82 protein-coding genes and 1 pseudogene (1 of these 83 running past the window's edge) are annotated in these 91,068 nt (G+C 72.7%); 60 read left to right on the forward strand and 23 right to left on the reverse strand.

Features of this window, described 5'->3' with window-relative positions; all coding sequences use genetic code 11:
- Positions 1-1,231: the 3' portion of a sensor histidine kinase gene (locus BIV28_RS00505; protein WP_076258356.1), read on the forward strand. It extends 863 nt beyond the left edge of the window; 1,231 of the gene's 2,094 nt are visible here — the last part of the coding sequence; its start codon lies beyond the left edge, outside the window; its stop codon occupies positions 1,229-1,231.
- Positions 1,232-1,243: 12 nt separating this feature from the next.
- Here the strand turns inward: BIV28_RS00505 and BIV28_RS00510 are convergent, their stop codons facing one another.
- On the reverse strand, positions 1,244-2,176 hold the full coding sequence (locus tag BIV28_RS00510; protein WP_076258357.1) for a hypothetical protein: 933 nt from the start codon (positions 2,174-2,176) through the stop codon (positions 1,244-1,246).
- A gap of 330 nt (positions 2,177-2,506) precedes the next feature.
- Between BIV28_RS00510 and rpmE the strand changes: the two genes are divergently transcribed.
- The 3 genes from rpmE to prmC all read left to right on the forward strand — a co-directional run bounded on the left by rpmE (position 2,507) and on the right by prmC (position 4,810).
- Complete coding sequence (gene rpmE / locus BIV28_RS00515) at positions 2,507-2,722, forward strand: 50S ribosomal protein L31 (RefSeq protein WP_076258359.1); 216 nt, start codon at positions 2,507-2,509, stop codon at positions 2,720-2,722.
- Between the two features lie 88 nt (positions 2,723-2,810).
- Positions 2,811-3,896 (forward strand): peptide chain release factor 1, encoded by a 1,086-nt coding sequence (gene prfA, locus BIV28_RS00520; protein ID WP_076258361.1) that lies wholly within the window; start codon positions 2,811-2,813, stop codon positions 3,894-3,896.
- Complete coding sequence (gene prmC, locus BIV28_RS00525) at positions 3,893-4,810, forward strand: peptide chain release factor N(5)-glutamine methyltransferase (protein WP_076258362.1); 918 nt, start codon at positions 3,893-3,895, stop codon at positions 4,808-4,810. Before prfA ends, prmC begins: the two co-directional genes overlap by 4 nt.
- Here prmC and BIV28_RS00530 read toward each other — a convergent pair.
- Positions 4,795-5,898 (reverse strand): class I SAM-dependent methyltransferase, encoded by a 1,104-nt coding sequence (locus BIV28_RS00530; protein WP_076258364.1) that lies wholly within the window; start codon positions 5,896-5,898, stop codon positions 4,795-4,797. The genes prmC and BIV28_RS00530 overlap by 16 nt on opposite strands.
- Positions 5,899-6,031: 133 nt before the next feature.
- Between BIV28_RS00530 and BIV28_RS00535 the strand changes: the two genes are divergently transcribed.
- The 14 genes from BIV28_RS00535 (at position 6,032) to BIV28_RS00600 (ending at position 20,557) form a co-directional block, all read left to right on the forward strand.
- Positions 6,032-6,874, forward strand: coding sequence for an L-threonylcarbamoyladenylate synthase (locus tag BIV28_RS00535; protein ID WP_076258365.1), 843 nt, complete (start codon positions 6,032-6,034; stop codon positions 6,872-6,874).
- Between the two features lie 84 nt (positions 6,875-6,958).
- Positions 6,959-8,239 (forward strand): serine hydroxymethyltransferase, encoded by a 1,281-nt coding sequence (locus BIV28_RS00540; protein WP_076258367.1) that lies wholly within the window; start codon positions 6,959-6,961, stop codon positions 8,237-8,239.
- Between the two features lie 35 nt (positions 8,240-8,274).
- Positions 8,275-9,372 carry an MraY family glycosyltransferase gene (locus BIV28_RS00545; protein ID WP_076258369.1) on the forward strand — a complete coding sequence of 366 codons (1,098 nt, stop codon included), beginning with the start codon at positions 8,275-8,277 and terminating at the stop codon, positions 9,370-9,372.
- 145 nt (positions 9,373-9,517) lie between these two features.
- Positions 9,518-10,033, forward strand: a complete 516-nt coding sequence (locus BIV28_RS00550) for a Cg1360 family ATP-synthase-associated protein (RefSeq protein ID WP_076258371.1) — start codon at positions 9,518-9,520, stop codon at positions 10,031-10,033.
- A gap of 14 nt (positions 10,034-10,047) precedes the next feature.
- On the forward strand, positions 10,048-10,338 hold the full coding sequence (locus BIV28_RS00555) for an AtpZ/AtpI family protein (protein ID WP_076258372.1): 291 nt from the start codon (positions 10,048-10,050) through the stop codon (positions 10,336-10,338).
- A 175-nt stretch (positions 10,339-10,513) separates the two neighbouring features.
- Positions 10,514-11,296: a F0F1 ATP synthase subunit A gene (atpB, locus tag BIV28_RS00560; protein WP_076258374.1), complete on the forward strand. Its 783-nt coding sequence runs from the start codon at positions 10,514-10,516 to the stop codon at positions 11,294-11,296.
- Between the two features lie 126 nt (positions 11,297-11,422).
- Positions 11,423-11,632 (forward strand): ATP synthase F0 subunit C, encoded by a 210-nt coding sequence (gene atpE, locus BIV28_RS00565; protein ID WP_026863922.1) that lies wholly within the window; start codon positions 11,423-11,425, stop codon positions 11,630-11,632.
- A gap of 57 nt (positions 11,633-11,689) precedes the next feature.
- A complete protein-coding gene (locus tag BIV28_RS00570; RefSeq protein ID WP_076258377.1) occupies positions 11,690-12,268 on the forward strand; it encodes a F0F1 ATP synthase subunit B in 579 nt (192 codons plus the stop codon).
- On the forward strand, positions 12,268-13,080 hold the full coding sequence (locus tag BIV28_RS00575; protein ID WP_076258379.1) for a F0F1 ATP synthase subunit delta: 813 nt from the start codon (positions 12,268-12,270) through the stop codon (positions 13,078-13,080). The genes BIV28_RS00570 and BIV28_RS00575 overlap by 1 nt, the downstream gene beginning before the upstream one ends.
- A 69-nt stretch (positions 13,081-13,149) precedes the next feature.
- Positions 13,150-14,781, forward strand: a complete 1,632-nt coding sequence (gene atpA / locus BIV28_RS00580) for a F0F1 ATP synthase subunit alpha (RefSeq protein WP_076258381.1) — start codon at positions 13,150-13,152, stop codon at positions 14,779-14,781.
- 99 nt (positions 14,782-14,880) lie between these two features.
- The gene (locus BIV28_RS00585; protein ID WP_076258383.1) at positions 14,881-15,816 is read left to right on the forward strand and encodes a F0F1 ATP synthase subunit gamma; all 936 of its coding nucleotides are present in this window, start codon (positions 14,881-14,883) and stop codon (positions 15,814-15,816) included.
- Between the two features lie 30 nt (positions 15,817-15,846).
- A complete protein-coding gene (atpD, locus tag BIV28_RS00590) occupies positions 15,847-17,307 on the forward strand; it encodes a F0F1 ATP synthase subunit beta (protein ID WP_076258384.1) in 1,461 nt (486 codons plus the stop codon).
- Positions 17,308-17,328: 21 nt separating this feature from the next.
- A complete protein-coding gene (locus tag BIV28_RS00595; protein ID WP_207555677.1) occupies positions 17,329-19,047 on the forward strand; it encodes a hypothetical protein in 1,719 nt (572 codons plus the stop codon).
- A gap of 118 nt (positions 19,048-19,165) precedes the next feature.
- Entirely contained in the window at positions 19,166-20,557 is a 1,392-nt protein-coding gene (locus BIV28_RS00600) for an NAD(P)/FAD-dependent oxidoreductase (protein WP_076258388.1), read from the forward strand.
- Between the two features lie 129 nt (positions 20,558-20,686).
- Here BIV28_RS00600 and BIV28_RS00605 read toward each other — a convergent pair whose 3' ends face one another.
- Entirely contained in the window at positions 20,687-21,124 is a 438-nt protein-coding gene (locus BIV28_RS00605) for a DUF6918 family protein (protein ID WP_076258389.1), read from the reverse strand.
- A gap of 119 nt (positions 21,125-21,243) precedes the next feature.
- Here BIV28_RS00605 and BIV28_RS00610 point away from each other — a divergent pair, with 119 nt between their 5' ends.
- Together BIV28_RS00610 and BIV28_RS00615 are read left to right on the forward strand one after the other, a co-directional pair.
- A complete protein-coding gene (locus BIV28_RS00610; RefSeq protein ID WP_076258391.1) occupies positions 21,244-21,522 on the forward strand; it encodes a F0F1 ATP synthase subunit epsilon in 279 nt (92 codons plus the stop codon).
- A gap of 11 nt (positions 21,523-21,533) precedes the next feature.
- Positions 21,534-21,971, forward strand: coding sequence for a DUF2550 domain-containing protein (locus BIV28_RS00615; protein WP_076258392.1), 438 nt, complete (start codon positions 21,534-21,536; stop codon positions 21,969-21,971).
- A 138-nt stretch (positions 21,972-22,109) separates the two neighbouring features.
- Here BIV28_RS00615 and BIV28_RS00620 read toward each other — a convergent pair whose 3' ends face one another.
- Positions 22,110-22,751, reverse strand: coding sequence for a cob(I)yrinic acid a,c-diamide adenosyltransferase (locus BIV28_RS00620; protein WP_076258394.1), 642 nt, complete (start codon positions 22,749-22,751; stop codon positions 22,110-22,112).
- Positions 22,752-22,816: 65 nt separating this feature from the next.
- Between BIV28_RS00620 and murA the strand changes: the two genes are divergently transcribed.
- From murA to BIV28_RS00645, 5 genes are all read left to right on the forward strand, one after another.
- On the forward strand, positions 22,817-24,103 hold the full coding sequence (gene murA, locus BIV28_RS00625) for a UDP-N-acetylglucosamine 1-carboxyvinyltransferase (RefSeq protein ID WP_076258396.1): 1,287 nt from the start codon (positions 22,817-22,819) through the stop codon (positions 24,101-24,103).
- A gap of 175 nt (positions 24,104-24,278) precedes the next feature.
- Positions 24,279-24,635, forward strand: a complete 357-nt coding sequence (locus BIV28_RS00630; protein WP_076258398.1) for an STAS domain-containing protein — start codon at positions 24,279-24,281, stop codon at positions 24,633-24,635.
- 103 nt (positions 24,636-24,738) lie between these two features.
- Entirely contained in the window at positions 24,739-26,757 is a 2,019-nt protein-coding gene (locus tag BIV28_RS00635; RefSeq protein WP_242652710.1) for a protein meaA, read from the forward strand.
- A gap of 18 nt (positions 26,758-26,775) precedes the next feature.
- On the forward strand, positions 26,776-27,123 hold the full coding sequence (locus tag BIV28_RS00640; protein ID WP_076258402.1) for a hypothetical protein: 348 nt from the start codon (positions 26,776-26,778) through the stop codon (positions 27,121-27,123).
- Positions 27,123-27,821: a DNA alkylation repair protein gene (locus tag BIV28_RS00645; RefSeq protein ID WP_076258404.1), complete on the forward strand. Its 699-nt coding sequence runs from the start codon at positions 27,123-27,125 to the stop codon at positions 27,819-27,821. Before BIV28_RS00640 ends, BIV28_RS00645 begins: the two co-directional genes overlap by 1 nt.
- 19 nt (positions 27,822-27,840) lie before the next feature.
- Here the strand turns inward: BIV28_RS00645 and nucS are convergent, their stop codons facing one another.
- Complete coding sequence (nucS, locus tag BIV28_RS00650) at positions 27,841-28,536, reverse strand: endonuclease NucS (RefSeq protein ID WP_076258406.1); 696 nt, start codon at positions 28,534-28,536, stop codon at positions 27,841-27,843.
- A gap of 101 nt (positions 28,537-28,637) precedes the next feature.
- Here nucS and BIV28_RS00655 point away from each other — a divergent pair, with 101 nt between their 5' ends.
- Together BIV28_RS00655 and BIV28_RS00660 are read left to right on the forward strand one after the other, a co-directional pair.
- Positions 28,638-30,416: a 3-hydroxyacyl-CoA dehydrogenase family protein gene (locus BIV28_RS00655; RefSeq protein ID WP_076258408.1), complete on the forward strand. Its 1,779-nt coding sequence runs from the start codon at positions 28,638-28,640 to the stop codon at positions 30,414-30,416.
- Between the two features lie 16 nt (positions 30,417-30,432).
- Positions 30,433-30,741, forward strand: a complete 309-nt coding sequence (locus BIV28_RS00660; RefSeq protein ID WP_076258410.1) for a hypothetical protein — start codon at positions 30,433-30,435, stop codon at positions 30,739-30,741.
- A 24-nt stretch (positions 30,742-30,765) separates the two neighbouring features.
- On the opposite strand, the gene BIV28_RS00665 is transcribed toward BIV28_RS00660, so the two are convergent.
- A complete protein-coding gene (locus BIV28_RS00665) occupies positions 30,766-31,338 on the reverse strand; it encodes a TetR/AcrR family transcriptional regulator (RefSeq protein ID WP_076258411.1) in 573 nt (190 codons plus the stop codon).
- 104 nt (positions 31,339-31,442) lie between these two features.
- Here BIV28_RS00665 and BIV28_RS20475 point away from each other — a divergent pair.
- Positions 31,443-32,366: pseudogene (locus BIV28_RS20475) on the forward strand (NAD(P)-dependent oxidoreductase); the annotation flags it as partial.
- A 12-nt stretch (positions 32,367-32,378) separates the two neighbouring features.
- On the opposite strand, the gene BIV28_RS00675 reads toward BIV28_RS20475, so the two are convergent.
- The gene (locus BIV28_RS00675; protein WP_083706917.1) at positions 32,379-32,945 is read right to left on the reverse strand and encodes a DinB family protein; all 567 of its coding nucleotides are present in this window, start codon (positions 32,943-32,945) and stop codon (positions 32,379-32,381) included.
- A 113-nt stretch (positions 32,946-33,058) separates the two neighbouring features.
- Complete coding sequence (ccrA, locus tag BIV28_RS00680) at positions 33,059-34,399, reverse strand: crotonyl-CoA carboxylase/reductase (RefSeq protein ID WP_076258415.1); 1,341 nt, start codon at positions 34,397-34,399, stop codon at positions 33,059-33,061.
- A 233-nt stretch (positions 34,400-34,632) separates the two neighbouring features.
- Between ccrA and BIV28_RS00685 the strand changes: the two genes are divergently transcribed.
- Entirely contained in the window at positions 34,633-35,436 is an 804-nt protein-coding gene (locus tag BIV28_RS00685; protein WP_242652704.1) for a polysaccharide deacetylase family protein, read from the forward strand.
- 8 nt (positions 35,437-35,444) lie between these two features.
- Here the strand turns inward: BIV28_RS00685 and mce are convergent, their stop codons facing one another.
- A complete protein-coding gene (mce, locus tag BIV28_RS00690; protein WP_076258419.1) occupies positions 35,445-35,888 on the reverse strand; it encodes a methylmalonyl-CoA epimerase in 444 nt (147 codons plus the stop codon).
- A 148-nt stretch (positions 35,889-36,036) separates the two neighbouring features.
- Between mce and BIV28_RS00695 the strand changes: the two genes are divergently transcribed.
- The 10 genes from BIV28_RS00695 to BIV28_RS00740 all read left to right on the forward strand — a co-directional run bounded on the left by BIV28_RS00695 (position 36,037) and on the right by BIV28_RS00740 (position 47,458).
- Positions 36,037-37,242, forward strand: coding sequence for an acetyl-CoA C-acetyltransferase (locus tag BIV28_RS00695; RefSeq protein WP_076258421.1), 1,206 nt, complete (start codon positions 36,037-36,039; stop codon positions 37,240-37,242).
- 37 nt (positions 37,243-37,279) lie between these two features.
- Complete coding sequence (gene meaB / locus BIV28_RS00700; protein ID WP_076258423.1) at positions 37,280-38,248, forward strand: methylmalonyl Co-A mutase-associated GTPase MeaB; 969 nt, start codon at positions 37,280-37,282, stop codon at positions 38,246-38,248.
- Between the two features lie 94 nt (positions 38,249-38,342).
- Positions 38,343-39,350, forward strand: coding sequence for a GNAT family N-acetyltransferase (locus BIV28_RS00705; protein WP_076258425.1), 1,008 nt, complete (start codon positions 38,343-38,345; stop codon positions 39,348-39,350).
- Between the two features lie 48 nt (positions 39,351-39,398).
- On the forward strand, positions 39,399-39,710 hold the full coding sequence (locus BIV28_RS00710; RefSeq protein WP_076258427.1) for a thiamine-binding protein: 312 nt from the start codon (positions 39,399-39,401) through the stop codon (positions 39,708-39,710).
- Positions 39,703-40,251, forward strand: coding sequence for a GNAT family N-acetyltransferase (locus BIV28_RS00715; protein WP_083706919.1), 549 nt, complete (start codon positions 39,703-39,705; stop codon positions 40,249-40,251). Before BIV28_RS00710 ends, BIV28_RS00715 begins: the two co-directional genes overlap by 8 nt.
- A gap of 233 nt (positions 40,252-40,484) precedes the next feature.
- On the forward strand, positions 40,485-41,117 hold the full coding sequence (locus BIV28_RS00720; protein ID WP_076258428.1) for an ATP-binding cassette domain-containing protein: 633 nt from the start codon (positions 40,485-40,487) through the stop codon (positions 41,115-41,117).
- The gene (locus BIV28_RS00725) at positions 41,114-44,248 is read left to right on the forward strand and encodes a hypothetical protein (protein ID WP_076258430.1); all 3,135 of its coding nucleotides are present in this window, start codon (positions 41,114-41,116) and stop codon (positions 44,246-44,248) included. The genes BIV28_RS00720 and BIV28_RS00725 overlap by 4 nt, the downstream gene beginning before the upstream one ends.
- On the forward strand, positions 44,245-45,249 hold the full coding sequence (locus BIV28_RS00730; protein WP_242652705.1) for an ABC transporter ATP-binding protein: 1,005 nt from the start codon (positions 44,245-44,247) through the stop codon (positions 45,247-45,249). Before BIV28_RS00725 ends, BIV28_RS00730 begins: the two co-directional genes overlap by 4 nt.
- Positions 45,250-45,482: 233 nt before the next feature.
- A complete protein-coding gene (locus BIV28_RS00735; RefSeq protein ID WP_242652706.1) occupies positions 45,483-46,475 on the forward strand; it encodes a DUF8094 domain-containing protein in 993 nt (330 codons plus the stop codon).
- Between the two features lie 14 nt (positions 46,476-46,489).
- The gene (locus BIV28_RS00740) at positions 46,490-47,458 is read left to right on the forward strand and encodes a tetratricopeptide repeat protein (RefSeq protein WP_076258433.1); all 969 of its coding nucleotides are present in this window, start codon (positions 46,490-46,492) and stop codon (positions 47,456-47,458) included.
- Positions 47,459-47,462: 4 nt separating this feature from the next.
- Here BIV28_RS00740 and BIV28_RS00745 read toward each other — a convergent pair whose 3' ends face one another.
- From BIV28_RS00745 to BIV28_RS00770, 6 genes are read right to left on the reverse strand one after another with little or no spacing between them, the layout of a single operon-like run.
- A complete protein-coding gene (locus BIV28_RS00745; RefSeq protein WP_076258434.1) occupies positions 47,463-48,035 on the reverse strand; it encodes a hypothetical protein in 573 nt (190 codons plus the stop codon).
- Positions 48,032-49,678 (reverse strand): phosphoglucomutase (alpha-D-glucose-1,6-bisphosphate-dependent), encoded by a 1,647-nt coding sequence (pgm, locus tag BIV28_RS00750; RefSeq protein ID WP_076258436.1) that lies wholly within the window; start codon positions 49,676-49,678, stop codon positions 48,032-48,034. The genes BIV28_RS00745 and pgm overlap by 4 nt, the downstream gene beginning before the upstream one ends.
- Positions 49,675-51,978, reverse strand: coding sequence for a 1,4-alpha-glucan branching protein GlgB (glgB, locus tag BIV28_RS00755; protein ID WP_207555678.1), 2,304 nt, complete (start codon positions 51,976-51,978; stop codon positions 49,675-49,677). The genes pgm and glgB overlap by 4 nt, the downstream gene beginning before the upstream one ends.
- The gene (locus BIV28_RS00760) at positions 51,975-53,396 is read right to left on the reverse strand and encodes a maltokinase N-terminal cap-like domain-containing protein (RefSeq protein WP_076258438.1); all 1,422 of its coding nucleotides are present in this window, start codon (positions 53,394-53,396) and stop codon (positions 51,975-51,977) included. The genes glgB and BIV28_RS00760 overlap by 4 nt, the downstream gene beginning before the upstream one ends.
- Positions 53,396-55,102 carry a maltose alpha-D-glucosyltransferase gene (gene treS, locus BIV28_RS00765; protein ID WP_076258439.1) on the reverse strand — a complete coding sequence of 569 codons (1,707 nt, stop codon included), beginning with the start codon at positions 55,100-55,102 and terminating at the stop codon, positions 53,396-53,398. The genes BIV28_RS00760 and treS overlap by 1 nt, the downstream gene beginning before the upstream one ends.
- Before the next feature lie 4 nt (positions 55,103-55,106).
- Positions 55,107-57,404 carry an alpha-1,4-glucan--maltose-1-phosphate maltosyltransferase gene (locus BIV28_RS00770; protein ID WP_423221527.1) on the reverse strand — a complete coding sequence of 766 codons (2,298 nt, stop codon included), beginning with the start codon at positions 57,402-57,404 and terminating at the stop codon, positions 55,107-55,109.
- Positions 57,405-57,569: 165 nt separating this feature from the next.
- Here BIV28_RS00770 and glgP point away from each other — a divergent pair, with 165 nt between their 5' ends.
- Positions 57,570-60,158 (forward strand): alpha-glucan family phosphorylase, encoded by a 2,589-nt coding sequence (glgP, locus tag BIV28_RS00775; RefSeq protein ID WP_076258441.1) that lies wholly within the window; start codon positions 57,570-57,572, stop codon positions 60,156-60,158.
- A gap of 70 nt (positions 60,159-60,228) precedes the next feature.
- Here the strand turns inward: glgP and glgX are convergent, their stop codons facing one another.
- Positions 60,229-62,373 carry a glycogen debranching protein GlgX gene (gene glgX / locus BIV28_RS00780; RefSeq protein ID WP_076258443.1) on the reverse strand — a complete coding sequence of 715 codons (2,145 nt, stop codon included), beginning with the start codon at positions 62,371-62,373 and terminating at the stop codon, positions 60,229-60,231.
- Positions 62,374-62,440: 67 nt separating this feature from the next.
- Positions 62,441-63,253, reverse strand: coding sequence for an endonuclease/exonuclease/phosphatase family protein (locus tag BIV28_RS00785; RefSeq protein WP_076258445.1), 813 nt, complete (start codon positions 63,251-63,253; stop codon positions 62,441-62,443).
- 45 nt (positions 63,254-63,298) lie between these two features.
- On the opposite strand from BIV28_RS00785, the gene BIV28_RS00790 reads away from it, so the two are divergent.
- The 5 genes from BIV28_RS00790 (at position 63,299) to BIV28_RS00810 (ending at position 66,892) form a co-directional block, all read left to right on the forward strand.
- Complete coding sequence (locus BIV28_RS00790) at positions 63,299-63,802, forward strand: type III secretion system chaperone family protein (RefSeq protein ID WP_076258446.1); 504 nt, start codon at positions 63,299-63,301, stop codon at positions 63,800-63,802.
- A 4-nt stretch (positions 63,803-63,806) separates the two neighbouring features.
- Positions 63,807-64,586: an enoyl-CoA hydratase/isomerase family protein gene (locus BIV28_RS00795; protein ID WP_076258448.1), complete on the forward strand. Its 780-nt coding sequence runs from the start codon at positions 63,807-63,809 to the stop codon at positions 64,584-64,586.
- A 28-nt stretch (positions 64,587-64,614) separates the two neighbouring features.
- The gene (locus BIV28_RS00800) at positions 64,615-64,938 is read left to right on the forward strand and encodes a YqfO family protein (RefSeq protein ID WP_076258450.1); all 324 of its coding nucleotides are present in this window, start codon (positions 64,615-64,617) and stop codon (positions 64,936-64,938) included.
- Positions 64,939-65,107: 169 nt separating this feature from the next.
- The gene (locus tag BIV28_RS00805; protein ID WP_076258452.1) at positions 65,108-65,899 is read left to right on the forward strand and encodes an electron transfer flavoprotein subunit beta/FixA family protein; all 792 of its coding nucleotides are present in this window, start codon (positions 65,108-65,110) and stop codon (positions 65,897-65,899) included.
- Positions 65,900-65,935: 36 nt separating this feature from the next.
- The gene (locus BIV28_RS00810) at positions 65,936-66,892 is read left to right on the forward strand and encodes an electron transfer flavoprotein subunit alpha/FixB family protein (protein ID WP_076258453.1); all 957 of its coding nucleotides are present in this window, start codon (positions 65,936-65,938) and stop codon (positions 66,890-66,892) included.
- A 97-nt stretch (positions 66,893-66,989) separates the two neighbouring features.
- Here BIV28_RS00810 and BIV28_RS00815 read toward each other — a convergent pair whose 3' ends face one another.
- Together BIV28_RS00815 and BIV28_RS00820 are read right to left on the reverse strand one after the other, a co-directional pair.
- Positions 66,990-67,487, reverse strand: a complete 498-nt coding sequence (locus tag BIV28_RS00815) for a hypothetical protein (protein WP_076258455.1) — start codon at positions 67,485-67,487, stop codon at positions 66,990-66,992.
- Positions 67,488-67,594: 107 nt separating this feature from the next.
- Positions 67,595-69,124, reverse strand: coding sequence for a S8 family peptidase (locus tag BIV28_RS00820; RefSeq protein WP_076258456.1), 1,530 nt, complete (start codon positions 69,122-69,124; stop codon positions 67,595-67,597).
- A gap of 160 nt (positions 69,125-69,284) precedes the next feature.
- On the opposite strand from BIV28_RS00820, the gene BIV28_RS00825 reads away from it, so the two are divergent.
- From BIV28_RS00825 to BIV28_RS00835, 3 genes are read left to right on the forward strand one after another with little or no spacing between them, the layout of a single operon-like run.
- On the forward strand, positions 69,285-70,472 hold the full coding sequence (locus BIV28_RS00825) for a cysteine desulfurase family protein (protein ID WP_076258457.1): 1,188 nt from the start codon (positions 69,285-69,287) through the stop codon (positions 70,470-70,472).
- Positions 70,469-71,575, forward strand: a complete 1,107-nt coding sequence (mnmA, locus tag BIV28_RS00830; protein WP_076258458.1) for a tRNA 2-thiouridine(34) synthase MnmA — start codon at positions 70,469-70,471, stop codon at positions 71,573-71,575. Before BIV28_RS00825 ends, mnmA begins: the two co-directional genes overlap by 4 nt.
- 28 nt (positions 71,576-71,603) lie before the next feature.
- The gene (locus tag BIV28_RS00835; RefSeq protein ID WP_207555679.1) at positions 71,604-72,518 is read left to right on the forward strand and encodes a GNAT family N-acetyltransferase; all 915 of its coding nucleotides are present in this window, start codon (positions 71,604-71,606) and stop codon (positions 72,516-72,518) included.
- On the opposite strand, the gene BIV28_RS00840 is transcribed toward BIV28_RS00835, so the two are convergent.
- On the reverse strand, positions 72,515-73,405 hold the full coding sequence (locus BIV28_RS00840) for a GNAT family N-acetyltransferase (protein WP_242652707.1): 891 nt from the start codon (positions 73,403-73,405) through the stop codon (positions 72,515-72,517). The genes BIV28_RS00835 and BIV28_RS00840 overlap by 4 nt on opposite strands.
- A 96-nt stretch (positions 73,406-73,501) precedes the next feature.
- On the opposite strand from BIV28_RS00840, the gene BIV28_RS00845 reads away from it, so the two are divergent.
- Positions 73,502-74,494, forward strand: a complete 993-nt coding sequence (locus BIV28_RS00845) for a uroporphyrinogen decarboxylase/cobalamine-independent methonine synthase family protein (protein WP_076258461.1) — start codon at positions 73,502-73,504, stop codon at positions 74,492-74,494.
- A 73-nt stretch (positions 74,495-74,567) separates the two neighbouring features.
- On the opposite strand, the gene BIV28_RS00850 is transcribed toward BIV28_RS00845, so the two are convergent.
- Positions 74,568-75,800, reverse strand: coding sequence for a L,D-transpeptidase (locus BIV28_RS00850; protein WP_242652708.1), 1,233 nt, complete (start codon positions 75,798-75,800; stop codon positions 74,568-74,570).
- Positions 75,801-76,073: 273 nt separating this feature from the next.
- Complete coding sequence (locus BIV28_RS00855) at positions 76,074-77,585, reverse strand: long-chain-fatty-acid--CoA ligase (RefSeq protein ID WP_076258463.1); 1,512 nt, start codon at positions 77,583-77,585, stop codon at positions 76,074-76,076.
- A gap of 237 nt (positions 77,586-77,822) precedes the next feature.
- Here BIV28_RS00855 and ligA point away from each other — a divergent pair, with 237 nt between their 5' ends.
- The 8 genes from ligA to BIV28_RS00895 all read left to right on the forward strand — a co-directional run bounded on the left by ligA (position 77,823) and on the right by BIV28_RS00895 (position 87,472).
- Entirely contained in the window at positions 77,823-80,030 is a 2,208-nt protein-coding gene (ligA, locus tag BIV28_RS00860) for an NAD-dependent DNA ligase LigA (RefSeq protein ID WP_076258464.1), read from the forward strand.
- A gap of 157 nt (positions 80,031-80,187) precedes the next feature.
- Positions 80,188-81,702 (forward strand): HNH endonuclease, encoded by a 1,515-nt coding sequence (locus BIV28_RS00865; RefSeq protein ID WP_076258466.1) that lies wholly within the window; start codon positions 80,188-80,190, stop codon positions 81,700-81,702.
- Between the two features lie 33 nt (positions 81,703-81,735).
- Positions 81,736-82,281 (forward strand): YciI family protein, encoded by a 546-nt coding sequence (locus BIV28_RS00870; protein WP_076258468.1) that lies wholly within the window; start codon positions 81,736-81,738, stop codon positions 82,279-82,281.
- Positions 82,282-82,542: 261 nt separating this feature from the next.
- Positions 82,543-83,283, forward strand: coding sequence for an ABC transporter ATP-binding protein (locus BIV28_RS00875; RefSeq protein ID WP_083706922.1), 741 nt, complete (start codon positions 82,543-82,545; stop codon positions 83,281-83,283).
- Complete coding sequence (locus BIV28_RS00880) at positions 83,276-84,049, forward strand: ABC transporter ATP-binding protein (protein WP_207555680.1); 774 nt, start codon at positions 83,276-83,278, stop codon at positions 84,047-84,049. The genes BIV28_RS00875 and BIV28_RS00880 overlap by 8 nt, the downstream gene beginning before the upstream one ends.
- A 163-nt stretch (positions 84,050-84,212) precedes the next feature.
- On the forward strand, positions 84,213-85,454 hold the full coding sequence (locus BIV28_RS00885) for an ABC transporter substrate-binding protein (RefSeq protein WP_076258469.1): 1,242 nt from the start codon (positions 84,213-84,215) through the stop codon (positions 85,452-85,454).
- A 132-nt stretch (positions 85,455-85,586) separates the two neighbouring features.
- Positions 85,587-86,456 carry a branched-chain amino acid ABC transporter permease gene (locus BIV28_RS00890; RefSeq protein WP_076258471.1) on the forward strand — a complete coding sequence of 290 codons (870 nt, stop codon included), beginning with the start codon at positions 85,587-85,589 and terminating at the stop codon, positions 86,454-86,456.
- On the forward strand, positions 86,453-87,472 hold the full coding sequence (locus tag BIV28_RS00895) for a branched-chain amino acid ABC transporter permease (RefSeq protein WP_076258473.1): 1,020 nt from the start codon (positions 86,453-86,455) through the stop codon (positions 87,470-87,472). Before BIV28_RS00890 ends, BIV28_RS00895 begins: the two co-directional genes overlap by 4 nt.
- Positions 87,473-87,566: 94 nt before the next feature.
- Here the strand turns inward: BIV28_RS00895 and BIV28_RS19825 are convergent, their stop codons facing one another.
- A complete protein-coding gene (locus BIV28_RS19825; RefSeq protein ID WP_207555681.1) occupies positions 87,567-88,196 on the reverse strand; it encodes a hypothetical protein in 630 nt (209 codons plus the stop codon).
- 158 nt (positions 88,197-88,354) lie between these two features.
- Here BIV28_RS19825 and gatC point away from each other — a divergent pair, with 158 nt between their 5' ends.
- The 3 genes from gatC to gatB all read left to right on the forward strand — a co-directional run.
- Positions 88,355-88,651 carry an Asp-tRNA(Asn)/Glu-tRNA(Gln) amidotransferase subunit GatC gene (gene gatC / locus BIV28_RS00905; protein WP_076258475.1) on the forward strand — a complete coding sequence of 99 codons (297 nt, stop codon included), beginning with the start codon at positions 88,355-88,357 and terminating at the stop codon, positions 88,649-88,651.
- 104 nt (positions 88,652-88,755) lie between these two features.
- Positions 88,756-90,282: an Asp-tRNA(Asn)/Glu-tRNA(Gln) amidotransferase subunit GatA gene (gene gatA / locus BIV28_RS00910; protein WP_076258512.1), complete on the forward strand. Its 1,527-nt coding sequence runs from the start codon at positions 88,756-88,758 to the stop codon at positions 90,280-90,282.
- 2 nt (positions 90,283-90,284) lie between these two features.
- Positions 90,285-91,068 (forward strand): Asp-tRNA(Asn)/Glu-tRNA(Gln) amidotransferase subunit GatB (gene gatB / locus BIV28_RS00915; RefSeq protein ID WP_076258477.1); only part of this gene is annotated, 784 nt, incomplete at its 3' end.

Here is a 91,068-nt window from a genome sequence, read left to right on the forward strand (position 1 = left end):
GGTGCGGGCCGCGAGCGACGTCGACGAGGCGCTGCAGCGGGTGTGCGCCCGCCTCGGCGTCGGCCTCGGGGCCGACCGCGTCCTGCTCTACACGCTGGCCGACGACGGCCAGAGCATCGAGGACCGGCTCCAGTGGTGCGCCGGCGACCTGCCCGACCTGCCGCCGCTGCCGCGCTCGCTGGCCCAGCAGATCGGTGCCGTCAACGACGAGCTGCGCCGCGACGCGGGCTTCTTCGACCTCGGCGACCTGCTGGCGCACCGGGCGTTCGAGGACGAGCGGGCCCGGGCCTTCCACCGTGCCACCGGCGCCCGCTCGCTGCTCATGCTGCCGGTCGGCACCGGCGGCCGCGGCCTCGGCATCATCGCGATCATGATGGTCGACGGACCGCGTCGCTGGCACCGGCACGAGATCCAGGCCGTGCAGCAGTGCGCCGCCATCGCCGCCCAGTCGATCATCGCCCTGCGCCTGACGCTCATGCAGGAGGAGCAGGTACGCCGGCTCACCGAGCTCGACCGGCAGAAGACCGACTTCATGGCGACGATCAGCCACGAGCTGCGCACCCCGCTCACCTCGATCAGCGGCTACCTCGAGCTGCTCACCGACGGCGACTTCGGCGACGTCAGCCAGAGCCAGTCCGTGGCGCTCGACATCATCGGGCGCAACGCGACCCGGCTGCGCGGCCTCATCGAGGACCTCCTCGTGCTCAACAAGATCGAGGCGAGCGGCCTGCAGTCGGTCGCCGAGGACGTCGCAGTCGCCGACCTGCTGCGCACCGTCACCGAGACGATGGAGCCGGTGGCCGTCGCGGGCGGGGTCGAGCTCGTCTGCCACGACGTGCCCGAGGACCTCGTCGTCCACGTCGACCGCGGCCAGCTCGAGCGGGCCCTGATCAACCTCGGGTCCAACGCCGTGAAGTTCACCCCCGAGGGCGGCCAGGTGATCCTGTCGGCCGAGCGCGCCGGCGACTCCACCATCGTGTCCGTGCGCGACACCGGCATCGGCATCCCGGCGGCCGACCTCGCCCGCCTGTCCGAGCGGTTCTTCCGGGCCGGCAACGCCACCGCGGCGGCCATCCCGGGCACCGGCCTGGGGCTGGCCATCGTCCGGGCCATCGTCGAGGGGCATGGCGGCGAGCTCGTCATCGCCTCGGTCGAGGGGGAGGGCACGACGATGCAGGTCGTCCTGCCGGTCGCCCAGCCGGCGCACGTCGAGGTGTTCGTCGACGCCTGAAGCCGGGGCGGCTCAGAAGCAGCCGCCCCGCGGCTGTCGCTCGAGCCGCTGGGTCACGCTCCACCCGGAGGACGGGTCGCGCACCGTGGCCGCGATCTCGTCCCCCGAGCCCTTGGCGGGCTTGGCCTGCGTCGGCCGCCCGAGCGTGCGGCCGGTCCGGGCGTCGACGCGCCACCCGAGGTAGTCGATGCCCTCGCCGCCCGTCACCGCGGGTGCGTCGGTGGTGCGGTAGCCGGTGACGACGGCGACGACTGCCCCGTCCAGCTCGACGTGCTGGTAGGTCGGGTCGTCGGGGCGGGGCGGCAGGGTGCGCCACGCGACGCGCCGGGCCGCGAGGTCGACGCCGAGCACGGACCCGTCGTCACCGGACACGACGACGTGCTCGGGGTCGACGACGAGGAGCCGCTCGCCGCGCTGGGAGCCGACGGGCAGGGCGACGTCGGTGCGCTCCCACCGGTCCGGGCCGGGCGTCCACACCACCAGCGTCCGGCCGAGCACCCCGACCACGGACGCCTCGGTGACCACGGCGGAGGAGCGGTAGCCGTTGCGCGCCACGGGGTCGTCGGGCGACTCGGTCCACGAGAAGCCGCCGGGGCCTCCGGCCACCGGTTCGGCGACGATCAGCGCGGTGTCCTCGGGCACCCCCACGACCTGGTCGGCGACGACCCCGATGACCTCCTTCATGCCCTCGGGACTCGACACGGCCCCCGACCGCACGTCGACGACGTGCGGGGCGTGGCACCCGGGCAGGACGACGTAGCCGTTGCTCAGGCTGGGAGGTGCCGACACGAGGTCGGCGACCGTCGTGCTCCAGCGCACGGTGCCCGACGCGTCGACGCCGGTGACGCGTCCGGCGCGCTCGGCGGGCACGTCGGGACACGCGTCGAACGAGCACTCCTGCCCGGTGCACCCGACGGCGGCGAGCAGCGTCACGAGCGCGGCCACGGCCGCACGATGCCCGCGGGCACCGCGTGAACGGCTCCTCTGGTGCATGCCTTCCCCCTGTCCCTGCGGGCGCCCGGCGGCCGTCCCCCCGGCGCCCCACCCCGTGCCGGGAGAGACACCGGGCCCCCGCGGATCGTTGCACCCGCGGGGGCCGCGCGTCGGGGAATGCCGTCGGGGGATGTCGTCGGGAATGTCGAGGGGGCCCGACGCGTTTGGGAGGACGTGCGCCTTTCTGGCACACTCTTCCTTCGGACCGGTTCACGGCAGAGCGACCCACCAGGGTGGGCAGCGAGGACTCCGACCCGGCCACTTCACCTCGAGGAGACAATCTTGAAGAAGGACCTTCACCCCGACTACGTGGAGACCACGGTCACCTGCACCTGTGGCAACACCTTCACGACCCGCAGCACCGCGACCTCCGGCCAGATCTCGGCCGATGTCTGCTCGCAGTGCCACCCGTTCTACACCGGCAAGCAGAAGATCCTCGACACCGGTGGCCGTGTGGCCCGGTTCGAGGCCCGCTACGGCAAGAAGGCCGCCAAGTAGGTCTCCCGCACGCCGGCCCCACGACTTCGGTCGTCGGGGCCGGCGTTCGTTTTCCCGCCCGTCCCGTCGCCCACCGAAGGACCCCACCGTGCTCGACTCCGTGCAGTCGGTCCTCGACGAGTACACCGACCTCGAGACGCGCCTGGCCGACCCGGCCGTGCACGGCGACCAGGACCTCGTCCGCACGCTGAACAAGCGCTACGCCGCGCTCGGTCCGACCGTCGCCGCGGCCCGGGCCTGGCAGTCCGCCCGCGACGACCTCGAGGCGGCCCGCGAGCTCGCCGCCGAGGACGCCTCCTTCGCCGAGGAGGTCCCGGCCCTCGAGTCGACCCTCGCCACCGCCGAGGAGCACCTGCGCCGGATGCTCGTGCCCCGCGACCCCGACGACGACCGCGACGTCATCCTCGAGGTCAAGGCGGGGGAGGGCGGCGACGAGTCGGCCCTCTTCGCCGGCGACCTGCTCCGGATGTACCTGCGCTACGCCGAGACCCGGGGCTGGAAGACCGCGGTCGAGGACGCCACCGAGAGCGACCTCGGCGGCTACAAGGACGTCCGGGTCTCGATCCGGGCCAAGGGCACGCCCGGTCTCGGCGAGGCACCGTGGGCGCGCCTCAAGTACGAGGGTGGTGTGCACCGGGTCCAGCGCGTCCCCGTCACCGAGAGCCAGGGCCGCATCCACACCTCCGCCGCCGGCGTCCTCGTCATGCCGGAGGCGGAGGAGGTCGAGGTGACGATCGACCCGAACGACCTGCGCATCGACGTCTACCGCTCGTCGGGGCCGGGGGGCCAGAGCGTCAACACGACCGACTCCGCCGTGCGCATCACCCACCTGCCCACCGGGCTCGTCGTGTCGTGCCAGAACGAGAAGTCGCAGCTGCAGAACAAGGAGGCCGCGATGCGCGTCCTCCGGGCCCGCCTGCACCAGATCGCCCAGGACGCCGCCGACGCCGAGGCCTCCGCGGCCCGGCGCTCGCAGGTGCGCACCGTCGACCGCAGCGAGCGCATCCGCACCTACAACTTCCCGGAGAACCGGATCTCCGACCACCGCACCGGCTACAAGGCCTACAACCTCGACGCCGTCCTCGACGGCGACCTCGACCCCGTCGTGCAGTCGGCCCTCGCCGCCGACGAGGCCGCCAAGCTCGCGGCGCTCGCCGAGGGGTCCGGCGCGTGACCGACGCGGGCACCGACCTGCGCACCGGTGTGCGGGCCGCGGCGCGTGACCTCGCCGAGGCCGGGGTGCCCTCGCCCGACGCCGACGCGCTCGAGCTCGCCGCCCACGTCCTCGGGCTCGACACGGGGGAGGTGCGCCGGCGGATGGTCCTCGGCGGCACGACCCTTCCGGACGCCTACGGCCGGCTCGTCGACGAGCGCGCTGCGCGGGTGCCGCTGCAGCACCTGACGGGCCGGGCCCACTTCCGCCGCCTGACCCTGTCGGTCGGGCCCGGCGTCTTCGTCCCGCGCCCCGAGACCGAGGTGCTCGTCGACCTCGCGCTCGCCGAGGTCGACCGCCTCACGGCTGCCGGCCCCGCGGGGGCAGTGGTGCGGTTCGTCGACCTGTGCTCAGGGTCCGGGGCGATCCCGCTCGCCGTCAAGGACGAACGCCCCGACGTCGAGGTGCGTGGCGTCGAGCTGTCGGCCGAGGCGCACGCCTGGTCGGTGGCCAACCGCGACCGGCTCGGTCTCGACGTCGACCTCGTTGAGGGCGACGCGTCGGGCCCGTGCCTGCCCGACTGGGAGGGCAGCGTCGACGTCCTCACCGTCAACCCGCCGTACATCCCGGTCGGACAGGTGCCGCTCGACCCCGAGGTGCGCGACCACGACCCCGAGCTCGCGCTCTACGGGGGCAGCGAGGACGGCCTTGCGATCCCGCTCGCCGTCGCGCGCCGGGCCGCCGACCTGCTGCGCCCGGGCGGCCTGCTCCTCGTCGAGCACGCCGACTCCCAGGGTCGGTCGCTGCCGGCCCGCCTCGCCCGCACGGGGCTCTGGGTCGAGGTGGCCGACCACGCGGACCTCACCGGACGTCCCCGCGTCACCACCGCCCGCCGGCGGGCGAGCGACGAGGCGATCGGTCAGCCGAGCCGGTAGAAGCGCCAGAAGCCGAAGTCCTCGATGGGCAGCACGTCGACGGTCGCGAAGCCGGCCTCCCGCGCGTAGCGCCCCAGCGTGCTCGGGCGCATCACCGTGCCGGTGGCGACGCTGTCGGGGTGGGACATGCTGTCGGGCAGGCAGAGCAGGACGCTGAAGCCGTACATGACCCGGTCGAAGGCGTGGTCGCCGTCGCCGTCGGTCGAGAACGCCGGGCCGACGGCCTCGTCCATGACGACGAGCGGCGCGCCCTCGGCGAGCACGGCACGCACCGAGGCGAGCACCTCGACCGGCCGCGGCATGTCGTGGATGCACTCGAACGCCAGCGCCAGGTCGAAGCCTCCGGTCGAGAGCAGCTGCGCGTCACCCGCGATGAACTCGACGTTCGCCGTTCCGGCCAGGCGCGCGTTCTCGCGGGCGAGCTCGATCGACGGCGAGTCGATGTCGACCCCGACGACGCGTGCCTGCGGCCACGCCCTGCCGACGGCGATCGTCGACCACCCTGCGCCGCAGCCGATGTCGACGACGTTCGCGCCGGGTCGCCCGAGGATCGCGGCGAGCTCGGGCACGCCCGCGAACGCCGGGGCCAGCTCGGACTCGAACCACGGCCGGTTCATGTCGGCCTGCGCCTGCCGGGCGTGCTCGCCGAACTCGCGCCACGACACCCCGCCGCCCGTGCGGTGGGCCGTCGTCAGGGCGTCGATCCGTGAGCCCACGGCCGCAGTGAAGCGCGCGAGCGGCGCGGAGTACTCGGTGCCCCTCGTGTCGACGAGGGCGCGCGCGGTGGCGTCCGGCAGCCGGTAGCGGCGGCGGTCACTCGCGTCGTCATCGACGCCCGCAGCGTCGTCCGACTCCACCGAGAGCAGGCCCGAGACGGCCTGCTGCTCGAGCCACTCCCGGGCGTACCGGGGGTGGGAGCCGCAGCGTCCGGCGAGCTCGTCGGCGGTCAGGGGCCCGTCGACGAGAGCGCTGTAGTACCCGAGGCGGTCGCCGAGGTGCACCGCGAAGAGGTCCAGCGCGCCGAGGAAGGCCTCGTAGAGGCGGTCGGCCACGGAGGCGTCCGCCGGGAGGGGTGCCGCATCGCTCATGAGGCAGTCTGGCGCGCGCGGCGCCCGGGTGGGCGCGATTCACCGGGACGTGTGGCGGCTGGGACGGGCGGGACGGTCGCGCGGGCGCGGGCACGTTCGGACGCTCCGAGCCGTCACCAGTAGGCTCGGCCCCGTGAGCGAGCGCTACGACTGCACCGACCCCGAGGGCCGCGCCGAGGGCATTCCCGCCGCCGCGGCCGCCGTCCGACGGGGCGAGGTCGTCGTCCTGCCCACCGACACCGTGTACGGCATCGGCTGCGACGCCTTCGACGCCAACGCGGTCGCCTCGGTCCTCGCGGCCAAGGGCCGCGGGCGCGACATGCCGCCGCCGGTGCTCATCCCCACGGCGCGCACCGCGCAGGGCCTGGCCACCCAGGTGCCGGACTATGCCAACCGGCTCATGGAGAGGTTCTGGCCCGGGCCGCTGACGGTCGTGCTCAAGGCCCAGACCTCCCTGCACTGGGACCTCGGCGAGACCAACGGCACCGTCGCGCTGCGGGTGCCCGACCACGAGATCACCCTCGACCTGCTCGGCGACATCGGCCCGATGGCCGTCACGAGCGCCAACACCACCGGCGACCCCGCGGCCCGGTCGGTCGACGAGGCGCAGGCGATGCTCGGCGAGTCCGTCGCGGTGTACCTCGACGGCGGCCCCACCGCCGGCGGCGACCCCTCGACGATCATCGACTGCACGGGGGAGGCGCCGGTCACCCTGCGCCTCGGGGCCATCCCGCAGGAGGACATCGACGCGGCCCTGCGGCCCGCCGAGTCCGGCGAGCCCGATGAGCTCGGCGAGCCCGTCGACACCACCCCGGATGCCGAGACCGACGCCGCCCCGGACGCGGAGGCGGACGCCCACGCGTCCGGCCCGCTCGACCCGTCGCGCGACGTGCTCTTCTCCGACCCCCTGTCCGATGCCGCCCCCGGCGGCACCACCGACGGACAGGCCTCCGACACGCAAAGCCCGACGGCATAGAGTTGGTCCGCGCCGGATCCGTCCGCGCGCCGCTCGTGCTGCACCCCGCCCTGCACCGAACCCCGCACCTCCCGGAGATGTCCCATGGCTGACGACACGACGTTCTACGGCTCCGACTTCGGCGCCCTCCAGTCCTTCGACCCGGACATCGCCGGTGTGCTCCTGTCCGAGCTCGACCGCATCCGTGGCGGCCTGCAGCTCATCGCGAGCGAGAACATCAGCTCCCCGGCGGTGCTCACCGCCCTCGGGTCGACGCTGTCGAACAAGTACGCCGAGGGCTACCCGGGTCGCCGCTACTACGGCGGCTGCTCCGAGGTCGACAAGGCCGAGACGATCGCCATCGAGCGGGCCAAGGAGCTCTTCGGGGCCGACCACGCCAACGTCCAGCCGCACTCGGGCGCGAGCGCCAACCAGGCCGTCTACGGCGCGTTCATGAAGCCGGGCGAGACCCTCCTCGCGATGGCCCTGCCGATGGGCGGCCACCTGACGCACGGCGCCAAGGTGTCCTTCTCCGGCAAGTGGTTCGACGCCGTGCCCTACGGCGTCGACAAGGACACCGAGGACATCGACTACGACGAGGTCGAGCGCCTCGCCAAGGAGCACCGGCCCAAGGTCATCTGCGCCGGCGGTTCGGCCATCCCGCGCCTCATCGACTTCGCGCGCTTCCGCGCCATCGCCGACGAGGTCGGCGCGATCCTCTGGGTCGACGCCGCGCACTTCATCGGCCTCGTCGCCGGCAAGGCGATCCCGTCGCCGGTGCCCTACGCCGACGTCGTCACCTTCACCACGCACAAGGTGCTGCGCGGTCCGCGCTCGGGTGCCCTGGTCTGCAAGGAGGAGCACGCCGCCGCGCTCGACAAGGCCGTCTTCCCGATGATGCAGGGCGGCCCGCAGATGCACACCATCGCGGCCAAGGCGGTCAACTTCAAGGAGTGCGCGACGCCGGAGTACCAGCAGTACGCCACCGACGTCATCGCCAACAGCAAGCAGCTGGCCCAGAGCCTCAAGGACGTCGGCATCCGCCCGACCACCGGCGGCACCGACACCCACCTGTCGCTGCTCGACCTGCAGGGCATCGGCGTCACGGGCAAGGACGCCGAGGCGCGCGCCGACGCGGCCGGCATCGTCCTGAACAAGAACGCCATCCCCTTCGACCCGCAGAAGCCGAACATCGCGAGCGGCATCCGCGTCGGCACCCCGTCGGTGACGACCCAGGGCATGGGCCTGCCGGAGATGGAGACCATCGCGCGCCTCATCCACACGTCGGTGACCCAGGGCGACGCCGACCCCGACCACCCGGTGAGCAAGGAGGTCCGCGCCGAGGTCACCGACCTCGTCACGCGCTTCCCGGCCTACCCCCGCTGACCGTCCGCGGTCGGCGCCCGAGCGAGGGTCGGTAGGTGCACGAGTACGTCCTCGTCCTCATCGTGGCCGCAGCGGTCACGTACCTCGCCACACCCTTCGTGCGCAGCCTCGCGGTCGCGACGGGCGCCTTCACGGCCGTCCGCTCGCGCGACGTCCACACGACGCCGATCCCGCGGCTCGGGGGAGTGGCGATCTACATCGGGTTCGTCGCGGCGGCGCTCGTCGCGCGGGCACTGCCCTACCTCGGCTCCCTCTTCTCCTCGAAGCAGATCATCGGGGTCGTCCTCGCCGGTGGCGTCGTCTGCCTGCTCGGTGCCTTCGACGACATCCGCGAGCTCGACTGGATCACCAAGCTGGCTGGGCAGATCCTCGCGGCAGGGCTGATGGCCTACACCGGCGTGCAGCTGCTGTCGCTGCCGATCTTCGGCACGACGATCCTGCCCACGCCGGTGCTCGTGCTCTTCACCATCATCGTCGTCATGGTGTGGACCAACGCCGTCAACTTCATCGACGGACTCGACGGGCTCGCCGCGGGCGTCGTCGGGATCGCCGCGCTCGCCTTCTTCATGTACAGCTACATCGTGTCGCGCTCGTTCGTGCCGGCCAACGTCTTCTCGACGGCGACGTTCATCTCGGCGGCGCTCGTGGGGGTGTGTGCCGGCTTCCTGCCGCACAACTTCCACCCGGCGCGCCTCTTCATGGGCGACTCCGGGGCGCTGACGCTCGGCCTGCTCATGTCGGCGGCGACGATCACCCTCACGGGCAACGTCGACCCGTCCCAGGTGAGCGGCAACGAGGTCACCGCGGCCTTCCTGCCCATCGTCGTGCCGCTCGCGGTACTCATGCTGCCGCTGCTCGACATGGTCCTGGCCGTCGTCCGGCGCACGCTGGCCGGCCAGAAGCCCTGGGACGCCGACGCCAAGCACCTGCACCACCGGATGCTGCGGATCGGGCACGGCCACCGCCGCGCGGTCCTGATCCTCTACCTGTGGGCGGCCATCGTCGCCCTCGGCTCGGTGTCCTTCGTCATCTGGGACGGGTGGCGCCCCCTCGTCGTCGTCGGGGCGGCGGCCGTGCTCGGCGTCGTGCTCACCGTCTGGCTCCCGCGGTGGAGGCCCGTCGAACGCTTGTGATAGCATTCACAAGCACCTGAGGAGAGTCTGAGAACGGAACTCCGAGGGGCGCGGATCACCTTTCCGCACAAGACAATCGAGCATCAGCGACCGTCAGCAGCCCACCCGGTCCCCGCCGACCAGACGCACCCAGGCAGGTCTTCCCGTGAGCACCACCCCGGCCCGCACCGCATCACAGAACGATGCGTTCGCGCAGCTCCTGCGCGGGTCGCTGCCGCCGACCCTCGTCGCCGGCGCCGTCTGCATCGTCGTCGGGCTCTTCTCCAGCCCGAAGGCCGCCTGGTCGGCCGCGATCGGCGCGGCCCTCGTCGTCTTCTTCTTCACGCTGACGCTGCTCGCCATGCGCTACACGGCCCACCTGGCACCCACCACGGTCATGGCCATCGTCATGGCGACCTACACCGTCAAGGTGCTGGTCCTCGGCGTCACCCTCTTCGCCCTGCGCGACGTCACGTGGGCCTCCGGGTACGCCATCGGCGTCTCCGTCACGGTCTGCGCCGTCGTCTGGCTCTTCTTCGAGATGCGCGCCTACAAGCGCCTGCGCATCTTCGCCTTCGACCCCGAGACCGACACGGACGCAGGCGCCGCGTCGGACACCTCGTCACCCGCTTCCGCCGACAGCCCGTCCGAGCCGCCGCGGGAGCCGCGTGATGAGTCGTGAGCAGGGAGGTCACCATGAGCACCCCGTCAGCGCAGCCGTCCGGCCCCGGGCCGGAGGAGCCGACGCGTCCGCCCACCGCGGCCGAGCAGGAGGAGGCGCAGGAACGGCTCAAGGCCGTCAACCGGCGCGAGTCCGACTCGGCCTGGAAGTCAGTGGCCTACCTGCTGACCGGACCCCTCGTCTACGGCGGCCTCGGTGCCCTCGCCGACCACTGGCTGGGCACGTCGTGGCTGGTCGGGGTGGGGATCGTCGGGGGGATGGCCCTGTCGCTCTACCTGATCTGGTTCCGATACGGTACGCATTGAGCCAGGCGGACCCCGTGTCGCCAGCCGGCGCGACGCCGCCCGGCCCGCCCAGCAGCACCTGCCGCACGCGCAGCACCAGGCCCTGGCACCCCACCACCACAGCTTCGGGCCCCGACCCCGTGCCGATGACCGTCGTCATCGCACGAGCAGCCCAGAACGTACGAAGGAGTAATCCGTGAGCATCGTCGCCGCCGCACCGACGGACTTCGAGGCCCCTGGAGTCAGCGATTTCTGGCAGCCGCTGTGGGGCACCGACGGTCCGTGGGCCATCACCCGGCCGATGCTGCTCATGGCCGTGTCCGCCATCCTCATCGTCTGGTGGCTCGTCGCCTCGACGCGCAAGAAGGCGCTCGTGCCGAGCCGCGGCCAGATGGCCACCGAGGCGCTCTACGGGCTCGTGCGCAACGGGATCGCCAAGGACCTCATCGGGTCCAAGGAGTTCCTCAAGTTCGTCCCGCTGCTCTTCTCGCTGTTCGTCATCATCCTCGTCAACAACTTCTTCGGCGTCGTCCCGCCGTTCAGCTACCCGACGATGAGCCGCATCGGCTTCCCGATCGCGCTGTCGCTCATCGTGTGGGTCGTCTTCCACGTCGTCGGCATGCGCAAGCACGGCTTCTTCGGGTACTGGAAGTCGCTCGTCCCGGCCGGCCTGCCCAAGGGCATGATCCTGCCGATCTTCATCCTCGAGCTCATCACCGACCTCTTCACCCGCCCGGTCACGCTCGCGCTGCGACTCTTCGGCAACATGTTCGCCGGCCACATCCTCATCGTCCTGTTCATCACGGGCGGCTGGTACATGCTCACCAACGGCGGCATCCTCGTCGTCGCCGGTGGCGTCACGTGGATCTTCGCCGTCGTCATGACCCTGTTCGAGCTCCTCGTCGAGTTCCTGCAGGCCTACGTCTTCACGCTCCTCGCCGCGCTCTACATCGGCGGCGCCCTGGCCGACGAGCACTGACGGTCGCCAAGGACCAGCACGGACCAGCACGACCCGCACCACCTGCTCCACCCGTTCCACCACACGCTTCACCCAGCCCCGCTGGTAACCGCCAGCGGGACCGACCAGAAGGAAATGGATTCCAACATGACCGGCAACATCGCCATCCTCGGTTACGGCCTCTCCGCCATCGGCCCCGGTATCGGTGTCGGCCTCATCTTCGCCGCGTACATCAACGGCGTCGCCCGCCAGCCCGAGGCCCGCGGCATGCTCCAGCCGATCGCGTTCCTCGGCATGGCCATCACCGAGGCCCTCGCCATCTTCGGTATCGCGCTCGCGTTCGTCTTCAAGGCCTGACGCCCGCACGGGCGACCAGCCTTCGACGCACCGTTCGTTTCTCTCTAGGAGACCCGCATGCATGCAGTGACCATGACCGCCGAGAGCGGTGAGAGCGGCTTCTGGGCCACCGCGGCACCGATCATCCCGCACCCGCTGGAGTTCTTCTTCGGCCTCGTGGTCTTCGCGGCCCTGTACGTCGTCGTGAAGCGCACGGTCGTGCCGCGCCTCGAGCAGATCTATGCCGAGCGCACCGCGGCCATCGAGGGCGGCATGAACAAGGCCGAGGAGGCCCAGGCCCAGGCCCAGGCCGCGCTCGAGCAGTACCAGGCGCAGCTCGTCGAGGCCCGCGCCGAGGCGGCTCGCATCCGCGAGGACGCCAAGGCCCAGGGCGCGCAGATCATCGCCGAGATGCGCGAGCACGCCGTCGGTGAGGCGTCGCGCATCACCGACACGGCGCACAAGCAGATCGAGGCCGAGCGCCAGCAGGCCCTCGTCTCGCTGCGTGGCGACGTGGGCCGCATCTCGACCGAGCTCGCGAGCCGCATCGTCGGCGAGTCGCTCGAGGACGAGACGCGCCAGAAGGGCATCGTCGAGCGCTTCCTCGCCGAGCTCGAGTCGGGCGACGTCGTCCGCGAGAAGGTCGGGGACCGCTGATGCAGGGATCCTCACGCGCAGCAGCGGCCACGAGCCGCGACGCGTTCACCGGCGTGCTCGCTGCCGGTGCCGACCGCTCGCGGTTGGCCGAGGAGCTCTTCGCGGTCGTCGGCCTCCTCGACGGCAACGCGACCCTGCGTCGCGCCGTCGGTGACCCGTCGCGCGAGGGGGCCGACAAGGCCGCCCTCGTCGAGCGGCTCCTCGCCGGCAAGGTGAGCGCCGAGGCGCTCGTCGTGCTCAAGGGCGTCGCCGCGCAGCGGTGGAGCACCGAGCGCGACCTGTCCGACACGGTCGAGGGGTACGCCGTCGAGACGGTCATCGCCGAGGCCGAGACGGCCGACCGCGCCGACCGTGTCGAGGACGAGCTGTTCCGCTTCGAGCGGATCGTCGCCGCCGACCCGGCCCTGCGCACCGCGCTCACCGACGCCTCGGCGCCGGCGCAGCCGCGAGGTGCCCTCGTCGCGAAGCTGCTCGAGGGCAAGGTCGCCCCCGAGACGCTGACCCTGGCCCACCAGGCCGTCGTGTCGCCCCGCGGGCGCCGCTTCGACCGCACCATCGAGGCCTACCTCGACATCGCGTCCGCCCGGCGTGAGCAGCAGACCGCGACGGTGACGTCCGCGGTCCCGCTCACCGACGGCGACCGCGAGCGGCTCGCCGCCGGCCTCGCCGCGATCTACGGCGGCAAGGTCCACGTCAACACCGTCGTCGACCCGCGGGTCCTCGGCGGCGTCAAGGTCGAGATCGGTGACGAGGTCATCGACGGCACCGTCATCCGCAAGCTCGACGGCGCACGCCGCGCCATGGGTGCCTGAGGCTCCCACCACCTGCTGTGAACACCCAACGGCCCGTCACCCGGGTCGAAACCGAGGAGAAGATCTGACATGACGGAGCTTTCGATCCGTCCGGAGGAGATCCGGGACGCACTGGACTCCTTCGTCCAGTCCTACGAGCCGGGCGCTGCCTCCCGCGAAGAGGTCGGCCGCGTCAGCGACGCCGGCGACGGCATCGCCCACGTCGAGGGCCTGCCCTCGTGCATGACGAACGAGCTGCTCCAGTTCGAGGACGGCACCCTGGGCCTCGCGCTCAACCTCGACGTCCACGAGATCGGTGTCGTCGTCCTCGGTGACTTCGCCGGCATCGAGGAGGGCCAGTCGGTCAAGCGCACGGGCGAGGTCCTCTCGGTCCCCGTCGGTGACGACTTCCTCGGCCGCGTCGTCGACCCGCTCGGCAACCCGATCGACGGTCTCGGCGAGATCAAGTCGGAGGAGCGCCGCGCGCTCGAGCTGCAGGCCCCGACGGTCGTCCAGCGCAAGTCGGTCCACGAGCCGCTTCAGACCGGCATCAAGTCGATCGACGCCATGACGCCGATCGGCCGCGGCCAGCGCCAGCTCATCATCGGCGACCGCCAGACGGGCAAGACGACCGTCGCGATCGACACGATCATCAACCAGAAGCGCAACTGGGAGTCCGGCGACCCCGACCAGCAGGTCCGCTGCATCTACGTCGGCATCGGCCAGAAGGGCTCGACCATCGCGTCGGTCCGCGGCACCCTCGAGGAGGCCGGCGCGCTCGAGTACACGACGATCATCGCGGCGCCCGCGTCCGACTCGGCCGGCTTCAAGTACCTCGCGCCGTACACCGGCTCGGCCATCGGCCAGCACTGGATGTACCAGGGCAAGCACGTCCTCATCGTGTTCGACGACCTGTCCAAGCAGGCCGAGGCCTACCGCGCCGTGTCGCTGCTGCTCCGCCGCCCGCCGGGCCGCGAGGCCTACCCGGGTGACGTCTTCTACCTGCACTCGCGGCTCCTCGAGCGCTGCGCGAAGCTGTCCGACGACCTCGGCCACGGCTCGATGACCGGCCTGCCGATCATCGAGACGAAGGCCGGCGACGTCTCGGCGTACATCCCGACCAACGTCATCTCGATCACCGACGGCCAGATCTACCTGCAGGCCGACCTCTTCAACGCCAACGTGCGTCCCGCGATCGACGTGGGTGTCTCGGTGTCCCGAGTCGGTGGCGCCGCGCAGATCAAGGCGATGAAGTCGGTCGCCGGTCGACTCAAGCTCGACCTCGCGCAGTTCCGCGCCATGGAGGCGTTCGCCATGTTCGCCTCCGACCTCGACCCCGCCTCGCGAGCCCAGCTCGCCCGTGGTGCGCGCCTCGTCGAGCTGCTCAAGCAGCCGCAGAGCAACCCGTACCCCGTCGAGGAGCAGGTCGTCTCGGTGTGGGCCGGCACGACGGGCCGGCTCGACGACGTCGCGGTCGAGGACGTCCGCGCCTTCGAGACCGAGCTGCTCGAGACGCTGCGTCGCGACGGCAAGATCCTGCAGACCATCCGCGAGACCCAGAAGCTCGACGACGACACCGAGGCGGCCCTGACCAAGGTCGTCGACGAGGTCAAGTTCACCTTCCGCGGCACCGGTCGTGACGGCCTCGAGGCCGGCCACGAGGAGGCCGAGGAGCTCGACGACGACGCGATCGCCCAGGCGAAGATCGTCAAGAACAAGTGAGTCGCCGCCTCGGTGCCGCTCGGCCTGGCTGAGCGGCACCGGGGCAGCACCACCCCACACTCCTCGACCGACCCTTAGAGACCAAGAGAGGCGGAGCTCATGGGAGCGCAGATGCGGATCTACCGCCAGCGCATCAAGTCCGTCCAGTCCATCAAGAAGATCACCAACGCGATGGAACTGATCGCGGCCGCGCGCGTCGTCAAGGCCCGCCAGAAGGCGGCCGAGGCGATGCCGTACACGACCGCCCTGACGCGCGCCGTGTCCGCCGTGGCCACCAACACCAACGAGGACCACCCGCTGACGACGGACAACCCCGACGCCAAGCGCGCCGGCGTCGTCGTCATCACGGCGGACCGCGGTCTCGCCGGTGCCTACTCCGTCGCGGCGATCAAGCGCAGCGCGGAGCTCGTCGCCCACCTGCAGGCCGAGGGCAAGGAGGTCTCCTCCTACCTCGTCGGTCGCAAGGCGGTCAGCTACTACAAGTTCCGCCGGCGCGAGTACGCCGCCGAGTGGACCGGCTTCTCCGACGCCCCGACGTTCGAGAACGCCAAGGAGATCGCCGACCGGATCACCGCGGACTTCCTCAAGGACTTCGCCGAGGGCGGCCACGACGAGATCCACGTCGTCTTCACGCGCTTCCGCTCGATGGTCCGGCAGGAGCCGCACGTGCTGCGCCTGCTCCCGCTCGAGGTCGTCGAGGCCGACGACGAGGGCGAGGAGGGCATCGACCTCAGCGTCAACCGCTACGAGGACGGGCAGATCCCGCCCGAGTACTTCTTCGAGCCGAGCGCGTCCGAGGTGCTGGACCAGCTGCTGCCGAAGTACGTGCGCAACCGCATCTTCACGGCGCTGCTGTCCTCGGCGGCGTCCGAGCTGGCGGCACGCCAGCGGGCCATGAAGTCGGCGACGGACAACGCGACCGAGCTCATCAAGAAGTACGAGCGCCTCGCCAACCAGGCCCGTCAGGCCGGCATCACCCAAGAGATCAGCGAAATCGTGGGCGGCGCGAACGCCCTCGCGGACGCCAAGAAGTAACCCCGCCCATAGGTAAGGAAGTCAACAACCATGACTGCAACCGTCAGTGACAACGCTGTGGCTGCCGAGGCCGCGGGCGGCGTCGGCCGCATCTCGCGCATCATCGGCCCCGTCGTCGACGTGGAGTTCCCCTCCGACGCGATGCCCGACCAGTACAACCTGCTCACCACCGAGGTGACCCTCGCCGGTGAGACGAAGAACCTCAACCTCGAGGTCGCCCAGCACATCGGCGACAACATGGTCCGCGCGATCTCGCTGCAGCCGACCGACGGCCTCGTCCGCGGCTCGGCCGTCAAGGACACCGGCGGCCCGATCTCGGTGCCCGTCGGCGACGTCACCCTCGGCAAGGTCTTCAACGCGACCGGCGAGTGCCTCAACCTCGAGGAGGGCCAGACCCTCGAGGTCAAGGAGCGCTGGGGCATCCACCGCAAGGCTCCGGCCTTCGACCAGCTCGAGTCCAAGACCACGATGTTCGAGACCGGCATCAAGGTCATCGACCTGCTCACCCCCTACGTGCAGGGTGGCAAGATCGGCCTCTTCGGTGGTGCCGGCGTCGGCAAGACGGTGCTCATCCAGGAGATGATCGCCCGTGTCGCGCGCGACCACGGTGGTGTGTCGGTGTTCGCCGGTGTCGGCGAGCGCACCCGTGAGGGCAACGACCTCATGGTCGAGATGGAGGAGGCCGGCGTCCTCGGCCAGACCTCGCTCGTCTTCGGCCAGATGGACGAGCCGCCGGGCACGCGTCTGCGCGTCGCCCTGTCGGCGCTGACGATGGCGGAGTACTTCCGCGACGTCCAGAAGCAGGACGTGCTCCTCTTCATCGACAACATCTTCCGCTTCACGCAGGCCGGCTCGGAGGTCTCGACCCTCCTCGGTCGCATGCCGTCCGCCGTGGGCTACCAGCCCAACCTCGCCGACGAGATGGGTGTGCTCCAGGAGCGCATCACCTCGACGCGTGGTCACTCGATCACCTCGATGCAGGCGATCTACGTGCCGGCCGACGACTACACCGACCCGGCCCCGGCCACGACGTTCGCGCACCTCGACGCCACGACCGAGCTCTCGCGTGACATCGCGTCGATGGGTATCTACCCGGCCGTCGACCCGCTGTCCTCGACCTCGCGCATCCTGGACCCGCGCTACATCGCGCAGGACCACTACGACACCGCGGTGCGCATCAAGTCGATCCTCCAGCGCAACAAGGAGCTGCAGGACATCATCGCGATCCTCGGTATCGACGAGCTCTCCGAAGAGGACAAGATCCTCGTCAACCGCGCCCGTCGCATCCAGCGCTTCCTGTCGCAGAACACCTACGTCGCCAAGCAGTTCACCGGCATCGAGGGTTCGACGGTGCCGCTGGTCGACACCATCGAGGCGTTCACGAAGATCGCCGACGGCGAGTACGACCACGTCGGTGAGCAGGCCTTCTTCATGTGCGGTGGCCTCGACGATGTCGAGCGGCAGTGGGCGGAGATCCAGAAGAATCTCTGACTCGTATGTCAGTCTGACCGCATGTTTCGTGCGGACCGAGGACGGGGAGGTGCCCACTGGGCCCTCCCCGTCCGACGTTGGGGGCCAGTCGTCTTCGCCGTGGTGCTGGCCGGTGCCGCCATCTGGCGTGCCCGCTACGGCATCGACTTCTCGGACAGCTCGCACGCCGTGGAGCTGGCGCTGCGGATGGCCCAGGGTGATGCGCCCTTTCGGGACGAGCTGAACATCCAGGTCCTCGGGTCGTGGCCGGCCGTGCCCTTCGTGTGGGTGTGGACGCACGTGGCCGGCATCGACGGCCTCGTGCTGGCCTCGCGGGTCTTCTACGTCCTGCTCGGGCTCGCCTGCGGCGTCGCGTCGTGGCGCGCCGTCGCCCCGCACGTCGGGCGTGGCACCGCGGCCGCGGCCATCGGTGTCGCGCTCATCCCCGCGGCGTACAACCAGCAGGTCGTCTCGTACAACACGACGCCGTCGATGGCCTACCTGCTCGCGGTGTGCGCGGGCGCGGCGGCGATCGGGCGGCGGTCGCTGCCGTGGGGCGTCGTGTCCGGCGCGGCCGTCGTGCTCGGGGCCATGAGCCACCCGGTCACGGCACCCGCGGCAGTCGCGCTGGTCGTCGTGCTGCTCCTGCTCGCCCGGGGGCGCGGGCTGCTCGGCGTCGGGGCGGGCCTGGCCGGCACCGGCATCGTCGTCGCGGTCCTCGCGCTCGGGGTCTGGGGCCTGGCGAACCTGCGCGAGACGCTCGCGTTCACCGACGACTACCAGTCGACGCGGGCGCCGCGCGAGGTGCGCATCGACCGCTGGCTCACCTTCCTCGGCGGCGAGATGAGCCAGCCGTGGGCGGTCGCGGCGTTCGTGCTGAGCGGCCTCGCGGTCCTCGTGTGGGCCGTGCCCGCGCTAAGGCGCGCCCGCGGCGTCCTCGTCGTGGCCGCCGTGGCGGCGGCCGGCGTCCAGGCCGTCCTGCGCGGCTCGTCGGGGTCGACCTTCTCAGTGGCCTCGTGGCTCAGCCCCGTGCTCGCGACCGTGCTGCTCGTGGTGCTCCTGCCGACGGCCCTCGCCTCCGCCGTCGCCCGGCGGGGGATGACGGCGCGGGTCGTGGCCCTCGGCCTGCTGCCGACGCTCGTCGGCATGCCCTTCGTGGCCGGCTTCACCTCGTCGGCGCCGATCTGGGGCGCCACCGGCGCCGTCATCGCGCCGGGCCTCTTCGCCGTGACGGTGGCCACGCTCGCCTGGGTGAGCGAGCACGGACGCGTCGTCAAGGCCGCGGTGGCGCTGCTGCTCGTCGCGGGCCTCGCCTTCGTCCACACCGCCAACAGCTTCCGCGACGGCAGCCCCGGCCACCTCACGGCCACCGTCGCCGACGGCGCGTACGCGGGCCTGCGCACGACGCCCGAGCGGCGCGAGACCATCGCCGACAACCAGCTCGCCCTGAGCCTGTGCGCCCGACCCGGCGACGGCGTCCTCGCCTACATCTACCCGGCGGCCTTCCTCCTCGGCGACGTGCGGTTCGCCACGCCCATCACCTGGCTCGACTTCTTCGGCGAGAGCAACACCCACGTGCTGGCCTGGTACGGCCGCACCGGCCGGGTGCCGCAGTGCGTCGTCGCCGCACGCGCCTTCTGGCCCGGCTACGGCCGCACCAGCTACGTCCGCGAGCCCGACCCGCTGCGGTCGTGGGTCCAGTCGAACTACCGGGTCGTGACCCAGACCCCCGAGATCGTCGTGCTCGAGCGCCGCACCTGACGAGACCCTGGGCACACCGGGGAGAGCCGGGCATGTCGCGGGTAGGGGAGGTGTTGACTGGAGTGGACACACCGTCATCGCCGACGAGTTCACCACCTCGAGACGGAAGGACCCCTTCGTGAGCACGTCCACCCCGCAGGCCCCGCGACACCGCGTCGTCGTCATCGGATCGGGGTTCGGCGGCCTCTTCGCCACCCAGCGCCTCAAGCGGGCCGACGTCGACGTGACGCTCGTGGCCCGCACGACCCACCACCTCTTCCAGCCGCTGCTCTACCAGGTCGCCACCGGCATCCTGTCCGAGGGCGAGATCGCGCCGTCGACGCGCGAGGTGCTGCGCCGCCAGGACAACGCCGAGGTCCTCCTCGGCGACGTCACGGCGATCGACCTGGCCGCCCGCACCGTCACCCACTCGACGGTCGGCCGCGAGAGCGTGACGCCGTACGACTCGCTCGTCGTCGCCGCCGGCGCCGGACAGTCGTGGTTCGGCAACGACGAGTTCGCCCGGCACGCGCCGGGCATGAAGTCGATCGACGACGCCCTCGAGCTGCGTGGCCGGATCTTCGGCTCGTTCGAGCTGGCCGAGCTCGCCTCGACGCCGGCCGAGATCGAGCGGCTCATGACGTTCGTCGTCGTCGGCGCCGGGCCCACCGGCGTCGAGATGGCGGGCCAGATCGCCGAGCTGGCCCGGCGCACGCTGCGCCGCGACTTCCGCCGCATCGACCCGACGAAGGCGCGCGTCATCCTCCTCGACGCCGCGCCGGCCGTCCTCGGCTCGTTCGGCGAGAAGCTCGGCGACCGCGCCGTGCGGCGCCTCACCTCCATGGGCGTGGAGGTGCGCCTCGGGGCCAAGGTCGTCGGGGTCGACTCGACGGGCATCGAGGTCGAGCGCGAGGACGGCACGCGCGAGCGCATCGAGTCGGTGTGCAAGGTCTGGGCCGCGGGCGTCAGCGCCTCGCCGCTCGGGCAGCAGCTCGCCGAGCAGAGCGGGGCCACGCTCGACCGCGCCGGACGGATCGCCGTCCAGCCCGACCTGACGCTGCCCGGCCACCCCGAGGTGTTCGTCGTGGGCGACATGATGGCCCTCGACAACCTGCCCGGCGTCGCCCAGGTCGCGATCCAGGGCGGCCGGTACGCGGCCGACCAGATCCGCCGTCGACTCGACGGCAAGGAGCCCAAGGGCCCGTTCCACTACTTCGACAAGGGCTCGATGGCCACGATCTCGCGGTTCTCGGCCGTGGCGTCGGTCGGCAAGGCGCAGTTCAGCGGGTTCATCGCCTGGCTGCTCTGGCTCGCCGTCCACCTCGTCTACATCATCGGGTTCAAGCACCGGATCACGACGCTGATGCACTGGGTCGTCAGCTTCCTGGGCCGGGGCCGCTCCGAGCGCACCGTGACCGAGCAGCAGGTGTTCGCCCGGCAGGCCATCCACGACCTCGGCGACCGGTTCCACCCCGAGCTCCCGCGACTGACAAAGGACCGGCCGCACGAGCCGGCGGACCGGTCGGCCTGAACCCGACCGCCCCGGCACCGACCGCGCCGCCCCAGACGCGACGAGGCCCCGACCGCACAGCGGTCGGGGCCTCGTCCAGCGGCCGGTGGGCGTCGTCGCGCCGTCGGCAGGTGCCTCAGGCCGGCGTCGTCACGGGACGAGACGCTCCACGGCAGCGCCGAGGCGGGGAAGGGCCGCCACGACGTGCTCCTTGGCCTTGCCGCGCAGCGAGCCGTAGACCTTCGCCGCCGCGCCGTGCGAGGTGTTCGCGGCCTTGGTGTCGGTTACGGACAGCAGCGCGTCGGCGACGGCGTCGGACTGGCCGGCGAGGTGCGCGCCGAACGGCGCGGCGCCCTTGGTCGCCCAGAACGGGTCGAGGGCCGAGGCGAACTGCGGCAGGAGGCGGTCGGTGGCGCTCGAGACGAAGTTGCCGCCGAGCTTCTTGGCCGCGGCGTAACCCGTCTTGACCGCGGCGCCGCCGAAGCCGGACTTGTCGGCGACCTCGGCGTCGATGACGTCGGTCAGGGTGTCGACCGCGACGGGTCGGCGGGTCGGGTCGAGGAGGGCGTCGGACACGGCAGTGCTCATGGATCGGACTCCTGTGGAGGGTGGGGGAATCGGCGCGGGCGGCGGGAGCCACCTCGCGTACGGAGCATCCTTGCAGAGGCACTAAACTGCGAGGCACACCCCCACGATCCGGAGGAATTGTGAGTTCGCTCAAGGTTGAGATGGTCGCCGCCGACCGAAAGGTCTGGGAGGGCGAGGCCAAGTTCGTACGCGCCCGGTCCATCTCGGGCGAGCTGGGCATCCTGCCCGGCCACACGCCGCTGCTCGGCATCCTCGTCGAGGGTGAGGTCTCCATCGACTCCCTCGAGGGCGAGCGCAGCACCGTCATGGTCGACGGCGGCTTCCTGTCGGTCGATTCCGACGTCGTCACCATCGTCGCCGAGCACGTAGACGCGTCGGCGCTCCAGACCAACCACTGAGGCCAGCGCGCGTGCCGTCCGTTCTCGTCTCCACGGAGATCGTGATCGGCACGCTGCTCGCCCTGGCCGTCGTCATCCTCACGACGACCTACCTGCGCCGCCGCTACATCGCCCGCGGCCTGCAGCTGACGCTGTGCGGCCTGCGCCAGCCGGGTACGGCCCGCTGGCGCCTCGGCCTCATCAGGTTCGGTGACAACGCCCTCGAGTGGTTCACGCTCGGGGGCGTCTCCGTGCGCCCGAAGCGTCGCTGGGCCCGCCAGCGGCTGCAGATCGAGGCGCCCGTGCTGCTGACCGGCACCGAGTCGATCCCGCTGCTGCCCGACGCCAGCCTGGTCCCGTGCACCGACGGCGACGCCGGCTTCGAGCTGGCGCTCCAGGGCCCCGCCTACACGGCGCTGCGGTCCTGGCAGGAGGCCGCGCCTCCCGGCTACAACGTCAACGTCGCCTGACGCGTCCGGCCCCATCGGGCCGTCCGCCGCGGAAAGTGCGCCATGGCGGAGTTGGCGCGCCGGATCGGGGCAATCGGCCGCGGAAAGTGCGCCATGGCGCACTTTCCGCGTCCGATCGCGCCGGTCGGCCGCGGTGGGTCAGGCCTTGTGGCGTCGCTCGGGCTTCTCGACGCGGCCGCCGCCGGGCTGCCACAGGATGTCGCCGCCGATCGGCTTGTTGGCGACCCGGGCCAGGATGAAGAGCAGGTCGGACAGCCGGTTGAGGTACTTCGCGGTCAGCACGTTGACGCCGCCGAGGCCGCGGGCCTCGCCCTCGCCGCCCGGCTCGACGCCGTGCGCCTCGACGGCCGCCCACGCGGCGCGCTCGGCCCGACGCGTCACGGTCGTCGCGAGGTGCAGGTGGGCCGAGCCGGCGGTGCCGCCCGGCAGGATGAACGAGCGCAGCTTCTCGACCTGGCCCAGGTAGTGGTCGCAGTCGGCCTCGAGGTCGTCGATCCACGGCTGCTCGACGCGCAGCGGCGGGTACTCGTAGGACCGGCGCAGGGGCGTCGAGAGGTCGGCCCCGACGTCGAACAGCTCGTTCTGGACGCGGCGCAGGGTGGCGACGACCTCCTCGGGCAGCTCGCCGCAGGCGACCGCGATGCCGATGGCGGCGTTGGCCTCGTTGGCGTCGGCGTACGCGTGCAGGCGCGGGTCGTTCTTGCTCGTCCGTGAGAAGTCGCCGAGGCTCGTCGTGCCGTCGTCGCCCGTCCGGGTGTAGATCCGCGTCAGGTTGACCATGGGGTCACTCTCTCACCACGGCGGGCGCGCTCGGCGCAGCGGGGGACCCGGATAGGGTTCGGTGGGTGAGAGAGCGATTCCGTGTCGTCGGTGGGGCCCGCCTCGTCGGCGAGGTCACCGTCGTGGGCGCCAAGAACAGCGCCCTCAAGCTCATGGCCGTTGCGCTGCTCGCCGAGGGCCGCACGACGCTGACGAACGTGCCGGCCATCGCCGACGTGACGATCATGGCCGAGCTGCTGCGCCGGCTCGGGGTCGGCGTCGAGTACGTGCCCGAGGAGAACCGCGTCGTCCTCGACGTGCCCGCCACGATCGGCCACCGCGCCGACTACGAGCTCGTCCGCGCGCTCCGGGCCTCGATCTCGGTGCTCGGCCCGCTCGTGGCCCGCACCGGCCAGGCCGACGTCGCGGTCCCCGGCGGAGACGCCATCGGCTCACGCGGACTCGACCTGCATGCCGCCGCCCTGGAGTCGCTGGGCGCCAAGGTGCACGTGACCCACGGCTACCTCGTCGCCGAGGCCCCGGACGGGCTGCGCGGCGCCGAGATCCGCCTCGACTTCCCGAGCGTCGGCGCCACCGAGAACGCCCTGACGGCCTCGGTGCTGGCCCGCGGCACCACGACGATCGACAACGTGGCCAAGGAGCCCGAGATCGTCGACATCGCGAACATGCTCACCTCGATGGGGGCGCAGATCGAGGGTGCCGGCACCTCGCGGATCGTCGTGCACGGCGTCGAGGCCCTGTCGCCGACCGAGCACGCGGTCGTCCCCGACCGGATCGCCGCCGGCACGTGGGCCTTCGCCGGGGCGACGACCCGTGGCGACGTCGAGGTCGTCGGGGGAGTGGCCGACCACCTCCGGGTGCCGCTCGGGATGCTCGCCGACGCCGGGTGCACCGTCGAGTCGACCGACCGCGGCTTCCGCGTCGCCGTGCGTGACGGCCGGCCCCGCTCGTTCGACGTCGCGACGCTGCCCTACCCGGGCTTCCCCACCGACCTGCAGCCGTTCGCGCTGGCCTACAACGTCGTCGCGGACGGCTCGGCGATGGTCACCGAGAACCTCTTCGAGGCCCGGTTCCGCACCGTCCAGGAGCTGGCCCGGCTCGGGGCCGAGGCCCAGATCGACGGGCACCACGTCATGACGCACGGCGTGCCGCTGCTGTCGGGGGCCCCGGTCGAGAGCAGCGACATCCGCTCCGGCGCCGCCCTCGTCATCGCGGGACTCGTCGCCGAGGGCGACACCCTCGTCAGCGGCGTGCACCACATCGACCGCGGCTACCCGCGCTTCGAGGTCGCGCTGCGGGCGCTCGGCGCCGACGTCACCCGCGAGCCCGACGACGCCCTCGACTTCGACTGAGGCTGCGGCCGCTTCGCCCGGACTGCCCCGGTTCGTCCGCGGGAGGCATCCGGCTGCCCTACCATCTGCACGCGCCGGACGTATTTTCTTGACTGGTTCTTGACTCCTCAAGGCAACGTTTCCGGTACGCGGCGCGTCATCATGGTGACGGCAGCCGCGTTGAGAGGGGTCCACGATGGCGCTGAACACCCACCGCAGGGAACCGGTCCGAGTGGTCGACGGACCGGATGGGCACGACGTCATCATCGAGGGTCGCCTCGACATCCACACGGTGCCCGACATCCGCGACGCGATCCACGAGATCATCCCGCAGGGGCGCGGTGACATCCGCCTGCACCTGGCCGACGCCGAGATCGGCGACGCCACGGGCCTCGGGGTCCTCGTGCACCTGCACCGCCGCGCCACGCGCGCCGAACGCCGGCTCCTGCTCGTCGACCCCAGCGACCGCACGACGCGGCTCGTCCGGGGCTGCCGCCTCGACCGCATCCTCGCCACGCGGCACGCCGCGACTGTGGCGCCTCTCACCGCCTGAGCGACTCCCCGCCGCGAGGGGCCGCCGCTACCGTCGAGCCATGTCCTCGACGGAGAGTGCCCCGCCCGCACCGGCCCGGCCGCAGCGCGACCGACCGTGGGTCATGCGGACCTACGCCGGCCACTCGAGCGCCGCCGCGAGCAACGCGCTGTACCGGCGCAACCTCGACAAGGGCCAGACCGGCCTCTCGGTCGCCTTCGACCTGCCGACCCAGACCGGCTACGACCCGGACCACCCGCTCGCCCGCGGCGAGGTCGGCAAGGTCGGCGTGCCGGTCAGCCACATCGGCGACATGGCCGCGCTCTTCGACGGCATCCCCCTGCGCGAGATGAACACGTCGATGACGATCAACGCCACGGCGATGTGGCTGCTCGCGCTCTACCAGGTGGCGGCCGAGCGCCAGGCCGACGCCGCAGGGCAGGACGCCGCGGAGTGGGTGCACGCCCTCGCCGGCACGACGCAGAACGACATCATCAAGGAGTACCTGTCGCGGGGCACCTACGTGTTCCCGCCCGGGCCCTCGCTGCGCCTCATCACCGACCTCGTCGCGTACACGGTGCGCGAGATCCCGAAGTGGAACCCCATCAACATCTGCAGCTACCACCTGCAGGAGGCCGGGGCGACGCCGGTGCAGGAGATCGCCTTCGCGATGTCCACCGCCATCGCAGTGCTCGACGCCGTGCGCGACTCGGGCCAGGTTCCGGCAGAGGAGTTCTCGGCGGTCGTCGCGCGAATCTCCTTCTTCGTCAACGCCGGTGTGCGGTTCGTCGAGGAGATGTGCAAGATGCGAGCCTTCGTCGAGCTCTGGGACGAGCTGACGCGGGAGCGCTACGGCGTCACCGACGACAAGGCCCGACGCTTCCGCTACGGCGTGCAGGTCAACAGCCTCGGCCTCACCGAGGTGCAGCCCGAGAACAACGTGCAGCGGATCGTCCTCGAGATGCTCGCCGTGACGCTGTCCAAGGACGCCCGCGCCCGCGCCATCCAGCTGCCGGCGTGGAACGAGGCGCTCGGCCTGCCGCGGCCGTGGGACCAGCAGTGGAGCCTGCGGATGCAGCAGGTGCTCGCCTTCGAGTCCGACCTGCTCGAGTACGACGACCTGTTCGCAGGGTCGGTCGTCGTCGAGGCCAAGGTGGCCGAGCTCGTCGCTGGGGCCAAGGCCGAGATGGCGCGCATCGAGGAGATGGGCGGCGCCGTCGCAGCCGTCGAGACAGGCTACATGAAGTCGGCCCTCGTCGCCTCGCACGCCGAGCGTCGCCGCCGGATCGAGGCCGGCGACGAGGTCATCGTCGGGCTCAACCGCTTCGAGACCACCGAGCCCAACCCGCTGACCGCCGACCTCGGTACCGCGATCCAGACCGTCGACGCGTCGGTCGAGCAGGCCGCCGCCGAGGCGGTGCGCGCGTGGCGCGACACGAGGGACGCCGACGCGTCCGACAAGGCCCGCGCCACGTCGGCGCTGGAGCGCCTGCGGGCCGACGCGGCGTCGGGCACCAACCTCATGCCGGCCACCCTCGAGTGCGCGCGCGCGGGCGTCACGACGGGGGAGTGGGCCGGCGCGCTGCGCGAGGAGTTCGGCGAGTACCGCGCTCCCACGGGCGTGTCCGGGTCGGTCGGCGTCGGCGGCTCCGAGCCGGGTGACCACCTGGCCCGGGTCCGGCAGCTCGTGGCCCGCACCGGCGAGGAGCTCGGCGAGAAGCTGCGCGTCCTCGTCGGCAAGCCCGGCCTCGACGGCCACAGCAACGGCGCCGAGCAGGTGGCCGTGCGGGCTCGCGACGCCGGGTTCGAGGTGGTCTACCAGGGCATCCGACTGACGCCCGAGCAGATCGTCGCGGCGGCCGTCGCCGAGGACGTCCACCTCGTCGGGCTCTCGATCCTGTCCGGCTCGCACATGGAGCTGGTCCCCGAGGTGTTGACGGGCCTGCGCGCGGCCGGCGCGGCCGACGTGCCGGTGGTCGTCGGCGGCATCATCCCCGAGTCCGACGCCGCGGCTCTGCGCGAGGCCGGGGTGGCGATGGTCTTCACACCCAAGGACTTCGGGCTCAACGAGATCATGGGCGAGATGGTCGGGGTCATCCGGCAGGCGCGTGGTCTCGCGCCGCTCGAGACCGCACCGGCCTGACTGGCGTAGCGTCGGGGCATGAGCGACCTGCAGTGCGCCGCGCGGATCGTCGTCGTCAACCCGCCCGGGCTCGCCGACGTCGGCTGGCTCGCCTCGGCGATCCACCTCGAGAAGGTCCAGGCCGTCTACGCGGCCGACGACGTGCCCGACACCGGCCCGGTCGAGTCCCTCGCCGACGACCTCGGCGTGCCCAGCCACCTCGGCCACGGTGACCTCTCCGACGGCTCGCAGGGGTTCGGGCAGATCGTCGACCAGCACCGCGGCGAGACGGTCGTCGTCGTGCGCGGCGGCTCCGACGCCGACCCGGTGCTGCTGCTCGTCGACGCCGACGGCGTGTCGCGCGGGACCCTCGAGGGCCTGGCCTGATGCCGCTCGCGGGCACGGCCGACGCCGTCGTCGCCGAGCTCGAGCAGGAGCGCACCGAGGAGGACCTCGCCGCGGTCCGCAAGCGGCTGGCCGAGGGCGAGGAGGCCATCGGCGTGCGCATGGGGACGCTCTTCGCCATCGCCCGGCGCCACACGAGCCTGCCGCTGCCGGAGGTGGAGCGCCTGCTCGCCCTGCCGGCCTACGAGCCGCGGCTCGCCGCGGTGTGCGTGCTCGACTTCAAGGCGCGTCGACGCCGCACCGGCGCCTACGAGCGCGGCACGCTCGCGCGCACCTACCTCGGGCACCACCACCGGATCACGACGTGGGACATGGTCGACCGGGCCGCACCGCGGGTCATCGGGCTCTGGCTCGTCGGGCGCGACAAGCAGATCCTGCGCGACCTCGCCGCCTCGCCCGACCCGCTCCGCCGGCGCACCGCGATGACGGCCCCGCTCGGCTTCCTCGACACCCCCGACGTCGAGGCCGGCTACGAGGTCGCCGACCTGCTCGCCGCCGACCGGAACCCGCTGGTGCACAAGCCGGTCGGCATCTTCCTCAAGCACGCCGGCGTGCGCGACGAGGACCGGCTCGTGGCCTTCCTCGACGAGAACGTGGCGCTCATGCCGCGGCCCGCCGTGCGGCTCGCGGTCGAGAAGCTCCCACCCGACCTGCGCTCGCGCTACGTACGGCCCGCGTGACGCATCGGGCCCGCAGGCCTCAGAAGAGGCGGGACTCGGCGTCGTCGATGCCCTTGAGCGCGTCGTAGTCGAGCACGACGCAGCGGATGCCGCGGTCCTCGGCGAGGGTGCGCGCCTGGGGCTTGATCTGCTGGGCGGCGAAGACGCCGGTGACCGGCGCCAGGTGCGGGTCGCGGTTCATCAGCTCGAGGTAGCGGGTCAGCTGCTCGACGCCGTCGATCTCGCCGCGTCGCTTGATCTCCACGGCGACGCTCGCGCCGGAGTCGTCCTTGGCGAGGATGTCGACGGGTCCGATGGCGGTCATGTACTCGCGGCGCACGAGCGAGTAGCCGTGCCCGAGGGTGTGGATGTGCTCGGCGAGCAGCTTCTGCAGGTGCGCCTCGACGCCGTCCTTGACGAGGCCGGGGTCGACGCCGAGCTCGTGGGCGCTGTCGTGGAGCACCTCGTGGATGAGCACGGTGAGGCGGTCCTCGGACTTCGCGTGCTGGACCCGCCACACGGCGACGACGCCGTCACCGGTCTGGGCCTCGTCGGGCTCGACCTCGGCCATGGTGCACGGGGGCGACATCCAGTTGAGCGGCTTGTACGAGCCGCCGTCGCTGTGCACGAGCACCGAGCCGTCGGCCTTGACGACGAGCAGTCGGGTCGCGAGCGGCAGGTGGGCGGTCAGACGGCCGTCGTAGTCGACGCTGCAGCGGGCAATGACGAGGCGCACCCGGTCACCCTAGAGCAGCCCGGCCGCGACTCGTGTCACGTGGGCAGCGTCACCCCCGGCGCGGCTGTGGCTGGGCGGACGCCTCTGGGAGACTTCCACCCATGGCTCGTGAGTTCACCAAGGTTGGTGTCATCGGACTCGGCACGATGGGTGCCGGCATCGTCGAGGTCTTCGCCCGCAACGGCATCGACGTCGTCGCCGTCGAGGTCACCGACGAGGCGGTCGAGAAGGGCCGCGGCGTCCTGCAGCACTCGACCGACCGCGCCGTCTCCCGCGGCAAGCTGAGCGAGGACGAGCAGGCCGCCCTGACGGCGCGCGTGCAGTTCACCTCCGACATGGCCGACCTCAAGGAGTGCCAGCTCGTCGTCGAGGCCGTGCCCGAGAAGCTCGAGCTGAAGAAGGAGATCTTCTCCCGACTCGACACCATCGTGGCCGACGACGCGATCCTCGCCACGAACACCAGCTCGCTGCCCGTCACCGAGATCGCCGTCGCGACGATCAACCCCAAGCGCGTCGTGGGCATGCACTTCTTCAACCCGGCCCCGGTGCTCCAGTTCGTCGAGGTCATCAAGACCGTCATCACGAGCGACGAGATCTTCGCCGACGTCAAGGCCCTGGCCGAGCGCCTCGGCAAGAAGCCCGTCATCGTCGGCGACAAGGCCGGCTTCATCGCCAACGCCCTGCTCTTCGGCTACCTCAACCACGCCGTGTCGATGTACGAGAGCCGGTACGCCACGCGCGAGGACATCGACGCCGCGATGAAGCTCGGCTGCGGGTACCCGATGGGCCCGCTCGCCCTCATGGACCTCATCGGCCTCGACACCGCCTACGAGATCCTCGACACGATGTACAAGCAGGGCCGCGACCGCCTCCACGCGCCGAGCCCGGTCATCAAGCAGATGGTCACGGCCGGCCTCAAGGGCCGCAAGAGCGGCCGCGGCTTCTACACCTACGCCGAGCCGGGCAGCTCGCAGGTCGTCGAGGACGCCCTGACGCCGGCGCCCGCCGAGGCGTCCGTGGCCCCGACGCGTCCGGTGCGCTCCGTCGGCGTCGTCGGTTCGGGCACCATGGCCACGGGCATGGTCGAGGTGTTCGCCAAGGCGGGCCTCGACGTCACCTTCGTCGCGCGCTCCGAGGGCAAGGTCGACGCCGTGCGCGCGGCCGTCGAGCGCAGCCTCGAGAAGGGCGTCCAGCGGGGCAAGCTGACCGAGGACGAGCGCGACGCCGCCCTGGCCCGGATCAGCGGCTCGGTGCGCCTCGAGGACCTCGCGCTGGCCGACCTCGTCGTCGAGGCCGTCGTCGAGGACCTCACGGTCAAGCGCGCCCTGTTCGAGAACCTCGACGAGATCTGCCGTCCCGGCGCGATCCTCGCCACGACGACGAGCTCGCTGCCCGTCGTCGAGTGCGCGGCGGCCACGACGCGTCCGCAGGACGTCATCGGGATGCACTTCTTCAACCCGGCGCAGGTGATGAAGCTCGTCGAGGTCGTGCACACCGTGTCGACGGCCGACGACGTCGTCGCCACGGTCCAGCAGCTGTGCCGCACCATCGGCAAGCACCCCGTCACGTGCGGTGACCGCGCCGGCTTCATCGTCAACGCGCTGCTCTTCCCGTACCTCAACGACGCCGTGAAGATGCTCGAGGCCAACTACTCGACGGCCGACGACATCGACACGGCGATGAAGACCGGCTGCGGCCTGCCGATGGGCCCGTTCGAGCTGCTCGACGTCGTCGGGCTCGACGTGTCGCTCGCCATCGAGCGCGAGCTCTACCTCGAGTTCCGCGAGCGTGGGTACGCCCCGGCGCCACTGCTCGAGCACCTCGTCACGGCCGGCTACCTCGGCCGCAAGACGGGTCGCGGGTTCCGCACGTACGCCTGACACCTACGCTGGGTCCATGCCCTCGCGCCGTCGTCCCAGCAAGCACGCGCGCGAGCACGTGCCGCTCGACGTCACCCGGATCCAGGGCGGCTCGACGCGGGAGGAGACCTACGCCGGCGGTCGCTGGACGGTCCGCTCGGTGAGCGGGGCGTCGGCGACGCGTCCGTACCTGTGCCCCGGCTGCCAGCAGGACATCCCGCCGGGCGTCCCGCACGTCGTGGCGTGGCCCGCCGACGGCGTCGGCGGGGTCGGGGACCGACGCCACTGGCACACGGGCTGCTGGCAGCGTCGGGACGCGCGCCCGCCGGGCAACGCCTACCGCTGACCGAACGGGGACTGAGACCAGGGGTCACGTGTCGAGCACGGGCGCGAGCTCGCGGGCGACGACCCGCAGCGGCGTCGTGTCGCGTCGGGCCCGGGCGAGCAGGATCGCCCCTTCGAGCGCGCAGAGCATGAGGGTCGACAGCGTCTCGGCGCGCCGCCGGGTGCGCCCGGTCGCGACCACGGCATCGGTGAGCGGGCGGCGCCAGGTCTCGAGGGCCTCGAGAGCCGCCTGCCGCACCGCCGGCTCGGACGCGGCGCAGTCGACGACGGCGCCGGCCACGGGGCACCCGCGCTCGAACCCACGGGCTTCGAGGTCGTCGACCCAGTCCTGCACGACGGCCGCGAACAGCCGGCTCGGCGTCGGCCGGCGCAGGCGCGAGGCATGGTGCTCGACGCGGTCGGCGGCCCAGGTGGCCGACCACTCGAGGGCCTCGGCGACGAGCTGGTCCTTGCCGCCGGGAAAATAGTGCTGCAACGAGCCTCGCGGCGCGTCCGCGGCCTCGACGACATGACGCAGCCCGGTGCCGGTGACGCCGTCCCGTCGCAGGTGCTGGGCCGCCTCGTACACGATGCGTTGCCGCGGTCCGTACGTGGTCATGGTGCGGCTCCTCCCGCGTGGCTGGTGGTCGGGATGCGGTCGCCGACCGTCCGACTATGACACTCGTCATGACACGGCGCTAGTATGACAAGCGTCATAGCGGACGGAGGGGGAACATGGACCGCGTCGGGTTCCTGGGTCTCGGGATCATGGGTCGGCCGATGGCCACCCGGCTGGTAAAGGCCGGCGTGCCGCTCACGGTCTGGAACCGGTCGCCCCAGGCGGCGGACGCGCTCGGCGCGCTGGGCGCCACCGTGGCGTCGAGCCCCGGGGCCGTCTTCGCCGCCAGCGACGTCGTGCTGCTCATGCTGGCCGACGAGGCGGCGGTCGACGCCGTGCTCGGGCGTGGCACCGCCGGTTTCGGCATGGTCGCCGGCCGGACCGTCGTGGTGCTGGGCACGACGTCCACGGGCTTCTCGGCGAGTCTGGCGCGCGACGTCGAAGCGGCGGGCGGGCGCTTCGTCGAGGCGCCAGTGTCGGGCTCCCGGGTGCCCGCCGAGCGGGGCGAGCTCGTCGGGCTCGTGGCCGGGACCGACGATGCCGTCGGGCAGGTCGAGCCGCTCCTGGGCCACCTGTGCCGCGCCGTGCTGCGCTGCGGCCCGGTGCCGAACGGCCTGGGCACCAAGCTGGCCGTCAACCTCTACCTCTGCACGATGGTGGCCGGGCTCGCAGAGGCCCACCACCTGGCGGCCGCGATGGGTCTCGACCTCGCGGCCTTCCGCCGGGCGCTCGACCTCGGGCCGATGGCCAGTGCCGTGTCGACCATCAAGCTCGCCAAGCTCGCCGACCGCGACTTCGAGGCCCAGGCGGCCGTCCGCGACGTCCACACCAACACCCGGCTCGTCGCCGAGGCTGCCCGCGCGGTGGGTGCGGCCAGCCCCCTGCTCGACGTCACCCGCGAGCTCTTCCGGGAGACCGAGGCGTCCGGCGCGGGGGCGCTGGACATGGCGGCCGTCGTCACCGCGCTCGAGGCGCGGGACGGGATCTGCCCGACCCCGTCGGGTCACGCCCGGAGCAGGCCTGACTGAACCGGGGATCCCTCAGCCCGACGGCCGGCTCGCGAGCACCTGTTCGCGCAGGATGTCGGCGTGGCCGCAGTGCTGCGCGAGCTCGCGCAGGACGTGCAGGTGCACCCAGCGCAGCGGCAGCGGTCCGAGCCGGTGGCCGCGCACGAGGTCGTCGAGACCCAGTGACGCCGTCGCCCGACGAGAGGCCTCGCAGGCCTCCGCGTGCGCCTGCGACACCGACGCGATGGTGTCGGCATCGGCGAGGACGAACGACTCGCGGGAGTCCTCGGGGATGCCGATCTCGGCGCGCGTGCGGCCGCTCACCGCGTGGTCGAACCACACCTTCTCCACGTAGGTCGCGTGCTTGACGAGGCCGAGCAGCGTCGTGGCCGACGGCACGAGCGAGCGCCGGGCCTCCTCCTCGCTCAGCCCCTCGAGCGACTCCCGCAGCGCCGCGCGGTGCTCGTCGAGGAAGGCCTCCACCTGCGTCCGGGCCGGCTGGTCGATGGTGTCGCGGCTGTACGTCGCGGGAAGCGTCTGGGGCCACCCCGGCGGCGGTGACGGCGGTAGCGGTGAGGGCGGCGTCGGCGAACCGGTCATGGACCGACACTGCCACGGCACGGGAGTCTGCGCCGGGGCCATGACGATGCAACGACGAAGCCGGCGCCCACCGGTTGCGTGAGCGCCGGCCTCGGCCGGTGTGGTCGTCGGTCCTACTGGTTGCGGAAGCGGTTGATCGCGGCCTCGAAGCCAGCCCGCTTGTCCGGGTTCGTGATGCCGAGGCCGGCCTCTGGCGCGAGCGTCAGGACGCCGACCTTGCCCTGGTGGGCGTTCTGGTGCACGTCCAGGGCCGCCTGCCCGACCTCCTCGAGCGCGTACGTCTTGGACAGCGTCGGGTGGATGAGGCCGCGGTTGACGAGCTCGTTGGCCTCCCACGCCTCGCGGTAGTTGGCGAAGTGCGAGGAGACGATCCGCTTGAGGTTCATCCAGAGGTAGCGGTTGTCGTACTCGTGCATGTATCCCGAGGTCGAGGCGCACGTGACGATGGTGCCGCCCTTGCGCGCGACGTAGACGCTGGCGCCGAAGGTCTCGCGGCCGGGGTGCTCGAAGACGATGTCGACGTCGTAGCCGCCGGTCAGCTCGCGGATCTTCTTGCCCAGGCGCTGCCACTCCTTGGGGTTCTGCTCGGTGCCGTCCTCGTTCCAGAACCGGTAGTCCTCGGCGTTGCGGTCGATGATGAGCTCCGCGCCCATGTCGCGGCAGATCTGGGCCTTCTCGGGGGAGGAGACGACGCAGATCGGGGTCGCGCCGCCGGCGAGGGCCATCTGCGTCGCGTAGGAGCCGAGGCCGCCCGACGCGCCCCACACGAGGACGCGGTCGCCGAGCTTCATCGCCGCGCCGTGCTTGGAGATGAGCTGGCGGTAGGCCGTGCTGTTGACCAGGCCGGGGGAGGCGGCCTCCTCCCACGTCAGGTGGCTCGGCTTCGGCATGAGCTGGTTGGCCTTGACGACGGCGAGCTCGGCGAGGCCGCCGAAGTTCGTCTCGAAGCCCCAGATGCGCTGCTGCGGGTCCATCATCGTGTCGTCGTGGCCCTCGGCGTCCTCGAGCTCGACCGACAGGCAGTGCGCGACGACCTCGGTGCCCGGCTTCCACTTCGTCACGCCGGGCCCGACGCGGAGGATGACGCCGGCGAGGTCGGAGCCGACCACGTGGTAGGGCAGGTCGTGGCGCTTGGCGTACTCGGAGGTGCGGCCGTAGCGCTCGAGGAACCCGAAGGTCGAGACCGGCTCGAAGATCGAGGTCCACACGGTGTTGTAGTTGATGGCGCTGGCCATGACGGCGACGAGGGCCTCGCCGGGCGCGAGCTCGGGGACCGGTACCTCGTCGATGTGCAGGGACTTGCGGGGGTCCTTGTCGCGGGTCGCGATCCCCTCGAACATGTCGACCTCGTCCTTGTGGACGGTGGCCCCGCGGTAGGTCTGCGGGATCTCGAGGGCCGCGTAGGTCTCCTGGGTGCGGTCGCCGGAGAGGATGGCGTCGCGGATGGCCTGCATGTCAAAGGTCCTTACGTCGCAGCGTCATTGGTCAGCGTGGGTGGCACGACCTGCTCGCCGGGGCGGCAGGTGACTCGACGGTAGTGAGCGGCCGGGAGGGCGGCGTCCGATCTGAGACGCCCACCACAGGTGACGTGGGTCACCGAACCCGGCGCGCCGGCCCGCCGCGGTCCCGGGTGGCCTTCCTGGCGCGATCCCGCCCGCGGACGCCCGCGCTCGGCCACACTGTCGCCGTGCACGACGTGGAGGGGCTGGCGACCGTGTCACGACGCTCGGTCGTGCTCGGTGCTGTCGGGCTGTGCGCCCTCACTGCCTGGCCGCGGGTCGACGAGGCGCTCCATCCCGGCGGGCCGGGCCGCGAGACCGACAGCCCGGCGCTGCGGCACGACGTCGACCCGCACGGGGTCACGTGGGTGCGCACCGACCGGCCCTGGGTCGCGCTGACCTTCGACGACGGCCCCGACCCACGCTTCACGCCGGACGTGCTCGACGTGCTGCGCGAGTACGGCTGCCGGGCCACCTTCTTCGCGGTCGGCCGCAACGTCGAGGCCCACCCCGACCTCGCCGCGCGCATCGTCGCCGAGGGCCACCGGCTCTCGAACCACACCCACGACCACCTGTGGCTGGACCGGGTGGACCCGGACACCATCACCGACCAGCTCGTCCGCGGCCGTCGGGCGGTCGCCGCTCACGACGTCACGGGCGCCTCGCTCGTTCGACCACCGCGCGGCTGGACCTCGCGGGTCGTGGCGCGGCGCACGTCGGACCTCGCGCTCCGCTCGGTCTTCTGGAGCGCGTGCCTCGAGTCGTCGCTGCACGACGCGCCGCCGACGGCGGGCGAGGCCTTCGGCGCGAGCCTGTCGGTGGGGGACGTCGTGCTGGCCCACGACGGCGGGCGCATCGAGGGGCCGAACCCGCAGGACCTGGACCGCAGCCGCTCGGTGGCGGCGCTGCCGCACGTGCTCGAGCGACTGCGTCGACGCGGCCTCGTGGGGGTGCCGGTCCAGGACCTCGTCGCGTCCGGCGACCCCCGCTGACGGCCCGGTCAGTGGGCGGGTGAGACCGCCGGCTCGACGAGCTCGACGAGGACGCCACCGGCGTCCCTGGGGTGGATGAAGTTGACCCGGCTGTCGCTCGTGCCGCGCTTGGGGGTGTCGTAGAGCAGGCGCAGCCCGCGCTCGCGCAGCGTCGCGCAGACGGCGTCGATGTCGGCCACGCGGTAGGCGAGCTGCTGGATGCCCGGGCCGCTGCGGTCGAGGAACTTGGCGATCGTCGACGCGGGCGACAGGGGCGCGAGCAGCTGGATGCAGGAGCCGGAGTCGCCGACGCCCATCATCGCCTCGCGCACGCCCTGCTCCTCGTTCGTCTCCTCGTGCAGCATCTGCATGCCGTACGTGTCGCGGTAGAAGGCGATGGCGGCGTCGAGGTCGGGCACCGCGATGCCGACGTGGTCGATGTGCGTGAACAGGGGACCGGTCAGCGTGCTCATGCGACCAACGTAGGACCGCCGCGCCCGGGGCAGAAGCCGGGACGCGTGTGCGCTTGGTCATGGTCGGGACGGGGGGTCCAGCGGCCGAGACTAGAGTGAACCGGACATCCGCCAGACATCCCCCGATGACGTTGGAGAGGCACTTCCCATGACTTCTGACCGCCCCACCTCGGTGATCGTCGCCGGAGCCCGCACCCCGATGGGCCGGCTGCTCGGGTCGCTCAAGGACTTCTCCGGGGCCGACCTCGGCGGCATCGCGATCAAGGGCGCCCTCGAGAAGTCGGGCGTCGCGCCCGAGCAGGTCGAGTACGTCATCATGGGCCAGGTGCTGCAGGCCGGCGCCGGCCAGATCCCGGCCCGCCAGGCCGCCCACGCCGCCGGCATCCCGATGACCGTTCCGGCCCTGACGATCAACAAGGTCTGCCTCTCGGGCATCAACGCCATCGCCATGGCCGACCAGCTGATCCGCGCCGGCGAGTTCGACGTCGTCGTCGCCGGCGGCCAGGAGTCGATGACCAACGCGCCGCACCTCATGACGAAGTCGCGCGAGGGCTACAAGTACGGCGACGTGACGATGCGCGACCACATGGCCTTCGACGGCCTCTGGGACGCCTTCACCGATCAGGCCATGGGCCTGCTCACCGAGCAGGCCAACACCGGATCGCAGGCCTTCACCCGCGAGGAGCAGGACGAGTTCTCGGCGCGCAGCCACCAGCTCGCCGCCAAGGCGTGGAAGGACGGCCTCTTCGAGGACGAGGTCGTGCCGGTCAGCATCCCGCAGCGCAAGGGCGACCCGATCGAGTTCAAGAACGACGAGGGCATCCGCGCCGACACCACCGCCGCGTCGCTGTCGGGCCTGCGCCCCGCGTTCAGCAAGGACGGCACCATCACCGCCGGGTCGGCCTCGCAGATCTCCGACGGCGCTGCCGCGGTCGTCGTCATGAGCCGGGCCAAGGCCGAGGAGCTCGGCCTGTCGTGGATCGCCGAGATCGGCGCGCACGGCGTCGTCGCCGGCCCCGACTCGACGCTCCAGCAGCAGCCGGCCCGGGCCATCGCCCGAGCCTGCGAGAAGGAGGGCATCACGCCCGCCGACCTCGACCTCGTCGAGATCAACGAGGCCTTCGCGGCCGTCGGCCTGGCCTCCGCCAAGGAGCTCGGCATCGACGTCGAGAAGGTCAACGTCAACGGCGGCGCCATCGCCCTCGGCCACCCGATCGGCATGTCGGGGGCCCGCATCGCGCTGCACCTCGCGCTCGAGCTGAAGCGCCGCGGTGGCGGCGTCGGCGCGGCCGCGCTGTGCGGCGGTGGCGGTCAGGGCGACGCCCTCATCGTCCGCGTGCCGAAGACGGCCTGAGCCCGACGCGTCGCCGACGAGTTCGCCTGCGCCCCACGTGAGCCCACGCCGCACCGTCGACGTCCCCGCCCTGGTCGAGTCGGCCCGGGCGGGGTCGCCGCGCGCCGTCGCGCGCCTCATCTCGCTCGTCGAGGACCGGCACGCGGCGCTGCGTGAGGTCATGGCCGCGCTGGCCCCGCACACGGGCAACGCGTGGGTCATCGGCCTCACCGGCTCGCCCGGCGTCGGCAAGTCCACCTCGACCACCGCCCTCGTCGGTGCCTTCCGCGAGCGGGGCCTGCGCGTCGGCGTGCTCGCCGTCGACCCCAGCTCGCCGTTCTCCGGCGGGGCGCTGCTCGGCGACCGCGTCCGGATGCAGGACCACGCCCTCGACCCCGAGGTCTACATCCGCTCGATGGCCTCCCGGGGCCACCTCGGCGGCCTCTCCTGGGCCACGCCGCAGGCCATCCGCGTGCTCGACGCCGCGGGCTGCGACGTCGTGCTCGTCGAGACCGTCGGCGTCGGGCAGTCGGAGGTCGAGATCGCGGGCCTGGCCGACACCTCGCTCGTGCTGCTGGCCCCCGGCATGGGCGACGGCATCCAGGCGGCCAAGGCCGGCATCCTCGAGATCGGCGACGTCTTCGTCGTCAACAAGGCCGACCGCGACGGTGCCGACGCCACGGTCCGCGACCTGCGGCACATGATCTCCCTCGGCGACCGCACCGAGCCAGGCCTGTGGCGTCCGCCGGTCGTGAAGACCGTTGCGGCACAAGGGATCGGCGTCGACGAGGTCATGGAGGCCCTCGACAAGCACCGGGCCTTCATCGAGGAGTCCGGCGAGCTCGGCCGGCGCCGCGAGCGCCGGGCCGCTGACGAGGTGCAGGCCATCGCCCTGGCGCAGCTGCGCTCCCGCTTCGCCCAGCTCGGGGGGCGCGCCGACCTCGCCTCGCTGGCGCAGGACGTCGTGGCCGGGCGGATCGACCCGTACGCCGCCGCCGACCGCCTCGTGGCCCACCTCGACGACTGAGCCCCACGACCACTGGGCGTCGACGGGGGCGTGGGCCCCGGCGTCGACCGTAATTCCGTTGTGGGGCCGGCCCCGGCGGTGTCACCGTCGAGTCATGGACATCATCCCGCTCGACCGCGACGACGACGTCATGGTCAAGTCGCTCTACGGCATCGCCTCCCGCGTCGACGCCGTGTCGCGCGTGCACCCGATGCAGCGCACCGCCGAGGAGTTCGCCGCCTGGCTGCGCTTCGACTTCCCGGGTGAGCGCCTGGAGTCGGCCGTGGTCGTCGTCGACGGGACGCCCGTCGGCTGGTCGCAGCTGTACTTCCCGGAGCGCGAGAACCTCGACAAGTGCTGGACCGAGCTTCGCGTCGACCCCGAGCACCGCCGCAACGGCCACGGCAGCGCCCTGCTCGACTGGAGCGAGACGCAGGCCCGGGCCGGTGGGCGCTCCATGCTGCTCGCCGAGGTCTACGTGCCACAGGGCGACCGCGAGTCCCACCCCGACCGCGCCTTCGCCGAGAGCCGGGGCTACCGCGTCGCGAGCACCGAGATCGTGCGGTCGCTGCCGCTGCCGGTCAACGCCGACCTCATGGCGCGCGAGCGCGAGCGGGCCGCCGAGGCGATGGGCGACGCCTACGAGGTGCGCGTCTTCACCGGTGGCGTGCCCGACGAGCTGCGCCAGGGCGTCTGCGACGCCTCGAACCGGCTCATCCTCGACGCCCCCACCGGCGACGTCGACTTCGAGCCGGAGTCGCAGACCGTCGAGGACTACCAGACGATGCTCGACCACCACGCGCGTGTCGGCAACACGCTGCTGACGGCCGTGGCCGTGCACCGCGACACCGGCGTCGTGGCCGCCTACACCGACCTCAACGTGCCGCCCTCGGACCCCGACGTCGTGCACCAGTGGGGCACGCTCGTGCTGCCGGAGCACCGGGGACACCGGCTCGGCATGGCGGTCAAGGTGGCCAACCTCGACCTGCTCGCCGAGTCGTTCCCGCGCCGCACCCGCGTGCAGACGATGAACGACGAGCAGAACCCGTGGATGGTGCAGATCAACGTCGATCTCGGCTTCCGCATCACCGAGGAGGCCCTCTCGATGCGCAAGGACCTCTGAGCCGGCCCTGGCCTGCGGCGCCAGGACCCGGCGGCCTACGGTGAGCGCATGCTGATCGCCTTCTCCGTCGCGCCCACCGTCGCCGCCGACGACACCGGATCCGTCAGCGACGCCGTCGCCTCGGCCATCCGGCTCGTGCGCGAGTCGGGCCTGCCGCACCGCACCGACGCGATGTTCACGACCGTCGAGGGGGAGTGGGACGAGTGCATGGCCCTCGTCAAGCGCTGCTGCGACGTCATCGCGGAGGTCTCGCCGCGCGTCGGGCTCGTGCTCAAGGCCGACATCCGGCCGGGGTTCACCGGTGAGCTCGACGGCAAGCTCGAACGGCTCGAGGCCGCCCTCGAGCGCCAGGATGGCTGACGGCGGCGCCCACGCCCACCCGGCGCCGGCGGGGCGCGCCCTGCCGGACGGCTGGCGCCTCGCGCCGCTGGTGGCCGCCGACTGCGACGAGCTCGGCCGCGTCCACATGGCCGTGTGGCGCGAGGCCTACGCCGGCATCATGCCGGCCGACTACCTCGCGGCCCTGAGCGAGGAGAACTGCGCCGCCCGCTGGCGCTCGATCGCGTCCGCGCCACGGGCCGAGGGCGGCACCCTCGTCGTGCGCGACCCCGACGGATGCGTCGCCGGCTTCGCGAGCGCCGGTCCGAGCCGCGACGACGACGCCCCGACGCGGTGGGAGCTCTACGCCGTCAACCTCGCCGCGCACGCCCGTGGCACCGGCGTCGCCGACGCGCTGTTCGACCGGCTCGTCGGCGACCGCGACGCCTCGCTCTGGGTCGTCGAGGCCAACGCCCGGGCGCGTGCCTTCTACGAGCGGCGCGGCTTCGCCGACGAGGGCAGCCGCACCGAGCACGAGCCGACCGGCACGACGGAGATCCGGATGGTGCGGCGCTCGGCCTGATGACCCGGCCTGAGCCCGTTGGTGACGATGCGGTCACGATCCGGGGCCCGGCGGGCCACCCTGCGCCACGGGCCCGCCCGCAGGGGCACACTCACCCGCGGACACCGAGCCGGAAGGGGGCGGCAGTGGCGACAGGGACCGATGTCGGTCAGGGCGTGGGGCAGGTCAGGGACGATGCGCCGGGCACGGGGGCGGCTCGACCGTCTCCCCGTGTCGAGGTCGAGGGCCTCGGCGTGCGCTTCGGGCAGCGTAGGGCGCTCGAGGGCGTGCACCTCGTGGCCCGACCGGGCGTCGTCACCGCGGTGACGGGGCCCTCCGGGGCCGGCAAGTCGACGCTGCTCTGGGCCGTGGCCGGCGCGCTGACCGGAGCCGCGGTCGAGGGCAGCGTCCGCGTCGGTGGCACGACGGTACGCCCGATCGGTGGCCGGTCCGCGACCCTCGCGCTGGGGATCGGCCTCATCCCGCAGGGCAACGGGCTCGCGTCGGTCCTCACGGCCCGCGAGAACTGCCTCGTGCCCCTGCTCGATACCGGCGTCGCGCCCCGCGAGGCCGCCGAGCGCGTGTCCGCGGCCCTGGCCGCCGTGGGTCTCGAGGAGTCGGGCGGCCACCTCATCGAGGAGCTGAGCGGCGGCCAGCAGCAGCGGGTCGCCGTGGCGCGGGCGCTCGCGGCGCGCAACGCCGTGCTGCTCGCCGACGAGCCGACCTCCGAGCTCGACCACGTCAACCGCGAGCGGGTCCTCGAGCTGCTCCACGACCTCGCCGGTGCCGGCTGCACCGTGCTCATGGCGACCCACGACCCCGAGGCCGCCGCACAGGCCGCCGCCGAGGTGCACCTCGACGAGGGCCACGTGGTGAGCACCCGATGAGCGCGGGTCGCCTCGCCGTCGCGTGGTCGGCCGCCCGGCACCGGCGCGGACAGGCCGTCGCGCTGGTGCTGCTCTCGACGCTCGTGACCGCCAGTGCCGTCCTCGGGCCGCTCTACGCCCGCTCGCTCGAGCACGCCCTCCTGCATGACGCCCTCGACCGGGCCAGCGTCATGTCCACCGGCGTCGTCGTCGAGCAGGGCTCCGACGGCACCTTCGTGCCGTCGACGCCGGCCGTGCTCTCACGGGTCCCGGCGCAGGTGCGCCCCTTCCTGCGGCCGCCGACCTCGATCGTGTCCGGTCAGGTCACGATGTCGATGTCGCCGCGACGTGGCGGCGGCGGCGTCCTCGTCACCGCCTACGCGCCGGCCGCCGGCTGCGCACGCCTGACGCTCGTGAGCGGGCGCTGCCCGACGGCAGAGGCCGAGGTCCTGGTGTCCGCCGCGGAGGCCCGGTTCGAGGGCTGGAAGGTCGGCGACCGCGTCGGCTTCGCGTCCTCGCCGGGAGGACAGGTGCCCGACAGCCGGCTTCGCGACACCGCCCGGATCGTCGGCACCTACGCGCAGGTGCTCGACGACACGTACTGGTTCGGCACGCGGCTCACCGGGCGCGCGGGCACCCGAGTCGTCGCCGGACTCGGCTCGTCCCCGCAGGTCGACGCCCCCGTCGTCGCGCCGGCGTTCTTCGAGAAGTACGCCGGGGGCTCGACGCTGACGGTGACGAGCGCTCTCGACCGCCCGCGCCTCGGGGTGGACGACCTGCCGGGCATCGCCGCCGCCCTGGCGGCCGAGAAGGCCCGGCCCCAGGGCGACACCGCCGCACCGACCATCACCACGGCCCTCGACGACCTCGCCCGCACCGTCGTGCGGGGCCAGGCCCAGGCGTCGGTCCTCGTGCCGCTGCTCCTCGGCCAGCTCGCCCTCCTCGCGGCCGTCGTGCTCGGCCTCGCGGCCTCGGCGGCGGTCGAGCAGCGTCGCCCCGAGATCGCGCTCGTGCGCCTGCGCGGGCACGGTGTCCGGGGTGCGAGGCGGATGCTGCTCGCCGAACTCGGTGGCCTCGTCGCGGTCGGCGTGCCCCTCGGCGTCGTGGCGGCCGGCGTCCTCGACGTGCTCGTGTCGCGGGTCTGGCTGCCGGGTGGCGGGGCGCTCGACGTGCCGCTCGGCGCGGTCGTGGCTGCCGTCGCGGCCCTGGTCGTCGGCATCCTCACCGTCCTCGTGGCGGCCCGCGGGCCGCTCCGCGAGCCGATCCCGTCGCTGCTGCGCCGGGTGCCGCCCCGCCAGGGTGCCCTCGCGGTCGGGCTCGTCGACGCGGTGGTCGTCACCGTCGCCGCGGCCGGGGTGGTCACCATCGTGACCGGGTCGGTGTCCGGGCCGGTCGTCCTCGCGACACCGGCGCTGCTCGCGCTCGCCGTCGGGCTGCTCCTCGCGATGCTCCTCATCCCGGTCGCCGCCCGCCTCGGGCACCTTGCGCTGCGCCGTGGACACGTGGCCGCCGGCGTCACCGCTCTGCAGGTGGCCCGCCGTCCGGGCGTGCGCCGCGTCGTCGCCATCGTCACGGTCGCGTCGGCGCTGCTGGTCTTCGCCACGGACGCCTACCTCGCCGGGCAGCGCAACCGCGCCGAGCGGGCCTCGCTCGAGACCGGCGCGCAGGTCGTGCTCCAGACCGACTCCAAGGACCCCCGTCAGCTGCGATCGCTGTTGACGCGGCTCGACCCCGGTGCGACCTGGGTGGCCCCGGTGGCCCACCTGCAGCCCGGCAGCTCCGACGCCGTCGCGACGATGGCCGTGGTGCCCCGGGCGATGGCGCGGGTGGCGCTGCCCATCGGGGCGGGCTCCGGGCCGGCCGTGAGCTGGTCGTCGGTCCTGGCGTCCGATCTCGCCTCGGCCGAGCTCACCGGGCGGCGGGTCGCGGTCCAGGTGTCGGACGTGCGCATCGAGCGGGTGCTCACCGGCCTCGACCCGACGCCGACCGCGCCCGACCTGCTGCCCCTGCGGCTCGAGCTGCAGGACGCCGACGGCGGGTCCGTGTCCGTGCCGCTCGGTGCCGTGCCCTTCCGGCCGACGGGCACCACGACGCTCACGGCCGCCGTGCCGTGCGCCCCGCGCTCGTGCACGGTCGTCGGGATCAGCATCGACCGGGCGCCCGACGAGACGCGCCTGCTCGCCGGCGAGGTGATCGTCGCCCGGGTCGCCGCCCCGGGCGCGCCCCCGGTCGAGCTCGGCCGGCTGACCTGGTCCTCCTACGGCACCCCCTACTCCCCGGACCGGCTGTCGGTCGGGAGCCCCGGGTTCTCCTACGTCACGACGAACCGGGCCGAACCGGCCGCGGCGCGCATCCGGTTCGCGTCGTCCGGTGGCATCGTCACCGCGTCGACCACGCCGGCCGCCCTGCCCGCCGTCGTCGCCCCCGCCACCCACGGAGCGACGCCCGAGGTGACCTCGGTCAGCGGGTTCGTGGGGACTGCCGTGACCGTCGCGGAGAAGGGGCGGGTGCGGGTCGTGCCGGGCGGCTTCACCAACGTCGCGCTCGTCGACTACGACGCCCTCGCGGCCCGGGCCAGCCGGCTCTACGCGAGCGGCTCCCTCGACGTGCTCGTGGCCGACCCGGCGCGCGTCGGCGAGGTGACCGCCGCCCTGGCCCGCTCCGGGGTCTCGGTGCGCGAACGGACCGACCGAGCCGAGGTGCTCGACGCGTTCGACCGGTCGGCGTCGGCGTGGTCGCTGCGCCTCGCGCTCGTCGTCGGCGTCCTCGCGCTGCTCATGGGTGCCCTCGTGCTCGTCCTCGTCGGCGTGACCTCGTGGCGCTCGCGCTCGCGCGACCTCGCCGCGCTGCGCCTGGCCGGCGTCGGCACCGGCACGCTGCGGCGCGTGGGCGTCGCCGAGCAGGTGGCCGTGATCGTCGTGGCCGTCGTGGTCGGCTCGGCCTGCGGCGTCGTCGGGGCGCGCCTCGCGCTGCGGCTCGTGCCGTTCTTCACGACCCCGTCCGACGTCTTCGTGCCCGACGTCCGGCCGGCCGTGGGGGCGATGGCCCTCTCGGCGGGCGTCACGATGGTGTGGCTCGTCGCCGTCGGCGTCCTCCTCGGGCTGTGGCTCGCCGGCCGCGCCGTCGTCTCGCGTGTGAGGGAGCAGCCGTGACCGCAGTGGAGCAACAGCTCGACCGCAACCCGTCGACCCCCGACGCGGGAGGTGACGGTCCCAGCGCCCAGGCAGGTCGCGGGCTGCCCGTCACCACGCGCGGGCTCGTCGTCATCTACCGCTCCGAGGGCCACGACGTCGCGGCGCTCTCCGGCGTCGACCTGCACGTCGGCGCCGGCGAGATGGTCGGCCTGCTCGGGCCCTCCGGCGCCGGCAAGTCGACGCTGCTCACCGTCTTCGGCGGGCTCACGGCCCCGAGCGCCGGCTCGGCCCTCGTCGGCGGCCACGACCTGCGCTCGCTGACCCCCTCGGCGCTCGACGACCTGCGCGCCGGGCAGATCGGCCTGGTCCTGCAGGGCGCCGCCCGCAACCTCGTGCCCTACCTGACGCCCCGGCAGAACGTCGAGGTGGCCCAGGCCCCCGCGCGGCGCCTCGCCCGCGACCTGCCGTCCGTCGACGACGTGCTCGGCCCCCTCGGCATCGGCGACCTCGCCGACCGCGAGGTGTCGACGCTGACGCCCGGCCAGGCCCAGCTCGTCGCCATCGCCGTCGGCGTCGCCTGCGAGCCCGGCCTGCTCCTCGTGGACGAGCCGACGAGCCAGCTCGACCACGCGTCGCGCGACCGGGTGCTGCGGGCCCTCCACGACGTCAACCGGCGGGTCGGCGCGACGGTCGTCGTCGTGACCCACGACCCCGACGTCGCCGCCGCGCTGCCGCGCACCGTGACGATCCGCGACGGACGCGTCGGGGCCGAGGGCCGCCAGGGGGAGGAGTTCGCGGTCGTCTCGGCCGACGGATCGCTGCCGCTGGCCGGTGCGGCGCTCGCGGACTTCCCGCCCGGGGCGCTCGTGCGGCTGCACCACGACGGCCGGGCCTGGCTGCTGCTGCCCGCCGACGCCCCGCTGCCCGGTGAGGAGCCCGACGGGCCGACCGGCGCGGAACCGGTGGACGAGCCCGGTGCGGAGCCGGGCGGGCGGGGGCGCGACGCGTCCGCGACGTGAGCCGTCTGACACCGCCCGGCGGCCCCGTGCTGGAGGGGCCGACCACGTCGTCCCGAGTGTCCGAGAATGTCCTCGGGGAGCGTCGGGCTCGATTTGTGGTAACGCGACGAGTCGTGCGTAACTTGACGGTGGCCGCGCCCAGCAGCGGCCGCCCGACGTGCCCCGCGCTGCCCCTCGGCGCCGGTGGTGCACGCCGGGTCAACCGGTCTTCCCGAGTCCCGAAAGGTCTCTCCATGCCCCGCCCCGCGACCCGTCGCCGCGTCCTGGCCGCCGCTCTCGCCTCCGTCGCGATGCTGTCCGCGTGCACCGGAAACGCCGACGACGGCAGCGACGGCACCGGTGCCTCCGAGACCCCCGCGGTCGCCGTCGACGCCGCCGGCACGACGACGAACGGCGCGGTCTCGGCCGTCGCCTCCTCGCTGCTCGACGCGTCCGCCGGCGGTGCCGCCGCCCGCGACAAGGCCTTCACCGGCGCGGCCCTCGAGTCGGCCAACGCCTACGCCAAGACCCTCGGTGGCCGCACGGCCGCGGAGAAGGCCGAGGCCGAGCTGTCCTCGAGCGGCGCCAAGGTGCTCGGCATCTCCCGCGAGGGCGACAAGCCCGTGCAGATCCTGGCCCAGACCACCCTGAAGAAGACCGGCGCCGCGGTGCTCGTGCTCCTCGTCGCCGACAGCCCGGGCGGTCCCTTCAAGGCCGCGGCCGTCACGCCGATGCTGCCCGACGCCAAGCTCGACGCGCTCGACGACGCCGACAGCGGCTCGGCCGCGATCGCCGACGGCAAGGGCCTGTCGGCCAAGCCCGAGGACGTCGTCTCGGCGTTCGCCGGTGCGGTGCAGTTCCCCTCGCCGGTGGCCACCAAGGTGCTCGCCGACGACCCCCTGACCGAGCAGCTGCGCCAGTCCGCCACGGCGCAGTCGCAGGCCCTGAACAACCAGGGCTCCTTCAGCCAGAAGCACGAGCCGAAGGGGATCATCGGCGGCCTGCGCCTCAAGGACGGCCAGGGCGCCATCGTCTTCGCCGAGCTGGTGCGCCACGACGCCATCGCGATGCGCACGCCGATGAAGCTCAAGCCGGCCAAGGACCTCACGCTGCTGACCGGCATCAAGCAGATCACGACCGAGGCCGACCTCACCTCCAACGAGATCGTCGCGTTCGTCATCCCGGCCTCCGGCCAGGCCCGTGTGGTGGCCGCGGCGGACCAGCTCGTCGACGGCACGGGTCGGTGAGGCAGGATTGATCCATGAGCCAGCAGCCATTCACCGCAGCAGCACTGCGCGGTGCCGTCGACCTCTCGTCGCTCAAGCGTCCGGCCCCGCAGGCTGGCCCCGCCTCCGCCGGGGGCTCCACCTCGACGGACGGTGCCGGCGTCGTCATCGAGGGCACTGACGCCGCGATCCGCGACATCGTCGGGGCGAGCACCAGCCACCCCGTCGTCATGGTCCTGTGGTCGCCGCGCCTGCAGGAGTCGGCCGACTTCGTCGCGACGCTCGAGAGGGTGGCCCGCCGCTACGCCGGCCGCTTCCAGCTCGCCACGGTCGACGTCGACGCCAACCCCGGCATCCTGCAGGCCTTCCAGGTGCAGGCCGTGCCGGTGACCTTCGCGTTCGTCCAGGGCCAGCCCGTGCCGCTCTTCGAGGGCGTCCAGCCCGAGGCGCAGGTCGTCGCGGTCGTCGACCAGGTGCTCGCCCTCGCGGCCCAGCACGGCGTCACCGGCACCGTGCCGGGTGTCGACGCCGCCGGCCAGGACGGTCCGGACGGCCAGGGCGGTCCGGACGGCGCCCCGGAGGAGCCGCCGCTGCCGCCGCTGCACCAGAAGGCCTTCGACGCCATCGAGGCCGACGACCTCGACACCGCCGCCGACGCCTACCGCGAGGCGCTCGCCCAGAGCCCCGCCGACACCGACGCCAAGATCGGTCTGGCCCAAGTGGGCCTGCTCCAGCGCACCCGCGGGGCCGACCTGCAGCAGGCGCGGGCCGCGGCCGCTGCCGCGCCCACCGACGTCGACGCGCAGATCCTCGTCGCCGACCTCGACGTGCTCGGCGGCCACGTGGAGGACGCCTTCGTGCGCCTCATCGACACGGTGCGCGTCACGGCCGACGCCGACCGCAACCAGGCCCGCGAGCACCTCGTCGAGCTGTTCGAGGTCGTGGGCACGTCCGACGAGCGCGTCGCCCGGGCCCGCAAGGCCCTCATGAGCGCCCTGTTCTGAGACGTCAGCCGGTCCCGAGGTCGTCGGGACCGGCGTTGTCGGGACCGGCGTCGTCGGTCTGCACGACCGACTCGGCGAGCCGCTCGACGACCTCGGCCGCGGTGCCGTCCAGGGCGTCCTCGTCACCGGCGCCGGGCGGTGTCGTCACCCAGAGCCCCCAGCCCGGGGTGGAGGGGTCGATGCCGGCTCCGACCACGACCAGGTGCACGGGTCGCGGCGCGGCGAGGTCGAGGTAGTCCTCGAGCCGGTCGCCCTCGACCCGGTCGGCGACGACGACGTCGTGGCCCTCGATGAGGTAGGTCTCGGCCAGGGCCAGGCCCGCCGACCAGCGCAGCAGCTGGCGCCGCACGAGCGCGACCCCGGTGGGCAGCGACCCCGGCTCCGACGCGTCGCCGACGAGCATGGAGTCGAGGACCTGCCCGTCGACCACGAGGGCGCCCCCGAGCCGCTCGCCGACCGCGCGGGCCAGCCGGCCGAGCCCCGACGCGTCGGCACCGGTCACGAGGACCAGGCGGCCCGGGGACCCGGCGGAACCGGCAGAGCCGAGAGCGTCGGTCGGGTCGAGCGCGTCGGTCATCCGCCGAGCGCCGCCGACACGACGTCCTTGGCCTCGGCCTGCACCTGGGCGAGGTGCTCGGGCCCCTTGAACGACTCGGCGTAGATCTTGTAGACGTCCTCGGTGCCGGACGGGCGCGCGGCGAACCACGCGCTCTCGGTGGTGACCTTGAGCCCGCCGATCTTCGCGCCGTTGCCCGGGGCGGAGGTCAGCTTGCCCGTGATCGCCTCTCCTGCAAGGGACTCCGCGCTGACGTCGTCGGGGGAGAGCGCGGCGAGCTTGGCCTTCTGGTCGCGGTCGGCAGCAGCGTCGATGCGGGCGTACGCGGGCGAGCCGAAGCGCTCGGTGAGCCCGGCGTAGTGCTGGCTCGGCGTCCGGCCGGTCACGGCGAGGATCTCCGAGGCCAGCAGGGCGAGCAGGATGCCGTCCTTGTCGGTCGACCAGACGCTGCCGTCCTTGCGCAGGAAGCTCGCCCCGGCCGACTCCTCGCCGCCGAAGCCGACGGAGCCGTCGAGCAGACCGGGCACGAACCACTTGAAGCCGACCGGCACCTCGAGCAGCGTGCGGCCGAGCTCGCCGGCGACCCGGTCGATCATCGAGGAGGAGACGAGGGTCTTGCCGATGGCGGTGCCCTCGCCCCAGCCCGGCCGGGCGCCGCCGTAGAGGTAGCGGATCGCGACGGCGAGGTAGTGGTTGGGGTTCATCAGGCCGGCGTCGGGCGTGACGATGCCGTGGCGGTCGGCGTCGGCGTCGTTGCCGGTGGAGATGTCGTAGTCGTCCTTGGCGCCGATGAGCGAGGCCATCGCCGAGGGGGAGGAGCAGTCCATCCGGATCTTGCCGTCCCAGTCGAGCGTCATGAACGCCCACTGCGGGTCGACGCGCGGGTTGACGACGGTGAGGTCGAGGCCGTGCCGCTCGGCGATCTCGCCCCAGTAGCCGACCGACGCGCCGCCGAGGGGGTCGGCGCCGATGCGCACCCCGGCCTCGCGGATGCGGCCGAGGTCGAGCACCGAGGGGAGGTCGTCGACGTACGTGCCGAGGAAGTCGTAGGCGCCGGCCTCGCCGCGTGCCTTGTCGAAGGCCACCCGGCGGACGTCGGCGAGGCCGCCCCGGATGAGGTCGTTGGCGCGCTGCGCGATGACCGACGTGGCGTCGGTGTCGGCCGGGCCGCCGTGCGGCGGGTTGTACTTGAAGCCGCCGTCGGCCGGCGGGTTGTGCGAGGGCGTGACGACGATGCCGTCAGCCAGACCGCTTGCGCCGGAAGCCTTTCCGCGGTTCGCCAGCAGGATCGCGTGGGAGACGGCCGGCGTCGGGGTGTAGCCGTCGCGGTCGTCGACGAGCACGGTGACGCCGTTGGCGACGAGCACCTCGAGGGCCGAGCGCCAGGCCGGCTCGGACAGGCCGTGGGTGTCGCGGCCGATGAAGAGCGGGCCGTCGAAGCCCTGCGAGGTGCGGTAGTCGACGATGGCCTGCGTCGTGGCGAGGATGTGGTCCTCGTTGAAGGCCGTGCGCAGGCTCGACCCCCGGTGGCCCGACGTGCCGAACGCGACCTGCTGGTCGGGGTCGTCGACGTCGGGGTGGCGGTCGTAGTACGCGGCGACGAGCGCGTCGACGTCGACGAGGTCCTCGGGACGGGCGGGCTGGCCCGCGCGGGGGTGGTTCATGAGGGGTCTCCGTTCGTCGGACGGTCGGCGCCGGGCCCGCCGCCCGGGAGGGACGGGGCCGACGCGTCGGCCGCGTGACCGGGGGCGCCGGCGGGCTCCCCGACGGGGACGAGCCAGACGGTCGAGAACCGGGGCACCGTGATCGCCGCCGAGAAGGGCTGGCTGTTCCACGGCTCGGCCGCGGCGTCGATGACCAGGCCGGCGCTGCTCGGGGCGTCGGGGTGGTAACCGGCGGTGTCGAGGACGACCTCCCACCGACCGCCGCGGGGCAGGCCGAGGCGGTAGTACGGCTGGGTCTCGCCGCTGAAGTTCATGACGCAGGCGATGGCGGGGGCCTCGGTGGCGCGGTCGCCCCGGCCGAAGCGCAGCCACGAGAACGTGTTGTGGTCGGCGTCGTCGGCCTCGAGCCACTCGAACCCGGACGGGTCGTTGTCGAGCTCCCAGAGGGCGCGGTGGTGCCGGTAGATGCCGTTGAGGTCCTTGACGAGGTTGTGGACGCGGTAGTGCAGCGGCTGCTCGAGCAGCCACCAGTCGAGGCTGCGGCCCTCCGACCACTCCGACTCCTGGCCGAACTCGCAGCCCATGAAGAGCAGCTGCTTGCCCGGGTGGCACCAGAGGTAGGCGAGGAAGGCGCGCAGCGTCGCCACCTGCTCCTCGCGGGAGCCCCGCGACTTGCGCAGCAGCGAGCCCTTGCCGTGGACGACCTCGTCGTGGCTGATCGGCAGGACGAAATTCTCGTCGAAGGCGTACATGAGCGAGAACGTCAGCTTGCCGTGCTCGAACTTGCGGTAGATCGGGTCCTGCCCCAGGTACTTGAGCGAGTCGTTCATCCAGCCCATGTTCCACTTGAAGCCGAACCCGAGGCCGCCGTGGTTCGTCGGACGCGTCACGCCCGGCCACGTCGTCGACTCCTCTGCGATGGTGACGATGCCGCCCTCGCGCTTGTACGCGGTGGCGTTCGTCTCCTTGAGCAGCTCGACGGCCTCGAGGTTCTCGCGCCCGCCGTCCTTGTTCGGCTCCCACTGGCCGGCGCCGCGCGCGTAGTCGAGGTAGAGCATCGAGGCGACGCCGTCGACGCGCACGCCGTCGGCGTGGAACTCCTCGAGCCAGTATAGGGCGTTGGCCACGAGGAAGTTGCGCACCTCGGGGCGGCCGTAGTCGAAGATGTTCGAGCCCCACTCCGGGTGCCAGCCGCGGCGCGGGTCGGGGTGCTCGTAGAGCGGCAGGCCGTCGAAGCGGGCCAGGGCCCACTCGTCGGTGGCGAAGTGCCCCGGCACCCAGTCGAGGATGACCCCGATGCCGGCCTTGTGCAGCTCGTCGACGAGGTGGCGGAAGTCGTCGGGGGTGCCCCAGCGCGAGCTCGGCGCGTAGTAGCCGGTGACGTGGTAGCCCCACGACGGCACGTACGGGTGCTCCATGACCGGAAGGAACTCGACGTGGGTGAAGCCGAGGTCGCGCACGTAGTTGACGAGGTGCTCGGCCAGGCCGCGGTAGCCCTCGCCCTGGCGCCACGAGCCGAGGTGCACCTCGTAGATGCTCATCGGCCCCTCGTGGGAGTTGCGGGTGCGCCGCTGCTCCATCCACTCGCCGTCGCCCCAGCTGTAGTGCGACTCGGTGACGATCGCCGCCTGCTTCGGGGCCACCTCGGTCATCCGGGCCATCGGGTCGCTCTTGAGCCGGACGAGCTCGTCGGGGCCGCGCACGGCGAACTGGTAGTTCATCCCCTCCTGCGCGCCCGGGATGAACAGCTCCCAGATGCCGCTCTCGCCGAGCGCGCGCATCGGGTGCGTGCGGCGGTCCCAGCCGTTGAAGTCGCCGATGACGTGGACCGCCTTGGCCCGCGGCGCCCACAGCGCGAACGAGACGCCCCAGACGTCGCCGAGCGGGCCGGCGTAGTGGCGCACGTGCGAGCCGAGAACCTTCCAGAGCTGCTCGTGGCGGCCCTCGTTGACCAGGTGACGGTCCATCTCGCCGAGCGTCGGGGCGAACCGGTAGGGGTCGTCCTGCTCGTGCGCGACGCCGTCGCCGTACTCGACGAGCAGGCGGTAGTCGTGCGTCGTGCCGAAGTCGGGGGAGGTCATCGACCAGATGCCGTCGCGCACGTGCTGCAGCTCGACGCGGTCGCCGGAGTCGAGCCGCGCGGCCACCCGGGTGGCGTAGGGCCGGAACGCCGTGATGGTCAGGCCGCCGGGGCCCACGTGGTGGCCGAGCAGGTCGTGCGGCTGGCCGTTGCGCCCCTGCAGGAACGCGTCGATGGCCTGGTGGTCGAGCGCGGGGGAGCTGGTCGGGCCGGTCGTCACGGGGTGACCTCCTCGCTGGTGAGCCGCTCGACGGCGCCGAGCGGGATCGGCAGCCACGTCGGCCGGTTGCGGGCCTCGTAGACCACCTCGTAGAGCGCCTTGTCGAGCTCGAGGGCGCGCACGAGGGCGGCGGCGTCGGGGCCCGGCTCGCCGGCGACCGAGGCGTACCCCTCGAGGAAGGCGGCGCGGCACCCGCGAGCCCAGGCCGTGGCGTCGACGGGGGCGTCGGCGAGCGCGACGGAGCCCGCCGCGTAGTCGAAGGAGCGGAGCATCCCGGCGACGTCACGCTGGGTGAGGTCGGGGGCCACGCGCTCGGACAGCGGGCGCAGCGGCTCGCCCTCGAAGTCGAGGGCCACCCAGCCACGCTCGGGCACGTCGAGCACCTGCCCGAGGTGGTAGTCGCCGTGGATCCGTTGCAGCGCAGGCCATTCCACGTCGCGCACCGACGCGGCCACCCGCTCGACCGCGTCGACGTGGGAGGCGAGGTCGGGCACGAGCGCCACCGCCGCAGCGCAACGCTGGCGCATCGAGGTGACGAGCGCCTCGCGAGCCTCGGGCGTCACCTCGGTGGTGCCGAGGGCGTGCGCGAGGGCCGCGTGGATCTGCGCCGTGACGACGCCGAGGTCGCGGGCGCGGGCCGTGAAGTCGGTGCCTGCCGCCGCGGCCACGAGAGCCACCCGCCAGGCGTCCTCGACGCCGGGGATGAACTCCTGGGCGAAGGCGAGGTGACCGTGCTCGACGCCGCCCGACGGGCCGTCCCAGGCGCCGTGGAGGTTGCCGTAGGCGAGCGGCACGCGGTCCGAGCCCTCTGCCGTCAGGGCCGACTGCACGACGACGTCGGGGTTGTCGCCGTCCTGCACGGTGCGGAAGACCTTGACGATGAGCGGTTCGGCCGGGCCGCCGTCGGCGCTCATCCGGCAGATGACCGAGGTGTTCGACTGCTCGCCGGTGAGGACCGAGGAGGACGTGACGCTGCCGGCGGCCTGCCCCGTGGCCGAGCCCGTGGCGCGGGCGTTGCTGCCGACCGAGGCCTGGGCGTCGTCGGAGACGTCGGACTCGAGGACGGTGCGGACCAGCTCGGAGACGTAGACCGGGTCGTGCGGGCCGTCGTAGACCCACCGGGTGCCGAGGACGCTGTGCTCCATCGTGCCGAGCAGCGCGTGCTCGGCACCCTCGAGCGGGGCACTCCGGTAGGTGAGCGGCACCTGGTAGACGACGGCGGGCGCCACGGCCTCGTCGGCGAGCAGGAGGGTCTCGACGCCCACCTCGCCCTCGGGGTCCTCGAAGCGGAACCCGCCGACGCGTCGCAGCTGCGGCACGTGGCCCTTGCCGTGGTACCAGCGCTGGCGCGGCATCCACCCGGTGACCATCTCGACCTTCGTCGGGGCGATCGTGGCGCCCTTGTGGACGACGGCCATCAGCGGTTGTCCTCCTGACCGCGCAGCTGGAGCCAGAAGAAGTCGCGTGAGCCGAGGGTCAGGGTGACGCGTCCGTCGGAGGCCACCCACGGGAACCCGCTGCCGCCGAAGAGGTCGACGAGCGCGCGGCCCGAGAAGTGCTCGGGCAGCTGGATCGTCGCCGCCTGCGGCCTGCTGCTCAGGTTGTTGACGCAGAGCACCGCCTCGGCCGGGTGGTCGCCGTCGGCGTCCATCGACCGGGTGAAGGCCAGGATGTGGTCGTTGTCGGCCGGCACGACGGTGAAGTCGCCGAGACCGAAGACGGGGTGCCGGCTGCGCACCTGGAGCATCCCGCGCACCCAGTGCAGCAGCGAGGACGACGACGCCATCTGCGCCTCGACGTTGACGTTGTTGTAGTGGTAGACGAGCGAGCTGATGACGGGCAGGTAGAGCTTGCCCGGGTCGACGGTCGAGAAGCCGGCGTTGCGGTCAGGCGTCCACTGCATCGGCGTGCGCACGGCGTCGCGGTCGGTGAGCCAGATGTTGTCGCCCATCCCGATCTCGTCGCCGTAGTAGAGGCACGGCGAGCCGGGCAGCGAGAGCACGAGCGCGTGGATCAGCTCGATCTCGGGGCGGCTGTTGTCGAGCAGGGGAGCGAGGCGTCGCCGGATGCCGACGTTGGCGCGCATGCGCGGGTCGGGGGCGTACCAGCCGTACATCGCGGCGCGCTCCTCCGGCGTCACCATCTCGAGCGTCAGCTCGTCGTGGTTGCGCAGGAAGGTGCCCCACTGCGTGCCCGACGGGATGGCCGGGGTGTCGGCGAGCACGTCGATGATCGGCTGGGCCTTCTCCTCGCGCAGCGAGTAGTAGAGCCTCGGCATGACCGGGAAGTGGAAGCACATCTGGCACTCGGGTGCCTCGTCGGTGCCGAAGTAGTCGACGACCTCGGCCGGCGGCTGGTTGGCCTCGGCGAGCAGGATGCGCCCCGGGTACTCGGTGTCGACCATGGTGCGCAGCTTGGCGAGGAACTCGTGGGTCTTCGGCAGGTTCTCGCAGTTGGTGCCCTCCTCCTCGTAGAGGTAGGGCACGGCGTCGAGCCGGAAGCCGTCGATGCCGAGGTCCATCCAGAACCGGACGACGTCGAACATCGCCTCCTGCACGGCCTCGTTCTCGAAGTTGAGGTCGGGCTGGTGGCTGAAGAACCGGTGCCAGAAGAACTGCCGGCGGACCGGGTCGAAGGTCCAGTTCGACACCTCCGTGTCGACGAAGATGATGCGGGCGTCGTCGTAGCCCTCGTCGGTGTCGGACCACACGTAGTAGTCGCCGTACGGGCCGTCGGGCTCGGCGCGGCTGGCCTGGAACCACGGGTGCTGGTCGCTCGTGTGGTTCATGACGAGGTCGGTGACGATGCGGATGCCGCGGGCGTGCGCCTGCGACACGAGCTCGGTGAACTCCGGCAGGGTCCCGAACTCCGGCAGGACCGCCTTGTAGTCGGCGATGTCGTAGCCGCCGTCGCGCAGCGGGGAGGCGTAGAAGGGCGGCAGCCACAGGCAGTCGACGCCGAGCCACTGGAGGTAGTCGAGGCGCTGGATCAGGCCGGTGAAGTCGCCGGCGCCCACCCCCTTGCTGTCGGCGAAGGCGCGCACGAGCACCTCGTAGAACACCGCCTTCCGGAACCACTGAGGGTCGTGCTTCAGCCCCGGCTGGGAGAGGTTGAGTCCCTGCATGTGGTCAGTGGCTCCTCACGCTGATGATGTGTACGGGTTCCGAGTCGGGGCCGAGGCGGACCCAGTTGTCCTGCCGCCACTGCCACGTCTGGTTGGTGATGTGGTCGTGCGCGTCGAAGGTCGACCACGAGGCCATACCCATCGCGCCGAGGTCGAGGTGCACCCACGTCTCACGCGTCGCGTGCGGGTCGAGGTTGGCGACGACGAGGACGGTGTCGCGCTCGCCCGTGGCGCGGTCGACACGGGTCTTGCTGAAGACGAGGACGTTGTCGTCCTCGGCCGTGTGGAAGTGCAGGTTGCGCAGCCAGCGCAGCGCGGGGTGCCAGCCGCGGATCTCGTTGAGCCGCTTGAGGTACCACGCCAGCGAGCGGTGCTCGAGCGGGCCGCCGGGCTCGTAGAGGTACCACTGGCGGTCCTTGTACTCGTACTTCTCGTTGTCGATCTGCTCCTCGGCGCCGGGGCGGGCCACGTGCTCCATCAGCTCGTAGCCGGCGTAGATGCCGTACGTCGGCACGAGCGTCGCCGCCAGGGCCGCGCGCAGCTTCCACGCGGTGGGGCCGCCGTACTGCATGTACGGCGTGAGGATGTCGTGGGTCGTCGGCCAGAAGGCGGGGCGCATGTACGTGGCGCCGGTGTCGTCGGAGGCCAGCTCGCGGCCGTACTCCTCGAGCTCCCACTTCTCGTTGCGCCACGCGTAGTAGGTGTAGCTCTGCTGGAACCCGGCCTTGGCCAGCTCGTGCATCATCGCCGGCTTGGTGAAGGCCTCGGAGAGCCAGATGGTCTCGGGGTGCTGCTCGGCGACGTCGGCGATCAGCCACTGCCAGAAGCGAACCGGCTTGGTGTGGGGGTTGTCGACGCGGAAGATCCGCACGCCGTGGTCGAGCCACACCTGGATGACGCGGCGCACCTCGGCGTAGGCCGAGGCGGGGTCGTTGTCGAAGTTCAGGGGGTAGATGTCCTGGTACTTCTTCGGCGGGTTCTCGGCGTAGGCGATGGTGCCGTCGGCGCGCGTCGTGAACAGCTCCGGGTGCGTCTGCACCCACGGGTGGTCCGGGGAGGCCTGCAGCGCGATGTCGAGCGCCACCTCGAGGCCGACGCGCTTCGCCTCGGCGACGAACGCGTCGAAGTCCTCGAAGGTGCCGAGGTCGGGGTGGATGGCGTCGTGCCCACCGTCGGGCGAGCCGATGGCGTAGGGCGACCCGGGGTCGCCGGGCTCGGCGGTCAGGGTGTTGTTGCGGCCCTTGCGCGCCGTCGTGCCGATCGGGTGGATCGGGGTCAGGTACACGACGTCGAAGCCCATGTCGGCGATGGCGGGCAGCCGCTGCGCGGCGGTGCGGAACGTGCCCGAGACCCACTCGCCGGTCTTCTCGTCGCGGCGGGCGCCCTCGGAGCGGGGGAAGATCTCGTACCAGGCGCCGAAGAGCGCCAGCTCGCGCTCGACGTGCAGGGCGTGGGACGGCGAGGGGGAGACGAGCTCGCGCAGCGGCATGATCGCGGCGAGGCCGGTGATCTCGGGGGAGGTGGCGGCCCCGAAGCGGTGCGCCGCCGGACGACGCGTGTCGGCGAGGGCGAGGGCGCCCTTGTCGATCTCCGACGCGTCGGCCCCCTGGCCGCGGACGGCCTCGGCGAAGCGCTCGAGCACCTTGACGCCCTCGGCGCACATGAGGTCCTCGTCGACCCCGGCCGCGATCTTGATGCCGGCGTCGTGGACCCACGTCGCGTAGGGGTCGGACCAGCCCTCGACGCGGTAGGTCCACCAGCCCTCCCGGCCGGCCACCACGGGCGCCGACCACTCCGAGGTGCCCGGGTTGTCGCAGTGCATCGGGAAGTAGTGGTCGCGGCCGTCGGGGTCGGTGAGCACCGCGGTGGCGTTGACGGCGTCGTGGCCCTCGCGGAAGACCTTGGCGCGCACGACGAACTCCTCGCCGACGACCGACTTGGCCGGGCGGGTGCCGCCGTCGACGAGCGGGCGCACGTCGCTGACCGGGATGCGTCCGATGGGCAGCGCGTCGCCGGGGTAGCCCGCGACGGTCGGGGCCTCGCTCACCGGGTGCTCGGGCGCGAGCGTCGAGGCGCCGGCCGACGTCTCGTCGACGAACGCGGCGTCGGCGCCGGGATGCGAGTCGTCCGGCGTGGCGGTCGCGGCAGGGGCGGAGGCCGCGGCGGGGGTGCTCACGGGCGCCTGCGCGGCGTCGCGGGACACGGTGGTCACCGGTGTCGGGTCGGGGCGGCTCGCGGGTGACACCTGCGAGCGCGGTCGTGCGGGCTTGCTGGAACGGGACTTCTTCGCTGAGCCAGTCACGGGATCGACCGTATCGAAGTTGGGCCCGTCCCGACACGGGCGCGCGGGCCGACGAGGGGCCGTCTCGGGGGCTGGGCACGAATCGGGACGATTCGGGTCCGAGGGATGAAACCCGGCTGCAAGAGTTGCAAGAACACGTCAGCGGGCCCCTTATGCTGGCTCCTCGTGAAGGCCATCCGTCGCTTCAGCGTCCGCACCGTCCTGCCCACCCGGATCGAGGGTCTCGGCGTCCTCGCCAGCAACCTCCGGTGGTCCTGGCACCCGCCGACGCGTGACCTCTTCGAGAGCATCAGCCCCCGCAAGTGGGCCCAGGCGAACGAGGACCCCGTCAAGCTCCTGTCCCGTCTGTCGGCCGACGAGCTCGCCTCGCTCGCCGCCGACGACGACTTCGTCGGCAGCGTCGTCGCCGCCAACGCCGACCTGCAGTCCTACCTCACCGACGAGCGCTGGTACCAGCGCTGGAGCCGCGAGCAGGGGTCCGCCGGTGGCGCCGCCCCGGCCGCGATCGCCTACTTCAGCCCCGAGTTCGGCATCACCGCGGTGCTGCCGCAGTACTCCGGCGGCCTCGGCATCCTCGCCGGCGACCACCTCAAGACGGCCTCAGACCTCGGCGTGCCGATCGTCGGCGTCGGCCTCTTCTACAAGACCGGCTACTTCAAGCAGGCCCTCGACCGCGACGGCTGGCAGGTCGAGTCCTACCCCGTCCTCGACCCCGACGGCCTGCCGCTGTCGCTGCTGCGCGAGGACGACGGCACGCCCGCGGTCGTCACCATCGACCTGCCCGCCGGACGCGTCCTCAACGCCCACGTCTGGAAGGCGCAGGTGGGCCGCGTCCCGCTGCTGCTGCTCGACTCCGACGTGCCCGGCAACGACGAGCAGACGCGTCGGGTCACCGAGTCGCTCTACGGCGGCGGCGGCGACACCCGCCTCGAGCAGGAGCTGCTCCTCGGCGTCGGCGGCGTCCGCGCCCTGCGCCTGTGGTCGCGCCTGTCCGGCGCGCCGGCCCCGGAGGTGTTCCACACCAACGAGGGCCACGCCGGCTTCCTCGGCGTCGAGCGCATCACCGAGCTGGTCCGCGACCACGGCCTCAGCTTCGACGAGGCCCTCGAGGCCGTCCGCTCGGCCACCGTCTTCACGACGCACACGCCCGTGCCGGCCGGCATCGACCGCTTCGACGCCGCGAAGATCAACCTCTTCTTCGGCGGCCCCAACGCCATCCCCGGCGTGCCCGTCGAGCGCCTCCTCGCCCTCGGTGCCGAGGACTACGAGGGCGGCCAGCCCGGCATCTTCAACATGGCCGTCATGGGCCTGCGCCTGGCCCAGCGCGCCAACGGCGTGTCCCAGCTGCACGGCGTCGTCAGCCGCGAGATGTTCGACGGCCTGTGGCCGGGCTTCGACGACGACGAGGTGCCGATCACGAGCATCACCAACGGCGTCCACGCCCCGACGTGGGTCGACCGCTCGGTCTACGACGTCGCCCTCAAGCACCTCGGCACCGCCGACATCGCCGGCGAGAACGCCTGGGACCGCATCGACGAGGTGCCCGCCGACGCCGTGTGGTCGACCAAGCGCGAGATGCGCGAGAAGCTCGTCACCGACGCCCGCCGCCGCGTCCGGTCGTCGTGGCTCAAGCGTGGCGCCACCGAGCTCGAGCTCGGCTGGACCGACCACATCCTCGACCCGGACGTCCTGACCATCGGCTTCGCCCGGCGCGTCCCGACCTACAAGCGCCTGACGCTCATGCTGCGCGACCCGGAGCGCCTCAAGCGCCTGCTCCTGCACCCGGAGCGCCCGGTCCAGCTCGTCATCGCCGGCAAGTCGCACCCGGCCGACGAGACCGGCAAGCGCCTCATCCAGGAGATGGTCCGCTTCGCCGACGACCCCGAGGTGCGCCACCGCATCGTCTTCCTGCCGAACTACGACATCGCCATGGCCCAGCACCTCTACCCGGGCTGCGACGTCTGGCTCAACAACCCGCTGCGCCCGTTCGAGGCCTGCGGCACGTCGGGCATGAAGGCGGCCCTCAACGGCGGCCTCAACCTCTCGATCCTCGACGGCTGGTGGGACGAGTGGTTCGACGGCCGCAACGGCTGGGCCATCCCCACCGCCGACGGCGTCGAGGACGCCGACCGCCGCGACGACATCGAGGCGGCCGCGCTCTACGACCTCATCGAGCACGACGTCGCGCCGAAGTTCTACGACCGCGGCACCGACGGCCTGCCCAACGGGTGGATCTCGATGATGACCCACACGCTCAAGACCCTCGGTCCCAAGGTCCTGGCCAGCCGCATGGTCGAGGACTACGTCACCCGGCTCTACAGCCCGGCCGCGGGCGCGGGTCGCTCGCTCAACGGTCCTGAGTTCGCCGGTGCCAAGGAGCTGGCCGCGTACAAGGCGTCGGTCCGCGCCGCGTGGCCGAACGTCAAGGTCGAGCACCTCGAGCCCTCGGGCCTGTCCGACTCCCCGCAGGTCGGCGACACCCTCGACCTGCGCGCCTACGTCGACCTCGCCGGGCTGCGCCCCGAGGACGTCGAGGTGCAGCTCGTCCACGGTCACGTCAACGAGGCCGACGAGCTGTGGGGCGTCGAGACGACGCCGCTCGCCTTCGTCGAGAGCTACGAGAACGGTCGCGCCCAGTTCGCCGGGAGCCAGCCGCTCGGCCGCACCGGGTCGTTCGGCTACAGCGTCCGCATCGTGCCGCGCCACCCGGCGCTCGCGTCGTCGGCCGAGCTGGGCCTGGCCCGCACCGCCTGACGCGCGTCGCCGCGACGACGCAGAGCCCGGCCCCCACGCGGGGGCCGGGCTCTCGGCGTGCGTGGCGGGCTCAGCCGGCGTCGACGGCGCACCAGACCTGCATCGAGGCCGGGCCCATCGGCAGCGTCGTGCCTGCGGGCACGGGCGCGCCGGGCTCGGACGGGCGCGCGTCGGAGCTGTCCCAGACCAGCTCGTAGGCGGAGGTGCCCGGGGTGGCGGGAAGGGTGACGTCGACGGCCTCCGCCGCGCCGTTGAGCACGACGAGCACCGACTGCTGGTCGTGCCAGAGGCCGTTGTAGAGCGCCTGGAGCACGTGCTCGGCGGGGCCGTCCCAGCGGTGCCCCATCGGGCCGCCGTCGCCGGCGAACCAGGCCAGGTCGGTGGAGCCGTCGGTGTGCACCGGGCGGCCGGTGAAGAACGAGCGCTGGCGCAGCACCGGGTGCTCGCGGCGCAGGCGCACGAGGTGACGCGTCGTGGCGAGGAGGTCCTCCTGCCACGGCTCGTGGTCCCACGCCATCCAGCTGATCTCGTTGTCCTGGGAGTACGGGTTGTTGTTGCCGCGCTGGCTGCGCCCGACCTCGTCGCCGGCCGTGAGCATCGGGACGCCCGTCGACAGCAGCAGCGTGCCGAGCAGGTTGCGCATCGTGCGGCGACGCGCGTCGAGGATCCGCTCGTCGTCGGTGCGCCCCTCGACGCCGTGGTTCCACGAGCGGTTGTCGTTCGAGCCGTCGGTGCCGCTGTGGCCGTTGACCCCGTTGTGCTTGGTGTCGTAGGCCGTGAGGTCGTGCAGCGTGAAGCCGTCGTGCGCGGTGACGAAGTTGACCGATGCGATGGTGCCGCGGTCGTGGCTGTCGAAGAGGTCCTGCGAGCCGGCCAGGCGGGTGGCGAGGTCGCGGACGCCGTGCCCGACGCCGCCGTTCGCCGACGCGGCGAGGTCCTGCAGCCAGAAGGTGCGCGCGGTGTCGCGGTAGCGGTCGTTCCACTCCGAGAACGGCGGCGGGAACTGGCCCGTGCGCCAGCCGTGGATGCCGAGGTCCCACGGCTCGGCGACGAGCTTGGCGCGCGACAGGACCGGGTCGGTGCGCAGCGCGACGAGGAAGGGGTGGTCGCGGTCGAAGTGGTCGTCCTTGCCGCGGCCGAGGGCGACGGCGAGGTCGAAGCGGAACCCGTCGACGTGGCACTCCTGCACCCAGTAGCGCAGCGAGTCCAGCACCATGCGGGCCACGACCGGGTGGGTGAGGTCGAGGGTGTTGCCGCAGCCGGTGACGTCGATGTCGCGGCCGCGGCCGTCGACGCGGTAGTAGGCGCGCTGGTCGAGGCCGCGCCACGACAGCGTCATGCCGTCGCGCGACTTCTCGGCGGTGTGGTTGTAGACGACGTCGAGGAGCACCTCGATGCCGGCGGCGTGCAGCGCGCGCACCATCGCCTTGAACTCGTCGAGGACGCCCTGCGGGTCGCCCACCGACGCATACGCCGGGTGCGGCGCGAAGAAGCCGAGGGTGTTGTAGCCCCAGTGGTTGGTCAGCCCGCGCAGGACGAGCTCGGGCTCGTGGGTGAAGGCGTGGACCGGCAGCAGCTCGACGGCGGTGACCCCGAGCGCGGTGAGGTGCTCGACGAAGGCCGGGTGCGCCAGACCCGCGTACGTGCCGCGCAGCGGCTCCGGCACGCCGGGGTGCAGCGCCGTCGCGTTCTTGACGTGCACCTCGTACACGAGCGACTCGGTCAGCGAGGTGCGCGGGAACTCGTCGTCGCCCCAGTCGAACTCGCGGTCCACGACCACGCAGCGCGGCATGAACGGGGCCGAGTCGCGGGTGTCGCGCACGGCGAGGTCGCCGGTGAGGTCGGCCCGGACCCGGTGGCCGAAGAGGGCCGGGTCGAGGGACACCTCGCCCTCGAGGGCCCGGGCGTACGGGTCGAGGACGAGCTTGGCGGGGTTGTGGAGCAGCGACTGCTCGGGGTCCCAGTCACCGTCGACCCGGAAGGCGTACCGCTGCCCGGCGCCGACGCCCGGGACCGTGTCGAACCACGTGCCGTGGGCCCGGTGGCGCAGCGGCACGCGCCGCTCGGTCTCGACGCCGTCGGCGTCGCGGTCGAAGAGGCAGACCTCGACGGCGCGCGCGTGCCCGGCGTAGACCGAGAACACCGCGCCCTCGGGGCACAGGTGCACCCCCGGTTCGGGCGGCAGGTCCGGGGTCGGGGGTGGAGGGGGACACATGGGCTCAGCGTATGGGGAGGAGGGGGAGCGCGAGAGGGCTGCCTCCGGCGCCCCGGGCCCGGCCGCGTCAGTCCGGCAGTGCGAAGGTGCACACGACCGCGCCGTGGTCGGACGCGACCTCGACGACGGCCGCTCGCACGGGCGCGAGGTCGCGGTAGAGGACGGCGTCGAGCTCGGCGTCGAAGCGCTCGACGTCCCAGCCGGTCACGCGCGCCCCCGCCCGGGCGAGCCACTCGTGCTTGGACCCACGGATGCGCCAGGTCGGCGCGTCGAGCCCGACGTGGCGCAGCCCGAGCCCCCGCGCGAGGGCCCGGTCCGGCCGGGCCGGGCCGGGGTAGTGGTTCATGTCGCCGGCGAGCACGAGGGGCCCCGACGCGACGCGCGGGTCGGTGAGCGCGCGGTGGAGGCGCCGCACCTGGTTGCCGCGGGCGATCGCGCGCGCGAAGACGATGAGGTGGGCCGTCGCCACGGTGACGACCCGGGTGCGGGCACTCCGTCCGCCGGGTGCGTCGGGGACGTCGGGTGCGTCGGGGACGTCGTCGTGCAGCGCGTAGGACCCCGCGAGCGCACCGCGCTCGTGCCAGTGGTCCGACCACCGCAGCAGCGGCCCGGCCGGCGCGAGCGTGGCCCGCAGCGGCGCCCCGACGAGGCGCACGCGTCGGGGGTCGTGCGCGAGGACGAGCCCCGCCGGCAGGTGTGCGGCGCTCGGCGCGAGGCCGGCGGCGGTGAGCACCCGGGAGACCGCGGCGGCCTCGAGGTGGTGCACCTCCTGCAGGGCGAGCACGTCCGGGCGGGCCGCGAGGACGGGTTCGAGACCGCCGGGGAGGGTCAGCAACCGACCCGAGAAGGTGTTGACGGTGGCGACGGTCAGCTCGGGCACAGGCCACCTCGCGTCGGTCGGGGCGATCAGTCTACGGTGGTGCGCATGACCGACCCGACCTCCCTGCCCAACTTCATGCCGAGCACCCCGGGGAACACCCCCAACGGCGCCCCGGCGTCCGACAACCCGGTGCGCGACCGTGTCGTCGGGGTCCTCAAGGGCCTCGGCATCGAGGCGAGCATCGACGGCGACGGCGACATCGAGTTCGCGATCGTCGACAACGAGGGCACGAGCACGACGCTGTTCGCGCGCGTCGCGGAGGGTGACCTCGCCGTCGTCCGTTTCTTCGGCCAGTGGCAGCTCGCCGAGCCCGTCTCGCCGGACCGCAACGAGCGCCTCGCCCGCTGCAACGACCTCACGATGCAGCTCAACATCGTCAAGCTCTCGCTCGTCCAGGAGAGCCTCGTCGTCTCGGCCGAGCACGTCATCACGCCGAACGCCGACCTCGACATCCTCGTGCCGCTCTCGGTCAACCACATCCTGCAGAGCGTCGGCTTCTTCTTCCAGTCCTGGCTGCCCCAGGACGCCGTCGCCCCGGGCGAGGCCTGACCTGATGGGCGAGTTCGTCCGGCTCGAGGTCGAGGGCGGCATCGGCACGATCCGCCTCGACCGGCCGAAGATGAACGCGCTCAACGTCCAGGTCCAGGAGGAGATCCGCGCCGCGGCCGCCGAGGCCACCGACCGCGCCGACGTCAAGGCGGTCATCGTCTACGGCGGCGAGCGCGTCTTCGCCGCGGGCGCGGACATCAAGGAGATGCAGACCATGTCGTACACCGACATGGTCGACCGCTCGGCGCCGCTGTCGAGCTCGATCACGGCGGTCGCGCGCATCCCCAAGCCGGTCATCGCCGCGATCACCGGCTACGCGCTCGGCGGCGGCTGCGAGCTCGCGCTCGCGTGCGACTTCCGGGTCGTGGCCGAGGACGCCAGGCTCGGCCAGCCGGAGATCCTCCTCGGGATCATCCCGGGCGCCGGCGGCACCCAGCGGCTCTCGCGGCTCGTCGGTGCCTCGCGCGCCAAGGAGATCATCTTCTCGGGCCGGTTCGTCGACGCCCAGGAGGCGCTCGCCATCGGCCTGGCCGACCGCGTCGTGCCCGCCGCCGACGTCTACACCGCGGCCCGCGAGTGGGCGGCCACCTTCGTCGGCGGCCCGACCTACGCCGTCCGCGCCGCCAAGGAGGCCATCGACCGCGGCCTCGAGGTCGACCTCGAGACCGGTCTCGAGATCGAGCGGATGCTCTTCGCCGGCCTCTTCGGCACGCGCGACCGCGAGATCGGCATGACCTCCTTCGTCGAGCAGGGCCCGGGCAAGGCGCAGTTCGAGGGTCGCTGACCCCGGTGCCCGCCCGTGCTGACCTGACATGACCCAGCCGCTGGACGTCCTCGTGTTCTACTCGCCCGTCGGGTCGACCGAGGACGTCCTCGCGGCGGTCTTCGCCGCGGGCGCCGGCGCGATCGGTGACTACACCGAGTGCGCCTGGTGGGTCGAGGGCACCGGGCAGTTCCGGCCCGGGCCCGGCGCGAACCCCGCGGTCGGCGTCGTCGGCGAGCTCGAGACGCTGCCCGAGCACCGGGTCGAGGTGACCTTCCCGCGCGAGCGCCGAGGCGCCGTCGTCGCGGCCCTGCGGGCCGCGCACCCCTACGAGGAGCCGGCCTTCCACGTGCTCGAGACCGGCGCCGTCTGAAGGGTGCCCGCGCCGTCGCCGGGTGCGACGGGCGTCACTGGTGGTGAGCGTCACGCCCCCGGCGTGCTGAGTAAGCGGGCGCTCAGTGAGAGGATGGCGGGCAGTGCCGGAGCGACCTCCGGCAGCCCCATCAGACCGCTCACCCAGCTACGGAAGAGGACGTTCACCCATGAACATCGTCGTCTGTGTCAAGTACGTGCCGGACGCCCAGGCGGAGCGCACGTTCAACGCGTCCGACAACACGACCGATCGCGAGAACGTCGACGGCCTGCTCTCCGAGCTGGACGAGTACGCCGTCGAGGAGGCGCTGAAGATCGTCGAGGCCGGCGAGGGTGAGGTCACCGTCGTGACGATCGGCCCCGACGCGGCCGCGGACGCCGTCAAGAAGGCGCTGCAGATGGGCGCCGACAAGGGCGTGCACGTCAACGACGCTGCGATCCACGGCTCCGACGCTGCCGCCACCTCGCTCGTGCTCGCCGAGGCCGTCAAGAAGCTCGGCGCCGACAGCCGCGTCGACCTCGTCGTCACCGGCATGGCCTCGACCGACGGCACGATGGGCGTCGTCCCGACGATGCTCGCCGAGCGGCTCGGCCTGCCGGCCGTCACGTACGCCTCCGAGCTGACGGTCGAGGGCGACACGGTCTCGATCCGCCGCGACGGCGACGCGTCGACGCAGACGATCACGGCCACGCTGCCCGCGCTCGTCTCGGTCACCGACCAGATCAACGAGCCGCGCTACCCCTCCTTCAAGGGGATCATGGCCGCCAAGAAGAAGCCGGTCGAGACGTGGTCGCTGGCCGACCTCGGCATCGACGCCGCGCAGGTCGGTCTCGACGCCGCCTGGACCGCGGTCGAGTCCTTCGCCGCTCGCCCGCCGCGCACGCAGGGCGAGATCGTCACCGACGAGGGTGACGGCGGCAGCAAGCTCGCCGCGTTCCTGTCCGAGCGCAAGTTCGTCTGACCGACCCCCCCAGCCACAGAAGGGAACCCACGAACCATGGCTGAAGTTCTCGTTCTCGTCGACCACGTCGACGGCACGGTCCGCAAGACGACCTCCGAGCTGCTCACCATCGCCCGTCGCCTCGGCGAGCCCTCGGCCGTCTTCGTCGGCGCCGGCTTCGAGGCCGCGAAGGAGACGCTCGCCAAGTTCGGCGCGGCGAAGGTGTACCGCGTCGAGTCCGACGACGTCACGAGCCACCTCGTCGTGCCGCAGGCCGAGCTGCTCGCGCAGCTGGTCGGCTCCACCTCGCCCGCGGCGGTCCTCGTGCCGGCCTCCACCGAGGGCAAGGAGATCGCGGCCCGTGTCGCGATCAAGACCGAGTCGGGCCTGGTCACCGACGCCGTCGACGTGCAGGCGGCCGACGGTGGGGTGGCCACGACGCAGTCGGTCTTCGCCGGCTCGTACACGGTCCAGGCGAAGGTCACCAAGGGCACGCCGATCATCGCGGTGAAGCCGAACTCGGCCACGCCGGAGGAGGCCCCGGCGGCCGCCGCCGACGAGGTCGTCGACTTCACGCCGTCCGAGGCCGCCAAGGGTGCGCGCATCACCGAGTCCAAGCCGAAGCAGGCCACCGGGCGTCCCGAGCTGACCGAGGCGGCCATCGTCGTGTCCGGCGGCCGCGGCACCGGCGGCGACTTCTCCAAGGTCGAGGACTTCGCCGACAGCCTCGGCGCGGCCGTCGGTGCGAGCCGCGCCGCCGTCGACGCCGGCTGGTACCCGCACACCTCGCAGGTCGGCCAGACCGGCAAGCAGGTCAGCCCGCAGCTGTACGTCGCCTGCGGCATCTCGGGCGCCATCCAGCACCGCGCCGGCATGCAGACGTCCAAGACGATCGTCGCCGTCAACAAGGACAACGAGGCGCCGATCTTCGAGCTCGTCGACTTCGGCGTCGTCGGTGACCTCTTCGCGGTCCTGCCGCAGGCCACCGACGCCATCAAGACCGCCAAGGGCTGAGGCTCGCGCCACCACGCCCACGACGAGGCCCCCGACCGGTCGGTCGGGGGCCCTCGTCGTCCGAGTGACCGGGGGAGCCTGGTCGCAGGAGGCGAGGTCAGGCGACGGCCTCGCCGTCGGGGCCGTCCCCGTCGTCGTCGCGGGCGACCCGGGAGGTGGTCCGCGTCCAGCTCGACAGCCGCTCGCGGTTGGCGACGTAGCGCCGGCCGCCGGAGCCGAAGGACCACCACGGGCCCTGCAGCGCCTCGCAGGGCAGGCGGGTCAGCCGCTCCGAGCCGCGTCGGAACTCGACGCGTCCCGCGCTCGAGACCCGGCGCACGACGCGTCGCTCGACGGTCGTCGACGAGAGCATGTTGTGCACGCGCAGCGCGTGGGGGCCCAGCTCGACGCGGGCCCGCCAGGCCCGCACCGCGAGCAGGACCCCGAGCGCGAGGCAGACGGCGTACGCGGCCACCTCGGGCACGGCCGGCACGTAGCGGACGAGGAGCCGGGCGACGAAGTAGGCGATGACCGGGCAGGCGAGCGCGGTGACGGCGCGGTGGGCCGTCGGGGCGCGCAGGGTGCTGCCCCCGGTGTCCTCGTGCCTCGGACCCATGCCGCCGATGATAGGCCGCCGACCCGCAGCGTCCTCGGGTCGGACGCGCGCGGGCCCCGTGGATCCCTCCGGACCGGAGGGATCCACGGGGCCGGGAGCGCCGGGCGTCACCGCGTGAGGGCCGCCACCGCCGCGACGACGTCGACGAGGCCGTGGCCCTTGTCGAAGGACGTCGTGCCGTTCGTGCCGGGCTCGTACGCGGCGCCGTCGGTGTACTTGTAGGCCGACGACTCGAGGGCTGCCTCGATCTGCGCCGGCGTGGCCGCCGGGTCGGCCTGGAACAGCTGCGCGACGATGCCGGAGATGTGCGGCGTGGCCATCGACGTGCCGCTGATCGTGTTGTAGTCGCCGCCGTCGCGGGGGTCGCCGCCGGTGGTGCAGATCGGCAGGTAGATGCGGCACGAGGACGTGATGCCCTCGCCGGGCGCCGAGATGTCGGGGTAGCTCGACAGCTGGCCGCGCTTGCCGCGCGAGCTGAAGTCGCTCACGGTGCCGTTGCGGGTGCCGGTGTCCTGGTCGTTGTAGGAGGCGACGGACAGGATGCCGGGGGTGGGGTCCTGGCCGGGCGGGTTGGACAGGTTGGCCGACCCGTCGCCGCCGTCGTTGCCGTTGGCCCAGACGCTGACGACGCCCTCCTGGACGAGGGCGCGCTGGAGCTTGACCGTGGCCGAGTTCGGGTCGAACTCGCCGCCGCCGGACGGGCCGTAGGAGTTGCTCGTCACCTTGATCGGCGGGCACGTGCTCGCGGGGACGCCGGCACCGCACGGGGCGCCGTGGTTCTCGAGGACCCAGTTGAGGGCCGAGTCGGCGCCGACGATGAACAGGACGGCGCCGGTGCTGAGGCTCACGAGGCTCGCGCCCGGGGCCGCGCCGTGCATCTTCGTGCCGTCGGACAGGGTGACGTCGCGACCGGCGACGATGCCGTTGACGTGCATGCCGTGGCCGCCGACCGAGAGCAGGTCGGTGTTCAGGCTGCCGGCGTCGACGGGCTGGCAGGGGAGCACCTCGAGGGGGTCGCAGACCATCTTGAGGTTCTTGACGACGGCCGAGCTGCCGTCGGCGTTGCGCAGGAACGGGTGGCTCGGGTCGACGCCGGAGTCGATGACGGCGACGCTGACGCCGGAGCCGTCGAGGGGCTTGCCGTTGGCGCCGGTCAGGGTGGCGCGCGCCTCCGAGCCGCGCGTCGCGGTGTTCGACGTGGACAGGAAGAGCGTGATCGGCTCGTTGCCCTCGACGTAGGTGACGCCGGGGACGGCGCGCACGGCGGCGATCTGCGTGGGCAGGCCGGCTGCGACGACGACACCGATCTTGTCGAAGCTCTCGCGCACGACGAGGCCCGACGCGGTGGCCGCACGGCGTGCGGCGGTGACGTCGGTGCCGTGGACGAGGACGGTGGTCGGCTTCAGCGCGGACAGCGCCGACCACTGGCGCGCGAGCCACGGTGACAGCGGTGCGAGGCCGTTCGAGCTGCCCGGGCTGCTCGCACGTGTGACGCCGCCGAGCGCCGAGGACAGGCCGTCGGACGGTGCGGCCGCGCCCGCGGAGACGGCTCCGGTCAGGCCCGACGCGGCGAGCGCGACGGTGCCGACGCCCACGGCGACGGCGGTGCGGAGGCGGGTTCTGGTCGTGCCGGACATGGTTCCCTCTCTGCCGGTGGCTGCCGCCGACGCTGGCGACAGGGTGACCCGACAACGAGGTGCGCCCGGCGCAGGTTACGGCCGGTAGCCACGGGGTGGACGCTCCGGACGGCCCGGCGCCCGGGCCGGGCGGCCGCTCGCCACGGCCTAGAATCGTGCGGTGACCGCGTACCTCGACCATGCCGCGACGACGCCGATGCTGCCGGCGGCGCTCGACGCGATGACCCGTCAGCTCGCGGTCGTCGGCAACCCGTCCTCGCTGCACCGCACCGGCCGCGAGGCCCGCCGGGCCGTGGAGGAGTCGCGCGAGAAGATCGCCCGCGCGCTCGGGGCCCGACCCTCCGAGGTCGTCTTCACCTCCGGCGGGACCGAGTCGGACAACCTCGCCGTCAAGGGCACGTTCTGGGCACGCCGCGACGCCGACCCGGCCCGCGTCCGGCTCCTCGTCGGGGCCACCGAGCACCACGCCGTCCTCGACTGCGTCGACTTCCTCGTCGCCCACGAGGGCGCGAAGGTGACGTGGCTCGAGTGCACGCCCGAGGGCTTCGTCGAGCCGGCCACGGTGCGCCGCGCCATCGAGGAGGACCCCGGCTCGGTCGCCCTCGTGTCGGTGATGTGGGCCAACAACGAGGTCGGTACTGTCCAGGACGTCCGCGCGCTGGCCGCCGTGGCCCACGAGTTCGACGTCCCGTTCCACACCGACGCCGTGCAGGCCGCCGGGCACGTGCCCGTCGACTTCGCCACGAGCGGCGCCGACCTCATGTCGGTGACGGCGCACAAGCTCGGCGGGCCCATCGGCGTCGGGGCGCTCGTCGTGCGCCGCGACGCCACGCTGGTCCCGCTGACCCACGGTGGCGGCCAGGAGCGGCAGGTGCGCTCGGGCACGCTCGACGCACCGGCGATCGTCGGCTTCGCGACGGCCCTGACCGCGTCGGTCGAGTCGATGGACGCCGAGGCCGCGCGGCTCGTCGCCCTGCGCGACGCCATCGTCGAGCGGGCCGTCGAGCTGGCCCCCGACGTCCGACCGACCGGCTTCTGGGAGCCCGGCGACGCGACGCGTCGCCTGCCGGGCAACGCCCACCTGCTGGTGCCCGGCTGTGACGGCGACTCCCTCCTCTACCTGCTCGACGCCGCCGGCGTCGCCTGCTCGACCGGGTCGGCGTGCCAGGCCGGCGTGCCCCAGCCGAGCCACGTGCTGCTCGCCATGGGCATCAGCGAGTCCGACGCGCGCGGCGCGCTGCGCCTGACGCTCGGGCACACCTCGACGGAGGCCGACGTCGAGGCGTTCCTCGCAGCGCTGCCCGCGGCGCTCGAGCGGGCGCGGAGGGCGCGCGAGGTCTCCTCGTGAGGGTCGTCGCGGCGATGAGCGGCGGCGTCGACTCTGCGGTCGCCGCCGCCCGCATGCTCGACGCCGGCCACGAGGTCGTCGGCGTGCACCTCGCGCTGAGCCAGAGCGCGGCGACGCTGCGCGAGTCGGCGCGCGGCTGCTGCACCATCGAGGACGCCGGTGACGCCCGCCGGGTGGCCGACGTGCTCGGCATCCCGTTCTACGTCTGGGACATGGCCGAGCGCTTCCGCCGCGACGTCGTCGACGACTTCCGCGCCGAGTACGCCGCAGGCCGCACCCCGAACCCGTGCCTGCGCTGCAACGAGCGGATCAAGTTCGCCGCCCTGCTCGACAAGGCGCTCGCGCTCGGGTTCGACGCCGTCGCCACGGGGCACTACGCCCGCGTCGTCGAGGTGCCCGACGCGTCGGGCGGCCTGCGCCGCGAGCTGCACCGGGCCGTCGACGCCGCCAAGGACCAGAGCTACGTCCTCGGTGTCCTCGACGCCGACCAGCTCGCGCGCTCGTTCTTCCCGCTCGGCGACACGACGAAGCCGGCCATCCGGCGCGAGGCGGCCGAGCGCGGCTTCTACGTCGCCAACAAGCCCGACAGCCACGACATCTGCTTCATTGCCGACGGCGACACCCGGGGCTGGCTGACCCGCGAGCTCGGCGCGGCCCCCGGCGAGATCGTCGACGCCGACGGCGCCGTCGTCGGGGAGCACGAGGGCGCCTTCGCGTACACCGTCGGGCAGCGCCGGGGCCTCGCGCTGGGACGCCCGGCCGCCGACGGGCAGCCGCGCTACGTCGTGGAGGTGCGCCCCGGGACCAACCAGGTCGTCGTCGGCACGGCCGACCTGCTCGGGGTCAACGCGATGACCGGGCAGCACGCACGCTGGTGCGGCCCGGCGCCCGAGGGCGTCGTCCGCGTCGGGGCCCAGGTGCGGGCGCACGGCGAGGAGCACCCCGCCACGGCGTGGGCCGAGGGCGACCGCGTCGAGGTGCGCCTCGACGACCGGATCCGCGGCGTCGCGCCGGGGCAGTCGGTCGTGCTCTACGACGGCACGCGCGTCGTCGGGTCGGCGACGATCGCCGCCTCGCGCCTCGAGCGCGACCCCGTGGCATGACGGGCATGACGGGCCCGACGGCGTGACGATGCCGCTCGCGACCCGCGCAGCGTCGCAGGTCGGCACCGGCGCCCTCGTCGAGGCGTGGAACCGCGCCTACGCGGACTACCTCGTCGACGTCAGCCGCGACGCCCGGGGGCTGGCCGACCACGTCACCGCGGGCTCCATCGACCTCGGGCGCTCCCTCGTGGTCCTCGACCGGGGCGTGCCCGTCGGCCTCGCCCTGCTCGGGGTGCGTGCCACGGACGCCGGCCGGGCAGCGGGGGAGCGGGGCTGGGTGGGCGGCTTCGGCCTCGCGCCCTCGCACCGGGGCCGCGGGCTCGCGGCGCCCCTCGCCGACGCGCTGCTCGACCTCGCGCGCGGCAGCGGCGTCGGGCACGTGCGGCTCGAGGTGCTGACCCCGAACGTCGCCGCACGGCGCACCTACGAACGCGTCGGCTTCCGCGTCGACCAGCGGCTGCTCGTGCTCGGGGGCCGGCTCGCCGCGCCGGGGGACCGGCCTGCTCGCTCCACCCGGTCGGCCCGGGTCGTGCCGTTCGACGCTGCAAGGTGGGCTGCAGGGCTGGCGGCGCTCGAGCGCCTCAGCGGTGGCCCGTCGCAGCCGTGGGGCCGCGAGGCCGCCCACGTGACGCCCCGACCCGGCGACGTGATCGCGCTCGTCGGTCCCGACGCCGCGCCGACGGCCGCCCTCCTCGTGCGCCCCCGCCCGTCCGCGTCGGCCGCGTCGGCTGCGGCCCCGGTCGACCTCTCCGTCCTGACGGGAGCGGCCCTCGACGAGGACGCGGCCGGCGCCGCCGTGTCGGCCCTGGCGGCGTGCTACCCGGGGCGCGCGTGCCGGGTCGTCAACGAGCCCGCCACGTCACCGCTCGCGGCCGCGTTCGGCCGGGCCGGCCTCGCGGAGGTCCTCGACCAGCACGAGATGTCGGTGCTGCTCCGGCCCTAGCCGGCCGACCGGCTCCACGTCAGCACGCGGGCCGTCGGCTCGAAGCCGAGCCCGCGGTAGATGCGCTGGGGCCCCGGGTAGGCGTCGTCGCCGCGCGGGGTCACCTGCGCCACGCGGCCACCGGCGTCGCGCAGCGCGTGCAGGGCGGCGAGCGTCACCGCGCCGGCGAGACCGCGCCCGCGGTGGGCGGGCAGGCAGCCGACCGGTTCAACGAGGCCGGCACCGGTCGCGGGGTCGAGCCAGACGAGCGCCGAGGCGACCATCGCGCCCGACGCGTCGAGGGCCACCACGTCCAGGTCGCCGCGGTAGGGCCAGGCCGCCATGAGCTGGCCGTAGGAGGACGCGTCGACCTGTGAGGGCCCGAGGTCGGACCACGCCCCCACGTGCACGGCCGCCCGCTCCACCACCTCGTCGGACTGCACCGCCCGGAACGTGTACCCGGGCACGGCGGGCACCGGCCGCAGCGCCTCGAGGTCGAGGACGTGGTGGGTGAAGAACGGCTCCTGCTCCTGCGGGAGGAAGCCCGCGTCGGCGAGAGCGGCCTCCACGGCGGCGTCGCCCTCGACCGCCATGACCGACTGCTCCTCGGCGTCGCTCCACTCCTCGAACCACTCGAGCACCAGGGCGGCGACCTCGGGGTGGTCGGGGTCGACCTGCAGCTCGAGCCAGTCGGGCGCCTCGGCCCAGCCGAACCCGACCGCGTGACCGTCCTGCGCCCACACCGACACGGCCTCGGTCGCCTCGAGCGCGAACGGGTCGACCGGCCGGTAGTAGCGGCTCCACGCCAGCTGGCCGGGGTGGAAGCGGCTCGTCGGCGTCCACGTGCGCGAGCAGAGGTCCTGCATGGCCCGCAGGTCGCCGGGGCCGGAGAAGTCACGTCGCGTCACCCGCGCCACGCTAGCGCGTGGCCTCCGGGCGGCGTGATGAGGACTGCGCCCGCCACCCGTTCGGGGCGGCCTGACGCGTCCGCCTAGGCTGGCGCGGTGACCCTCGCTTCCGGCATCGGCTCCTGGCCCGGCACCTCGGTGCGCGACGCGCTCGCCCAGGTCGGCGAGCTGCTCGAGGGCCAGCTGCCCTACCTGCCCGAGCTGCCCGCCCGCGGCCCCGGCGCCGACATGGTCGGGCGCACCGCCGGGATGCTCGTCGAGCTGCCCGTCGACCTCCAGCCCGTCGGGTGGCGCCTCGTCGACCGTCCGGGGCGCGACGCCGGCCGGACCGCCGCGTTCCTGCGCGAGGACCTCGACGAGCTCGCCGAGGCCTTCGACGGCCACACCGGTCCGCTCAAGGTGCAGCTCGTCGGCCCGTGGACCCTCGCCGCCTCGCTGTGGCTGCCGCGGGGGGAGCGGGCCGTCGTCGACGAAGGGGCCTGCAGGGACCTCGTCGAGTCGCTCGCCGAGGGGGTGCGCCAGCACGTCGGTGCGGTCCGCCGGCTCGTTCCCGGCGCCGAGATCGTCGTCCAGGTCGACGAGCCGTCGCTGCCGACGGTGCTCGCGGGCCGCCTGCCGACCGCGTCGGGCTTCGGGCGCCTTCCCTCGCTCGACCCGCAGGTCGCCGAGGGCGGGCTGCGCACCGTCCTCGCCGCCGCGGCCGAGGTCGCGGACGGCCGTACCGTCGTGCACTGCTGCGCCGTCGACCCGCCCCTGCCGCTGCTGCGGGCGGCCGGCGCGGCAGCGCTCTCGCTCGACACAAGCCTGCTGCGCCCGCGCGGCTGGGAGGGCGTCGCGGTCGCCGTCGAGGAGGGTGTGACGCTGCACGCCGGGTCCGTGCCCACCGACGGGTCACGGCTGCGCGCCTCGGCCGTCGCCGACCACGTCGAGACGGCGTGGCGCCGCGTCGGGCTGCCGGTCGCCGACCTCGCCGGCGTCGTCGTCACCCCGGCCTGCGGTCTCGCCGCCGCCGGGCCCGACCTCGCCCGACGCGTCCAGCGCACCGCCGTGGACGCTGCCCGCGAGCTGGCCGAGCGCGCCGAGGGCTGAAGGGCCACGACGAAGGCCGGCCACCCCGTCGGGGTGACCGGCCTCCTGTCGTGCTCGTGTCAGCTGAGGTGGCTCAGAGGGCAGAGCCCTTGAGCCACGTGCTCCAGCCGAGGTTCCAGTCGGCGTAGCCGTTGCCCATCGTCATGCCCCGGTTGGTGCCCGTGGTCTCGACGACGTCGCCGATCATCGTGTGGTCGTACATCCACTTGCCGTTGGCATCGCTCATGCCGGTGCAGCCGTGGCTGACATTGCGCTGGCCCTGGTCGGCGACCGACCACGGGGCGGAGTGGAGGAACTCGCCGGAGTTCGTGACGCGCATCGCGTACTTGACCGGGGTGTCGGCGTAGTAGTTCGGGTCGTCCTTCTTCAGCCCGATGGTCTCGGCCTTCATGGTGATGTTCGTCTGCTTGTCCATGATGACCTTGACGCCCGAACGCGTCGTGAAGCCGGGGCGGCCGCCGGTGATCGGGATCCGCTTGGTCCACGTGCCGTTGATGAAGACGTCCATCTGGTCGGTCTTGAGGTTGACCTTGGCCACGAGGGCGCGGCCGATGGTGAAGTCGGACGTGCGCGACATCTGGCCGAAGCGGCCGTTGCCCGCCGGGACGCCGTTGAGGTTGGCCTCGACGTGCACCTTGGTGCCGGCCTTCCAGTACGTCTTCGGACGCCAGTGGACCTCGGTCGAGCTGAGCCAGTACCACGAGCCGGACTGCGCCGGCTGCGTCGTGACCAACATGTGCTTCTCGAAGCTCGCCCGGTCCTTGACCGGCAGGTCGAAGCGGACGACGACCGGCATGCCGATGCCGACCGTGCCGCCGTCACGCGGGGAGACCGCGACGTAGATCTGGTCGTCGAGCGTGAGGTTGGCCGTGCGGAAGGTGCGCGTGGACTCGGTCGTCTTGCCGTCGGCGTCCTTGCCCTCGAGCGTCAGCGTGTACTTGACGCCGGGCTCGAGCAGGTCGCCGGCCGTCCACGTGCCGCCCTGGAGGCTCCCGTCGACGGGGACGCGGTTGCCCTTCTTGCTCTTGTAGGACAGCGACGCCTTGGTCAGCGTGCCCTTCTGGGCCGAGGCCGTGACGCGGGTGTCGACGGCCACGTCGGTGGCCTCGTCATCGGGCGTCGTCGTGAACGAGACCGGCTCGGTGGTCGGGCTCGGGGCGGCGCTGCTGGTCTGGCCCGGGGCCGAGGTGCCGGTGGCTCCCGGGTTCGTGGTGTCCGCGGTGCCGGCCGAGCTGCAGGCGGTCACGCCGAGCATGGCCAGAGCGGCCAGGCCCGAGACGACGACGGAACGGATGTTCGACTTCACGCGTGCTGTACCCCTCGAGACGGTGCCGGAGTCCCCGGGGCGGAACGGGGACGGCACGTCGGTAGTGACCCGTCATCAGTGTCGCCGAAACCGGGCAATACTCCAAAACGTACGGCGAGTCCAGCCGCCCCGCGTGTCGCGATGCTGCGACACCCGGGTCAGTACCCGCAGGTAGCCCTCAGCCGGTCCCTGCGGGGACGTCCGGACACGGTAGCGGAGTGGCCGGCGCCCCGCCTCCGGAGAGCGTCGCGGGGCGGGGTGCCGGGCCGGTGCTCAGGCGTCGGTCCGGGGCCGGACCTCGCGGCGCAGGATCTTGCCCGTGGGCCCCTTGGGCAGCTCGGGCAGCAGCCAGAGCCGGCGCGGGTACTTGTACGCGGCGAGGCGCTCCTTGACGTAGCCCTGGACGTCCTCGAGCGTGGCCGTGGCCCCCGGCCGGAGCACGACGGCCGCGCCGACCTCCTCACCCATGAGGTCGTCGGGGACGCCCACGACGGCCGCCTCGAGGACGTCCGGGTGCGTGTAGAGCACCTCCTCGACCTCGCGCGGGTACACGTTGAGGCCGCCGCGGATGATCATGTCCTTCTTGCGGTCGACGATGGTGAAGTAGCCCTCGTCGTCGACGGTGGCGAGGTCGCCCGAGCGGAACCAGCCGTCCGGGATGGCCTCCTTCGTGGCCTCCGGTCGGTTCCAGTAGCCCTTCATGATGTTCTCGCCGCGGATCGCGATCTCGCCGATCTCGCCGGCCGGCGTGTCGTTGCCCTCGATGTCGACGAGCTTCATCTCGCAGCCCGGGATCGCGCGGCCGATGGTGCCGGGCTTCGTCGGCTTGTCGGGCATGTTGAAGGAGGCCACCGGGGAGGTCTCGGACAGGCCGTAGCCCTCGAGGATCTGGCAGTGGAACTTCTCCTCGAACGCCGTCATGACGGCCTCCGGCATGGCCGAGCCGCCGGACGCGCACGTGCGCAGGCTGCTCGTGTCGGCGCGGTCGGCCTCGGGGCTGTTGAGGATCGCGGCGTACATCGTCGGGACGCCCTGGAAGATCGTCACGTGGTCGCGGCCGAGCACCTCGATGGCCTTGGCCGGGTCGAAGCGGGGGATGAGGGTCAGCGTGCAGCCCTGCTGGACCGACGTGTTGAGCCCGCACGTGAGGCCGAAGACGTGGAAGAGGGGCAGGCAGCCCATGATGACGTCGTCCTCGGTGATCTGCATGATGTCGGCGGCGGATCGCTCGGCGTTGCGGTGCAGGTTGAAGTGGGTGAGCTCGGCTCCCTTGGGCTTGCCCGTCGTGCCGCTCGTGTAGAGGATCACGGCCGTGTCGTCGTCGGCCCGGTCGACGGCCTCGAGCACCGGCTCGGCGGCGGACTCGGACGCGTCGAACTGGCCGTCGGCCGGGCCCGTCGGCCCGCAGACGACCAGACGGGTGCCCGTCTCGGCGGCGGCCTTGCCGGCCTCGTCGGCGAAGTCGGGCCAGACGAAGCTGAACCGGGCGCCGCTGTCCTCGTAGAAGTACTGGATCTCGCCCGACTTCAACAGCGGGTTCATCGGCACGACGACGCCGCCGGCGAGGAGAGTGCCGTAGAAGGCGACGGGGTAGGCCGGCACGTTGGGCAGGATCAGCGAGACCCGGTCGCCGGGCTCGAGGCCGGCCGCGCGGAGCTGTCCGGCGACGGCCGCGGCCGCGCGGTGCAGGGCGCCCCACGTCACCTCGAGCTGGTCGAGCTTGATCCCGACCTTGTCGGGGACCCGCCCGGCGGTCGCGACGAGGTTGGCGGCGAGGTTGGTCATCGGTGCTCCTTTGCAGCGCTGGCGTCGCCGCCATTGTTACCCGGCGGTCCGTTCGTGAACAGGGGTTCGCGACCGTCTGTGGGCGGTCTCTCGTCAGCCCCTGCGGGGCGGTGTCCTGACGCGGGTGCCGAGCGGGTGCCGAGCGGGTGCCGAGCGGGTGTCGAGCGGGTGTCGAGCTGGCGACCCGCGGCGTGCCGTGGCCCCTGTGGTGTCCGACCCGGCTGGCAGGATGGGCGGGTGAGCGAGACCACCGGAAAGGCCGCCGGCGCGACGCCGGTCACCGACGACGTCCCCACCGCGGTCCACCAGGAGTGGGCCGAGCTCGCCGAGCAGGCCTCCGCGGCCCAGTTCGCCTACCACGTCAAGGACGCGCCGACGATCAGCGACGGCGAGTACGACGCGATCATCCGGCGGCTCAACGCGATCGAGGAGGCGCACCCCTCGCTGCGCACGCCCGAGAGCCCGACGCAGAACGTCGGCGGCGCCTCGTTCGCCACCGGGTTCGAGACCGTCGACCACGTCGAGCGGATGCTCAGCCTCGACAACGCGTTCTCCTTCGAGGAGCTGCAGACGTGGGTCGAGCGCGTCGAGCGCGAGGTCGGCAGCGGCGCCCACTTCCTCACCGAGCTGAAGATCGACGGCCTGGCCATCAACCTGCTCTACGAGAAGGGCCGGCTCGTCCGGGCCCTGACCCGCGGCGACGGCCGCACCGGCGAGGACGTCACGAACAACGTCCGCACCATCGAGGGCATCCCCGAACGCCTCGCCGGTGACGACGTGCCCGACCTCGTCGAGATCCGCGGTGAGGTGTTCTTCCCGACAGCCGCCTTCGCCGACCTCAACGCCGGCCTCGTCGAGGCGGGCAAGGCCCCGTTCGCCAACCCGCGCAACGCGGCCGCCGGGTCGCTGCGCCAGAAGGACCCCAAGGTCACGGCCACGCGCCCGCTGCGGATGCTCGTGCACGGCATCGGGGCGCGTCGGGGCTTCGACATCGAGCGGCAGAGCGAGGCCTACGACCGCCTCCGCGGCTGGGGCCTGCCGACCTCCGACGAGGTGCGGGTGCTCGACGACATCGCCGCCGTGCAGGAGTTCGTCACCTACCACGGCGAGCACCGGCACGACCGCTCCCACGAGATCGACGGCATCGTCGTCAAGGTCGACGAGGTCCCGCTGCAGCGCCAGCTCGGGGCCACGTCGCGGGCCCCGCGATGGGCCATCGCGTTCAAGTACCCGCCCGAGGAGGTCAACACCAGGCTGCTCGACATCCGCGTCAACGTCGGGCGCACGGGGCGGGTCACGCCCTACGGCGTCATGCAGCCCGTCGTCGTGGCGGGCTCGACCGTCGAGCAGGCGACGCTGCACAACGCCTACGAGGTCGAACGCAAGGGCGTCCTCATCGGCGACACCGTCGTGCTGCGCAAGGCCGGCGACGTCATCCCCGAGATCGTCGGCCCGGTCGTCGACCTGCGCGACGGCTCCGAGCGCGCCTTCGTCATGCCGACGCACTGCCCGTCGTGCGGCACGGCGCTCGCCCCGGAGAAGGAGGGCGACAAGGACATCCGCTGCCCCAACTCGCGCGCCTGCCCGAGCCAGCTGCGCGAGCGGGTCTTCGGCCTGGCCTCGCGCGGCGGGCTCGACATCGAGGCGCTCGGGTGGGAGGCCTCGATCGCCCTGACCGACCCGGAGTTCGACCGGCCCGAGGAGGCCGACGCCGACGGCGTGCCGCGCTCGGAGCCCGTGCTGCCGGGGGAGGCGGGCCTGTTCGACCTGCGGCCCGAGGACCTGAGCGAGGTCACGGTGTGGCGTCGCCGCAAGGTCAAGGGCGTGCCGGGGCCGTGGCAGCAGGAGCTGTACTTCTTCACCAAGCCGACGGCCAAGACGCCCTCGAAGCCGCGGGCCAACACCGAGGTCCTCTTCGCCGAGCTCGAGAAGGCCAAGACCCAGCCGCTCTGGCGGGTCCTCGTCGCGCTGTCGATCCGGCACGTCGGGCCCACGGCGGCGCGGGCGCTCGCCTCGCACCTCCGGTCGATGGACGCCATCCGCGCGGCCTCGCGCGAGGAGCTCGCCGAGGTCGAGGGCGTCGGCGGGGTCATCGCCGACGCCGTCATCGACTGGTTCGGCGTCGACTGGCACCGCGAGATCGTCGACCGCTGGGCCGAGGCCGGGGTGCGGATGGAGGACGAGGTCGACGCGTCGGTCGAGCGCACGCTCGAGGGCAAGACGGTCGTGGTCACGGGCTCGCTCGACGGCTTCTCGCGCGACGAGACGAAGGAGGCGATCATCAGCCGCGGCGGCAAGGCGTCGGGGTCCGTGTCGAAGAAGACCGACTACGTCGTCATCGGGGCCAACGCCGGGACCAAGGCCGCCAAGGCCGAGGAGCTCGGCCTGACGATCCTCGACGAGGACGGTTTCCGCCGGCTCCTCGAGACCGGCTCACCCGACTGACCGGACATCCACGGTGCCGACCCGCCAACCCTGGGGTCCGTGCTCGCTGGGCGCGCGCTCGCTCGGCGGCGTAGGGGCGCAATGATCCTGTCGTTCAGGCGAATTGGCCTGTGCGCAACGGTTGTCGCAGTCGTGCGCTTCGCGTAGAATCGAACACATGTTCGATGGTGCGCTTCGCTCGGCGGAGGAGCTCGGCTCCCTCGTCGACGCGTTGCGCGCCGTCGACGGGTCGGGCGACGACGCCGAACGGGTCGACCAGCTCGCGGCGCTCGAGCGGGTCAAGGCGGCGGTCGCGGCAGCGCAGGCGCGCGTGACGGTCGCCTTCGTCGAGTCACAGGCCGAGGTGGCGCAGCAGTGGCGCGAGCGGGCTCGGGAGTGCTCTGCGGCAGGGGATTTCGAGGGATGGCGCCGGGCGCGCCAGGAGGCCCGTCGGGCCTCGGCCACCGACGGTGCCGTCGACGGCGTCGGGGGAGTGGCGGGGTCGGGCGACCGGGTGCGGCGCGGCGTTCGTCGTGACGCGCTGCGCAGCGTGGCCGGCCAGGTCGCCCTCGCGCGCCGTGAGTCGCCCGCGCGCGGCAGCCACCACGTGCGGCTCGCACTCCGCCTGCTCCGCCAGATGCCGCAGACCTTCGCCGCGCTCGAGCGCGGCGACCTCAGCGAATGGCGGGCGGCGATCGTCGCCCGCGAGACCGAGGGCCTCGACGAGGACCAGCGACGTTCCGTCGACGCGGAGGTCGCAGGCCGCCTCGGTGACGAGATCGGCTCGCTCGGTGACCGCGAGCTCGCGCGCCGCGTCCGGGCTGCTGCGTACCGCGTCGAACCGGCGTCGATTCTCGCGAGGAGCGCTCGGGCGCAAGCCGATCGGCGGGTCACGATCCGCCCGGCTCCGAACACCATGGCCTACGTCACGGCGCTGCTGCCTGTTGCCCAGGCCGTCGCCACCCACGCCGCACTCACGGCGGCCGCCGACTCGGCGCGCGCGGTCGGTGACGAGCGAACCAAGGGGCAGGTCATGGCCGACGAGCTCGTGGTCCGGGCCACCGGGCAGAAGCGCGCCGAGGACGTTGCCGTCGAGGTACAGCTCGTCATGACCGACCGCGCCCTGTTCTGGGGCGACGACGTGCCGGCGCAGCTTCCCGGGTACGGCGCGGTCCCGGCGGCATGGGCGCGCCGTCTGCTCGGCGGCGAGGCCGGCCCAGCAGGCTCCGTCTCCCGTTCCGACGAAGCGCGCGCCCGCGCCTGGCTCCGCCGCCTCTACGCCGACCCCACGGCTGCCGAGCTCGTGGCCATGGACTCGTCGCGTCGCACCTTCGACGGTGGTCTGCGGCGCTTCGTCGTCGCTCGCGACGGCGGGGTCTGTCGCACCCCGTGGTGCGACGCCCCGATCCGTCACCTCGACCACGTCGAGGACCACGCCTCGGGCGGCCGGACGAGCGCCGGCAACGGCCAGGGTCTGTGTGTGCGCTGCAACCACACGAAGCAGCTGCCGGGTTGGCGCGCCGTCGAACACCAAGGGCCGGGCGAGCGCGCCGGGCCCCACCGGGTCGTCACCACGACGCCGACCGGGCACGCCTACGCGTCGCTCGCGCCCCCGCTCGTCCCGGGCCACGTGCTCGACCTGTCCAGCCCCCTGGAGCGATCCCTCAAGGTGCTCCTGATCGACGCCGCCTGACCTGGGTCCCACGCACCTGCAAGGCTGGGCGGCATGGAGTTCTTCTGCTACCACCGCGACCGCCCGGGGTCCATGGCGCTGCGCGAGGCCATGGTGGAGCAGCACTGGGCCTACATGGACGGCTTCGCCGACACGATGATCGCGAGGGGGCCCACCTTCGCCGCGGACGGCACTCTGACCGGCAGCGTCCACGTGCTCGACCTTCCGGACGCCGCGGCCGCACGGGCCTTCGCGTTCGAGGAGCCCGGCTACCAGGCCGGGGCCTACCGCGACGTCCTGCTGCGCCGGTGGCGCAACGTGCTGGGCCGCACGATGTGGGTGTTCCCCGGTGCCCGGCCCGAGCGCCCGCGCTTCCTCGTCCTCGGCTTCACGGAGCCGGCCGCGGTCGGGCCGCCGCTGCCGCAGGGCGAGGACGTCATCGCGTGCGGGCCCCTGCTGTCCGACGACGGGTCGGTCACCGTCGGCGCGGCAGTGCTGTTCGAGGCGGCGGACGCCGCCGCCGCCCGGGTGGCCCTGTCCGCAGACGAGTTCGTGGGCGTGGAGGTGCACGAGTGGCGGTTCGGGGGACGGTCCGGCTGAGCGACTGTCCGTGTCGGACCGGCGGAATGGGGCGCCTGGACCGCGTCGCCCCAGGAGGTCGGTCCTCATGTGTGCCCCACCCACAGAACCGCCCCAGGTGTGTGGGTGCCCACCGTCCTTTCGATCCCACGTCCTCCTAGGCTTTCCCGCAGCCTCCCCGGTCCACGACGGACCGACCCGCGGGAGGACCACCGTCGGCCGACCGGTCGGCACCAGCAGAGCGCGACGCACGAGGAGGTGCAGGTCTTGACGGGTACCCCGTTGCTCGAGACCAGGGCCCTGACCAAGGAGTTCCGCGGGTTCACGGCGGTCTCGAGCGTCGACCTGTCGGTCGCGCAGGGCACGGTCCACGCGCTCGTCGGCCCCAACGGGGCCGGCAAGACGACCCTCTTCAACCTGCTCACCGGGTTCCTCACCCCGACGTCGGGCACCGTCGTCTTCGACGGCCAGGACGTCACCGGAAAGGCCCCGGAGCAGATCGCCCCGCTCGGCATCGCCCGGTCCTTCCAGATCACGAGCCTCTTCGAGCAGATGACGCTGCGCGAGCACCTCGAGCTCGCCCTCGCCAGCCCGACGGGGATGGGCCGGCAGTGGTGGCGGTCGGTCAAGCGGATGGCCACCTTCGGCGACCGCGCCATGGACCTGCTCGAGCAGGTCGGGCTCGCCGACCGCGCGGGCGCCCCCGCCTCCTCGCTCGCGTACGGCCAGAAGCGCGCCCTCGAGCTCGCCATCGCCATGGCCCTCGACCCCAAGCTGTTGCTGCTCGACGAGCCCACCGCCGGCATGGGGATCGAGGACGTCGACCGCACCATCGCGCTCGTCAAGACCCTCGCCGTCGGGCGCACGGTCGTCTTCGTCGACCACAACATGCACGTCGTCGGGTCCCTCGCCGACCGCGTCACGGTGCTCCAGGCGGGCCAGGTGCTCGCCGAGGGCCCCTACGACGAGGTGCGCGCCGACGAGCGCGTCATCTCGGCCTACCTCGGAGCGTCCCATGAGTGAGCCCGTCGCGACCGACGCCCCCGCGTCCGTCGCCACCACCGACCGCACCGCTTCCGGCGACACCGCCGGGCACGTGCTCGACGTCGCCGGCATGTCCGCCTGGTACGGCGAGGCCCGCGTCCTGCGCGAGGTCTCGGTCGGCGTCGGTGCCGGTGAGGTCGTCACCCTCGTCGGGCGCAACGGCGCCGGCAAGACGACCCTGCTGCGCTCGGTCATGGGGCTGCACCGGCACGTCGAGGGCACCGTCACCTTCGACGGGGCCGACGTGACCAGGCGCTCCGCGGACGCGCGGGCGAAGGCCGGCCTCGGCTGGGTGCCCGACGACCGCGGCATCTACGCGAGCCTCACCGTCGCCGAGAACCTCCTCCTGCCGCCGGTGGTCCACCCCGACGCGTGGCCGCTCGAGAAGGTCTACGAGTTCTTCCCCGTCCTGCACGAACGGCGCGACTTCCCGGGCACCCGGCTCTCGGGCGGCGAGCAGCAGATGCTCGCCATGGCGCGCGTGCTGCGGATGGGGTCGCGCCTGCTGCTGCTCGACGAGCCGAGCGAGGGCCTGGCCCCCGTCATCGTCCAGCGCATCGGCGAGATCATCCGCGAGATCAAGGGTCAGGGCGTGGGCGTGCTGCTCGTCGAGCAGAACGTCAAGTTCGCCTCGACGGTCGCCGACCGGCACTACCTGCTCGCCCAGGGGCAGGTCGTCGAGCACCTCGACAACGACGAGTTCCGTGCCCGCGAGAGCGAGCTGCTCACCCACCTCGGGATGTGACCCAGCGGTCCGCGCCCGCCGGGCCCGGACGCGACCCGCACCACCCGCGTCACCCGCCTCACCCCCGGTTCCACCGACGCACCAGCGCACCACCACGCACCCGCACCACACGTCCGGCACCACACATCCGACACGACACTCCGACGTCACCCCAGGAGGGGACATGCGTAGCAGGAAGATCCACGCATCGCTGGCCGTGGCCGCCACGGCCTCGCTCGCGCTCGCCGCGTGCGGGCAGGGCGGCCCCCAGTCGGGCGGCTCGAGCAAGCTGACCGACGACAAGGTCGTCATCGGCCTGCTCAACGACCAGTCCGGCGTCTACAAGGACCTCTCCGGCCCGAACTCGAAGGTCGCCATCCAGCTGGCCATCGACGACTACAAGGCCAAGTACGGCGACAAGGCAGTGGCCAAGGACATCGAGATCGTCACGGCCGACCACCAGAACAAGGCCGACGTCGCCAACTCCAAGGCCCAGGAGATGTACGACCGCCAGAAGGCCGACATCATCCTCGACGTGCCCAACTCCGCGGCCGGTCTCGCCGTGGCCACGCAGGCCAAGAACAAGAAGAAGCTCTACATCAACATCGGCGCGGGCACGACGGCCCTGACCGGCGCCCAGTGCAACAAGTACACGTTCCACTGGGCCTACAACACCGCGGCGCTCGCGCGCGGCACGGCCGGCACCATCACCAAGGCCGGCGGCACGTCGTGGAACATCGTGTACCCCGACTACGCCTTCGGCCAGGACATGAACAAGTCCTTCACCAAGGAGATCCAGGCCGCCGGCGGATCGGTCGGCCAGTCGATCGCCTCGCCGTTCCCGAGCGACAACTTCGCCACGTTCATCACCAAGGCCGGCGAAGGCAACCCGAAGGTCATCGGCTCGATGCACGCGGGCGGCGACCTCATCAACTTCGTCAAGCAGTTCAACCAGAGCCCGCTCAAGGGCAAGGTGCAGCTGGCCGTCGGCCTCATGTTCATCACCGACATCCACTCGCTCGGCGTCGACCAGTTCGCGGGCACGCAGTTCACCGACGCCTGGTACTGGAACTTCGACGACCAGAACAAGAAGTGGGCCGACCGCTTCAAGGAGAAGACGAACACGCGTCCGTCGTTCGCCCACGCCGCGAACTACTCGGCCGCGATGAACTACCTCGAGGCGGTCCAGGAGGCCGGCACCGACGACGCCGACGCCGTCGTCGCCAAGCTCGAGGGCAAGAAGATCAACGACGTGTTCCTCCGCAACGGCGAGGTGCGCAAGGCCGACCACGCCGTCATCCACGACATGTACCTGGCGAAGGTCAAGAGCTCGGCGCCGGAGGAGTGGGACTACGAGGACATCGTCAAGACGATCCCCGCGGCCGAGGCCTACGGCCCCGCCAACCCTGACTGCAAGATGGGCTGACCGGGTCCTCGTGCCGTCCGGCGTCCGCTCGCGCACGCCGGACGGCCACCCGGTCCGCCACGCCACACCCACCGTCCACCGAACGTCCCGGACCACACGGGTCCGCACGGCGAACGCGAACGAGTCTGTGACATGAGCGAATTCATCCAGTACACCCTGCAGGGCCTCGCCGCCGGCGGCTTCTACGCACTGTCGGCCCTCGGCCTCGCGGTGATCTTCGGCGTCCTCGGCGTCGTCAACTTCTCGCACGGCGCCTGCTACATGCTCGGGGCCGTCATCTCCGCGGTGCTCCTCGCCGAGCTGCACGTCGGGTTCTGGGTGGCGCTCGTCGTCGTCCCGGTCCTGATGTTCCTCTTCGGCGTCCTCATGGAGCGGCTCCTCGTGCGCTGGCTCCTCGCCCTCGACCCGCTCTACAACTTCCTGCTCACCTTCGGCCTGACGCTGATCCTCGTCGAGGCCGTCAAGCAGCGGTACGGCGTCTCGGGCCTGCCCTACGAGATCCCCTCGGGGCTCGGCGGCCAGGTGACGATCGGCAGCGTCAACCTGTCGGTCTACGCGATCTTCGCCTGCGTCTTCAGCGTCGTCGTGTGCGTGGCCGTCGGCCTGCTGCTGACGCGCACCCGCATCGGCATGATCGTGCGCGCGGCCACGGAGGACGCCGAGCGGACGCGTGCCCTCGGCATCAACGTCGGGCGCTTCGTCACGCCGGTGTTCGGGTTCGGCATCGCCCTCGCCGGGCTCGCCGGCGTCCTCGCCGCCCCGACGCGCGCCATCACCGCCGAGATGGGCAGCAACTTCATCATCATCCTGTTCGCCGTGGTCGTCATCGGCGGCCTCGGCTCGATCCTCGGCGCCGTCGTCGGGGGGTTCCTCGTCGGGCTCGTCGAGGCGTACGGCGTCGCCTACGCCCCCGCGTTCGCCCAGATCGTCATCTTCGTCCTCATGGCGGTCGTCGTCCTCGTCCGGCCCTCGGGGCTCTTCGGACGGGAGGAGGTCGCATGAGCACCCAGCTGACCGGGAAGGTCGACGTCGACCTCGCCCAGCCCTCGATCCTGTCGCGCCGCAGCCCGGTCCGGTACCTGCTGCTCCTCGTTGGGCTCGCGGTCCTCGTCCTGCTGCCGTACTGGATCTACCCGCCCGTCGCGATGGACATCCTCTGCTGGGGCCTCTTCGCGATCAGCGTCGACCTGCTCCTCGGCTTCACCGGCCTGCTCAGCTTCGGGCACGCGGCGTTCTGGGGCGGCTCGGCCTACTGCACCGGCCTCATCGCGATCCACTGGGGCGTGCCCTTCCCGGTGGCCGTCCTCGGGGGCGCGGTGTTCTCGATGCTCGTCGCGTGGCCGATCGGCTGGCTGTCGGTGCGCCGCACCGGCATCTACTTCGCCATGGTCACGCTCGCCTTTGCCCAGATGCTCTACTTCATCGCCAACCAGGCCCGCTCGCTGACGGGCGGCGAGAACGGCCTGCAGGGCATCCCGCAGAGCTTCTTCGGCATCGAGGCCGTCGAGACCGACTCGTTCTACTTCTACTACGCGGGCGCGGCGGTCATCGTCGTCGGGCTCATCCTCGCCTGGCGCGTGGTGAACTCCCCGTTCGGACGCGTTCTGACGGCCGTGCGCGACAACCCGGCCCGCGCGCGGGCCCTCGGCTACGACGTCGAGGTCTACAAGGTCAAGGCGTTCGTCATCTCGGCCGGGCTTGCGGGCCTCGCCGGCGGCGTCTTCGCGATCAGCCACCAGTTCGCCTCGCTCCAGGAGCTGATGTGGACGACGTCGGGCAAGGTCGTGCTCATCACGGTCCTCGGCGGCATCGGCACCCTCTGGGGCGGCCTCGTCGGTGCCGCGATCGTCGTCGTCCTCGAGGACTACCTCGCGAGCGCGGGCTTCGAGGGGATCGGCCTCATCACCGGCACGATCTTCGTCGTCATCGTCCTGCTCTTCCGCCACGGCGTGTGGGGCACGGCGCGCAACCTCGTGCGCACCTACGTCATCGACCGGCGGCGCGCCCGGCGCGACTGAGCGCCCGCCGCCCGGCACGACGCCCCCGACCCGGTCCAGGGTCGGGGGCGTCGTGGCCGTTCGGGGCGGCTGGCGTGCTCGGGCGGGGAGCGACCTACTTCACGCCGAGGGTGAGCAGCCGGCGCACGACGCGGCCGACGACGAGCCAGGCCACCGCGCCGAGGCCCCAGTTGACGACGGCGTTCTTGACGGCCGCCCCCTCACCGGTGAACTGCTTGACGCCGGTGTCGCGGCCGAAGACGCCGAGGTCGAGCACGTCGGCGGCCTTGAGGACCCACTCGACGAGGGCGTTGCGGGTGTTGGCGTCGGCGACGACGAGGACCACGCCGAGCAGCAGGACGCCGGCCGCGACGAGGGCCGCGGTCCACACGAGCGAGGCGAGGCCCGACCGGGCGTGGTCGAAGCCGCGTCGACCGGCGCCGGCGGCGGTGCGCAGCGCCGTGCCGACGCCGCCTGTGCCAGTCGCCTCGCCCTGCTCCTTCCGGAGCCGACGCACGTGGGCGCGGGTGCGCGTGGGACGGGGAGGGGCGGTGCTCGCCCCGGTCGCCGCAGGGCCGGACGCGTCGGGGGTCGCGGGGGTGCGCGCGTCGGGGGCCGTGGGGCCGGACGCGTCGGGCGTCGTCGTCGCGGACGCGTCGGGCGTGGTGGGGGTGGACGCCTCCGGCGTCGGGGTCTCGGACGCGTGGGGCGCGTCGGGGGTGGACGTGCTGGTCGGACTCGTCATCGGGTCTCCTCGGGTACCGGTCTGCCTGCTGACAACGAGGCACCCCGCCCCGAGGACACGGTCGCGGCGGCACCGGCCGGCACGAAGCGCTCCTGCGGCCCCGCGGGCGCCCGGGACGCGTGCCCGGGGCACCGCGGCCGACCCATAGACTGACCCGCATGTCCTCCCTGTCCCGCGACGACGTAACCCACCTCGCCGGCCTGGCCCGGATCGAGCTGTCCGAGGCCGAGCTCGACCGCATGGTCGGCGAGCTCTCGGTGATCCTCGAGTCCGTGGCCAAGGTGCAGCAGGCGCCGACCGACGGCGTCGCCCCGATGTCGCACCCGATGCCGCTGACGAACGTCACGCGTCCCGACGTCGTGCGCCCGAGCCTCACGCCGCAGGAGGCCCTCTCCGGCGCGCCCCGCTCCGAGCACCAGCGCTTCTCGGTGCCGCGCATCCTCGACGAGGACTGACCAGCCCCGACGCCCGAGGCCCGGCCCGCGCCCTGCGCGCCGCCGCGCCCCGCGTCCCCGACCACTCCACCCGCAGCGACGACGAAGGCACTGACGTGACCGACCTGCCATCCGACCTGACCCGCGCCACCGCGTCCGCGCTGGCCGAGGCCCTCGCGGCCTCGACGATCTCCTCCGAGGAGGTCACGCGCGCCCACCTCGACCGCATCGCGGCCGTCGACGGGCAGGTGCACTCCTACCTGCACGTCGACACCGAGGGTGCCCTCGAGCAGGCCCGCGCGATCGACGCCCGGCGCGCCGCGGGGGAGACCCTCGGCGCCCTCGCCGGCGTGCCCATCGCCGTCAAGGACGTCATGACGACCAAGGGCCTGCCGACGACGTGCGGCAGCAAGATGCTCGAGGGCTGGATCCCGCCCTACGACGCCACCGTCGTGGCGAAGCTGCGCGCGGCCGGCCTGCCGATCCTCGGCAAGACGAACATGGACGAGTTCGCGATGGGCTCCTCGACCGAGCACTCGGCCTACGGCCCCTCGCGCAACCCGTGGGACCTCGACCGCATCCCCGGCGGCTCCGGCGGCGGCTCGAGCTCGGTCATCGCCTCCTTCCAGGCGCCGCTCGCCACCGGCACCGACACTGGTGGCTCGATCCGCCAGCCGGCGGCCGTCACCGGCACGGTCGGCACCAAGCCGACCTACGGCGGCGTGTCGCGCTACGGCCTCGTGGCCCTGGCCAGCTCGCTCGACCAGGCCGGCCCGTGCGCCCGCACCGTCCTCGACACCGCGCTGCTGCACGCCGTCATGGGCGGGCACGACCCGATGGACTCCACGTCGATCGACGCCCCGGTGCCGCCCGTCGTCGAGGCCGCGCGCCGCGCCGATGTCAGCGGCATGCGCATCGGCGTCGTCAAGGAGCTCGGCGGCGAGGGCTACCAGCCCGGCGTCCGCGCGCGCTTCGACGAGTCGGTCCGCCTCCTCGAGGAGCTCGGTGCCGAGGTCGTCGAGGTCAGCTGCCCGAACTTCGAGTACGCGCTCGCCGCGTACTACCTCATCCTGCCGAGCGAGGCGTCGAGCAACCTCGCCAAGTTCGACGCCATGCGCTACGGCCTGCGCGTCGGCCCGGACGGCGTGCCCGACCCGAGCGCCGAGCAGGTCATGGCCGCGACGCGCGACGCCGGGTTCGGCCCGGAGGTCAAGCGCCGCATCATCCTCGGCACGTACGCCCTCAGCTCGGGCTACTACGACGCGTACTACGGCTCGGCGCAGAAGGTCCGCGCCCTCATCGCGCAGGACTTCAACCGCGCCTTCGAGTCCGTCGACGTGCTCGTCAGCCCGACCGCGCCCACCACGGCCTTCCGCCTCGGCGACAAGCTCGAGGACCCGATGGCCATGTACCTCAACGACATCGCCACGATCCCGGCCAACCTCGCCGGCGTGCCCGGGATGTCGCTGCCCTCCGGCGTCGCCGACGAGGACGGCCTGCCGACCGGCATCCAGGTGCTCGCGCCCGCCACCAAGGACGAGCGCCTCTACATGGTCGGTGCGGCCCTCGAGGCGGCCCTGGTCTCGCGCTGGGGCGGCCCGATCCTCGACCGCGCGCCCGAGCTGGGTGCCTCCGCCGTGAAGGGAGCCTGACGATGACGACCACCACCGACGCCGTCCTCGACTACGACGAGGCCCTCGAGCGCTTCGACCCGGTCATGGGCCTCGAGGTGCACGTCGAGCTGCACACGGCCACGAAGATGTTCTGCGGCTGCCCGACCGAGTTCGGCGCCGAGCCCAACTCGCAGGTCTGCCCGGTGTGCCTCGGCCTGCCCGGCGCCCTGCCGGTCGTCAACGAGAAGGCCGTCGAGTCGGCCATCCGCATCGGCCTGGCCCTCAACTGCGACATCGCGGCCTGGTGCCGGTTCGCCCGGAAGAACTACTTCTACCCGGACATGCCGAAGAACTTCCAGACCTCGCAGTACGACGAGCCGATCGCCTACAACGGCCACCTCGACGTCGAGCTCGAGGACGGCACGGTCTACCGCGTCGAGATCGAGCGCGCCCACATGGAGGAGGACACCGGCAAGTCGCTGCACGTCGGCGGCTCCACCGGCCGCATCCACGGCGCGACGCACAGCCTCGTCGACTACAACCGCGCCGGCATCCCGCTCATCGAGATCGTCACCAAGCCGATGACCGGTGCGGGGGAGCGGGCGCCCGAGGTGGCGCGCGCCTACGTGTCGGCGCTGCGCGACCTGCTGCGCGCCCTCGACGTCAGCGACGTCAAGATGGAGCAGGGCTCGATGCGCTGCGACGCCAACGTCTCGCTGCGCCCCAAGGCCGGCGAACCCACGTCGGCCGAGCAGGCGGCCGTGCCGCTCGGCACCCGCACCGAGACGAAGAACGTCAACTCGCTGCGCTCGGTCGAGCGGGCCG

Source organism: Intrasporangium flavum (assembly GCF_001956915.1).
Taxonomy (GTDB): Bacteria; Actinomycetota; Actinomycetes; order Actinomycetales; family Dermatophilaceae; genus Monashia; species Monashia flava.

What these genes read in the sequence shown, in the direction of transcription:
- BIV28_RS00880 (WP_207555680.1), top strand. Translation starts at nt 83,276, where the DNA reads ATGAGTGAGCCCGTCGCGACCGACGCCCCCGCGTCCGTCGCCACCACC.
- BIV28_RS00805 (WP_076258452.1), top strand. Translation starts at nt 65,108, where the DNA reads ATGAACATCGTCGTCTGTGTCAAGTACGTGCCGGACGCCCAGGCGGAG.
- BIV28_RS00605 (WP_076258389.1), bottom strand. Translation starts at nt 21,124, where the DNA reads ATGAGCACTGCCGTGTCCGACGCCCTCCTCGACCCGACCCGCCGACCC.
- BIV28_RS00815 (WP_076258455.1), bottom strand. Translation starts at nt 67,487, where the DNA reads ATGGGTCCGAGGCACGAGGACACCGGGGGCAGCACCCTGCGCGCCCCG.
- BIV28_RS00885 (WP_076258469.1), top strand. Translation starts at nt 84,213, where the DNA reads ATGCGTAGCAGGAAGATCCACGCATCGCTGGCCGTGGCCGCCACGGCC.
- BIV28_RS00540 (WP_076258367.1), top strand. Translation starts at nt 6,959, where the DNA reads ATGGCTGACGACACGACGTTCTACGGCTCCGACTTCGGCGCCCTCCAG.
- BIV28_RS00570 (WP_076258377.1), top strand. Translation starts at nt 11,690, where the DNA reads ATGCATGCAGTGACCATGACCGCCGAGAGCGGTGAGAGCGGCTTCTGG.
- BIV28_RS00870 (WP_076258468.1), top strand. Translation starts at nt 81,736, where the DNA reads ATGGAGTTCTTCTGCTACCACCGCGACCGCCCGGGGTCCATGGCGCTG.
- BIV28_RS00745 (WP_076258434.1), bottom strand. Translation starts at nt 48,035, where the DNA reads ATGACCGACGCGCTCGACCCGACCGACGCTCTCGGCTCTGCCGGTTCC.
- BIV28_RS00835 (WP_207555679.1), top strand. Translation starts at nt 71,604, where the DNA reads ATGCCGCTCGCGACCCGCGCAGCGTCGCAGGTCGGCACCGGCGCCCTC.
- BIV28_RS00890 (WP_076258471.1), top strand. Translation starts at nt 85,587, where the DNA reads ATGAGCGAATTCATCCAGTACACCCTGCAGGGCCTCGCCGCCGGCGGC.
- BIV28_RS00630 (WP_076258398.1), top strand. Translation starts at nt 24,279, where the DNA reads ATGGCGCTGAACACCCACCGCAGGGAACCGGTCCGAGTGGTCGACGGA.
- mce (WP_076258419.1), bottom strand. Translation starts at nt 35,888, where the DNA reads ATGAGCACGCTGACCGGTCCCCTGTTCACGCACATCGACCACGTCGGC.
- BIV28_RS00675 (WP_083706917.1), bottom strand. Translation starts at nt 32,945, where the DNA reads ATGACCGGTTCGCCGACGCCGCCCTCACCGCTACCGCCGTCACCGCCG.
- pgm (WP_076258436.1), bottom strand. Translation starts at nt 49,678, where the DNA reads ATGAACCACCCCCGCGCGGGCCAGCCCGCCCGTCCCGAGGACCTCGTC.
- atpD (WP_076258384.1), top strand. Translation starts at nt 15,847, where the DNA reads ATGACTGCAACCGTCAGTGACAACGCTGTGGCTGCCGAGGCCGCGGGC.
- atpA (WP_076258381.1), top strand. Translation starts at nt 13,150, where the DNA reads ATGACGGAGCTTTCGATCCGTCCGGAGGAGATCCGGGACGCACTGGAC.
- BIV28_RS00790 (WP_076258446.1), top strand. Translation starts at nt 63,299, where the DNA reads ATGACCGACCCGACCTCCCTGCCCAACTTCATGCCGAGCACCCCGGGG.
- BIV28_RS00820 (WP_076258456.1), bottom strand. Translation starts at nt 69,124, where the DNA reads ATGTCCGGCACGACCAGAACCCGCCTCCGCACCGCCGTCGCCGTGGGC.
- BIV28_RS00695 (WP_076258421.1), top strand. Translation starts at nt 36,037, where the DNA reads ATGACTTCTGACCGCCCCACCTCGGTGATCGTCGCCGGAGCCCGCACC.
- BIV28_RS00665 (WP_076258411.1), bottom strand. Translation starts at nt 31,338, where the DNA reads ATGACCACGTACGGACCGCGGCAACGCATCGTGTACGAGGCGGCCCAG.
- BIV28_RS00620 (WP_076258394.1), bottom strand. Translation starts at nt 22,751, where the DNA reads ATGGTCAACCTGACGCGGATCTACACCCGGACGGGCGACGACGGCACG.
- BIV28_RS00595 (WP_207555677.1), top strand. Translation starts at nt 17,329, where the DNA reads ATGTTTCGTGCGGACCGAGGACGGGGAGGTGCCCACTGGGCCCTCCCC.
- BIV28_RS00555 (WP_076258372.1), top strand. Translation starts at nt 10,048, where the DNA reads ATGAGCACCCCGTCAGCGCAGCCGTCCGGCCCCGGGCCGGAGGAGCCG.
- BIV28_RS00645 (WP_076258404.1), top strand. Translation starts at nt 27,123, where the DNA reads ATGCCGCTCGCGGGCACGGCCGACGCCGTCGTCGCCGAGCTCGAGCAG.
- BIV28_RS00575 (WP_076258379.1), top strand. Translation starts at nt 12,268, where the DNA reads ATGCAGGGATCCTCACGCGCAGCAGCGGCCACGAGCCGCGACGCGTTC.
- BIV28_RS00725 (WP_076258430.1), top strand. Translation starts at nt 41,114, where the DNA reads ATGAGCGCGGGTCGCCTCGCCGTCGCGTGGTCGGCCGCCCGGCACCGG.
- BIV28_RS00715 (WP_083706919.1), top strand. Translation starts at nt 39,703, where the DNA reads ATGGCTGACGGCGGCGCCCACGCCCACCCGGCGCCGGCGGGGCGCGCC.
- BIV28_RS00655 (WP_076258408.1), top strand. Translation starts at nt 28,638, where the DNA reads ATGGCTCGTGAGTTCACCAAGGTTGGTGTCATCGGACTCGGCACGATG.
- treS (WP_076258439.1), bottom strand. Translation starts at nt 55,102, where the DNA reads ATGCAGGGACTCAACCTCTCCCAGCCGGGGCTGAAGCACGACCCTCAG.
- atpE (WP_026863922.1), top strand. Translation starts at nt 11,423, where the DNA reads ATGACCGGCAACATCGCCATCCTCGGTTACGGCCTCTCCGCCATCGGC.
- BIV28_RS00740 (WP_076258433.1), top strand. Translation starts at nt 46,490, where the DNA reads ATGAGCCAGCAGCCATTCACCGCAGCAGCACTGCGCGGTGCCGTCGAC.
- BIV28_RS19825 (WP_207555681.1), bottom strand. Translation starts at nt 88,196, where the DNA reads ATGACGAGTCCGACCAGCACGTCCACCCCCGACGCGCCCCACGCGTCC.
- BIV28_RS00585 (WP_076258383.1), top strand. Translation starts at nt 14,881, where the DNA reads ATGGGAGCGCAGATGCGGATCTACCGCCAGCGCATCAAGTCCGTCCAG.
- BIV28_RS00760 (WP_076258438.1), bottom strand. Translation starts at nt 53,396, where the DNA reads ATGGCCGTCGTCCACAAGGGCGCCACGATCGCCCCGACGAAGGTCGAG.
- BIV28_RS00810 (WP_076258453.1), top strand. Translation starts at nt 65,936, where the DNA reads ATGGCTGAAGTTCTCGTTCTCGTCGACCACGTCGACGGCACGGTCCGC.
- BIV28_RS00735 (WP_242652706.1), top strand. Translation starts at nt 45,483, where the DNA reads ATGCCCCGCCCCGCGACCCGTCGCCGCGTCCTGGCCGCCGCTCTCGCC.
- BIV28_RS00855 (WP_076258463.1), bottom strand. Translation starts at nt 77,585, where the DNA reads ATGACCAACCTCGCCGCCAACCTCGTCGCGACCGCCGGGCGGGTCCCC.
- BIV28_RS00800 (WP_076258450.1), top strand. Translation starts at nt 64,615, where the DNA reads ATGACCCAGCCGCTGGACGTCCTCGTGTTCTACTCGCCCGTCGGGTCG.
- BIV28_RS00530 (WP_076258364.1), bottom strand. Translation starts at nt 5,898, where the DNA reads ATGAGCGATGCGGCACCCCTCCCGGCGGACGCCTCCGTGGCCGACCGC.
- BIV28_RS00705 (WP_076258425.1), top strand. Translation starts at nt 38,343, where the DNA reads ATGGACATCATCCCGCTCGACCGCGACGACGACGTCATGGTCAAGTCG.
- glgX (WP_076258443.1), bottom strand. Translation starts at nt 62,373, where the DNA reads ATGTGTCCCCCTCCACCCCCGACCCCGGACCTGCCGCCCGAACCGGGG.
- BIV28_RS00640 (WP_076258402.1), top strand. Translation starts at nt 26,776, where the DNA reads ATGAGCGACCTGCAGTGCGCCGCGCGGATCGTCGTCGTCAACCCGCCC.
- BIV28_RS00660 (WP_076258410.1), top strand. Translation starts at nt 30,433, where the DNA reads ATGCCCTCGCGCCGTCGTCCCAGCAAGCACGCGCGCGAGCACGTGCCG.
- BIV28_RS00895 (WP_076258473.1), top strand. Translation starts at nt 86,453, where the DNA reads ATGAGCACCCAGCTGACCGGGAAGGTCGACGTCGACCTCGCCCAGCCC.
- BIV28_RS00865 (WP_076258466.1), top strand. Translation starts at nt 80,188, where the DNA reads ATGTTCGATGGTGCGCTTCGCTCGGCGGAGGAGCTCGGCTCCCTCGTC.
- ccrA (WP_076258415.1), bottom strand. Translation starts at nt 34,399, where the DNA reads ATGCAGGCCATCCGCGACGCCATCCTCTCCGGCGACCGCACCCAGGAG.
- BIV28_RS00710 (WP_076258427.1), top strand. Translation starts at nt 39,399, where the DNA reads ATGCTGATCGCCTTCTCCGTCGCGCCCACCGTCGCCGCCGACGACACC.
- gatC (WP_076258475.1), top strand. Translation starts at nt 88,355, where the DNA reads ATGTCCTCCCTGTCCCGCGACGACGTAACCCACCTCGCCGGCCTGGCC.
- BIV28_RS00635 (WP_242652710.1), top strand. Translation starts at nt 24,739, where the DNA reads ATGCGGACCTACGCCGGCCACTCGAGCGCCGCCGCGAGCAACGCGCTG.
- BIV28_RS00795 (WP_076258448.1), top strand. Translation starts at nt 63,807, where the DNA reads ATGGGCGAGTTCGTCCGGCTCGAGGTCGAGGGCGGCATCGGCACGATC.